The organism is Streptomyces sp. NPDC093600 (assembly GCF_044764755.1).
GTDB lineage: Bacteria > Actinomycetota > Actinomycetes > Streptomycetales > Streptomycetaceae > Streptomyces.
On the sequence record NZ_JBIWIU010000012.1, the window covers coordinates 126,973 to 235,938 of the forward strand.

At 72.0% G+C, this 108,966-nt stretch carries 86 protein-coding genes and 1 riboswitch (1 of these 87 only partly in view); of the genes, 24 read left to right on the top strand and 62 right to left on the bottom strand.

Annotation, left to right across the window (positions count from 1 at the left end; all coding sequences use genetic code 11):
• On the top strand, positions 1–288 hold the 3' end of the coding sequence (locus ACIRB4_RS26290; protein WP_403294630.1) for a hypothetical protein. It extends 438 nt beyond the left edge of the window; only the last 288 of its 726 coding nucleotides appear in the window; its start codon lies beyond the left edge, outside the window; its stop codon occupies positions 286–288.
• A gap of 22 nt (positions 289–310) precedes the next feature.
• Here the strand turns inward: ACIRB4_RS26290 and ACIRB4_RS26295 are convergent, their stop codons facing one another.
• Entirely contained in the window at positions 311–847 is a 537-nt protein-coding gene (locus ACIRB4_RS26295) for a GNAT family N-acetyltransferase (protein ID WP_403294632.1), read from the bottom strand.
• A gap of 112 nt (positions 848–959) precedes the next feature.
• Between ACIRB4_RS26295 and ACIRB4_RS26300 the strand changes: the two genes are divergently transcribed.
• On the top strand, positions 960–1,850 hold the full coding sequence (locus tag ACIRB4_RS26300) for an alpha/beta fold hydrolase (protein ID WP_403294633.1): 891 nt from the start codon (positions 960–962) through the stop codon (positions 1,848–1,850).
• Between the two features lie 131 nt (positions 1,851–1,981).
• Here ACIRB4_RS26300 and pruA read toward each other — a convergent pair whose 3' ends face one another.
• Positions 1,982–3,613 (bottom strand): L-glutamate gamma-semialdehyde dehydrogenase, encoded by a 1,632-nt coding sequence (pruA, locus tag ACIRB4_RS26305; RefSeq protein WP_403294634.1) that lies wholly within the window; start codon positions 3,611–3,613, stop codon positions 1,982–1,984.
• 30 nt (positions 3,614–3,643) lie between these two features.
• Positions 3,644–4,570: a proline dehydrogenase family protein gene (locus ACIRB4_RS26310; RefSeq protein WP_403294635.1), complete on the bottom strand. Its 927-nt coding sequence runs from the start codon at positions 4,568–4,570 to the stop codon at positions 3,644–3,646.
• Between the two features lie 195 nt (positions 4,571–4,765).
• Between ACIRB4_RS26310 and ACIRB4_RS26315 the strand changes: the two genes are divergently transcribed.
• Genes ACIRB4_RS26315 through ACIRB4_RS26325 form a run of 3 tightly spaced genes read left to right on the top strand, consistent with a single transcriptional unit; the run spans position 4,766 to position 8,628 of the window.
• Positions 4,766–6,256 carry a PucR family transcriptional regulator gene (locus tag ACIRB4_RS26315; protein WP_403294636.1) on the top strand — a complete coding sequence of 497 codons (1,491 nt, stop codon included), beginning with the start codon at positions 4,766–4,768 and terminating at the stop codon, positions 6,254–6,256.
• Positions 6,257–6,292: 36 nt separating this feature from the next.
• Positions 6,293–7,450: a DUF1266 domain-containing protein gene (locus ACIRB4_RS26320; RefSeq protein ID WP_403294638.1), complete on the top strand. Its 1,158-nt coding sequence runs from the start codon at positions 6,293–6,295 to the stop codon at positions 7,448–7,450.
• Positions 7,441–8,628 (top strand): DUF1266 domain-containing protein, encoded by a 1,188-nt coding sequence (locus ACIRB4_RS26325; RefSeq protein WP_403294639.1) that lies wholly within the window; start codon positions 7,441–7,443, stop codon positions 8,626–8,628. The genes ACIRB4_RS26320 and ACIRB4_RS26325 overlap by 10 nt, the downstream gene beginning before the upstream one ends.
• Positions 8,629–8,739: 111 nt before the next feature.
• On the opposite strand, the gene serA is transcribed toward ACIRB4_RS26325, so the two are convergent.
• From serA to ACIRB4_RS26355, 6 genes are all read right to left on the bottom strand, one after another.
• Complete coding sequence (gene serA, locus ACIRB4_RS26330; RefSeq protein WP_403294640.1) at positions 8,740–10,329, bottom strand: phosphoglycerate dehydrogenase; 1,590 nt, start codon at positions 10,327–10,329, stop codon at positions 8,740–8,742.
• A 236-nt stretch (positions 10,330–10,565) separates the two neighbouring features.
• Positions 10,566–11,567: a ketol-acid reductoisomerase gene (gene ilvC, locus ACIRB4_RS26335; RefSeq protein ID WP_403294641.1), complete on the bottom strand. Its 1,002-nt coding sequence runs from the start codon at positions 11,565–11,567 to the stop codon at positions 10,566–10,568.
• Positions 11,568–11,685: 118 nt separating this feature from the next.
• Complete coding sequence (gene ilvN, locus ACIRB4_RS26340; RefSeq protein ID WP_215065241.1) at positions 11,686–12,210, bottom strand: acetolactate synthase small subunit; 525 nt, start codon at positions 12,208–12,210, stop codon at positions 11,686–11,688.
• A gap of 43 nt (positions 12,211–12,253) precedes the next feature.
• Positions 12,254–14,104, bottom strand: a complete 1,851-nt coding sequence (locus ACIRB4_RS26345) for an acetolactate synthase large subunit (protein ID WP_403294643.1) — start codon at positions 14,102–14,104, stop codon at positions 12,254–12,256.
• A 222-nt stretch (positions 14,105–14,326) separates the two neighbouring features.
• Positions 14,327–17,224 (bottom strand): putative bifunctional diguanylate cyclase/phosphodiesterase, encoded by a 2,898-nt coding sequence (locus tag ACIRB4_RS26350; protein ID WP_403294723.1) that lies wholly within the window; start codon positions 17,222–17,224, stop codon positions 14,327–14,329.
• Between the two features lie 472 nt (positions 17,225–17,696).
• Positions 17,697–18,659 (bottom strand): 2-hydroxyacid dehydrogenase, encoded by a 963-nt coding sequence (locus ACIRB4_RS26355; RefSeq protein ID WP_403294644.1) that lies wholly within the window; start codon positions 18,657–18,659, stop codon positions 17,697–17,699.
• A gap of 100 nt (positions 18,660–18,759) precedes the next feature.
• Between ACIRB4_RS26355 and ACIRB4_RS26360 the strand changes: the two genes are divergently transcribed.
• From ACIRB4_RS26360 to ACIRB4_RS26370, 3 genes are all read left to right on the top strand, one after another.
• On the top strand, positions 18,760–19,761 hold the full coding sequence (locus ACIRB4_RS26360) for an aldo/keto reductase (RefSeq protein WP_403294645.1): 1,002 nt from the start codon (positions 18,760–18,762) through the stop codon (positions 19,759–19,761).
• 73 nt (positions 19,762–19,834) lie between these two features.
• Positions 19,835–20,962 (top strand): PQQ-dependent sugar dehydrogenase, encoded by a 1,128-nt coding sequence (locus ACIRB4_RS26365; protein ID WP_403294646.1) that lies wholly within the window; start codon positions 19,835–19,837, stop codon positions 20,960–20,962.
• Between the two features lie 71 nt (positions 20,963–21,033).
• A complete protein-coding gene (locus tag ACIRB4_RS26370; protein WP_403294647.1) occupies positions 21,034–22,278 on the top strand; it encodes a tetratricopeptide repeat protein in 1,245 nt (414 codons plus the stop codon).
• 13 nt (positions 22,279–22,291) lie between these two features.
• Here the strand turns inward: ACIRB4_RS26370 and ACIRB4_RS26375 are convergent, their stop codons facing one another.
• The 12 genes from ACIRB4_RS26375 to ACIRB4_RS26430 form a co-directional block, all read right to left on the bottom strand.
• A complete protein-coding gene (locus ACIRB4_RS26375) occupies positions 22,292–25,798 on the bottom strand; it encodes a CHAT domain-containing protein (RefSeq protein ID WP_403294649.1) in 3,507 nt (1,168 codons plus the stop codon).
• Positions 25,799–25,843: 45 nt separating this feature from the next.
• Positions 25,844–26,818: a hypothetical protein gene (locus ACIRB4_RS26380; protein ID WP_403294650.1), complete on the bottom strand. Its 975-nt coding sequence runs from the start codon at positions 26,816–26,818 to the stop codon at positions 25,844–25,846.
• 7 nt (positions 26,819–26,825) lie between these two features.
• On the bottom strand, positions 26,826–27,215 hold the full coding sequence (locus ACIRB4_RS26385) for a hypothetical protein (protein ID WP_403294651.1): 390 nt from the start codon (positions 27,213–27,215) through the stop codon (positions 26,826–26,828).
• A 69-nt stretch (positions 27,216–27,284) separates the two neighbouring features.
• On the bottom strand, positions 27,285–30,320 hold the full coding sequence (locus tag ACIRB4_RS26390; RefSeq protein ID WP_403294724.1) for an AAA family ATPase: 3,036 nt from the start codon (positions 30,318–30,320) through the stop codon (positions 27,285–27,287).
• Positions 30,321–30,354: 34 nt separating this feature from the next.
• Positions 30,355–30,540, bottom strand: a complete 186-nt coding sequence (locus ACIRB4_RS26395; protein WP_403294652.1) for a hypothetical protein — start codon at positions 30,538–30,540, stop codon at positions 30,355–30,357.
• A gap of 175 nt (positions 30,541–30,715) precedes the next feature.
• A complete protein-coding gene (locus ACIRB4_RS26400; RefSeq protein WP_403294653.1) occupies positions 30,716–31,270 on the bottom strand; it encodes a hypothetical protein in 555 nt (184 codons plus the stop codon).
• Positions 31,271–31,319: 49 nt separating this feature from the next.
• Positions 31,320–31,886 (bottom strand): GNAT family N-acetyltransferase, encoded by a 567-nt coding sequence (locus ACIRB4_RS26405; protein ID WP_403294654.1) that lies wholly within the window; start codon positions 31,884–31,886, stop codon positions 31,320–31,322.
• A complete protein-coding gene (locus ACIRB4_RS26410; RefSeq protein WP_403294655.1) occupies positions 31,864–34,122 on the bottom strand; it encodes an MMPL family transporter in 2,259 nt (752 codons plus the stop codon). Before ACIRB4_RS26410 ends, ACIRB4_RS26405 begins: the two co-directional genes overlap by 23 nt.
• Positions 34,123–34,313: 191 nt before the next feature.
• Positions 34,314–36,419, bottom strand: coding sequence for a phosphocholine-specific phospholipase C (locus tag ACIRB4_RS26415; RefSeq protein ID WP_403294657.1), 2,106 nt, complete (start codon positions 36,417–36,419; stop codon positions 34,314–34,316).
• 167 nt (positions 36,420–36,586) lie between these two features.
• Positions 36,587–38,092, bottom strand: a complete 1,506-nt coding sequence (locus ACIRB4_RS26420) for a serine/threonine-protein kinase (protein WP_403294658.1) — start codon at positions 38,090–38,092, stop codon at positions 36,587–36,589.
• Positions 38,093–38,169: 77 nt separating this feature from the next.
• Entirely contained in the window at positions 38,170–38,550 is a 381-nt protein-coding gene (locus tag ACIRB4_RS26425; RefSeq protein ID WP_403294659.1) for a DUF1304 domain-containing protein, read from the bottom strand.
• 51 nt (positions 38,551–38,601) lie between these two features.
• Positions 38,602–39,015, bottom strand: a complete 414-nt coding sequence (locus tag ACIRB4_RS26430) for an ATP-binding protein (protein WP_403294660.1) — start codon at positions 39,013–39,015, stop codon at positions 38,602–38,604.
• 112 nt (positions 39,016–39,127) lie between these two features.
• Here ACIRB4_RS26430 and ACIRB4_RS26435 point away from each other — a divergent pair, with 112 nt between their 5' ends.
• Genes ACIRB4_RS26435 through ACIRB4_RS26450 form a run of 4 tightly spaced genes read left to right on the top strand, consistent with a single transcriptional unit; the run spans position 39,128 to position 43,318 of the window.
• Positions 39,128–39,955 (top strand): Scr1 family TA system antitoxin-like transcriptional regulator, encoded by an 828-nt coding sequence (locus tag ACIRB4_RS26435; RefSeq protein ID WP_403294661.1) that lies wholly within the window; start codon positions 39,128–39,130, stop codon positions 39,953–39,955.
• Positions 39,952–40,194 carry a DUF397 domain-containing protein gene (locus ACIRB4_RS26440; protein ID WP_403294662.1) on the top strand — a complete coding sequence of 81 codons (243 nt, stop codon included), beginning with the start codon at positions 39,952–39,954 and terminating at the stop codon, positions 40,192–40,194. The genes ACIRB4_RS26435 and ACIRB4_RS26440 overlap by 4 nt, the downstream gene beginning before the upstream one ends.
• A complete protein-coding gene (locus tag ACIRB4_RS26445) occupies positions 40,188–40,580 on the top strand; it encodes a hypothetical protein (RefSeq protein WP_403294663.1) in 393 nt (130 codons plus the stop codon). Before ACIRB4_RS26440 ends, ACIRB4_RS26445 begins: the two co-directional genes overlap by 7 nt.
• A complete protein-coding gene (locus ACIRB4_RS26450; RefSeq protein WP_403294664.1) occupies positions 40,577–43,318 on the top strand; it encodes a tetratricopeptide repeat protein in 2,742 nt (913 codons plus the stop codon). Before ACIRB4_RS26445 ends, ACIRB4_RS26450 begins: the two co-directional genes overlap by 4 nt.
• A gap of 42 nt (positions 43,319–43,360) precedes the next feature.
• Here ACIRB4_RS26450 and gatB read toward each other — a convergent pair whose 3' ends face one another.
• From gatB to ACIRB4_RS26510, 12 genes are all read right to left on the bottom strand, one after another.
• Entirely contained in the window at positions 43,361–44,872 is a 1,512-nt protein-coding gene (gene gatB, locus ACIRB4_RS26455; protein ID WP_403294665.1) for an Asp-tRNA(Asn)/Glu-tRNA(Gln) amidotransferase subunit GatB, read from the bottom strand.
• 16 nt (positions 44,873–44,888) lie between these two features.
• Positions 44,889–45,122 carry a hypothetical protein gene (locus ACIRB4_RS26460; protein ID WP_403294725.1) on the bottom strand — a complete coding sequence of 78 codons (234 nt, stop codon included), beginning with the start codon at positions 45,120–45,122 and terminating at the stop codon, positions 44,889–44,891.
• A 5-nt stretch (positions 45,123–45,127) separates the two neighbouring features.
• A complete protein-coding gene (gene gatA / locus ACIRB4_RS26465) occupies positions 45,128–46,627 on the bottom strand; it encodes an Asp-tRNA(Asn)/Glu-tRNA(Gln) amidotransferase subunit GatA (protein WP_403294666.1) in 1,500 nt (499 codons plus the stop codon).
• Between the two features lie 5 nt (positions 46,628–46,632).
• Complete coding sequence (gatC, locus tag ACIRB4_RS26470) at positions 46,633–46,929, bottom strand: Asp-tRNA(Asn)/Glu-tRNA(Gln) amidotransferase subunit GatC (RefSeq protein ID WP_015036350.1); 297 nt, start codon at positions 46,927–46,929, stop codon at positions 46,633–46,635.
• Between the two features lie 164 nt (positions 46,930–47,093).
• Positions 47,094–49,220 carry a putative bifunctional diguanylate cyclase/phosphodiesterase gene (locus ACIRB4_RS26475; RefSeq protein WP_403294667.1) on the bottom strand — a complete coding sequence of 709 codons (2,127 nt, stop codon included), beginning with the start codon at positions 49,218–49,220 and terminating at the stop codon, positions 47,094–47,096.
• Positions 49,221–49,449: 229 nt separating this feature from the next.
• Entirely contained in the window at positions 49,450–51,630 is a 2,181-nt protein-coding gene (gene ligA, locus ACIRB4_RS26480) for an NAD-dependent DNA ligase LigA (protein WP_403294668.1), read from the bottom strand.
• A 33-nt stretch (positions 51,631–51,663) separates the two neighbouring features.
• Positions 51,664–52,677 (bottom strand): methionine synthase, encoded by a 1,014-nt coding sequence (locus tag ACIRB4_RS26485; RefSeq protein ID WP_403294669.1) that lies wholly within the window; start codon positions 52,675–52,677, stop codon positions 51,664–51,666.
• A gap of 31 nt (positions 52,678–52,708) precedes the next feature.
• Positions 52,709–53,407 (bottom strand): SDR family oxidoreductase, encoded by a 699-nt coding sequence (locus tag ACIRB4_RS26490; RefSeq protein WP_403294671.1) that lies wholly within the window; start codon positions 53,405–53,407, stop codon positions 52,709–52,711.
• A 28-nt stretch (positions 53,408–53,435) separates the two neighbouring features.
• Positions 53,436–53,900 carry a hypothetical protein gene (locus ACIRB4_RS26495; RefSeq protein WP_403294672.1) on the bottom strand — a complete coding sequence of 155 codons (465 nt, stop codon included), beginning with the start codon at positions 53,898–53,900 and terminating at the stop codon, positions 53,436–53,438.
• 101 nt (positions 53,901–54,001) lie between these two features.
• Entirely contained in the window at positions 54,002–55,789 is a 1,788-nt protein-coding gene (locus ACIRB4_RS26500) for an alpha/beta hydrolase (protein ID WP_403294673.1), read from the bottom strand.
• Positions 55,786–56,205, bottom strand: coding sequence for a hypothetical protein (locus ACIRB4_RS26505; protein WP_403294674.1), 420 nt, complete (start codon positions 56,203–56,205; stop codon positions 55,786–55,788). The genes ACIRB4_RS26500 and ACIRB4_RS26505 overlap by 4 nt, the downstream gene beginning before the upstream one ends.
• 191 nt (positions 56,206–56,396) lie before the next feature.
• Entirely contained in the window at positions 56,397–56,936 is a 540-nt protein-coding gene (locus ACIRB4_RS26510) for a TIGR00730 family Rossman fold protein (protein WP_403294675.1), read from the bottom strand.
• A gap of 97 nt (positions 56,937–57,033) precedes the next feature.
• On the opposite strand from ACIRB4_RS26510, the gene ACIRB4_RS26515 reads away from it, so the two are divergent.
• Positions 57,034–57,843 carry an alpha/beta fold hydrolase gene (locus ACIRB4_RS26515; RefSeq protein ID WP_403294676.1) on the top strand — a complete coding sequence of 270 codons (810 nt, stop codon included), beginning with the start codon at positions 57,034–57,036 and terminating at the stop codon, positions 57,841–57,843.
• Positions 57,844–57,978: 135 nt separating this feature from the next.
• Here the strand turns inward: ACIRB4_RS26515 and mnmA are convergent, their stop codons facing one another.
• Positions 57,979–59,121, bottom strand: coding sequence for a tRNA 2-thiouridine(34) synthase MnmA (gene mnmA, locus ACIRB4_RS26520; protein WP_403294677.1), 1,143 nt, complete (start codon positions 59,119–59,121; stop codon positions 57,979–57,981).
• A gap of 60 nt (positions 59,122–59,181) precedes the next feature.
• On the opposite strand from mnmA, the gene ACIRB4_RS26525 reads away from it, so the two are divergent.
• On the top strand, positions 59,182–59,847 hold the full coding sequence (locus tag ACIRB4_RS26525; RefSeq protein WP_403294726.1) for an N-acetylmuramoyl-L-alanine amidase: 666 nt from the start codon (positions 59,182–59,184) through the stop codon (positions 59,845–59,847).
• A 67-nt stretch (positions 59,848–59,914) separates the two neighbouring features.
• On the opposite strand, the gene ACIRB4_RS26530 is transcribed toward ACIRB4_RS26525, so the two are convergent.
• The 11 genes from ACIRB4_RS26530 to ACIRB4_RS26580 all read right to left on the bottom strand — a co-directional run bounded on the left by ACIRB4_RS26530 (position 59,915) and on the right by ACIRB4_RS26580 (position 72,271).
• Positions 59,915–61,078, bottom strand: a complete 1,164-nt coding sequence (locus ACIRB4_RS26530; RefSeq protein WP_403294678.1) for a cysteine desulfurase family protein — start codon at positions 61,076–61,078, stop codon at positions 59,915–59,917.
• Positions 61,079–61,257: 179 nt separating this feature from the next.
• Positions 61,258–62,166: a thioesterase family protein gene (locus ACIRB4_RS26535; protein ID WP_403294679.1), complete on the bottom strand. Its 909-nt coding sequence runs from the start codon at positions 62,164–62,166 to the stop codon at positions 61,258–61,260.
• A 23-nt stretch (positions 62,167–62,189) separates the two neighbouring features.
• On the bottom strand, positions 62,190–62,867 hold the full coding sequence (locus ACIRB4_RS26540; protein ID WP_403294680.1) for a trimeric intracellular cation channel family protein: 678 nt from the start codon (positions 62,865–62,867) through the stop codon (positions 62,190–62,192).
• Between the two features lie 445 nt (positions 62,868–63,312).
• A complete protein-coding gene (locus tag ACIRB4_RS26545) occupies positions 63,313–64,449 on the bottom strand; it encodes an ABC transporter ATP-binding protein (protein WP_403294681.1) in 1,137 nt (378 codons plus the stop codon).
• A complete protein-coding gene (locus tag ACIRB4_RS26550) occupies positions 64,446–65,567 on the bottom strand; it encodes an ABC transporter ATP-binding protein (RefSeq protein ID WP_403294682.1) in 1,122 nt (373 codons plus the stop codon). The genes ACIRB4_RS26545 and ACIRB4_RS26550 overlap by 4 nt, the downstream gene beginning before the upstream one ends.
• Entirely contained in the window at positions 65,564–66,562 is a 999-nt protein-coding gene (locus ACIRB4_RS26555) for an ABC transporter permease (protein ID WP_403294683.1), read from the bottom strand. Before ACIRB4_RS26555 ends, ACIRB4_RS26550 begins: the two co-directional genes overlap by 4 nt.
• A gap of 134 nt (positions 66,563–66,696) precedes the next feature.
• Entirely contained in the window at positions 66,697–68,460 is a 1,764-nt protein-coding gene (locus ACIRB4_RS26560; protein ID WP_403294684.1) for an ABC transporter substrate-binding protein, read from the bottom strand.
• Between the two features lie 106 nt (positions 68,461–68,566).
• Positions 68,567–69,568, bottom strand: coding sequence for an ABC transporter permease (locus ACIRB4_RS26565; RefSeq protein WP_403294685.1), 1,002 nt, complete (start codon positions 69,566–69,568; stop codon positions 68,567–68,569).
• A gap of 312 nt (positions 69,569–69,880) precedes the next feature.
• Positions 69,881–70,669 carry an enhanced serine sensitivity protein SseB C-terminal domain-containing protein gene (locus tag ACIRB4_RS26570; RefSeq protein ID WP_403294686.1) on the bottom strand — a complete coding sequence of 263 codons (789 nt, stop codon included), beginning with the start codon at positions 70,667–70,669 and terminating at the stop codon, positions 69,881–69,883.
• A gap of 66 nt (positions 70,670–70,735) precedes the next feature.
• The gene (locus ACIRB4_RS26575) at positions 70,736–71,476 is read right to left on the bottom strand and encodes an enhanced serine sensitivity protein SseB (RefSeq protein WP_403294687.1); all 741 of its coding nucleotides are present in this window, start codon (positions 71,474–71,476) and stop codon (positions 70,736–70,738) included.
• A 129-nt stretch (positions 71,477–71,605) separates the two neighbouring features.
• A complete protein-coding gene (locus ACIRB4_RS26580; protein WP_403294688.1) occupies positions 71,606–72,271 on the bottom strand; it encodes an AAA family ATPase in 666 nt (221 codons plus the stop codon).
• A 139-nt stretch (positions 72,272–72,410) separates the two neighbouring features.
• Positions 72,411–72,522, top strand: a riboswitch (glycine riboswitch).
• A 150-nt stretch (positions 72,523–72,672) separates the two neighbouring features.
• On the opposite strand from ACIRB4_RS26580, the gene gcvT reads away from it, so the two are divergent.
• The 4 genes from gcvT to ACIRB4_RS26600 all read left to right on the top strand — a co-directional run bounded on the left by gcvT (position 72,673) and on the right by ACIRB4_RS26600 (position 77,097).
• The gene (gene gcvT / locus ACIRB4_RS26585; protein ID WP_403294689.1) at positions 72,673–73,797 is read left to right on the top strand and encodes a glycine cleavage system aminomethyltransferase GcvT; all 1,125 of its coding nucleotides are present in this window, start codon (positions 72,673–72,675) and stop codon (positions 73,795–73,797) included.
• 100 nt (positions 73,798–73,897) lie between these two features.
• A complete protein-coding gene (gene gcvH, locus ACIRB4_RS26590) occupies positions 73,898–74,278 on the top strand; it encodes a glycine cleavage system protein GcvH (RefSeq protein ID WP_356891120.1) in 381 nt (126 codons plus the stop codon).
• Positions 74,279–74,298: 20 nt separating this feature from the next.
• Entirely contained in the window at positions 74,299–75,567 is a 1,269-nt protein-coding gene (glyA, locus tag ACIRB4_RS26595) for a serine hydroxymethyltransferase (protein ID WP_403294690.1), read from the top strand.
• A 159-nt stretch (positions 75,568–75,726) separates the two neighbouring features.
• Positions 75,727–77,097, top strand: coding sequence for an L-serine ammonia-lyase (locus tag ACIRB4_RS26600; RefSeq protein WP_403294691.1), 1,371 nt, complete (start codon positions 75,727–75,729; stop codon positions 77,095–77,097).
• Between the two features lie 43 nt (positions 77,098–77,140).
• On the opposite strand, the gene ACIRB4_RS26605 is transcribed toward ACIRB4_RS26600, so the two are convergent.
• The 5 genes from ACIRB4_RS26605 to ACIRB4_RS26625 all read right to left on the bottom strand — a co-directional run bounded on the left by ACIRB4_RS26605 (position 77,141) and on the right by ACIRB4_RS26625 (position 82,339).
• Complete coding sequence (locus ACIRB4_RS26605) at positions 77,141–79,717, bottom strand: DUF4332 domain-containing protein (protein WP_403294692.1); 2,577 nt, start codon at positions 79,715–79,717, stop codon at positions 77,141–77,143.
• 158 nt (positions 79,718–79,875) lie between these two features.
• Positions 79,876–80,034, bottom strand: coding sequence for a hypothetical protein (locus ACIRB4_RS26610; RefSeq protein WP_403294693.1), 159 nt, complete (start codon positions 80,032–80,034; stop codon positions 79,876–79,878).
• Positions 80,035–80,060: 26 nt separating this feature from the next.
• On the bottom strand, positions 80,061–80,975 hold the full coding sequence (locus ACIRB4_RS26615) for a hyaluronoglucosaminidase (RefSeq protein WP_403294694.1): 915 nt from the start codon (positions 80,973–80,975) through the stop codon (positions 80,061–80,063).
• Between the two features lie 148 nt (positions 80,976–81,123).
• On the bottom strand, positions 81,124–82,035 hold the full coding sequence (locus tag ACIRB4_RS26620) for a CopD family protein (protein WP_403294695.1): 912 nt from the start codon (positions 82,033–82,035) through the stop codon (positions 81,124–81,126).
• Positions 82,036–82,111: 76 nt separating this feature from the next.
• Entirely contained in the window at positions 82,112–82,339 is a 228-nt protein-coding gene (locus ACIRB4_RS26625) for an EF-hand domain-containing protein (RefSeq protein WP_403294696.1), read from the bottom strand.
• A 74-nt stretch (positions 82,340–82,413) separates the two neighbouring features.
• On the opposite strand from ACIRB4_RS26625, the gene ACIRB4_RS26630 reads away from it, so the two are divergent.
• Entirely contained in the window at positions 82,414–83,052 is a 639-nt protein-coding gene (locus ACIRB4_RS26630) for a GNAT family N-acetyltransferase (protein WP_403294697.1), read from the top strand.
• 193 nt (positions 83,053–83,245) lie between these two features.
• Here ACIRB4_RS26630 and ACIRB4_RS26635 read toward each other — a convergent pair whose 3' ends face one another.
• From ACIRB4_RS26635 to ACIRB4_RS26660, 6 genes are all read right to left on the bottom strand, one after another.
• Positions 83,246–84,433, bottom strand: coding sequence for a YncE family protein (locus tag ACIRB4_RS26635; protein WP_403294698.1), 1,188 nt, complete (start codon positions 84,431–84,433; stop codon positions 83,246–83,248).
• Positions 84,433–85,185: a polysaccharide deacetylase family protein gene (locus tag ACIRB4_RS26640; protein WP_403294700.1), complete on the bottom strand. Its 753-nt coding sequence runs from the start codon at positions 85,183–85,185 to the stop codon at positions 84,433–84,435. Before ACIRB4_RS26640 ends, ACIRB4_RS26635 begins: the two co-directional genes overlap by 1 nt.
• 402 nt (positions 85,186–85,587) lie before the next feature.
• Positions 85,588–86,094, bottom strand: coding sequence for an ATP-binding protein (locus ACIRB4_RS26645; RefSeq protein ID WP_403294701.1), 507 nt, complete (start codon positions 86,092–86,094; stop codon positions 85,588–85,590).
• Positions 86,095–86,228: 134 nt separating this feature from the next.
• The gene (locus ACIRB4_RS26650; RefSeq protein ID WP_403294702.1) at positions 86,229–86,996 is read right to left on the bottom strand and encodes an enoyl-CoA hydratase/isomerase family protein; all 768 of its coding nucleotides are present in this window, start codon (positions 86,994–86,996) and stop codon (positions 86,229–86,231) included.
• An 82-nt stretch (positions 86,997–87,078) separates the two neighbouring features.
• On the bottom strand, positions 87,079–88,344 hold the full coding sequence (locus ACIRB4_RS26655; RefSeq protein ID WP_403294703.1) for an Ig-like domain-containing protein: 1,266 nt from the start codon (positions 88,342–88,344) through the stop codon (positions 87,079–87,081).
• Positions 88,345–88,520: 176 nt separating this feature from the next.
• Positions 88,521–89,714: an Ig-like domain-containing protein gene (locus ACIRB4_RS26660; RefSeq protein ID WP_403294704.1), complete on the bottom strand. Its 1,194-nt coding sequence runs from the start codon at positions 89,712–89,714 to the stop codon at positions 88,521–88,523.
• 325 nt (positions 89,715–90,039) lie between these two features.
• Here ACIRB4_RS26660 and glgX point away from each other — a divergent pair, with 325 nt between their 5' ends.
• The 4 genes from glgX (at position 90,040) to ACIRB4_RS26680 (ending at position 98,297) form a co-directional block, all read left to right on the top strand.
• Positions 90,040–92,220, top strand: coding sequence for a glycogen debranching protein GlgX (glgX, locus tag ACIRB4_RS26665; protein WP_403294727.1), 2,181 nt, complete (start codon positions 90,040–90,042; stop codon positions 92,218–92,220).
• Between the two features lie 81 nt (positions 92,221–92,301).
• On the top strand, positions 92,302–94,137 hold the full coding sequence (locus ACIRB4_RS26670) for an ABC transporter ATP-binding protein (RefSeq protein ID WP_403294705.1): 1,836 nt from the start codon (positions 92,302–92,304) through the stop codon (positions 94,135–94,137).
• Positions 94,134–96,023 carry an ABC transporter ATP-binding protein gene (locus ACIRB4_RS26675; protein ID WP_403294706.1) on the top strand — a complete coding sequence of 630 codons (1,890 nt, stop codon included), beginning with the start codon at positions 94,134–94,136 and terminating at the stop codon, positions 96,021–96,023. The genes ACIRB4_RS26670 and ACIRB4_RS26675 overlap by 4 nt, the downstream gene beginning before the upstream one ends.
• A gap of 234 nt (positions 96,024–96,257) precedes the next feature.
• A complete protein-coding gene (locus tag ACIRB4_RS26680; protein ID WP_403294707.1) occupies positions 96,258–98,297 on the top strand; it encodes a M4 family metallopeptidase in 2,040 nt (679 codons plus the stop codon).
• Positions 98,298–98,376: 79 nt separating this feature from the next.
• Here ACIRB4_RS26680 and glgP read toward each other — a convergent pair whose 3' ends face one another.
• The 6 genes from glgP to ACIRB4_RS26710 all read right to left on the bottom strand — a co-directional run bounded on the left by glgP (position 98,377) and on the right by ACIRB4_RS26710 (position 107,816).
• A complete protein-coding gene (glgP, locus tag ACIRB4_RS26685; RefSeq protein ID WP_403294708.1) occupies positions 98,377–100,956 on the bottom strand; it encodes an alpha-glucan family phosphorylase in 2,580 nt (859 codons plus the stop codon).
• A 140-nt stretch (positions 100,957–101,096) separates the two neighbouring features.
• The gene (locus ACIRB4_RS26690; RefSeq protein ID WP_403294709.1) at positions 101,097–102,440 is read right to left on the bottom strand and encodes an FAD-dependent monooxygenase; all 1,344 of its coding nucleotides are present in this window, start codon (positions 102,438–102,440) and stop codon (positions 101,097–101,099) included.
• A gap of 11 nt (positions 102,441–102,451) precedes the next feature.
• Positions 102,452–103,588, bottom strand: a complete 1,137-nt coding sequence (locus ACIRB4_RS26695; RefSeq protein ID WP_403294710.1) for a monodechloroaminopyrrolnitrin synthase PrnB family protein — start codon at positions 103,586–103,588, stop codon at positions 102,452–102,454.
• Between the two features lie 150 nt (positions 103,589–103,738).
• Positions 103,739–105,208 (bottom strand): MFS transporter, encoded by a 1,470-nt coding sequence (locus tag ACIRB4_RS26700; RefSeq protein ID WP_403294711.1) that lies wholly within the window; start codon positions 105,206–105,208, stop codon positions 103,739–103,741.
• Complete coding sequence (locus tag ACIRB4_RS26705) at positions 105,205–106,674, bottom strand: 4-hydroxyphenylacetate 3-hydroxylase family protein (protein WP_403294712.1); 1,470 nt, start codon at positions 106,672–106,674, stop codon at positions 105,205–105,207. The genes ACIRB4_RS26700 and ACIRB4_RS26705 overlap by 4 nt, the downstream gene beginning before the upstream one ends.
• A 152-nt stretch (positions 106,675–106,826) precedes the next feature.
• A complete protein-coding gene (locus ACIRB4_RS26710) occupies positions 106,827–107,816 on the bottom strand; it encodes an AraC family transcriptional regulator (protein ID WP_403294713.1) in 990 nt (329 codons plus the stop codon).
• Between the two features lie 117 nt (positions 107,817–107,933).
• Between ACIRB4_RS26710 and ACIRB4_RS26715 the strand changes: the two genes are divergently transcribed.
• A complete protein-coding gene (locus ACIRB4_RS26715; protein ID WP_403294715.1) occupies positions 107,934–108,875 on the top strand; it encodes an SDR family oxidoreductase in 942 nt (313 codons plus the stop codon).
• Positions 108,876–108,966 lie beyond the last annotated feature (91 nt).

A 108,966-nucleotide genomic window follows, 5' to 3' on the forward strand; every position in this document is an offset into this window, starting at 1 on the left:
TGGATGATGTACGGCTACTTCAAGCGTCCGAAGGCGGCGAGCGAGGGACCGGCGGGCGAGCTGGCCACCCGCCCGGCCCGCCCTCGCCAGTGGCTGTTCCTGAGCCGCCGGGGCAAGGTGGCGCTCGCCGTCTGGGCGGTCGCCGTGGTGGCGTGCCTGGCGACGGCCGGCCTGGGGCTCGGGATGCCGGGGTACGCCCTCGCGCTCTTCGGTGTGGGCTGGGCGGTCACGGCGACGTACATGGCGAAGCTGGAGACGGCCGAGGGGCGCGTCGGCGAAGGCGGTTGAGCCGACGCGGACGACCCTGGCCTCACATCACATCCCCGTCGCGCCAGTCGAAGACGAGCGGGGCGGCGGGGTCGGGCAGACGACCGGCCCCGACCGGACGCACATAGACGGAGCCCTCCTCGTCCGGCAGCCGCACGATCCCGTCCGGACTCAGGACCTCGATCCGCCCCGGCCACAGGGCCCAGCCACGGGCGCGGTAGAGCGCGGCCCCCTCGTCGGAGGCGGACAGCGCCCCGAAGGCGTACGCCCCGTCGATCACCCGCTCCAGCTCGGCCATGACGACACCGGCGAGCCCCTGCCGGCGCCGATCGGCGCGGACGCCGACGCCCTCGACGTAACCGACGCGCAGGGAACGCCCGCCGTGCAGCACCCGGCGCATCACCACACTGCCGTGGGCGGCGACACCCCTCTCGTCCTCCACGCACGCGTGGACACCGCCGAGGGTGTGATCCCAGTCCTCGTCGGAGAAGTCGCCACCGAAGGCGGCGTCGAGCATCTCCCGGACGGCGAGGAGCCGCTCGGCCCCGAGAGCGTGGGTGGGCGCGATCGTGAGAGTCATGCTGCAAGTCTCCCCCTCCACGCCACCTAACCACTCAATTTTTCTTGACCAGTTAACTCGACGGTGCTTGACTCTCGCTTGTAACCATTAACTATTACTTGAGGGGTTAGGCATGGTCGTCGTGCAGCAGGTACACCACCGCACCACCACGGTCAGGGCCCACGAGATCCACTACCGCGAGGCCGGGCCGGCCGACGCCCCCGTCCTCCTGCTCCTGCACGGCTTTCCCACCAGCTCGCACATGTTCCGCGACCTGATCCCACTGCTCGCCGACCGCTACCGGCTCATCGCCCCCGACCACCTCGGCTTCGGCCGCAGCGCCGCGCCTCCGGCCGACGAGTTCCCCTACGGCTTCGCCGAACTGGCGGCGCTCACCGCCGAGTTCACCGAGGCCCTGGGTCTCGACCGGTTCGCGCTGTACGTCCAGGACTACGGCGCCCCCATCGGTCTGCGCCTGGCTCTCGCCCACCCCGAGCGCATCACCGCGATCGTCACCCAGAACGGCAACGCCTACGAAGAGGGCCTGGGCGCGGACGCCTGGGCTCCGGTCCTCGCCCTGATCGCCGACCGCACCCCGGAGACCGAGGCGCCGGTCCGCGCGATCCGCTCACTGGACGGCATCAGGTGGCAGTACGAGACGGGCGTCCCGCCCGAGTCCCGCGACCTCCTCAGCCCCGACGCCTGGCACCACGACGCCGCCCTGATGGCACGCGAGGGCCAGGACGCGATCCAGCTGGACCTGATCAGCGACTACGGCTCCAACTTCGCCCTCTACCCCGCCTTCCAGGAGTACTTCCGCACCTCCCGGATCCCGCTTCTCGCGGTCTGGGGCGCGGGCGACGAGATCTTCGTCCCGGCGGGCGCCGAAGCCTTCCGCCGCGACCTCCCGCACGCGGAGATCCACTTGCTCCCGACGGGCCACTTCGCCCTGGAGACACACGCGCCCCGGATCGCCGCCCTGATCGCCGATTTCCTCGAACGCGCCGTCGTTCGCGCTCGGTAGCGGGGACATCGGCCGTAGGCCCGTCCACAGCACCGCCTGGTGACCCCACCCGCCACATGGAACCGCCCCCGTCCTCGGTTGGGGGACCGAGGACGGGGGCGGTGTCAGGGGGCCTCGGGAGGCCGGGGGTGTTAGCCCATGTGGGGGTAGGAGTAGTCGGTCGGCGGGACCAGGGTCTCCTTGATCGCGCGGGTCAGCGTCCAGCGCATCAGGTTCTGCGGGGCGCCCGCCTTGTCGTTCGTGCCGGAGGCGCGGCCGCCGCCGAAGGGCTGCTGGCCGACGACGGCGCCGGTCGACTTGTCGTTGATGTAGAAGTTGCCCGCGGCGTAGCGGAGCTTGTCCATCGCGTGGGCCGCGGCGGCGCGGTCACCGGCGATGATCGAGCCGGTCAGCGCGTACGCCGACACCGACTCCATCTGCTCCAGCATCTGGTCGTACTTCTCGTCCTCGTAGACGTGCACGGCGAGGATCGGGCCGAAGTACTCGGTCGTGAAGACCTCGTTCTCCGGGTCGGAGCACTCGATGACGGTCGGGCGGACGAACCAGCCCTCCGAGTCGTCGTACGTGCCGCCGGCGACGATCGTGCAGGTCGGGTCGGCCTTCGCGCGGTCGATCGCGGCCTTGTTCTTGGCGAAGGCGCGCTCGTCGATCACGGCGCCGATGAAGTTCGACAGGTCGGTGACGTCACCCATCCTGATGCCGTCGACCTCGGCCGCGAACTCCTCCTTGAAGCCCGAGTTCCACAGGGAGGCCGGGATGTACGCACGCGAGGACGCGGAGCACTTCTGGCCCTGGAACTCGAAGGAGCCGCGGGTCAGCGCCGTCTTCAGGATGGCGCGGTCGGCGCTCGGGTGGGCGACGACGAAGTCCTTGCCACCGGTCTCGCCGACGATCCGCGGGTAGGAGCGGTACTTCTCGATGTTGTTGCCGACCGTCTTCCACAGGTGCTGGAAGGTCTTGGTCGAGCCGGTGAAGTGGATACCGGCCAGCTCCGGGTGGTTCAGGGCCACCTCGGAGACGGCGATGCCGTCGCCCGTCACCAGGTTGATGACGCCCTTGGGCAGACCGGCCTCCTCCAGGAGCTCCATGAGGAGCACCGCGGAGTGGGTCTGGGTCGGGGACGGCTTCCAGACCACCACGTTGCCCATGAGGGCGGGGGCGGTGGGCAGGTTGCCCGCGATGGCGGTGAAGTTGAAGGGCGTGATCGCGTAGACGAAGCCCTCCAGCGGGCGGTGGTCCAGACGGTTCCACACACCCGGGGAGTTCGCCGGCGGCTGCTCCGCGAGGATCTGCCGGGCGTAGGAGACGTTGAAGCGCCAGAAGTCGACGAGCTCGCACGGGGTGTCGATCTCGGCCTGCTGGGCGGTCTTCGACTGGCCGAGCATGGTGGAGGCGGCCAGCGTCTCGCGCCAGGGGCCGGCCAGCAGTTCGGCGGCGCGCAGGATGATCGCGGCGCGGTCGTCGAAGGACATCGCGCGCCACGCCGGAGCGGCGGCCAGGGCGGCGTCGATGGCGTCCTGGGCGTCCTGCTGGGTCGCCCCGGCGAAGGTGCCGATGACGGCCTTGTGGTTGTGCGGCTGTACGACGTCGACGCGCTCACCGCCGCCCATGCGCTTCACGCCGCCGATGGTCATCGGCAGCTCGCGCGGGTTCTCGGCCAGCTCCTTGAGCTTGGCCTCCAGGCGGGCGCGCTCGGCGGAACCGGGGGCGTAGCTGTGCACCGGCTCGTTGACCGGAGTGGGGACCTGGGTGACAGCGTCCATGAGTCTCGTAACTCCTTCTGAGGGGTGGGCTCAGCCCTTGGTGAGGATGGAACGGGCGAAGAAGAGCAGGTTGGCCGGCTTCTCCGCGAGGCGGCGCATGAAGTAGCCGTACCAGTCGGTGCCGTACGCGGTGTAGACGCGCACACGGTGGCCCTCGGCGGCGAGACGGTTCTGCTCCTCGCTGCGGATGCCGTACAGCATCTGGAACTCGTACTCGTCCAGTTTGCGCCCGGCGCGGCGCGCGAGCTCCTGGCCGATCGAGATCAGGCGCGGGTCGTGCGAGCCGATCATGGGGTAGCTCTCGCCGTCCATGAGGATCTTCATGATCCGGACGTACGCCTTGTCGATCTCGGGCCTGTCCTGGATGGCGACGGAGGCGGGCTCCTTGTAGGCGCCCTTCACGATCCGGACGCGGGAGCCGTCGGCGGCGAGGCGGCGGGCGTCCTCCTCGGTGCGGTGGAGGTACGCCTGGATCACGCAGCCGGTCTGCGGGAAGTCCTTCCGCAGCTCCTCGTGGATGGCGAACATCGAGTCGAGGGTGGTGTGGTCCTCGGCGTCCAGGGTGACCGTGGTGCCGATCTCGGCGGCGGCCTCGACGACCGGGCGGACGTTGGCGAGAGCCAGCTCGTGGCCGTTCTCCAGGGACTGTCCGAACATCGACAGCTTCACCGACATCTCGGCGCGCTCCCCGAGGCCCAACTCCTTGAGGCGGCCGATGAGCTCCAGGTAGGCGTCCCGGGCGGCGTGGGACTGCTCGACGGTGGTGATGTCCTCTCCCACGACGTCGAGGGTGACCTCCAGGCCACGGCCGGTGAGGTCCTCGACGATCGGGATGACGTGCTCGACGGTCTCACCGGCGATGAACCGGTCGACGACCTGCTTGGTCCCCGGGGCGGCCGAGACGAAACGGCGCATCTTGTCGCTGCGGGACGCGGCGAGGATCACGGGACCCAGCACGGGGCACCTCCTGAGGACGGAGTGTTGAAAAGGTGCCGTATCCGAACATACGGAAGCTTTCGGAAACAGCACGGAGAACCACCGTGAAACCTAAGGATCGCCCCGATGGTCTGCCATCGACAGCTGTCACGCATCCATGGACGGCATCTCAGACATCTGTATGAAGGATCAGTGCGGCGGTGCGAGAATGGCCGCGTGAAGGGCGATTACCAGGAGCTGGTGGACGAGATCTCGGCGCTGCTCGGCGCCCCGGCGACGCTGGAGAACCGGGATTTCGGTCTGATCGCCTTCGGGGCCCACGACAGCGACAGCTTCTTCGACGAATCGGCGCTGGACCCGGTCCGCACCCGCTCGATCCTGACCAGGAAGTCGACGCCGGCGGTGCGGGCCTGGTTCGAGGGCTTCGGCATCACCCGGGCGACCGGGCCGGTGCGGATCCCGGCGGCCCCGGACGCGGGGGTCCTCCGGGACCGGATCTGTCTGCCCGTACGGCATCGGGGCGTCGTCCTCGGATACGTCTGGCTCCTCGACGCCGAGCCGGGGCCCTCGCCCGCCCGGCTGGCGGCGGCGATGGAGGTCGCGGCCCGGATCGGCGACCTCCTCGCGGACGAGGAACGGGCGGGCACGGACCTCTCCCGCGAGCTCCGAGCCGCCTTGAGCGCGGAGCGCGGCTGGCAGTACGACATGGCCCTGGCGGCGCTGCGCACGGCTCTGGGCCCCGACGCGGACGGCCTGCACGCCCTGGTGTGCGTCGCCCCGTGGCCGGACGAGGAGGGCCCGTCCTTCCGTACGATCCCCGGCGCGGCGGCGCTGTGCACCCTCCCCTGGCGACTTCCGGCGGGCCCGGGCTCCGGCTCCGGCGGCGCGGCCGGCCGGGCCGGGCACGGCGAGCCGCCGGGCCCCGCCGCACCGGACCACGGCACGGGGCCGGGTGCGCGCGGCGCGGCGGCAGGCACCCAGGCCCGCACCGCGAGGGACGCCGCCCGCCCGCGGCACGGCGGCGCGTCCGCAGGCGCCCCGGCCAAAGCCGGGTCCGCAGGTACGCAAGCCCGGACCGCGTCCGCAGGCGCCCAAGCCCGGTCCGCCTCCGCAGGTGCCAGGGCCCGGACCACGCCGGACGCCGCCGGCCCCCTCGCCATCGCAGGCCCGGCCGGGCCGTACGACGCCCGGCGCCCCGGTGCCGCTCGCTCGCTCGCGGTCGTGGTGCGCCTGCGGTCCGCCGACAACCTGGCGCCCGCGACGACGGCGGCCACCCGGCTGCGCGACGCCGCCGGGCCGGGCGCCGTCGCGGGGATCGCCGGGCCCCGGCGCGGGCTCCAGGAGCTCGACGCGGCCTGGCGCGAGGCCACCGCCGCCGCCCGGGCCGCCGCCGCCCAGCCCCGGCTCGGGCCGCTGGCGCCCTGGTCCGCCATCGGCCCGTACCGGCTGCTCACCGCCCTGCCGACCGGCGAACCCGACCCGGCGGTCCGCGCCCTCCTCGCCCCGGCCCACGCCGAACTGGCCCGCACCGCCGAGACGTTCCTCGACCACGCCGGTCAGGCGGGCCGCACCGCGGCCGCTCTCGGCATCCACCGCCAGACCCTCTACTACCGCCTCTCCCGCGTCGAACAGCTCACCGGACTCGACCTCGACGCGGGCGAGGACCGCCTGCTCCTCCACATGGCGCTCAAGGCGGCGCGACTCTGACGGCCCGCCGCGGTTTATAAGATCAGGTTCATGCCGATGGGGAGCAGGGCAACGGACACCTGGGCGCCGCCGACGCCCACCGAGCGGTCGCTGCGCGAGGCGGTGGAGCGGGGGGACGAGGCGGGGGCGCTCGACGTACTCGCCCGCGGGCGTCTCTACGTACTGACCGCCCGGCTGGACGCCGACGCCCCCGGCTACACCGCTCCCCTGCCGTCGCGGCGCGACAAGGCCGCCCGCCGTACCGTCGTCCCGGTCCTCACCGAGGGGATGCTGCCGCCGTGGCACCCGGAGTGGGTGTTCCGGCAGACGACGCTCGACGAGCTCGCCCGGGCATGGCCGGACGGCAGGTGGTGGCTCGCGGTCAACCCGGACACCCCGTACGCCACCGTCCTGCGGGCCCGGCCCGCGCAACGGCAGGCGTGGCGGGAGGCCTCGGCGCGCGCCGCCGGATCGACGCGGATGCGGCTGATCACGCACGCCGGCGGCCACCTGCACGGGCCGGTCGCGTCCGGTCTCGCGCTCGGCGCCCATCTCGCGATCGTCAACGGCCTCGCGTGGAACGTGCTCGGCGCCGTCTACGAGGACTACCCGACGGACGTCGCGCGGCTGCGCAGCCCGTGGGGCGTCACCCAACGGGCCGGCTACCACCGGACGTTCGAGAGCCTGCTGGCCACCCGGCTCGTGGGGCGCGTCGCCGAACTCGTCCTGCGGACCCGGCGAGGGCTCGTGGCGCGGGGCGGCCGGACGCCCTCCCCGGAGGAGTGGGCCGCCGGGGTCACCACGGCCCTCGGCGGACGGTACGCGGACGACGACGACCTGCGCGAGGCCGCCGAGTTCCGGCGGCGGATCGCCCTCTACGAGGACCGCTTCCGCGCCGACGGGCTGCTGCCACCGGACGGCCGGGTCGACACCCTGGCCGCCTTCGACCACGGCCGGGCGGTGAACGTCGTACGCCTGGCGCTGGGCGCGCGGTACTGCGACCCGGCGGAGGCCGAGCAGGCCGTCCTGCGGATTCTCGGCCCCGCCCGGCAGGCGTACGGCTCCTGGGCGGACTTCTCACTCGGCTACCTCCTCGCCCGGCTGATCCACTTCGACGAGGGCGATCCCGAGGTCATGTACCAGGAGTGCCTCGCCCTGCACCGCAACCTCACCCAGGACCCCGCGAGCCCGTACCGGAACATCCCATGGTCATGACTCCCCCGCCCGTTCCCCCGCACCTCCCCCACGGCGTCCCCTGGGCGCCGCCGACGGAGACCGAGCACCTGCTGTACGAGGCGGGCCTGCGCGGCGACGTGGAGGCGCAGCTCCGGGTGCTCGCCGGGACCCTCCTCTTCATCGGCGTGCCGAAGGCCGAGGTCGACGCGGAGCCCGAGACGGTCTACTGGCGCGCCCTTCCCCACGAGAGCGGCCGCACCGTCCGGCCGGTGCTCACCCGGGGGATGCTGCCGCCGTGGCACCCGGAGTGGGTGTTCCACAGCGTCACGCTCCGGTGGGCCGCCGAGTTCGAGGGGTGGCGCGACCCGTGGCAGCTGCTCGCGGTGAACGCCGGCACCCCCGCGCAGCTGCTGCTGCCCACCACACCGCCGCACCGCGCCTTCTGGCTCCGCTGCTACGCGGAGAACGACCGGCCGGCCGGCGACCGGCTCGTCGCCCTGCGGCACGGCGCCCTGTACGGACCTCTCGCCTACGGTCTGGCCTGCGGCGCGCACCTGGCGATCGGGAACGGTGTGCCGTGGAACGAGGTCGGCACGGTGTACTCCGGCTACACCGACGAGCTCGACACGCTGAGCGAGTCGTGGGGCATCACCGATCGCGCGGGCTGGCAGGGGGAGTTGAACACGCTGCTGGACGCGCGCAACAGCCCGCCGGAGCCCGACTTCGCCCTGCGGGTGCGCGAGGAGCTGCGGTCCCGCCACGGCGAACCGCCCTCGCCCGACCTGTGGCGCGAGACGGCCGCGGGCCACGCCCAGGACCTGGGCGCGGGTCAGGCGGCGGTCACGCACATCGAGGAGCTGGTGCGCCGCATCCTGCGCTACGAGGCCCGGTTCCGCGCCGACGGGCTGCTGCCGCCGGACGGCAGGGTGCGGACGACGGTCGCCTACGACTACGGCCGGGCGGTCAACCTGGCGCGCTGGGGCCTGTCGGCCCGGTACTGCGCGCCGCCGGAGGCCGAGCAGGCGATCGTCTACGCCGGGGCGCTGAGCAAGTCGGCGTACACCTCGTGGCCGGAGTTCTCGGCCGGGTACGCGCTGGGGCGGGTGCTGCGCTTCGACGGGGAGCAGTACGGCCGGTTCTACGAGCAGAGCGTCCTCGCGCACCGCACCCTGTCGGAGCACGAGGGCAGCCCCTGGCGCCACATCCCGTGGCGGTGACGGGCCGACCGTATCCGCACCTGGACGCGCGTGCCCGGCACCTGGACGACCGTTGAGGACGGAAGTCCGGATGCCGGGTACGGGTACGGGAGCGTGCGAACGCCCCTCGGATCAGATCAGGTTGACCGAGCGGGCCGAGTTCGCGCCGATCGCCTCGGAGATCTCCGCGAGCACGTTCGCCGGCACGGTGTCGTCGACGGTGAGCACGACGAGGGCCTCGCCGCCCTCCTCCGTACGGGAGACCTGCATGCCCGCGATGTTCAGTCCGGCCTCACCGAGGATCCGGCCGACGGTGCCGACGACACCCGGACGGTCTTCGTAGCGCAGCACGACCATGTGGTCGGCGAGCGCCAGGTCCACGTCGTACTCGCCGACGGCGACGATCTTCTGGAGGTGCTTGGGGCCGGCCAGCGTGCCGGAGACCGCGACCTCCTCGCCGCTGGAGAGGGTGCCGCGCACGGTGACCATGTTGCGGTGGTCGGGCGACTCGGAGCTGGTCGTCAGACGGACCTCGACACCGCGCTCCTGCGCGAACAGCGGGGCGTTGACGTACGACACGGTCTCGTCGACCACGTCCTCGAACACGCCCTTGAGCGCGGAGAGTTCGAGCACCTTCACATCGTGCTGGGTGATCTCGCCGTACACCTCGACGTCGAGCCGCGCGGCGACCTCGCCCGCGAGGGCGGTGAAGATCCGGCCGAGCTTCTCGGCGAGCGGCAGGCCGGGCTTGACGTCCTCGGCGATGACACCGCCCTGGACGTTGACCGCGTCCGGCACGAGCTCACCGGCGAGCGCGAGGCGCACCGAGCGGGCGACGGCGATACCGGCCTTCTCCTGGGCCTCGTCCGTGGACGCGCCGAGGTGCGGGGTGCAGACGACCTGGTCGAGCTCGAAGAGCGGGGAGTCCGTGCAGGGCTCCTTCGCGTACACGTCGAGACCGGCGCCGGCGACCCGGCCCTCCTTCAGCGCCGAGTACAGCGCCGCCTCGTCGACGATCCCGCCGCGGGCGGCGTTGACGATCCGGACGCTCGGCTTGACCTTGTGCAGCGCCTCGTCGCCGATGAGGCCGAGGGTCTCGGGGGTCTTCGGCAGGTGGACGGTGATGAAGTCGGCGACCTCCAGGAGCTCGTCCAGGGCCAGCAGCTTCACCCCCATCTGGGCGGCGCGGGCCGGCTGCACATAGGGGTCGTACGCGACGATCTTCATGCCGAACGCGGACATGCGCTGGGCGACCAGGACGCCGATGCGGCCGAGGCCGACGACGCCGAGGGTCTTCTCGCTCAGTTCGACGCCCGTGTACTTCGACCGCTTCCACTCGCCGTTCTTCAGGGCGGTGTTGGCCTGCGGGATGTTGCGGGCGGTGGCGACGAGCAGACCGCACGCGAGCTCGGCGGCGGTGACGATGTTCGAGGTCGGCGCGTTGACGACCATCACGCCGGCCTTGGTGGCGGCGGAGACGTCGACGTTGTCCAGACCGACGCCGGCGCGGGCGACGACACGGAGCTTGTTCGCGGCGGCGATGGCCTCGGCGTCGACCTTGGTCGCGGAGCGGACCAGGATGGCGTCCACATCGGCGATGGCGGGGATCAGCTCGGCGCGGTCGGCGCCGTTGCAGTGCCGGATCTCGAAGTCCGGGCCCAGCGCGTCGACGGTGGCGGGCGACAGCTCTTCAGCGATGAGTACGACAGGTTTCGAGCTCACGTGGGTCCTCACAATGGCAGTGCAGACGGCCGTCCCGACGGCCGCAGGCGGTGGAGGGGGCTTGCCGCGTGAAAGCGCACGACGCTGTGGGCCAGACGCGATGTTGTGACGAAGTCTAGTGGTGCGTCGGCGCACTTCCTGCGCCTCGTTGGAAGGATCACCCGTCCGTGGTTGGACGGCGTGTCCAACGATGTGGCACGGGGCCGGACAGTGTGTCCGGCCCCGTGCCGAGAGGCTTACGCCTCCTCGTCGTTCACCCAGCTCATGAGCTTGCGCAGCTCCTTGCCGGTGGTCTCCAGGAGGTGCTGCTCGTCCTGGGTCTTGTACTCGTTGTACTTCTTCAGGCCGCCGTGGTACTCGTCCATCCAGTTCTTGGCGAACGTGCCGTCCTGGATCTCGGCGAGAACCTTCTTCATCTCGGCCTTGGTGGCGTCGGTGATGATGCGCGGGCCGGTGACGTAGTCGCCCCACTCGGCGGTCTCGGAGACCGACCAGCGCATCTTCTCCAGGCCGCCCTCGTACATGAGGTCGACGATGAGCTTCAGCTCGTGGAGGCACTCGAAGTAGGCGATCTCCGGCTGGTAGCCGGCCTCGACCAGGGTCTCGAAGCCCGCCTTCACCAGCGCCGAGGCGCCACCGCACAGGACGGCCTGCTCACCGAAGAGGTCGGTCTCGGTCTCCTCGGTGAAGGTCGTCTTGATGACGCCGGCGCGGGTGCCGCCGATGGCCTTGGCGTAGGAGAGCGCCAGGGCGAAGGCGTTGCCGGTCGCGTCCTGCTCGACGGCGGCGATCGCGGGGACGCCGCGGCCCTCCTCGTACTGGCGGCGGACCAGGTGGCCGGGGCCCTTCGGGGCGACCAGGGCGACGTCGACGTTGGCCGGGGGCTTGATGAAGCCGAAGCGGACGTTGAAGCCGTGGGCGAAGAACAGCGCGTCGCCGTCCTCCAGGTTGTCCTTGATGGACTCCTCGTAGACCTGGGCCTGGATCGGGTCCGGGATGAGGATCATGATGACGGAGGCCTCGGCGGCCGCCTCGGCGGGCGTCACCACGCGCAGGCCCTGCTCCTCGGCCTTGGCCTTGGACTTGGAGCCCTCGTGCAGACCGACGCGGACGTCGACACCCGAGTCACGGAGCGACAGCGCGTGGGCGTGGCCCTGGCTGCCGTAACCGATCACCGCGACCTTGCGGCCCTGGATGATGGACAGGTCGGCGTCGTCGTCGTAGAACAGCTCGGCCACTGGGAATCTCCTTGATGTGCTGGTGTTGCGTCCCACCGTACGGCGGGGAGCGGGAGGAAAGTTTTCGGGTCTCGCCAGGCGGACCGCCGGACGGACCGGCGGTCACGCGTGCTTGACGTCAGGCGCTGCGGTCGAGGGCGCGCAGCGAGCGGTCCGTGATGGACCGGGCGCCACGCCCTATGGCGATCGTGCCGGACTGCACGAGCTCCTTGATGCCGAACTGCTCCAGCATCTTGAGCATCGCGTCGAGCTTGTCACTCGAACCGGTGGCCTCGATGGTGACCGCCTCGGGCGAGACGTCCACGGTCTTGGCGCGGAACAGCTGGACGATCTCGACGATCTGGGAGCGGGTCTCGTTGTCGGCGCGGACCTTCACCAGGACGAGCTCGCGCTGGATCGCGGCGCTGGGCTCGAGCTCGACGATCTTCAGGACGTTGACCAGCTTGTTGAGCTGCTTGGTCACCTGCTCCAGGGGCAGGTCCTCGACATTGACCACGATGGTGATGCGGGAGATGTCGGGGTGTTCGGTGACACCGACGGCGAGCGAGTCGATGTTGAAGCCGCGGCGGGAGAACAGGGCGGCGATCCGGGCGAGGATGCCGGGGGTGTTCTCCACCAGGACGGAGAGCGTGTGCCTAGTCATGTGCGTCGTTCCCTTTTTCCTCAGGTCCTTACGGCTCTCGGTCTCAGTCGTCTTCGTTGTCGCCGAAGTCGGGGCGGACGCCCCGGGCGGCCATGACCTCGTCGTTGGAGGTGCCGGCGGCGACCATCGGCCAGACCTGGGCGTCCTCGTGGACGATGAAGTCGATCACGACCGGGCGGTCGTTGATGGCGTTGGCCTCGGCGATGACCTTGTCCAGGTCCGCCGGGTCCTCGCAGCGCAGCGCGACACAGCCCATGGCCTCGGACAGCTTGACGAAGTCCGGGATGCGGGTGCCCTTGGACGGCTCCAGGCCGGTGGCCTCGGGGCCGGAGTGCAGCACCGTGTTGGAGTACCGCTGGTTGTAGAAGAGGGTCTGCCACTGGCGGACCATCCCGAGGGCGCCGTTGTTGATGATGGCGACCTTGATCGGGATGTTGTTGAGCGCGCAGGTGACCAGTTCCTGGTTGGTCATCTGGAAGCAGCCGTCGCCGTCGATCGCCCAGACCGGGCGGTCCGGCATGCCGGCCTTGGCGCCCATGGCGGCCGGGACGGCGTAGCCCATGGTGCCCGCGCCGCCGGAGTTCAGCCAGGTGGCCGGCTTCTCGTAGTCGATGAAGTGGGCGGCCCACATCTGGTGCTGGCCGACGCCCGCGGCGTAGATGGTGTCGGCGGGGGCGAGCTGGCCGATGCGCTGGATGACCTGCTGCGGCGAGAGGCTGCCGTCCTCCGGCAGGTCGTAGCCGAGGGGGTAGGTCTCGCGCCAGCGGTTGAGGTCGCTCCACCAGGCGGTGTAGTCGCCCTTGTTGCCCTCGCTGTACTCGGCCTGGACGGCCTGGACCAGGTCGGCGATGACCTCGCGGGCGTCACCGACGATCGGGACGTCGGCGGCGCGGTTCTTGCCGATCTCGGCCGGGTCGATGTCGGCGTGGACGATCTTGGCGAAGGGGGCGAAGCTGTCCAGCTTGCCGGTGACGCGGTCGTCGAAGCGGGCTCCGAGGGCGACGATCAGGTCGGCCTTCTGCAGCGCGGTGACGGCGGTGACCGCACCGTGCATGCCCGGCATTCCCACGTGCAGCGGGTGGCTGTCGGGGAACGCGCCCAGCGCCATCAGGGTGGTGGTGACGGGGGCGCCGGTGAGCTCGGCGAGGACCTTCAGCTCGGCGGTGGCGCCGGCCTTCAGGACGCCTCCGCCGACGTACAGGACGGGGCGCTTGGCGGCGGTGATGAGCTTGGCGGCCTCGCGGATCTGCTTGGCGTGCGGCTTGGTCACCGGGCGGTAGCCGGGCAGGTCGGTCTGCGGCGGCCAGCTGAAGACGGTCTTCGCCTGGAGGGCGTCCTTGGCGATGTCGACCAGGACCGGCCCGGGGCGGCCGGTGGAGGCGATGTGGAACGCCTCGGCGATCGTCCTCGGGATGTCCTCGGCCTTGGTGACCAGGAAGTTGTGCTTGGTGATCGGCATCGTGATGCCGCAGATGTCCGCCTCCTGGAAGGCGTCCGTGCCGATGGCCTTGGAGGCGACCTGGCCGGTGATCGCGACCAGCGGGACGGAGTCCATGTGGGCGTCGGCGATCGGGGTGACCAGGTTGGTGGCGCCGGGTCCTGAGGTCGCCATGCAGACGCCGACCTTGCCGGTGGCCTGGGCGTATCCGGTGGCGGCGTGGCCCGCCCCCTGCTCGTGGCGGACGAGGATGTGGCGGACCTTCTTGGAGTCCATCATCGGGTCGTAGGCGGGGAGGATGGCGCCGCCCGGAATACCGAAGACGGTGTCGGCCCCCACTTCCTCGAGAGAACGGATGAGGGACTGCGCACCCGTGACGTGCTCGACGATGGTGGCGGTCTGTCCGCCGCTACGGGCCCGCGGCTGCGGATGGTGCCCGGTGGCCTGCTCGGTCATCAGCATTCTCTTCTCGAAGCAGAGGGTTTTTGCGAGGGTTTGGCGTGGGTTCGGCGGGAGCCGGTGCAACAAAAAACCCCTCGTGCCGGGAGGCAAGCGAGGGGAGCGCGTCGGTAGCGTTCAAGCCGGGCCGTGGAGGGCCCCGCTTCAGCCGACGCGCTTTCCAAGTACGAGAATTCGGGTGCGCATGGCACTGACCCTCCCCCCGACGCACTACCAGTGTCAAGTGGGTGGGACGGGCGTCTCAGTATTTGAGCGGAACGGGGGATGGTTTCCGACAGGGACCGGAACCGCTTCGACGTCCCGCCCGGGAAGCGGATAGTCGTCCCGTACGAGCGCGCGGCGCAGCCGGTACTCGTCGAGCGGTCCCGCGAAGGCCATCCCCTGGCCGTGCGTGCAGCCCATGGCGCGCAGGGCGAGCACCTGCTCGGGCATGTCCACGCCGTCGGCGACGGACTGCAGGCCGAGGTCGCGGGCGATCCGGAGGAGCCCGCCGGTGATCTTGCGGAGGCGGGCGGACTCGACCACGCCCTCGACCAGACCTCTGTCCAGTTTCAGTACGTCGACGGGGAGGCGGCGCAGCGCGTTGATGGCCGCGTATCCGCTGCCGAAACCGTCCAGGGCGATCCGTACGCCGAGACGGCGCAGGGCGACGAGCCGCTGCTCCAGCTCGTCGAAGGAGACCCGCGGGTCGCTCTCGGCGAGTTCGATCATCAGGGAGCCGGACGCCAGGCCGTGGCGGGTCAGCAGGGCCTCGATCGAGCCGAGCGGGAGCGAGCGGTCGAGCAGACCGCGGGCGGAGAGCCGGACGCAGACGGGTGTGCGATGGCCGAGTCTGGCCCGTTCGGCGGCCTGCTCGACGGCCTCTTCGAGGAGCCAGCGGCCGAGCTCGGTGGTGCGCTCGCCGGCGTCGGCGGCGCGCAGGAACTCGGCGGGGGTGAAGAGGATGCCCTGGGCGGAGCGCCAGCGGGCCTGGGCGGAGACGGCCATGATGCGGCCGGTGGCGAGGTCGACGACCGGCTGGTGGAGGAGGGCGAACTCGCCGTCGTGGAGGGCGGTGCGCAGCCGGGTGGCCAGTTCCGTCCTGCGGTCGACCTCGGCCTGCATCTGCGGGGCGTAGAGCTCGACGCGGTCCTTGCCGCCGGCCTTGGCGCGGTACATGGCGAGGTCGGCGTTGCGCAGCAGGTCGCCGGCGCTGAGGCCGGGCTCGGCGAAGGCGACGCCGATGGAGGCGGCGACGCGGACGTCGTCGCCGCCCTCCAGGCGGTACGGCTGGGAGAGGGTGAGGCGCAGCCGGTCGGCGATCTCGTGGACCTGGAACTCGCGCGCCGACGGGTCCCGTGCGCCGTCGCCGAGGATGAGGGCGGCGAACTCGTCGCCGCCGAGGCGGGCTGCGGTGTCCCCGGCCCGCACGGAGTCCTGGAGCCGGCGGGCGGCCTGGATCAGCAGTTCGTCGCCGGCCTGGTGGCCCAGCCGGTCGTTGACGGCCTTGAATCCGTCGAGGTCGATGAAGAGGACGGCCGTGCCGGGGTCGGAGGCGCGGCGGCCGCTGAGGGCCTGGCGGACCCGCCGGGTGAACAGGGCCCGGTTGGGCAGGTCGGTGAGGGGGTCGTGTTCGGCGTTGTGCTGCAGCTGGGCCTGGAGACGGACCCGTTCGGTGACGTCCCGGCTGTTGAAGATGAGGCCGCCCTGGTGGCGGTTGACGGTGGACTCGACGTGCAGCCAGTCTCCCCGGCCGGAGCGGAAGCGGCATTCGATCCGGGTGGTGGGCTCCTCGGCGGGAGAGGCGGCCAGGAACCGGCGCACCTCGTGAACCACGCCGCCCAGGTCCTCGGGGTGGATGAGGGAGGCCAGCTCGGAGCCGATCAGCTCGTCGGCGTCGCGGCCGTAGACCCCCGAGGCGGCGGGGCTCACATAGCGGAGTATGCCGCTGGGGGCGGCGATCATGATGACGTCGCTGGAGCCCTGCACCAGGGACCGGAAGTGGTTCTCCTTCTGGGCCAGTTCATGGGTGAGGGCGATGTTGTCGAGAAGCATGATGCCCTGGCGTACGACCAGGGCGAGCACGACCGTGCAGCCCGTGAAGACGACCACGCGGTCCACTCGGCGGCCCTCGACGACGTTGTAGAGGATGCCGAGGGTGCAGACGGCCGCGGCGAGGTACGGGGTGAGGGCGGCGAGCGAGCCGGCCACGGGGCGGCTGGGGAGGCGCGGGCCGCGCGCCTCTGAGGCGGTGTCCGGGGTCCGGCGCGCGCCCCAGGGCGCGTACGCGAGGAGCAGCGAGCCGGCGAACCAGCCGGCGTCGAGCAGCTGGCCCGAGGTGTAGTTCTCGCGCAGCAGCGGCGAGGTGAACAGGGCGTCGCACAGGACGGTCAGGGCGAGGGCTGCGATGGCGGTGTTGGTGGCCGAGCGGTTGACGTTGGAGCGGCGGAAGTGCAGGGCGAGCACCATGCTGACGAGCACGATGTCGAGGAGCGGGTAGGCCAGTGACAGCGCGGCCCGGGCGACGCTCTCGCCCTCGAAGTGCGCGGTGTGCGCGAGGGCGAGGCTCCACGACAGGGTCAGCAGGGAGCCGCCGATGAGCCAGGCGTCGAGTGCCAGGCAGACCCAGCCGGCCCGGGTGACGGGCTTCTTGGCGAGGACGAGCAGGCCGACGATGGCGGGCGGGGCGAAGAGGAGGAAGAAGAGGTCGGCGACGGAGGGGCTGGGCACCTCGCGCTGGAGGACGACTTCGTACCACCCCCAGACGGCGTTCCCGGCGGCGGCCATGGCGGAGGAGAAGCCGAAGAGCAGCCAGGCGGGGCGGAAACAGCTCTCCCGGACGCGGGCGTACAGGAGGCAGGAGACGGCGGCCGCGAGCGCGGCCGCGCTGAGGCCGAAGTCGCCCATGATCAGCGCCATGTGCCGCGATCCCCAGCCGAGCGCGGCGCCGGTGGCGTAGCCCGCGCAGATCAGCCCGAGGGCGATCTGCGCGAGGGCCGGGCCGCGTCCGGGCGGCGGGGGTCCGGGGCGCACGGGGCCGGGCCGGTGGGGTGCGGGAGCGAGCGGGGGGCCGGAGACGGGGGCGGGGGCGGCTCTGCCGGCGTGGTGGCGCTCGATGAGCGCGCCGGGCGTCCTCATCGGTGCTCCCCGGCCCTCGGCCGTGCCGTCGCGCGCGCCCGCGGTGAGGTCGGCGGCACCCTTTCCGCCGCGCGGCAGAGGGAGGGGAAGGGTGGGCCCGTCGGTGTCCGCCTCGGTGGTGCGCCGGTGCGCCTGGGCGGGCAGGGCGGTCGCGCCGCGCGCCTCGCCCGGGCGGGTGCCCGCCGTGTCCGTCCCCGTGTCGTCGTCGCACGCGAGGGTCGTCGACGGCGGTCCCGCCGCGTCGGATCGTCGGTCCATCGGCCGTACTTCACCCGTCGCCCCCCTCGGAATCTGATGACCCGTCACGTCGCTCCCCAGCGTCAGCTCGTACTCGACGCAGCCCCCCGCATCGGGACGATACACCAGGATGGTCACTCAGGGACAGGGGTGCAGTACTCTCCGTGACGATCACGGTAAGGTGACGAGACCGTGGCGGAGGCGCCCGGGCCGGAGCGCTCGGCGGCCTGTCGGCTCAGGTGGTCAGGACCACGTTCGCCAGCCGCTCGCCCGCAGTGAACCGGGCCAGCTGGGAGGCGATCAGCCGCTTGGCGCGCGGCAGGAACGCCGAGGTGGAACCGCCGACATGAGGACTCACCAGGACACCGGGAGCGTGCCACAGCGGGTGCCCGGCCGGGAGCGGTTCGGGATCGGTGACATCGAGTGCCGCGGTGATCCGGCCACTCTCGACCTCCTTGAGCAGCGCGGCCGTGTCCACGACCGGCCCCCGCGCCACGTTCACAAGGAGCGCGCCGTCCTTCATCCGGCCGAGAAAGCCCGCGTCGGCGAGGTGCCGGGTCTCGGGCGTGAGCGGCGTGGAGAGCACGACCACGTCCGCCGCCGACAGCAGGGCGGGCAACTCGGAGAGCGGATGCACCGGTCCGCGCTCCGTGGTGCGTGCGGAGCGCGCGACGCGCACCACCCGCGCGCACTCGAACGGCGCGAGCCGGTCCTCGATGGCGGCGCCGATCGACCCGTACCCCACGATCAGCACGGACTTGTCCGCGAGCGCCGGATAGAAGCCGGCGCGCCACTCCTCGGCGTCCTGCCCGCGCACGAAGCCGGGGATACCGCGCAGCGAGGCGAGGATCAGCGCGAGGGTGAGCTCGGCCGTACTGGCCTCGTGCACCCCCTTGGCGTTGCACAGCTCCACCCCGGGGTGCAGGGAGGGAAGGCCGGGGGTCACATGGTCGGTGCCGGCGGAGAGCGTCTGCACGGCCCGCAGCGACGTCATACCGGCGAGCGGCCGGACGGCGATCTCCGAACCCTTCATGTAGGGGACCACGTAGAAGACGCAGCGCGCGGGATCGGCGGGGAAGTCCGGTCCGCCGTCCCAGAAGCGGTAGTTCAGCCCCGACGCGCCCGGTTCGGGAAGTCCTTCGATCTCCTCCGCCGGAATCGGGAGCCACACGTCGGAGGTCGTGTCATCGAGTGTCATGACCGCGAGGCTAATCGAGTGCCGTGACCGGGAGGCCATGCGCGGAATCCCGGGCGCCATTGGTTACTTTGGGGGACGGCACAGGGAGGGGTACCGGCAGGTGGAGCGCAGGAGTATCGGGGCGGCGGCGCTCGACGTGGGGGCGGTGGGCCTGGGCTGCATGCCGATGAACTGGGCCTACAGCGGCTCCCAGCAGCGGGGCGACCGTTCGCTGCGGACGGTGCACGCCGCGCTGGACGCCGGTGTGAGCCTGCTCGACACCGCCGACATGTACGGGCCCTTCACCAACGAGCTGCTGGTGGGGCGGGTGTTGAAGGAGCGCCGGGCCGAGGCGTTCGTCTCCACGAAGTGCGGCCTGCTCGTCGGCGACCAGCATGTGGTGGCCAACGGCCGTCCCGGGTACGTACGGCGGGCCTGCGACGCGTCGCTCAGGCGGCTGCAGACGGATGTGATCGACCTGTACCAGCTGCACCGCGCGGACCCGGAGGTTCCGGTCGAGGAGACCTGGGGCGCGATGGCCGAGCTGGTGTCGGCGGGCAAGGTGCGCGCGCTCGGGCTGTGCGCGGTGGGCGCGCGGGCGGCCCGGCGCGGCGGAGTGTCCCACGGGTACGAGGGAACGATCCGCCAGCTGGAGCGGGTCCAGCAGGTCTTCCCGGTGGCCGCGGTGGAGGCCGAACTGTCGGTGTGGTCGCCGGAGGCGCTGGAGCGGCTGCTGCCGTGGTGCGAGGCACGGGGTGTGGGGTTCCTCGCCGCGATGCCGCTGGGGAACGGTTTCCTCACCGGGACGCTCACGCCCGGCGGCGGCTTCGAGCCGGACGACCCGCGGGCCCGGCACCCCCGGTTCACGGCCGAGATGATGGCGGCCAACCAGCCCCTGGTCGCGGGGCTGCGGCGGGTGGCGGCCCGGCACGGCGAGGACGTCACCCCGGCGCAGGTGGCGCTGGCGTGGGTGCTGCGGCAGGGGCGGCACGTGGTCCCGATCCCGGGGACGAAGCGGGAGTGCTGGGCGGTGGAGAACGCGCGGGCGGCCGGGCTCGTCCTGACGGCGGCGGACCTGGCGGAGATCGCCGCGCTGCCGCCGCCACGGGGGTCGTGGGACTGAGAGCGGGAACGCGATCGGGGCGGGCGGTGTATCAAGGGGGGCAGGGGATGCCGCTCCGAGAGGGGACCGAACCGTGAGCCGACCTGTTGTGAAGGCACTGTGGGGCGCCGCCGTGCTCCTCCTGGTGGCGGGATGCGCCCCGGGCGAGGACGGGGACGGGGCGCGGACCACGCCCTCACCGCCCTCCGCCTCGTCACCGGCCGACACGCCGCCGGCCGCCTCCCCGCCGCGGGCGCGGGTGACCGTCACCGGCACGCTCACCGAGGACCTGAGGTCGCCGTGGGGAGTGGCGGTGCTCGCGGACGGGGATCTGCTGGTCTCCTCACGCGACGAGCGGACGATCAGCCGGGTCGACGCCGGAACCGGAAGGAAGACGCCGGTCGGAGAGGTGCCGGGGGTGGTGCCCGGAGGTGAGGGCGGACTCCTCGGCCTGGCCGTGCGGGGCGGCTTCGTGTACGCGTACTTCACGGCGGACTCGGACAACCGCATCGTCCGGATGCGGTACGGCGGCGGTGAGGCGGACCGGCTGGGCGCGCCCGAGGTGATCCTCTCCGGCATCCCGAAGGGGAACGTCCACAACGGCGGGCGGATCGCCTTCGGTCCGGACGGGATGCTGTACGCCGGCACGGGCGAGCGGGGCGAGCCGGACCTCGCGCAGAGCGTGGAGTCGCTGGGCGGGAAGATCCTGCGGATGACGCCCGAGGGCGACCCCGCGCCCGGCAATCCCTTCCCCGGCTCGGTGGTCTATTCGTACGGGCACCGCAATGTGCAGGGCCTGGCCTGGGACACCGGCCGGCGGTTGTGGGCGGCCGAGTTCGGCCAGACCACCTGGGACGAGCTGAACCTCGTCGAGCCGGGGAAGAACTACGGCTGGCCGGAGGTCGAGGGCCGTGGGAACGCCTCCGGCTTCGTGAACCCGGTGGCCCAGTGGCGGACCTCGGAGGCCTCGCCGAGCGGGATCGCCTACGCCCGGGGCGCGATCTGGATGGCCGGGCTGCGGGGCGAGCGGCTGTGGCGCGTCCCGCTGGCGGGGGCCGAACGCGCCGGGGAGCCCGAGGAGTTCCTGACCGAGAAGTACGGCCGGCTGCGCACGGTGGTGGCGGTGGGCGACGGCCGGCTCCTGCTGACCACCAGCGAGACCGACACACGGGGGACGCCCGGTCCCGGTGACGACAGGATCCTCCGGCTCGACGTCCGGTGAGAGGAGGGGGCGCGAGGGGGTGGACCGCCGGTGGACGGGGAACGACTCCCTCGGTCGACGAAGGAGTGGGGATGACCGATACGGACAGGACGGGTCGGGGCAGGTGGCCGTTCCGCCGGCGCGGACGGGGCGCGCGCTCGGAGACGGAGAGCCCGGCCGCACGGACCGGGCCGTCCTCGGCCCCCGTGCCCGGGCCGTCACCGGCACCGGACGGGGCGGCCGACGAGGGTGAGCTGGAGGGACTGGGCTCGTACCGGATCACCCGTCACGAGGGCGAGGACGGCATCCCCGTGGTGAATATGGAGCTCTCCCTGACGCCGTCGGGGATGACGCGCCTGAAGCTGAGGCACCTCACGACCGAACACGGCCCGCACCATCCGGAGGTCGTACGGCTCTCGTTCGAGCTGGCCGAGCAGCTCCGCCAGGAAGGGGAGTTCGACGAGGCGGAGGAGGTCTTCCGCTGGGTCATGGCGGAGCGCAGGGCGGACCTGGGGCCCGCCCACCCGGACACCCTCGCGGCGGAGACCGCTCTCGCCTCCCTGTTACGGGCTCGTGGACGGCCGGAGGACGCGGAGCGGCTGCGCCGTTCCGTCTTCGACCGGCGCGAGGCGACCTTGGGACCGGACCACCCGGACACGCTCACCGCCCTGGGGGATCTGGCCCTCGTCGTGCTCGCCCTGGGGCGGCACGAGGAGGCGGAGCGCCTGGCACGCACCGCGCTCGAACGCCGGACGCGGGTGCTGGGGCCCGAGCACGAGGACACGCTCGGCAGCCGGAACACCCTGGCCGGGGTGTTGCGGGCCCGGGGCGCGCTGGAGGAGGCCGGGGCGCTCTACCTCTCGGTGCTGCGCGACTCCGAGCGGTTGCTGGGCCGGACGTCGGAGCTGACCCTCACGGCCCGGATCAACCACGCCGCCGTTCAGTACCACCTGGGGCATGTCCCCGAGGCCGCGCGGTCGATGCGCGACGCGGTGCGGCAGTCGGTGAAGATCAAGGGCGCCACTCATCCGGACACGCTCTCCGCACACGCCACCCTGGGCGCCATGCTCCAGGCGCTCGGCAAGGTCAAGGAGGCCGCGTCGGAGCTGCGGGCGGCCGTCGTGGGCATGGAGCGGTTGCACGGCCCCGACCATCCGGACGTCCTGGAGTACCGCACCAGCCTGGCCGCCACCTTCTTCAACGCGGGCCGGCACGCCCAGGCCGAGGAGGAGTGCCGCCTGGTCGTCGCCGGCTACGAACGGCTCTACGGCACCGCCGACCCTCGCACGGCGGAGGCCCGGGAGAACCTGCGGATGGTCCGCGACGCCCGGGGTTAGCGCTGGCGGGCGCTCACGGACCGATGTGGATGTGCGCTCCCCACAGCGACGGGAGCAGCGGATGCTCCGTGTGCGCCTGCCGGACGGCCGCGTGCAGCGCGTGCGCGGCGCCGTGCGGGAGCCGGCCGTAGAAGGACTCGGCGATGCGCGGGGCGATCTCGTCCGTCACGGGCCACAGCGTGCCCACGACATGGCGGTATCCGGCGAGTTGGAAGGCGCTGGTGATGTGGATCGCCTCGTCCGCGAGCTCGGGGCGGGTTCCGGAGGTGGAGCAGCTGGAGAGGTAGGCCAGGCAGGCTCCCGACGGCCGCAGGGCGGAGATGTCGGCGACGGTCAGCGCCCTTTCGAGGTGGTCGTGGGTGAGGATGCGCGAGGCGGACGGGTCGTGCGGGTCGGTGACGGCATGGCAGACGAGATGGACGTACGGGCTGGAGCGCAGGGCCTCCCGGACCCGGTCGCGGGTGGCCTCGGCGCCGGTCAGCAGGGGTGCGCGGGTGGTTCCGGGCAGCAGGGTCCGCACCGCTTCCGCCTCGCGCGGGGCGTTCGGCAGGGGCGCGGCCCCCGGCGTGTCGCTGATGGCCACGACCAGGGGCGGCCGCGCGCCCGACGGGGCCGGGTCGGGCCGTCGGCGCGCGTGGTGCAGGGCGCCGATGGTCGGGGTGTAGGAGGAGACGGCGAGGTCGAGTGCGCAGCGCGGCCGGTCCGGGTCGGCCCGGGGGCCGTGGTAGCCGGCGGCGTGCAGCGGCAGGAAGGCCAGCGTGCCCTGCGGGCACCACCAGATCCGCCGGGGCGACTCCCCGGGGGCGGGCGGTTCGGTGTGGCCGAGGCGCTGGAGCACGGGTCCGGTGACGGTGTCCCAGAGCCATTCCAGTACGCCGGAAAGGGTCTCCTGCGCGGACCAGATCTCCTCCAGGGAGGCTCCGGGCCGGGCGGCGGCGCGGGTGGCGTCGAGGAAGACGGCGACCTGCTGGGCCACGGTGCCGGAGCGCACCTTCAGCGGCAGGACGTCGATCGTGCCGTCGGCCACGATGACGGCGTCGCAGCGGATGCTGATGTTGAGGAGGACGACGGGGCCGTCGCCGGCCTGGCGGAGGATCTCCTCGGCCTGGGGCGGGCGCAGGAAGCCGTCGAACCCCGGCAGTGCCCTGATACGGCCCAGCAGGCGCTGCCATGCGGCGGCGTGGGCGCGACGCCGTTCGGCGGCCTGTTCGGTGGTGGCCGCCGGGCCGGAGGGGCCGGCCGGCGCACCGGTCTCCTCCTCGCGCAGCCGCAGGAACTCGTCGGCCAGGGCGGGTGCCTGCCGGCGCAGCCGGTCGAGGTCGAGGTCCCGGGTGCGCAGCAGTCGGCCGAGGAGCACTCCCCTGCCGTGTTCGAGGACTTCCAGGGCTTCCTCGGGCCGCCCGGCCTGGAGGGCGTAGGCGGCGGCCTCCGCCGCGATGCCCGGCAGGCGGGCGAGCGCGTACTGCTGGTCGCTGCGGGTGAGGCCGCTCGTCGCCAGCTCGGGCAGCAGCGACGTGGCCGTGCGCAGGGCGCGCCACGCCGTGTCCCAGTCCTCCAGTACACCGGACACCTGGCCCCAGGTCACGTGGGCGGCGAGCCGTTCGCGCACCGGGGCGGAGGTGACCGTCGTGATGTCGCGGGCGACGGTGAGGGCCTCGGTGAGCAGGTCGCGGTCCCCGGTCCGCAGATGGAGGCTGTACAGGCCCTCGGCGAGGGCCGTGCCGGGCTTGGTCCGGTCGGGGTCGTCGCGGGGGCGGTCCCGCACGACGGTACGGAGGAGGTCGACGGACTCCTCGAGGTCGGCGAGGTCGTGGCTCATCTCGTAGCGGCTGCGCAGGGACTGGGCGAGGTTGTATCCGGCTACCGCCCGCTGGGTGGGGAGCAGGCTCATGGCGTGGCGTTGCAGGCCGATCGCCTCGTCCAGGTCGGCCGGTGTGCCGCCGGCGTGGTCGAAGCGGGCGAGGAGGGCGCGGGCGAGGTTGCTCATCGCGGCCGCCCGCAGCTTGGGGTCGGCGGCGTCGAGGGCCTGCCGGAAGGCCCCGAGCGCCGGGGCCAGCGCCTCCGGCCGGGCGGTGTGGAAGAACCGGGCGAGGTGGGTGTCACCGAGCAGCACGAGGACGACCGGACGGTTCGCGTCCTCCTCGGGCAGCACCAGCAGGGCCTGGCGGCACAGTTCGGAGCACCGGTCGAGATCCGTGATGTCGCCGTGGACGCCGAAGCGCTGGTTCAGGCACCCGGCGAGGCTCGCCTGGTGCAGGGCCCGGTACGCCGCGTCCAGGCCGGCCCCGGCGGCCAGTGCGTCGCGGTGCACGGCGATCGCCTCTTCGAGGTCGGCGAGGTCTCCGCGCGCCGAGTGCCGGGTCCGCAGGGCGGCGGAGAGTTTGGTGCGCAGGCCGCAGGCGTTGTGGTGCCCGATACCGGGCGTGTCCACGGCCGCTCGGAGCAGCTCGACGGCCTGGTCCAGGGAGTCGGCCTCCCCGGTCAGGTCGTACCGGGTGCCGTACGCCGATCCCAGGATCCCGATCAGCACGGCGCGTTCGGCGCTGTCGGCGGGTCGGCCGGCGACGGCCCGCCGGAGTACGGCGATCGCCTGGTCGGCGAAGTGGGGCCGGCCGGTCGTGACGGCCCGGTCGAGGAGCGCGTCGGCGGCGTGCAGTGCGGCCTCGCCGTGGTCGGTGGTGCCGGGTTCGGTGTTCGAGACGGCGCGCAGGCGCAGGGCGATCGCCGTGTCGAGGTCCTCCAGCCGGCCGGTGGTGGCGTAGCGGTGCCGCAGGGCCTTGGCGAGGATGTCGAGAAGGGCCTGCCGCTGCTGCGGGCGGTCGGCGGGCAGCAGGGCGAGGGCCCGTGAGTGGGCGTCGATGGACTCGTCGAGGATGCCGGGGTCCCGGGTCAGCGTGTGGAGGGCGCCGAGGGCGGAGCCGAAGTTGACCAGCCGGATCGCGAGGTCCTCCTGCTCGGCCTCGGGGGTGAGCCGTACGGCGTGGCGGTACAGCGCCACGCACTCCTCCAGGTCGCCCCGGTCACCGGTCAGGAGGTTGCGGTCGAAGAGCGTCTCGGCGAGACCGGCCAGCTGGGCGGCGGGCTCCTCCCGGGCCGCCGGTCCGCCGGACAGTCCCCGCCGCTGCCATTCGACGGACTCGTCGAGGTGAGCGGGGTCGCCGGTCGCGCCGTACAGCCGGCGCAGGGCGCGCCCGAGCCTGTAGGCGTAGGCGGGCCGGTAGGGGTGGTCGGCCGGAGCCTCGGCGAGGGCCTGGCGGTAGAAGGCGAGGGCGTCCTGGAGCGGGCCGGGGGCACCGGTCTCCTCGTACGTCAGTTCCTCGGTGTAGGCGAGGTTCCGGAAATGGACGTGCCGGTCGGGGGTGTGCGGGCCGAGGGAGGCCACGGTCGTGTGGAACGCGAGCCGGGCCCGTTCGAGGGCTGCGGGGTCACGGGAGCGGATGTAGTCGTCGAGTTCCCGCAGTCCGCGCTCGTGCAGAGCCTGGACGCGGTCGTTGCGGCGGCGCTCCCCCATCGCTGACATGGGGCCACCGTAGGGCGCTTCGGCGCGGCCCGGGGCCTCAACGGGTCAGACGGCGGGGGGTACTTCGGGGTGTTCGTACGTGTCCGGCGGCGGCAGCCCCTGTCGCCAGGACGCGCACAGGGCCGAGGCCCGGGTGCGCTCCTCGTCGAGGCCGGCCGGCAGCGGAAGGTGCAGAGCCCGCAGCAGATCGAAGCGGTGCAGGTCGAACGCGGTGTGGACGGCGTCTCCATAGGCGACGGCCGCCTGGACGGCACCGTGGTAGGCGAGGCAGGCGACGGCCAGCGGGATCAGGGCGAGGGCGAGCCACCACCCGCTGGACCACAGCAGTACGGCGGCGGTGAGCGCGGTGGCTCCCCCGGTGACGGCGAGCCGCACGGCGCCGTCGAGGGAGTCGCGGGAGTCGTCGACGAGGGCGCGCGACCGGTCGCCGAGGACCAGGTAGAGCCGGGGCCAGGCCACCGCCGCGTCCCAGCCGTGGTCGCGGCCCGCGGTGTCGAAGGTGGCGGTCAGGACGTTGCCCAGGGCGGTGGGCCGGACGAGGTGGTCGGGCAGCGGGTACCGGCGGCGCAGGCGCGCGGCGGCCGCACCGGCCCGCTGCACGGCCGCCGCCGTCACCTCCGGCGGCGCCCCGTTGTCCGTGGCCAGGGGCAGGACCGTACGGCGTTCGAGCCGGGCCTTGCGGCGGCGCTGCCGGGCGCGGCAGAGCCCCGCGCCGAGGGCGTCGGGCCAGCCGCCCTGGAGCAGCCGCACCATGGCCAGTTGCAGGGGCTGGAAGACGACGGCGACGACGGTGATACCGGCGGCGATCAGCACGATCTCGCCGACGCCGAGTCCGGCGGCGGTGCGCCAGGCGCGGCGCATCGACAGGGCGCCGCCGGGGGCGCCCGCCCAGACCAGCCACAGAATGCTCAACGCCCCCGCGTAGGTGGGGAGATAGGAGACGAGGAAGAACCGTCCGGAGCCGCCCGAGGCGAGGCCCGCGGGTGCCGTGGCGACGGTGGAGAGGCCGGCCTGGCTCATCGGCGGCTCACCGCAGTTCCATCGGCCCGTGGCCGTCCGTCTCGCACGTCGGCCGGTACCGCTCGTCGTAGAAGGCGGTCCAGGCCGTCCGCTCGCAGGACGGGCAGCGGAAGGTCAGCAGCGTGTACTGGGTGGATTCGACCGGCTGGCGGCCACGGTCCTCCTCGCCCGCGCCCCGCACGACCCCGAGGGCGCGCACGGTGCTCAGGTGGGCCCGGGTGGTGACCCCGACGACGGTGCCGCCCACGACGAGGACCACACGGTCCGCCGTCGGCCGGGTCGCGAGCAGCAGGTCGAGCGCGCCGGCGGTGTCGTCCAGGGTGGCGCCGTCCGGCACCTCAAGGCGTGCCGCGCCGTCCGGCGCCGCGCCCGGCCCCACCAGCATCGCGTACTTCATTCCAGCTCCCCCAACGGCTTCCGCTCGGCTCCTCGGTCGGCTGCCAGTCTGCCCGTTCGGTGCGGCCGTTCAGACGGTTTCCTGGAGAAGGTGGAGGCGGTGGGCCATGGCGGCGGCCTCGCCGCGGCCGGAGACGCCGAGCTTGGCGAGGATGTTGGAGACGTGGACGCTCGCCGTCTTCGGGGAGATGAAGAGCTCCTCGGCGATCTGGCGGTTGGTGCGGCCGGCGGCGACGAGGCGCAGCACGTCCTGTTCCCGGGGGGTCAGCCCGAAGGCGTCGTCGCCGTGCCGCGGCGGGGGCGCGCTCTCGGGCGCGGTCAACGGGAGGCGGGCGCGGGCGGCGAGGAGCTCCACGTCCTCGCGCAGCGGATGCGCTCCCAGGTGTACGGCCGTGGCGTGCGCCTCGCGCAGGAGGGCCGCGGCCTCCTCGCGCCGGCCGCCTTCGACGAGGAGGGCGTCGGCGAGGCGGTGCCGGGCGAGGGCCAGCTGGTGGGGGCGTTCCCTCCGCTCGTACGCGGCGACGCACTCGGCCCAGCGCTCGACGGACGTGCGGCCCTCGGCGCGGTCGAGCTCCGCCGAGACGTGCAGGGAGTAGGCCTGCCAGACGGGGGCCGGGGTCGTCATCCGCCGCGCGCACCGGCGGATCAGGGCCAGCGCCTCGTCGCGTCCGGGCGCGGCGGCGGGCAGGCCGAGCCCGTCGGCCTCCGCGGTGGCGGCGGCGAGGAGCAGCGGCCAGCCGTCGCGGTGGGTGCCGGGCGGGAAGCCGCTCTCGGCGGCCCGGGCGAGGACGGTCCGTACGTCCTGGATCCGTCCGGCCGCGGCGGCGATGCTCAGCTCGACCAGTTCCACCGGAACCGTGTACTGGGGCATCGGGTCGGCCGTGCCGTAGTGGCCGCGGGCGGCGGCGAGCAGGGTGGTGGCCGTGTCAAGTTCACCCCGGGCGACGGCGAGTTGGGCCAGGCGTACGGCTGCGCTCCCGCGCGGTTTGGAGCTCGTGCCGGCCCGCTCCAGCCACTCGCAGTTGCGCTGGGCCTCCTCCCACAGCCCGAGGGGGAGCTGCGACTCGGCCTGGTTGGCGCGGATCCAGCCCTGGCTGTCGAGCAGTCCGTGCTCGCGGGCGAAGCGGATGCCGTCGCCGGCGACCTCGACGGCCTCGCGGGAGCGGCCGAGGTTCTCCAGGGCGTGCGAGAGGTTGATGTGGGCGCGCGCGGACTCGTGGTAGAGCCCGAGGGCGCGGGTGCGGTCGCGCACCTCGTACAGGGCGGCGATCCCCGCGTCGCGGTCCCCGGCGGAGACCTGGAGGGTGCCGAGGGTGAGCCGGGCGTGGAGCTCGATCGCCTCGTTCCTGACCAGCCGGGCGTACTCGTAGGCCCGTTCGGCGTCGGCGAGGCTTTCGGGGCCGGGCTTGTGGAGCATGCCCCAGCCGGCGGCCACGGCGAGGACGACGGCGTGGACGGGCGACGGGGGCAGGCCGCGGACGAGCTCCTGCGCGGTGGCGATCTCGGCCCAGCCGTCGGAGCGGCCGAGGCCCGACATGACGCGGGAGCGTTCGGTCCAGAACCAGGCGGCGCGCAGCGGGTCGCGCTCCTCGCCGTCGTCCCCTTCGAGCAGCCGCAGCGCCATCTTGCCTATCTTCAGTGCGCGTTCGCGCTCGCCGCAGACCCGGGCGGCGACGGCGGCCTCGGCCAGCAGGTCGAGGTAGCGCAGCGGGGTGGTCTCGGGGTCGCAGCCGCAGGCGGGGTAGGCCTCGGCGTGGTCCAGCGGCCGCAGGGAGCCGCGCACCTCGGCGGGGACCTCGTCCCACAGCTCCATGGCGCGTTCCAGGAGGCGGAGTTGCTCCGCGTACGCCGAGCGCTTGCGGGTCTCGACGGAGGCGCGGAGCACGGCGGGGAGCGCCTTGGCGGGGTCGTGCGCGTGGTACCAGTAGGTGGCGAGGCGAGTGGCGCGTTCGTCGGCCCGTACGAGCGAGGGGTCGGCCTCCAGGGCTTCGGCGTAGCGCCGGTTGAGGCGGGAGCGTTCGCCGGGCAGCAGGTCGTCGCTGACGGCCTCGCGGACCAGGGAGTGGCGGAAGCGGTAGCCGTCCCCGTCGGGGACGGCGAGCAGGATGTTGGCTCCGACGGCGGCGCGCAGGGCCTCGATGAGGTCGTCCTCGGGGAGCCGGGCGACGGCGGCGAGCAGCGCGTACTCGACGGTGGAGCCGCCCTCGGCGACGGTTCTGGCGACCCGCTGGGCGTCCTCGGGCAGCGCCTCGACCCGTACGAGCAGCAGGTCGCGCAGGGAGTCGGTGAGGGAGCCGGGGGTGCGGCCGCATCCGTGGGAGGCGACGAGCTCCTCGACGAAGAAGGCGTTGCCGTCGGAGCGCTCGAAGATCTCGTCGACGAGGGCCGGGGCGGGTTCGGCGGCGAGGATGCCGGTGAGCTGGCGGCGCACCTCGGCGCGGGTGAACCGGGGCAGTTCGATACGCCGGACGGTCCGCAGCCGGTCCAGTTCGGCGAGGAGGGGGCGCAGCGGGTGGCGGCGGTGGAGGTCGTCGGCGCGGTAGCTGGCGACGACCACGATCCGGCCGCGGAGCAGGGTGCGGAAGAGGTACGCGAGCAGGTGCCGGGTGGAGGCGTCGGCCCAGTGCAGGTCCTCCAGGACGAGCACGATCGTGTGGTCGGCGGCGAGCCGCTCCAGGAGCCGTGCGGTCAGTTCGAAGAGGCGGGCGGTGGCGTCCTCGTTGGACGGCTCGTGGCCGCCGACGTCGCCGAGTTCGGGCAGCAGCCGGGCCAGTTCGCCCTCCTGTCCCGCCGCGGCGGCGGCGAGCTCCTCGGGGAGCCGGCGGCTCAGGGAACGCAGGGCGGTGGAGAAGGGCGCGAACGGCAGCCCGTCCGCGCCCACCTCCACGCAGCCTCCGAGGGCGACGATGGCGCCCCGGCCGCGGGCGGCGTCGACGAACTCCTCGATGAGCCGCGTCTTTCCCACCCCGGCCTCGCCGCCGATGAGGAGCGCCTGCGGCTCGCCGTCCGCGTGGGCCCGGGCGAGCGCGTCGGTGAGGGCGGTGAGTTCGCCGGCCCGGCCGACGAACACGGGGCTGACTGAGCTGGTCTCCACGGCGCCGAGCATCGCACAGCCGTCCGGGACCGTCCTCATACGGGGGTCACGCGGCCCGGGCGAAGCGGCTCCGCTCGGCTCCCACCCGCCCTTCCTCGTCATGGTCGCCGGACCGGCGGGCGGCGGCCTTCGCGGCCCGCCGCACCTTGGCGGCCTGCCGGGACAGCCGCTGGGCGGTGGCCTCACGGACGAGGTCGGCGTGGTGGGCGCGGTGCAGTTCGTACGCGAACATCTCGTTCTCCCTGGGGTGTCGGTGTCGGTGTCGCTTCTCGCGATGCCTTCACTGTCGTCGCCCAGGGGGTGCGGCCACATCGGGAGAGTGCCGCATGTTCGGGGTGAGGGGGGCCTTAGGGGGCACCCGGGGGTGCCTTAGGGAGGGGCCCGGCCCCAAAGCCGCCGGACACGACCTAAGGGGTGGCGGCCGGGAGGCCGAGGAGGAGGTCGAAGTACATGGCGCCCGAGAGCAGCAGTCCGATGCCGCCGAGGACGGTCCCGGCGACGGCGACCGCGCGGATCCAGGCCGGGCGGTCGGGGCGGGTGAGGAGGAGGACGAGGACGCCGGTGATCAGGGCGAGGAAGGCGAAGACACCGTTGACGAGTGCGGTGGCGTGCCAGGCGTCGCCGTAGATCTCGGAGATCTGCTGGGCGGTGCTGCCGCCCTGGGAGGCCTTGATCTGGCCGATGAGGGCTTCGCGCTCGGCGGCGATCTTGCCCGTCCAGGTGCCGGTCAGGGCGGCGACCCCGAGGGCGGCCGAGACGACGGCGGCGGCGCCGGCGCCGAGGCCCGGGGCACCGGAGGCGCCCGGTGACGCCTCGTCCTCCTGGTCGTCCTCGTCGTCGGTCAGGTCGTCGTCCAGCTCGTCGGCGGCGAGCTCGTCGGCGGCGGTCGGGTCGTCGTCCAGCGGGGCGACCGTGTCCGCGGCGGACTTCTCGGGCGCTGTCTCATCGGTCTTGGCAGTCATGACGGGCACGCTAGGCGGCCCCCATGAGAGGCGTCTTAACGCCCCCGGCTCAGGGCTTCGCCGTCTCCTTCGCGGCCCGCCAGTGCGGGGCGAGGACCGACCAGATCTCCTCGTCGTGGCGCCGCCCCCGGTAGAGGTGGCTCTCCCGCAGCACGCCCTCCTTCGTCATCCCCAGGCGCCGCGCGACGTTGATGCTCGGCTCGTTCCCGGACGAGACCACCCACTCCACGCGGTGGATGCCCCGCTCCTCGACCGCCCAGTCGATCAGGACGCGTACCGCCCGGGTCACCAGCCCCTTGCCGACGGCCGACGGCTCCAGCCAGCAGCCGGCCTCGGCGACGCCCTGGGCGGTGTCCATGGTGCGCAGGATGACGGCGCCGACGAGTCCGCCGTCGTGCCAGATGCCGAGGATCCGCCCCGTGTCGGCCGCGGTCTTCTCCGCGTACGCCCGGAGGAACGCCCGGCTGGACTCCAGGTCGGTCACGACGTCGGGCAGCCCGTTGTGCTGTCCGATGAACTCGCGGCCGCGGTCGATGTGGGCGAGGAACTCCTCGGCGCGCCACGGCTCCAGCGGCCGCAGCTCGGCGCCGTCCTCACCCAGCGATATCGCGAGCATCCTCGTTCTCCTCCGGCCTCGGGAGCGTCACACGTTGCGTCGGGATCTTCGCATGGGTGGCGTCCCGGGCGTCGGCGATCGCACGGCACTCGGGGGGTTCGATGCTGATCCTCGGCAGCCGCCGGTCGAGCCACCGGGGAAGCCACCAGTTCGCGCCGCCGAGCATGTGCATGAGGGCGGGGACGAGGAGCGTGCGCAGGACGAAGGCGTCGAGGGCGACGGCCGCGGCGAGCCCGATGCCGAACATCGCGATGACCCGGTCGCCGGAGAGGACGAACGCCAGGAAGACGGCGATCATGATGACGGCGGCGGAGTTGATCACCCGGCTGGTCTCGGCGAGGCCGACCCGGACCGCCCGCCGGTTGTCCCCGGTCTCCAGCCACTCCTCGTACATCCGGCTGACCAGGAAGACCTGGTAGTCCATGGAGAGCCCGAAGAGCACCGAGACCATGATGACCGGCAGGAAGGGTTCGACGGGTCCCGCGCTGCCGAGGCCGAGCAGCTCGCTCCCCCACCCCCACTGGAAGATCGCGACGACGATCCCGAAGGAGGAGGCGACGGCGGCCACGTTCATCGCCGCCGCCTTGAGCGGGATGCCGATCGAGCGGAAGGCGAGCAGGAGCAGCAGACAGCCGAGCGCGACGACGACGCCGACGAAGAGGGGCAGCTTGCCGACGATGATCTCGGCGAAGTCGTCGTACGACGCGGTCACACCGCCCACGTGCACGTCGAGGGAGGTCCGTTGCTCCGCCGTCGGCAGGACGTCCGCGCGCAGCCGGTCGACGAGGTCGCTGGTGGCCTTGGACTGCGGCGACGACTCCGGTACGACGGTCAGGACGGCCGCGTCCCCGGCGCTGTTGTAGATGATCGGCGAGACGGACTCGACCCCGCGGGTGTTCGCGAGCGTGGCGGGCAGTTCGTCGAGCGCGACCCGGTCGTCGGCGCCGTCGAGCTGGGCGACGAGGGTGAGGGGCCCGTTCACGCCGGGCCCGAAGCCGTCGGCGAGGAGGTCGTACGCCTTGCGGGTGGTCGACGTGGCCGGGTTGCTGCCCTGGTCGGAGGTGCCGAGGTGGAGGGAGAACGTGGGCAGCGCGAGGACGAGCATGACGACGGCGGCGACGGCGCCCAGCAGCTTGGGGTGCCGCTCGACGAAGGTGGACCAGCGGGCGGCGAACCCGGTGGGCAGCTCGGGCTGCGGGCCGTGCTCGGCGAGCCGGGCGCGTTCACGCCGGCTGAGCGCGCGCATCCCGATGAACGAGAGGAGCGCGGGCAGCAGGGTGACGGAGGCGGCGACGGTCAGGACGACGGTGAGCGAGGCGGCGATGGCGACGCCGTTGAGGAAGCCGAGCCGCAGGATGAGCATGCCGAGCAGGGCGATGCAGACGGTGGCGCCGGCGAAGACGACGGCGCGGCCGGTGGTGGCGACGGCGATCCGGGCGGCTTCGGAAACGGGCAGTCCCCGTTTGAGTCCCTTGCGGTGGCGCGTGACGATGAACAGCGCGTAGTCGATGCCGACGCCGAGGCCGATGAGCATGCCGAGCATGGGGGCGAAGTCGGCGACGGTCATGACGTGGCCGAGGAGCACGATCCCGGAGTACGCGATGCCGACGCTGACGAGGGCGGTGGCGATGGGCAGCGCGGAGGCGGCGAGTGAGCCGAAGGCGAGGAAGAGGACGGCGGCCGCGACGACGACACCGACGGCCTCGGCGATGTGTCCGCCGGGGGCCTCGGTGAGGGCGATGGCCGTGCCGCCGAGTTCGACCTGGACGTGGTCGTCGGCGGCGGCCTTGGCGGTGTCGACGAGGGCCTGCGCCTGGGCGGCGGGGATGTCGTCGGCCTGGGCGTGGAAGGTGACGGTGGCGTAGGCGGTGTGCCCGTCCTCGCTGATCGCCGCGTGGGCGCCGGGGGACTGGTCGTAGGGCGAGGTCACGGCGGCGACGCCGGGGAGTTCGGCGACGTCGTGGAGCATGCCGGTCATGCGCCGCTCGACGGCGTCGGCGCGGACGCTGCCCCGGTCGGTGTGCCAGACGATGGTGTCGCTGTCGCCGCCCGCGCCGGAGAACCGGCTGTCGAGGAGGGCGGTGGCACGGCCGGACTCGGTGCCGGGGGCCTCGTAGTCGTTGGAGTACGCGCTGCCGGCGAGCGTCGCTCCGGCGACGGCGCCGCCGAGGGCGACGAGCCAGAGCAGGACGACGACGAGGCGGTGCGCGACGCACCACCGTGCGATGGCTGCCAAAGGACGTGCTCCCTGGTGGTTCGTGGATCTTTACCGGGGAACAGCCCGCAAAGAACGCATGACCTCTATACAGCCACTCTCCCAGCCTTAAGAGATCCTTTGCCCCTTTCGTGGTGTTAGTCACAAGGGTGCGCGGAAGGTCAGCCCGTTGGTCGAGACGCTCCCGCGCACCGCACCCGTGACGTGCCGGTTCAGCCGGAGATGCTGGCGCGGCCGTTCTCGATGTGCCCCATCAGCCGCCGCCGGAAGCCGCCCGGGGCGGTCACCTCGATGTCGTACCAGCCGTGCGCGTCGGAGGCGGAGTGGACGACCGTGCGGCTCTTGCCGGGCTTGACGGTGACCGTGCGCGTCCAGTCGGCGCGCCCGGCGAGGTCCTCCGGGTCCACGTATCCGAGCGGCCGGACGGTGAAGGAGATCGGGGCGGCGGAGGTGTTGCGGACGGTGAGGTGCAGGTCGCGGTCGTGATGGTCGATGTACGAGGCGAGCTCGGCGCCTCCCCCGGCGGGGCCCTCGAACTCACGCCGGAAGCCGTTCGGGCCGGTGATCGTGAAGCGGTAACGATCACCCGCGAGCGGGACGGCCCACCGCGCCGTGCCCTTGACGTCCCGGTGCTGGGGGACGGCGAACTCGCCCGCGTACGGGTAGAGGGCGAAGTGCGCGCTCGCCCTGGCCTTGTTGCTGAGCGCGACGGTGATCCCCGATGTGCCGTCCCCGACCGTGGCGGAGGCGTCCGGCTGGTAGGGCAGCGGGCGGGCGGGGCGGTGGCCGGGCTCCTGGACCGGCATGCGCTGGACCAGCGGGGGCTGCGGCCGCCAGCGGCCGCTGAACGGCGGGATCGGCCCGGGCTGCTCGACGTCGGGCCGCCGGTGGGCGCGCCGGAAGTCGAAGGCGGAGGTGAGGTCGCCGGTGACGGTCCGCCGCCACGAGGTGATGTTGGGCTCCTCGATGCCGGTGAGCCGCTCCAGGAAGCGGATCACGGAAGTGTGGTCGAAGGTCTCGGAGCAGACGTAGCCGCCGACCGACCAGGGCGAGACGACGAGCAGCGGGACGCGGATGCCGAGGCCGGTGGGCAGGCCCTTCCAGCGCTCGTCCGTGTTGTCGGCCGGCGGGACGGGCGGCGGCACGTGGTCGAAGAAGCCGTCGTTCTCGTCGTAGTTGATCAGCACGACGGTGTGGCGCCAGACGTCCGGATGCGAGCCGAGGGCGTCGAGCACCTTGTAGACGAGGGTGGCGGAGGCGATCGGCGAGGAGGAGCCGGGGTGCTCGGAGTCGATCGCGGACGGGACGAGGTACGACACCTCCGGCAGTGTCCCGGCGGCGACGTCGGCGCGGAAGACGTCGGCGAGCGTCCCGGACTCCACGCGGCGCAGCCCGCGCTCGAAGAGCGAGCGCTCGGCGTCGGTCAGCGTGGCCACGCCCTCCTCCAGGGCGGCGAGCAGCCTGGCCCGCTCGGCGGTGTCGTCGGTGTCGCGGACGGCGGCGTAGAAGGACTCCATGAAGGTGTGGCCGCCGGTGGGCTCCAGTGCCTTGCGGGCGATCTTCTTGAAGGAGGTGAAGAACTCGATGTTGTTGTCGGTGAAGTTCTCCCACTCCGTGTACGTCTTCCAGGACCGCCCGGCCGCTTCGAGCCGCTCGGCGTACGTCGGCCAGCTGTAGCCGGGGTGCGTCCCCTCGGCGTAGGCGGCGTTGGTGACGGCCCGGCTGCCGTCGGCCTCGTAGCCGGTCCAGCCGGACCACAGGTGGTTCCGGTTGGGGCTGGTGGAGGTGTGGATGGAGGAGTGGTAGGCGTCGCAGATGGTGAAGGTGTCCGCGAGTTCGTAGTGCAGCGGCAGGTCCTGCCGGTCGTAGTACGCCATCGTCGCCGCGGTCTTGGCGGAGACCCAGCCGTCCATCCAGCCGCCGCGCCAGGCCTTGCCACCGCCGCTCCAGGAGTGATCGAGATCGCCGATGTACTGGAGGTCCTTCCTCTGCGTCTCGGCGGCCTCCCGAATGGGGAAGGGCAGGACGGTCCGGCCGAGCGCGGCCGGCTGCTCGAACACCGAGGCGCCGGAGGGGAGTTCGACGGCGTTGCGGTCACCGAAACCTCGGACCCCGCGCAGGGTGCCGAAGTAGTGGTCGAAGGAGCGGTTCTCCTGCATCAGGATCACCACGTGCTTGACGGCCGACATGCCTCCGGCCGGCGGCTCGGCGGCCATCGCGGCCTGCAGCGACGGCGGGAGCAGCGACCCCGCCGCCGCGGCGCCGAGGGCGCCTCCGCCCAGCGCGAGGAGCCTTCTGCGGGATATCTCGGGTGACAAGACCGGCCTCCAGTCGACGGCCAATGGTTCGCCTTCGAGCCATTGGGTGGTTCGCCGGGGACGGTAGTGAGGGCGGATGACGGAGAGAAGACCCGGTGACGTCCCGGTGGTGAACGTCCAAGAGGACCGCGCGTAAATCCAAGCGATTTCCGGCCAGCGCAAGGCCGTCAGGGTTGAGGGGTGATCGGCGTGCGCATGTCGTCGCGAATCTTGCTGGTCTCCTTCGCCGCCAGCTCGAGTGCGCCGGTCGGGGTGAACGCGATCGCGACGGTGGTGTTGTCGTCGCCCCAGGCGCACACGGTCTGCTGGTCCACCGTCGTGCAGCGGAACTCGACGTCCGAGCCGGGGACGCTGATCGTCGTGGGCGGCTCGCTGACGTTTTCGCTGCCCGTCACGGTCATGGCCCTGATGAGGCCGTCTCGGTGCTCCTCCGGGTTCTTGTACCGACCGAATGAGCCGTACACCGTCACCTTCTTGAATCCGGGGGCCTTCCCGGTGCCGGCGTAGGTGGCGGAGAGATGGGTCGAGTCCCTCTGGCCGGTGTTGTCCGGTTCCGGGTCCGGAGAGAGGGGGTGTTCCTCGTCGCGTTCGTATGCGCCGGCCGCCATCGTGTCGGGTGTGGTGAGCTCGTACCTGGCCTTGGGGAAGCTGCCGTCCGAGTTCGCGGCCGCGGACGCGTAGACGCCGTAGCCCGCGCCGCCGAGCACGACCAGGGACCCGGCAACAGTGGCAGCGAGCCGTACCCTGCGCTTCCCCGCCGGTACGGCAGCCGGTGCGGCAGTCGCTGCGGCCGCCCGCCTGGCGGTCTGCGTCGGCGCGGCGGACACCGCCGGGGGAGCCGGCATGGTCGGCGTGTACCCGGCCGCATCGGGTGTCGGCTCCTGGACGGCGGTGTCGGGCGCGAACAGGTCCAACAGCCCCTTCGGCGTGGGCCTTTGTGCCGGGTCCTTGGCCAGACAGGCGGCGACCACCGGTCGCAGGCCCTCCGGCACGGCCGACAGGTCCGGCGGCTCGTGCACGGCCCGGTACATCAGCATCACCGGGGTTCCCTCGCCGAACGCGTCACCACCGGCCGCCGCGACCAGCACCGCGCCCAGCGCGAACACATCGGCTGCGGCGCCCACTTCGAGCCCCTGAGCCTGCTCGGGGGCCAGGAAACCAGGCGTACCGAAGGCCGCTCCGGTGGAGGTCAGCCGGGTCGACTCCAGGGCCCGGGCGATACCGAAGTCCAGGACCCGGGGGCCGTCGTCGGCCATGATGATGTTGCCCGGCTTGAGGTCACGGTGAATGAGGCCGCAGGAGTGGATGGCCTGCAGCGCCTCCGCCAACGCCGCGCCGAGCAGCCGCAGTCGGGCCTCGTCCATCGGGCCCTGAGCGGCCAGCAGCCCCGACAGCGTCGGCCCCGCGATGTAGGCGGTCGCCAGCCAGGGCGCCGCCGCGTCCGGGTCGGCGTCGACGACCTGCGCGGTGTGGAACCCGCCGACCCTGCGGGCGGCGTCGACCTCCGCGCGGAACCGGGCCCGGAAATGCGGATCCGCGGCCAGCTCCGGGCTGGCCACCTTGACGGCCACGGTGCGTCCACCCCGGGAACGTGCCAGATACACCGTCCCCATGCCGCCCGCGCCCAGCTCACGCTCCACGGTGTAATCGCCGATACGCTCCGGCAGCTCCACGCCGTCCCCCCACCCCATGCGCCCCACGCCCCCGTTGGAATACCACCGGTCAGTATGGCCGCCCCCTCCGCCCCGCGTCACGCCGTGACGAGCTCGGCGAGCAGGATGACCGCGCCGGGGACCGCCTGGCCGAGGGCACCGCGCCAGAGCTTCGGGGTGGAGACGAAGAGCGTGATCCCGCCCGCGACCATGAAGGCGGCGAGGTAGAGGACCAGCGTCCGGCCGACGGTCTCGTGGCCCAGGCGCAGGGCGGCAAAACCCGCGATCATGCCGAGCGCCAGGAAGAGGTTGTAGAAGCCGACGTTGAACCGCCACAGGCGGACCTCGGGCGCGTCGGCGGTGCTGCCGGTGAGGAAGACCCGGACCTGGGGCCGCGCGTAGAGGAAGCTCTCCAGCGGCCAGACGAGGAGGTGGATCGCCGCGGCGATCAACGCGAAGACCTGGCTGACGACGTTCATGTCTCATGCTCGGCCCGGCGCCGGGGGCGCGGGAAGGGCGACTCCCCGGGTTCACCCGTACGCCGCAGGGCGCGTGAACTCGCACCAGACGATCTTGCCGGGGTCCCGCTCGCCCACGCCCCAGCGGTCGGCGAGGGCGTCGACCAGGAGGAGGCCGCGGCCCGATTCGCCGGTGGGTTCGCGGAGGGCGGGGGTGCCGTCACCGCTGTCGTGGAGTTCGACGCGGAGGACGTGGGCCGGGCCCGGGCGCTCCAGGTAGAGGTGGAGGCGGTAGCCGCGGCCGGGCGGGACGCCGTGGAGAAGGGCGTTGGTGGCGAGCTCGCTCACGCACAGGAGTACGTCGTCCGCACGGGTGTCCATGTCCCATTCGGCGAGGACTTTACGCGTGAAGTCCCGGGCCAGCGGCACGGATCGGCGCTCGCGGCGGTAAAAGGCCTGGTGGAACAGCGGGAGTTGGTCGGTCATGGGGCCACCGTGGCGTCCCGCGCCCCACGCGCCCCAGAGGGGGAAGCCGTACAAATTCTTTGTACGGGAGGGAAATGCGTCGGGTACGCGAGCGGCGGGGAAGGCAGTGCCCATGCAGCCAGGGAAGAAACCTCGCAAGAAAGTCCCCTCGTGGGAAGTCGTCGGCGCCCTCGTCGGCCTCTACCGGAAGAACGCCGGCATGACGCAGCCGCACCTCGCGTCACTCGTGTGCATCGGGCTCGAGACGCTGGGGTCGATCGAGCAGGGGCGCAGACCCTTGCGGATCAAGCTCGCCGCGGAGCTGGACGAAATCCTCGACACGAAGGGGGCGTTGACGGCGGCGGTGGAGAAGGTGCCGCAGCGGGAGCGGTATCCGGCGTTCGCGCAGGAGTTCATCGAGCTGGAGGCGCAGGCGCTCAGCCTGCTCTGGTACGAGAACCAGGTCGTGCCCGGACTGCTCCAGACGCCCGAGTACGCCGGGGCGGTCTTCGACTGCCTCTATCCGCCCATCACCGAGCAGGAGGCGGAGGAGCGGCTCCTCGGCCGGATCGACCGGCAGCGCGTCTTCGAGCAGAAGCCGTGGCCGCCGATGATGACCTTCCTCATCGACGAGTCCGTCCTGGAGCGGCCGATCGGTGGCGGGGAGGTCCTACAGGGGCAGATCCGGCATCTGCGGCAGGTGGCCGAACTTCCCTTCCTCGCCATCCAGATCCTGCCGAAGGACCTCACGAAGCATGCGGGGCTGGACGGGCCCATGGTGCTGATCGAGACTCCTGAGCACCAGCATCTCGGCTACGTCGAAGGGCAGCGGGTCAGCTTCCTCATCGACGATCCCGACGAGGTCGGCATCCTCCAGCTGAAGTATGGAATGCTGCGATCACAGGCCCTGACGCCGGAGGATTCCAAGGGCCTGCTGGATCGTATGGCAGGAGAGACATGAGCTCAGCAGATCTTTCGTGGTTCAAGTCCAGCTACAGCGGCAGCGAAGGCGGTGCCTGCCTCGAAGTCGCCTACGACTGGCGCAAGTCCAGCTACAGCGGCGACGAAGGCGGGGCCTGCGTCGAGGTCGCCGCCCACCCCGCCGCCGTCCACGTCCGCGACTCCAAGCTCGCCGACAGCCCCGCCTTCACCGTCTCCCCCGCAGCCTGGGCGGAGTTCGTCGCGGAGACGACGTGTTAGAGGAGTCCCTCACCGCCCTCGCCGCCGCCGGCGGCGGGGCCGTGGTCGCCGCCATGGCGACGGACGCGTGGCAGGTCACCCGGGACGGGGTGGTCCGACTGTTCCGGGGACACGCGGACGTCGAAGGGCGGCTTGAGGAGGACGCAGCCCTCGTCGCCGGGGCCGAGGACGCCGACGAGGCGCGGCAGGCGCTCGTGCCCGCCTGGGCGCTACGGCTGCGCGCCCTCCTCGCCGAGCATCCCGAGTACGCCGACGAGCTGCGCGCGCTGATACGGCACTCCCCGGGCGGGCAGCACTCCGTGCAGCACAACACCGCCCACGACAACGGACGCGTCTTCGGGGTCCAGCACGGCAACATCGTGTTCCATCAGGAACCCGGGGCTTGAGCACCGAGCAGCACGTCACGGCCCACGCCGGGTACGCGTACGGGGTCATCGGCGCCGACATCCATGTCTTCGGCGACGGTTCGCCCGTCTATCTGCTCCAGAACTGGCGCCGCCCGCCCGAAGCCGACCCAGAGTGGCTACGGGAGTTACCGAGCCGGATGCTCAACTCCCGCTTCGAAGTGGTCCCGTTCACCGGCCGGGAGGCCGAGCTCGCCGACCTGCGCGCATGGCGTGACCAGGGGCCCCGGATCGCCGTCCGCTGGATGCACGCGCCCGGCGGGCAGGGCAAGACGCGGCTCGCGGCCCGGTTCGCCGACGAGACGCAGGACGGCGGCTGGCGGGTCGCCGCCGCGACGAACGGCCCCGGATCCGTCCAGCCCCCGCCCGGGAGCCAGGACCTGACGCTCGAAGGGCGCGACGGCGTCCTCCTGGTCGTGGACTACGCCGACCGCTGGCCCCTCACCCACCTCACCTGGCTCTTCAGCAACGCCCTGCTCCACCGACCCGGCGTACGGGCCCGGGTGCTCCTGCTCGCCCGTACCGCCGACGCCTGGCCCGCCGTCCGCGCCTCGCTCGCCAACCTCCAGGCCGGTACGAGCAGCATGACGCTCGACGACCTCCCCGACGGCGCCGGGATGTACCGGGCCGCCCGGGACGCCTTCGCCGTACGGTACGGAGTGCGGGCCGAGCCCGGTCCCCCACCCTCGTACGGGCTGACTCTGGCCCTCCACATGGCCGCCCTCGTCTCCGTCGACGCCCATGCGCTCGGGCGCCGCCCGCCCACCGACATGGCCGGTCTGACCGTCTACCTCCTCGACCGCGAGCACCTGCACTGGGGCACCCTGCACGCCCGGGGCGGGCGGTACGCCACCCCTCCCCCGGTCATGAACCGGACCGTCTTCGCCGCCGCGCTCACCGGGAACCTCGACCGGTCCAGGGGGTCGGCCGTCGTGGCCGGGCTTGAGACCGGGCTGCCTCCCGGCCGGGTCCTCGACGACCACGCCCACTGCTACCCGGCCACCGAACCCGAGCGCGGCACCGTCCTGGAACCCCTCTACCCCGACCGGCTCGCCGAGGACTTCCTCGCCCTCACGCTCCCGGGGCACGACGCCGACTACCCGGCCATGGAGTGGGCCGTGCCCACCGCCGCCCGTCTGGCCGGTCCGCATGCCGAGCGCGTGGTCACCTTCCTGGCCGCCGCCGCCCAGCGCTGGCCGCACGTCGGGCCCCAGCACCTCTATCCGCTTCTCGCGCACGCTCCCGGCCTCGCGGTGGCCGCCGGAGGCGCCGCCCTGAGCGCGCTCGCCGCCCTGGAGGACGTGCCGCCGAGGCTGCTCAGCGAAATCGGGGAACGCTTTCCCCAAGGGCCCCATGTGGACCTCGACGCGGGCATGGCCGCCCTCGACCGTCGGCTCACCCACGAGCTGCTCGCCCTCGACGACTCGGCCGCTGTCCGCGCGGCGGCGTACCACCACCTCAGCAGGCGGCTGCGGAACGCGGGCCTTCTCGACGAGGCACTGGACACGGCCGAACGGTCCGTCGCCGCGGAGCGGGAACTCTCCGACAACGCTCCGACCCTCGCCGTCGCTCTCGCCCAGCTCGGCGGCTGTCTGGCCTCCTCCGGTCGGCCCGCACAGGCCATGGCGGTGATCGAGGAGTCCATCGCCCTGGTCCAGCGGCTCGTCGAGACGGAGGCCGAGCCCGCGCGGTGGGAGGCGCAGCTCGCCGGGCTCCTCCAGGATCAGGCCAATGTGCTTGCCGTGACCGGCCGGCCTCGGGAGGCCCTGGCGGCGGGCGAGCGGTGCGTGGCCGCCTGGCGCGGGATCGTCGCCGCCGAGCCCGCACACGAGGAGCACCTGGCGGGGGCCCTGCACAGCCTCGGCAACCACCTGTCGGATCTCGGACGTTGGGCCGAGGCCGCCGAGGCCACCGTGGAAGCCCTGCACATCTGGCTGCGGCTGGCCGAGCGTGACCCCGCCGCCCACGAGCCGGATCTGGCCGGCTCGCTCCTCAACTACTCCAATCATCTGGCCGCTCAGGGGCGCCTGGACTCGGCCCTGGCGCTGTCGCGGCAGGCGGTGACCGTCCTGCGCGCTCTCGCGCGGGCCAACGCCGCCGCGCACGAACCGAGCCTCGCGCTCGCGCTCAACAGCCTGGGCGCCAACCTGGCGGTGACCGGTCACCCGGCGGAGGCCGTGGACGCGATGGCCGAGGCCGTCGCGGTCCGGCGCCGCCTCGCCGCGGGCAACCCGGCGGCCTACTCCCGGTTCCTCGCGGTCTCGCTGTCGAACCTGGCCGACCTCCTCCGGGTGGCGGGCCGTCCTGCCGAGGCCCTGGCGGCCGCCGAGGAGGCCGTCGCCCTCCACGAGTACGAGGCGCGCCCCGCCGATCTCGCCCGGTCGCTCTCGAACCTCGGCATGTGCCTGGAGGCCGCCGGGCGGCGCCCCGAGGGGATCGCCGCGACCCGGCGGTGCGTGGAACTGTTCCGCGCGGTGTTCGACGGCAACCCCGCCGTGGCCGTCTTCGACCTGGCGCAGGCCCTCGGCAACCTCGGCCGTCTCCTCGCCCTCGACGGGCGCCGGGAGGAGGCCCTGGTCCCGGTCGCCGAGGCGCTCGCCCTCGCGGAACGGTCGGCCTCCGCCGATCCGCCCGCGTACCGGACGCTCCTCGGGCAGCTGCGCGAGACCAGGGACGTCTGCCTCGCCCGGGTACGCGAAGGGCGGCGCCCCGAGCCGTAAGACCCGGGGCGCCGCCCTCGTACCCGTACACGATCCGGAGGATCAGCCTTCGCTGACGCCCAGCTTCTCCAGGATCAGGTCCTTCACGCGCGCCGCGTCCGCCTGGCCGCGGGTTGCCTTCATGACCGCGCCGACCAGGGCGCCGACCGCCGCGACCTTGCCGCCGCGGATCTTGTCGGCGATGGCCGCGTTGCCCGCGATGGCCTCGTCGACGGCCGTGCCGAGCGCGCCCTCGTCGGAGACGACCTTCAGGCCGCGCTTCTCGACGACCTCGTCCGGACCGCCTTCGCCCGCGAGGACGCCCTCGATGACCTGGCGGGCCAGCTTGTCGTTCAGGTCGCCGGAGGCGACGAGCTCCGAGACCCGGGCCACCTGGGCCGGGGTGATGGCGAGCTCGTCGAGGGAGACGCCGGCCTCGTTGGCGGAACGGGCCAGCTCGCCCATCCACCACTTGCGGGCCGAGGCGGCGTCCGCGCCCGCCTCGATCGTGGCGACGATCGGCTCCACCGCGCCCGCGTTGAGGATCGACTGCATGTCGTGCTCGGACACGCCCCACTCCTCGCGGAGCCGGTTGCGGCGCACGCGCGGCAGCTCGGGCAGCCCGGCACGCAGCTCCTCGACCCACTCGCGGGAGGGGGCGACGGGGACGAGGTCGGGCTCCGGGAAGTACCGGTAGTCCTCGGCGTTGTCCTTGATCCGGCCGGAGGTGGTGGAGCCGTCGTCCTCGTGGAAGTGACGGGTCTCCTGCACGATCGTGCCGCCGGCGGTCAGTACGGCCGCGTGGCGCATGATCTCGTAACGAGCCGCCCGCTCCACGCTCCGGAGCGAGTTGACGTTCTTCGTCTCGGAGCGGGTGCCGAAGACCTTGGTGCCGTGCGGGCGCAGCGACAGGTTCACGTCGCAGCGCATCTGGCCCTTGTCCATCCGCGCCTCGGAGACGCCCAGCGCGCGGATCAGCTCCCGCAGCTCGGCGACGTACGCCTTGGCGACCTCGGGGGCCCGCTCGCCGGCGCCCTCGATCGGCTTGGTGACGATCTCGATCAGCGGGATGCCGGCCCGGTTGTAGTCGAGCAGCGAGTGCGAGGCGCCGTGGATACGGCCCGTCGCGCCGCCGATGTGCGTCGACTTGCCGGTGTCCTCCTCCATGTGGGCGCGCTCGATCTCCACGCGGAAGATCTCGCCGTCCTCCAGCTGGACGTCCAGATAGCCGTTGTAGGCGATCGGCTCGTCGTACTGCGAGGTCTGGAAGTTCTTCGGCATGTCCGGATAGAAGTAGTTTTTCCGGGCGAAGCGGCACCACTCGGCGATCTCGCAGTTCAGCGCGAGACCGATCTTGATGGCGGACTCGACGCCGGTCGCGTTGACGACCGGGAGCGAGCCGGGCAGGCCGAGGCAGGTCGGGCACGTCTGCGAGTTGGCGTCCGCGCCCAGCTCGGTCGAGCAGCCGCAGAACATCTTCGTCTTCGTACCCAGCTCGACATGGACCTCCAGGCCCATGACGGGGTCGTACGCCGCGAGGGCCGCGTCGTACGACAGCAGTTCAGTGACGGTCACGGTGAGACTTTCCCTCTCAGCCCAGCAGGACGTCGTCGTCGCCGAGCTTCTTCAGCTCGCGGTAGAGCAGAGCGAGGCCGGTGACGATGGCGGCGGCGGAGACAGCGGCGTCGACGAGACGGAGCGTGTCATTGTCCCTGCGGGCCATACGGGCCTGCTTGACGACGCTGATCGCTCCGAAGGCGGTGGAGCCGATCGACAGGTACGTAGCGGCCTTGGAATTCTTGAATCCCTTGGCCTTGATGGGCATGGGGCTCACAGCGACGGTGCCTCCTCGAGGAGCGGGTGTCCCCACTTTTCCACGAAGGCGGCCTCGACGGCGGCGCCGACCTTGTACAGCCGGTCGTCCTTCATGGCGGGGGCGATGATCTGGAGTCCGACCGGCAGTCCGTCCTCGGGCGCGAGGCCGCAGGGCAGCGACATGGCGGCGTTGCCGGCCAGGTTGGTCGGGATGGTGCACAGATCCGCGAGGTACATCGCCATCGGGTCGTCGGCGCGCTCGCCGATCGGGAAGGCGGTGGTGGGGGTCGTCGGGGAGACGATCACGTCCACCTGCTCGAAGGCCTTCTCGAACTCGCGGGTGATGAGGGTGCGGACCTTCTGGGCCGAGCCGTAGTACGCGTCGTAGTAGCCGGAGCTCAGCGCGTACGTGCCCAGGATGATGCGGCGCTTGACCTCGTCGCCGAAGCCGGCCTCACGGGTGAGGGCGGTGACCTCCTCGGCGGACTTCGTGCCGTCGTCGCCGACCCGCAGGCCGTAGCGCATGGCGTCGAAGCGGGCAAGGTTGGAGGAGCACTCGGACGGCGCGATCAGGTAGTACGCCGAAAGGGCGAGGTCGAAGGTCGGGCAGTCCAGCTCGACGATCTCGGCACCCAGCTTCTGCAGCAGTTCGACGGACTCGTCGAAGCGCTGGACGACACCGGCCTGGTAGCCCTCGCCGCGGAACTGCTTGACGACGCCGACGCGCATGCCGGCGACGGAGCCGTTGCGGGCGGCCTCGACGACCGGCGGGACCGGGGCGTCGATGGAGGTCGAGTCGAGCGGGTCGTGCCCGGCGATGGCCTCGTGGAGGAGCGCCGCGTCCAGGACCGTGCGGGCGCAGGGGCCGCCCTGGTCGAGGGAGGAGGAGAAGGCCACCATGCCGTAGCGGGAGACCGCGCCGTAGGTCGGCTTGACGCCGACGGTGCCGGTGACGGCGGCGGGCTGGCGGATCGAGCCGCCGGTGTCCGTACCGATGGCGAGCGGGGCCTCGTACGAGGCGAGGGCGGCGGAGGAGCCGCCACCGGAGCCGCCGGGGATACGGGTCAGGTCCCAGGGGTTGCCCGTGGGGCCGTAGGCGCTGTTCTCGGTGGAGGACCCCATGGCGAACTCGTCCATGTTGGTCTTGCCGAGGATGACGACGTCGGCGGCCTTGAGCTTCTTGACCAGGGTCGCGTCGTACGGCGGGATCCAGCCTTCGAGGATCTTCGAGCCGACGGTCGTGGGAACGCCGAGGGTGGTGAAGATGTCCTTGAGCGCGAGGGGGACGCCGGCCAGCGGCCCGAGCTTCTCGCCCTTCTCCCGCTTGGCGTCCACGGCACGGGCCTGGGCGAGGGCGCCCTCGCCGTCGACGTGGAGGAAGGCGTGGACCTTCTCGTCGACGGCCTCGATGCGGGCCAGGTGGGCCTCGGTCACCTCGACGGCGGTGAGCTCGCCGGAGGCGATCTTCTGCGCGATCTCGGCGGCCGTGAGCTTGATGATGGTGCTGTCCGTCATGGTGATTAGTCCTCCCCCAGGATCTGCGGCACCTTGAAACGCTGCTGCTCCTGGGCCGGGGCGCCGGAGAGCGCCTGCTCGGGGGTGAGCGACGGACGGACCTCGTCCGCGCGCATGACGTTCGTCAGCGGCAGCGGGTGGGAGGTCGGCGGTACGTCTTGGTCGGCGACCTCGGAGACGCGGGCGACCGCGCCGATGATGTCGTCGAGCTGACCGGCGAAGTGATCGAGCTCTTCGCCCTTCAGCTCCAGACGCGCCAGCCGTGCGAGGTGGGCGACCTCCTCGCGCGTGATGCCAGGCATGCGATCCTCACGGGGTGCGTTTGATGGTGTTGAGCCCAATCCTATGGGGCCCGCACCGCTGCCCGTGAAACGGTTTGCCCGGGGACGGCCGGGGCGGGGGCCGCCGAGGGCGCGCCGACGGGGTGCTGGGGGGCAACGGGCGCCGGGTCGAGCGCCCCGTCTCCCTACTGCACCACCTGGTCCTTGTCCCGCTCGGCGATCCGCTCGGCGTCCCGCTCGGCCGCCAGGTCCGCGGGGCGGCGCCAGCCGTGCTCGCCCCGGGCGCTCAGCCAGGCCGTGGCCTCGCTCGGCGGCATCGCGGCGGCGACCAGCCAGCCCTGGACCGCGTCGCAGCCCAGGTCCCGCAGCCGCTCCCAGGTCTCGTCGTCCTCGACGCCCTCCGCGACGACGAGCAGGCCGAGCGAGTGCGCCAGGTCGACCGTACAGCGGACGATCTCCGCGTCCTCGGTGTCGACGGCGAGCCGGGCCACGAAGGAGCGGTCGATCTTCAGCTCGCTCACCGGCAGGCGGCGCAGGTGCACGAGGGAGGAGTAGCCGGTGCCGAAGTCGTCCAGGGACATCTTCACGCCGTGGCCCGTCAGACCGGCCAGGGTGTCCGCCGCCCGCTGGGGGTCCTCCAGGAGCACGTGTTCCGTGATCTCCAGCTGGAGCGCTCCCGCCGGGACGCCGTGGCGGGCGAGCCGCGCCGCGACCGCGCCCGCGAAGCCGGGGGTGTGGACGTCCCGGGGGGAGACGTTGACCGCGACGGGAACGTTCAAGCCCTGCGCGCGCCACCGGGCGACCTGCGCGAGCGCGGTCTCCAGGACGTACTCGGTGAGGTGCGGCATCAGCCCCGAGGACTCCGCGATCGCGATGAACTCGTCCGGAGGGACCCGGCCGCGCTCCGGGTGCACCCAGCGCACCAGGGCCTCCAGGCCGGCGACCTGCCCGTCGAAGCGGACCTTGGGCTGGTAGTGCAGCTCGACCTCGCCGGCGTCCAGGGCGCGGCGCAGGTCGCCCAGGAGCCCGAGCCGGTCGGGGGTGTTGGAGTCGCGCTTGGACTCGTACACCTCCACGCCCGTACGGTCCCGCTTCGCCTGGTACATCGCCACGTCGGCCCGGCGCAGCAGGCCCTCCGCGTCGAGAGCGTGGTCGGGGAAGACGGCGACCCCGGCGCTGGCCTCCAGGACGAGGGTCAGTCCGTCGAGGTCGAGCGGTGAGGAGAGTTCGGCGACGAGGTGGCGGGCGACCCGCTGGGCGCTGGTCGTGGAGTCGGCGGTCGGCAGGAGCACGGCGAACTCGTCGCCGCCGAGCCGCGCGGCCTCCGCTCCGCGCGGCAGGGCGAGTCTGAGCCGCTCCGCGATCTGGAGCAGCAGCCGGTCTCCGGCGAGATGTCCGAGCGTGTCGTTGACCGAACGGAAACGGTCGAGGTCGATCAGTACGAGGGCGGTGCGCACCCCCTCCCCCTCGGCCGCCTCCAGCGCCGTCCAGGCCCGCTCCAGCAGCCACTGGCGGTTCGGCAGCCCGGTCAGCGGGTCCTTCAGCTGTTCCTCGGCGCGGGCGCGGGCGATCCAGAGGGTGGAGTCGAGGGCGATGAGGGGGACGGCGAAGAGCGGCAGCAGCACCGGCTGGGAGACGGCGACGACGCAGATCAGCGGGGCGATGCCGAGGAGGGCGACCGCGACCAGGCCCTGCCGGAGCAGGGCGGTGCGGGCCACGGTGGGCAGTCCGCTGCCCTGCGGCGCCAGGGCATACCACAGCAGCAGCCGGGTCACCACCAGATACGCGGTGGCGGCGAGCGCGACTTCCGGTACGTCGGCAATCCCCCAGTCGAGGGGCCGCCACGGCGCCTCGACGGTCGGTACGTCACCGAACGCGGCGAGGACCAGGGCGGCGGCGCCGATGCCGAGGACGTCCACGGCGCCGTGCAGGAGTCCTTGGCGCCAGCGGTGGCGGCGGGCCATGCCGACGAGGACGACGACGGCCATGGAGACGACCCCGGCGGGGACCCAGCCGTACAGGAGGAGGACGGCGAGGGTGAGGGCGGCGCCGGAACCGGTGCCGCCCCACCAGCGGTCGCGGCCTAGCGCGACGAGGTGGCCGACGATGAGTCCGGTGAGGACGGCGAGGGACCAGCCAGGGGCGCCGGCGGGGAAGAGTCCGTGGCCGGTGGTCAGCGCGCGGTAGAAGCCGGTGGCGAGCAGGACCGCGGCGATGCCCACGATGGCTCCGGGCAGCCCGGAGGCGATGCCCGTGAAGGCCGCACGGCCGGGCGGCCGTGAGACCCGGGCGGCACTCTCGGTCGGTTTCATTCCGTCCCTCTCACAGCCGGCGGTGCCGTCGCAACGCGATGGGCCGTTGTCATGCCGCGCCACGACCGGCGGAGCCCTGCGCGGTCGTGGCTGACAGACGCACGTCACAACAGTAGGCCGCGCAGGGCGCCGACGGGCAGCGCTCTCCATGTCTTGCCCGAATGCGACCCGGCCACCCGTAACGATCTGGTATGCGCCGAACGGGTGACGTTCAAGAGCCGGAACGCGCCTATCCGGTGACCGGAACCGCTGCCTCTCGCGCGGCCTCCGGCCCCTGTCCCAGCAGCACGGCGAAGCCGTCCTCGTCCAGAACCGGAACCTTCAACTGCATCGCCTTGTCGTACTTGGAGCCGGGGTTTTCACCGACGATCACGAAGTCGGTCTTCTTCGAAACGGAACCGGTCACCTTCGCTCCGAGGCTCTGGAGCGACTCTTTTGCGCCATCCCTGGTGAAGTTCTCCAGAGTGCCCGTCACGACGACCGTGAGGCCCTCCAGCGGACGCGGCCCCTGGTCCTCCCCGGCGCCCTCCTCCTCCAGACGGACCCCGGCCTCGCGCCACTTGCGCACGATCTCGCGGTGCCACTCCTCGGCGAACCACTGCTTCACCGCGGTCGCGATGATCCCGCCGACCCCGTCGACGGCCGCCAGCTCCTCCTCCGTGGCCTGCTCGATCCGGTCCAGGGAGCGGAACTCACGGGCCAGCGCCTGCGCGGCCACCGGGCCGACGTGACGGATCGACAGGCCGTTGATGAACCGGGCCAGCGGTCGCGTCTTGGCGGCCTCGATGTTCGCCAGCATCGCCAGGGCGTTCTTCTTCGGCTCGCCTTTCTGGTTGGCGAAGACCCTGACGACCTTCTCCTCGCCCGTCTTCGGGTCCCGCTTGGGCAACCCGCTGTCCGGGTCGAGGACGTACGCCTTGATCGGGAGCAGCTGTTCGATGGTCAGATCGAACAGATCGCCCTCGTCCGCCAGCGGCGGCTCGGCGGGCTCCAGCGGCCGGGTCAGCGCGGCCGCGGCCACCGCCCCGAAGTTCTCGATGTCCAGGCACTCACGCCCGGCCAGATAGAAGAGACGTTCACGCAGCTGCGCCGGACACGTCCGCGCGTTGGGGCAGCGCAGATCGATGTCGCCCTCCTTCATGGCCCGCAGCGGCGTCCCGCACTCGGGGCATTCGGCCGGCATCACGAACTCCCGCTCGGTACCGTCCCGCAGATCGGCCACCGGGCCGAGGATCTCCGGGATGACGTCACCGGCCTTGCGCAGCACGACCGTGTCGCCGATCAGCACGCCCTTGGCCTTCACCACCTCCTGGTTGTGCAGGGTGGCGAACTCGACCTCGGATCCGGCGACCGTGACCGGCTCCACCTGCGCGTACGGAGTGACCCGGCCCGTGCGGCCGACGCCGACCTTGATGTCGACCAGCTTGGTGTTGACCTCCTCCGGCGCGTACTTCCAGGCGATCGCCCAGCGCGGAGCGCGCGCGGTGGAGCCCAGCCTGCCCTGGAGCGGGATCTCGTCCAGCTTGACGACGACACCGTCGATCTCGTGCTCCACGGAGTGCCGGTGCTCACCGAAGTACGCGATGAACTCCCGCACCTCGTCGAGGGAGTCGACCACCTTGTTGTGGCGGGCGGTCGGCAGGCCCCACTCGCGCAGCAGGTCGTACGCCTGCGAGAGACGGCTGATGTCGAAGCCCTCGCGGGCGCCGATGCCGTGCACCACCATGTGCAGCGGCCGGCCGGCGGTGACCTTGGGGTCCTTCTGGCGCAGCGAACCGGCGGCGGCGTTGCGCGGGTTGGCGAACGGCTTGTCGCCGGCCTCCACCAGGCGGGCGTTGAGCCCCTCGAAGGCCTCCATCGGGAAGTAGACCTCGCCGCGGATCTCGACGAGGTCCGGGATGCGCTCGCCGCGCAGCCGGTCCGGAATGTCGGCGATCGTACGGACATTGGGGGTGATGTCCTCGCCGGTGCGGCCGTCGCCGCGGGTGGCGGCGCGGGTCAGCCGACCGTGCTCGTACGTGAGGTTCACGGCGAGGCCGTCGACCTTGAGCTCGCACAGGAAGTGGTGGTCGGGCGTGCCGACGTCCCGGGCGATCCGCTCGGCCCACGCGGCGAGTTCGAGGTCGTCGAAGGCGTTGTCGAGGGAGAGCATGCGCTCACGGTGCTCGACGGCCGTGAACTCCGTCTCGTACTGTCCCGCGACCTTCTGCGTCGGCGAGTCGGGCGTGCGCAGCTCCGGATACTCCTCCTCCAGCGCCTCCAGGGCGCGCAGGAGCCGGTCGAACTCGCCGTCACTGATGACCGGCTGGTCCTTCACGTAGTACCGGAAGCGGTGCTCCTCGATCCGCTCGGCCAGGTCGGCGTGCTTCTCCCGCACCTCGGCGGGCGGAGCCCCCTGTTCGACTGCCACCGTTACTCGTCCTCCCGTTGCCTCGACACCCTGTCACTCAGGGTTGTCCGCGAGCGATCTCGCCGCCCGGGCGCAGTGGGCAAGGGCAGCCCGGGCATACGCGGGCGAAGCGCCCGCGAGCCCGCACGTCGGGGTGACGACCACGGACTCGGCGAGAGTCCCCGGATTCAGCCCCAGCCTGCGCCACAGCGTCCTGACACCCATGACGCTACCGCCCGGGTCGGACAATGCCGTGTCGGTGGAGGGCACCACGCCCGCGAACAGCCGGGTGCCGGACTCCACGGCCTCACCGATCTGCTCGTCGTCACGTTCGGTGAGGAGTCCGAAGTCGAACGAGACACCGGCGACTCCGGTTCGGCGCAGCAGCGAGAAGGGGACGTCGGGGGCGCAGGAGTGGACGATCACCGGGCCGTCGTGGACGGCGATCACCTCGCGCAGGGCGCTCTCCACGACCTGCCGGTCGACGGCGCGGTGGGTGCGGTAGCCGCTGGCGGTACGGACGTGTCCGCGCAGGACGGCCGTCAGCGACGGCTCGTCGAGCTGGAGGACGAGCCGGGCACCGGGCACGCGCCGGCGCAGCTCGGCGAGGTGGGCGCGGAGCCCCTCGGCGAGGGAGCCGGTCAGATCGCGGCAGGCCCCGAGGTCGCCGAGGGCGGCCTCGCCGCCGCGCAGTTCCAGGGCGGCGGCGAGCGTCCACGGCCCCACCGCCTGGACCTTGAGCGGGCCCTCGTAGCCCTGGGTGTGCTCCTCCAGGGCGTCGAGGTCCTCACCGAGCCAGGACCGGGCGCGCCGAGTGTCCCGCCCCGGCCGGTCGCTGACGCGCCAGCCGCTGGGCTCCACGTGCGCGTACATCTCGACGAGCAGGCCGAGGGTCCGCCCGATCATGTCGGCGCCGGGTCCGCGGGCCGGCAGCTCCGCGAGGAAGGGGAAGTCCTCGAAGGACCCGGCGACGGTCTTGGCGGCCTCCCGCGCGTCGCCGCCGGGCATGGACCCGACGCCGGTCGCGGGACCCCAGGTGAAGGGCGTCTTCTCGGTGTTCTCGCTCACACCGGGAAGCGTACGCCGACCTGGTGCGGAGCTACCGACCCGGCCTGACGGTGAGATCGTTGATCTCCGCGTCGCGGGGCAGGTCGATCGCCGTCAGGATCGCCGTGGCGACCGATTCGGGGTCGATCCACCGCGAGGCGTCGTACTCCTTGCCCTCCTGGGCGTGCACCTTCGCCTGCATCGGACTCGCGGTCCGCCCGGGGTAGACCGAGGTCACCCGCACCCCGTGGGCGTGCTCCTCCTGGCGCAGCGAGTCGGCGAGCGCCTTCAGGCCGTGCTTGGAGGCGGCGTAGGCGGCCCACTCGGCGTGGGCGCTGAGCCCGGCGCCGGAGTTGACGAACACCACGTGTCCCTGGGAGAGCCGCAGTTGCGGCAGGAAGTGCCGGGTCAGCTCGGCGGGGGAGACCAGGTTGACGTTCAGCTGGTGGTGCCAGGTCTTGGGAGTGAGCTCGCCGACCGGGCCGAGGTCGACGACGCCCGCGATGTGCAGCAGCGTGTCGACCCGCTCGGGCAGGCTCTGGTGCGAGAACGCCCAGGACAGCCGGTCGGGATCGGCGAGATCCCCGACGAGCGCCCGCGCCCCGGGAAACTCCCCCACCAGCTCCTTGGCCCGCCCCGCGTCGCGCGCGTGCAGCACGAGCTCGTCCCCGCGCGCGTGCAGCCGCCGCGCGACGGCCGCGCCGATGCCGGAGCCCGCTCCGGTGATCACATGAGTAGCCATGGGAGCCATCGTCGCACTCCGCGGGGCGGGCGGGGGGTCACTCGGCGGGGGCGGGGGTGGTGGCGGACCAGAAGTCGGAGCGGACGTTGGGGGTGGGGATCTGGCCGAGGGGGTAGGCGGGGCCGTTGGGCTTGGCGGTCGGCTCGGCGACGTCGGAGTGCTCGACGCACGGGGTGATGACGCTGAAGATCGCCTGTCCCTTGTAGCCGATCTTCAAGGTCAGCTGAAACCCATCGGGCGACTTGGCGAAGAGCGCGGGCATCTCCTGGCTCGGATTCACCCCAGAGATTGCGTACCCGCTGTTCTTCCAGAACCGCTCAACCACACCTAGGAAGTTACCGCGCCGCTGCTCGGAGATGATGGTCATCACCTTGCGGCGCCGCGTCAGGTCGCAGCTTCCCGCCGTATTGGTGTGATGGGTCCACTGGATCTCCGGTACGACCGCGTTGATTGTCGCGTCGAGCATGGAGTCCGCGCGCTCCGCCGCATCCTGCATGTTCATGTCCGCTGTCGCTCCTCCGTCGTCCAGAATCCCGCACCCCGCGAGGAGACCGCCTGCCAGGGTGGCGGAGAGAGCAACCCAGGCCGCCCGTCCCAGTCGATTCATCGATGCTCCTCTGTAGTGATGTCGTCGGGCCTCCCGGCGACGATATTGGCGATGTTCTCCGCGGACACCGCGTCCACAGTCGGCGTGAAGTACTGGGAGTGCGCGTCGAAGCCCCCGAGCTCCAGCACCATGCGGGGCCCGTCGTCGACCGTGAAGCGCCGGGCGCCGAAGGCCTCGCTGGCCGGGTCCTTGCCGAAGTACACATCGTCGTCCCCCCAGTCGAGGAGGTCACGGGCGATCCGCACGCCCATCGGGCCTCCCATCCGCATGCCGACAGCGGCCTCGTCCTTCGTCGGCAGATGCGTGACCGGGTCGTTGTCCGCCGCGCCGACGAAGACGTGGTCCTTGTCGACCCCGAGATCCTGCGCCTTGTCGACACCGACGCCGGGGCTGCCGAGCAGGATGATGTCGTCCGCCCCCGGAATCCCGCCCGACCGCGTGGCCGCCGTGCCCACGGTGAGTGAGCCGTAGGAGTGCCCGATGGCTGTCAGATGGGGGTCCTTGTTCTCGTTGGTCGCCGACAAGCCGGCCATGAACTGGTTGTACGCCGGGGCTCCTCGTTCAGCGTCCCCCTTGCTCATGACGTCCACGTGCTGCGGGGCGTCGTACCCCAGCCAGATGATGGCCGCGCTCGATGGGTCCACATCCCGCGCGCCGATGGCCGTGTCCTGGGCGCGCTTCATCGTGCCCTCGACGAACTCTCCGTTGAGCTTGGTGCCCAGACCGGGGACGTACGCCGACACGTTCCTCGACGTGTCCGGGTTGCCGTACGCCACGATCGCGCGGCCGTTGCCCTCGTCGCCGATGCCGAGCAGAAACATCGGCGGATCGCTCGGCTTGTTCAGCTTGTCCTGGATGGAGCGGAGTGCGTCGAGCTTGGTCTCCGAACCGCCGTCGTCCTTGCGCGCGAGGTCGTCGATGAGCACCGGCAGGTAGTTCCGGTTCGCCTCGTCCCGCGCGACGGCGGGAATGCCGTCCAGGCCACCGATCATGTCCGGCGCCACGTCGAGATACTCCTGACGCTGCTCGTCGGTCAGGGAGTCCCACCACGCCTTGCGTTCGGCGGGGGTCCCGTCGGACGGCACATCGTCGCCGAGGTACGTGCCTGCGGTGGAGCGCACATCGGCGGTGTCCCGGAACACGTCCTTCAACGTCGCCTCGGTGACATCGAGGCCCGTCGCCGCCCGCAGGCCGTCCAAGGTCTTCGCGTACCGGGCGTCGATCTCCGCAGCGGCCCGCACGGCCCTCGCCAGCCGGTCGGCGATGGCCTGCGCCTTCTCCGCATTGGGGTTGAGGGGCTTAAACGGGCCCGACGCGTCCCCGCCGAAGCCCGGGGACTCCAACGGGAGACGTGCGCTGCCCCTGGCGGCGCCTCCAGGCGCGCTCTTCTCGCCGATCAGCGTCTGGGCGGTCGCCGCCGGGTAGCTGACGGAGCCGTCGTCATGGACGGTGAACTTCAGTGCCTCGGCCTCCTCCAGCGCCTGTTTCAACTGCCGCTGGGGCTCGGCCAGATCCGCGGCGAGGCCGTTGAGCGCCGTACGAATCAGACCGCACTCGCTGTGCAGGTACTGGAAGTTACGGCTCAGCCGCTGGAGCCTGCCGAGCGCGGCCTCGGCCGACTCGCTCTCCTGGGTCTCGCGGAGCTTGGCGGACATGGCCCGGTCCACACGGACCCGATCGGAGTCGGAACGGTTCGAGACCTCGTGCCACTTGTCGCCCGCGTCCTCGAACTCGGACGTCTTGAGGTCGCGGAGCTGCTGCCAGGTGAGGGCGGTTGCGGTCACCTCGCGGCCGCCTTGTCGGCGGACCGGTCGACGCCTTTGAAGGACTTCTCGATCGCGGTCTCGGTCTCGCCCATCTCCTTGGCGACCTTGAGCAGCGCTCCTTCGAGCTGGTCGCATTCGTCCCGTACCGCCCTGAGGCGGTCCTCCCAGGACGTCAGCACGCCCGTCAGGGACGCCACGGAAGCGAGTCCGGCAGCGCCGGCGGAGACTCCCTCGTGGCCAGGGCGCAGGGCGGCCCGGCTCCTCTCCGTACTCGTCCGCAGCTCACCGGACGTGCCCGACGCGCTGGTCCAGGGGCCCCCGCTGTGGTTGAGATTCCCCGGTCCGGACAGCGTCGCCGAGGCGAGGGTCATCCGGGTCGGGGCCCCGCTCTCGCTCGGCCCGAACAGTTCCCGCCAGCGTTCCGAATAAGGCATGAGCCCCTCCCCCGATCCAACCGCCCGCTCACCGCGCGCCTACGCCCTGTGACGTTAGCCCGACTCGGGTGCACATATGCGCTTGTGAAGCGGATCAGCACGAGCAAAGGGGGCTGGTCCATAACCGATCGCTCGGACCAGCGCAAGAGTAGGGTGGCTCAGCCGTCGACCCGGGCGGCTCGTTCGCGAACTCAGTGGATGCCCGCCGACTCCTCCAGGTACGCGAGGGCCGCCACGCCGTCCTCCGCGAAGAAGACGAGGTCGGTCAGGGGCAGTGGCAGGAAGCCCTCGGACTCCATGCGGCGGAACTGGGTCTTCAGGCCGTCGTAGAAGCCCGCCGTGTTCAGCAGGACCACCGGCTTGGTGTGCAGGGCGTGCTTCTTCAGCTCCAGGATCTCGGTCGCCTCGTCGAGCGTGCCCGTGCCGCCGACCATGATGACGATCGCGTCGGACTTGGCGAGCAGCAGCGCCTTGCGTTCGGCGAGGTCCTTCGCGAAGACCATCTCGTCGGTGCCGGGGCGGGCCTTGGCGGCGAGGAAGTCGACGGAGACGCCGACGAGGCGGCCGCCCGCCTCCTGGACGCCGTCGGCGACGACCTTCATCAGGCCGACGTCGGAGCCGCCCCAGACGAGGGTGTGGCCCGCCTTGCCGAGCAGGGTGGCGAACTCGCGGGCGGGGGCGGTGTAGCGCTCGTCCAGGTCGGCGGCGGAGAGGAAGACGCAGATGTTCATGGGCACCACCGTAGGGCCTGGCCTCGGGGTTCAGGATTTTCCGGGAAAACGCGTCGGGCACCGATGAGTTCCGGGAACGGCCCCGGTCGTAACCGTCATGGACGAGGCGAGCAGCACACTGAACAGGGCACGGGGGCGGGTCATCTCGGGGGACGGGACGCGGATCGCGTACGAGCGGTACGGCGAGGGCCCGCCGCTGATCGTGGTGAGCGGCGCCCTGTGCGCCGCCGAGGGGGAGCGGCCGTTGGCCGAACTCCTCGCGCCGCACTTCTCGGTCGTGACGTACGACCGGCGGGGCCGCGGCGGGAGCGGTGACACCGGCCCGTACTCCGTGGAGCGCGAGATCGACGATCTGGCCACCCTGACCGAGGAGGCCGGGGGTGACGCGTACGTCCACGGCATGGCGTCGGGCGGGGCGCTCGCGCTGGCCGCGGCGGCCGCCGGGCTGCCGGTCGAGCGGCTGTCCGTGTACGAGCCGCCCTACGCCGCCGACTCCGGGGCCCGCGAGACGCACGCGGCCCACGGGCGTCGGCTGACCGGCCTCCTGGACCGGGGGCGGCGGACGGCGGCGCTCGAACTGTTCCTGGCCGACGCGATGGCGCCCGAGGCGCTGGCCCATATGCGACGTTCGGCGATGTGGCCGGGGCTCGAGGCCCTGGCGCACACCCTCGCGTACGACCACGCCGTGCTGGGCGACGGTGTGGTGCCGTACGAGCGGCTCGCCAGGGTGCACACGCGCGTGCTCGTGGTCGGCGGCGGCGCGAGCCCCACCCGGACGCGGCGCGCGGCCCTCGCCGTCGCGACCGCGCTCCCCCGGGGCCGGCACCGGACCCTGACGGGTCAGACCCAGGTGGTGGCGCCCCAGGTACTCGCGCCGGTCCTGGAGGAGTTCTTCACGGAGGAGTGAGGGTGGTGGCGGAGCCGCTCCGGCGTCGACGCCACCGGGTCACGACTCGCCCGGCCGCCGCCGCGCCCGCACCACCGACGCGCCCGACCGCCCCGACGCCCGCACCACCGCAGGCGCCGGGACGACCGGCGGCCCTCAGACCGCCGCCGTCTCCGACGTGCGCCGTTCCGTCGTCGCGATCGTCGCCGAGCCCACCACGCGCGTGCCGTCGTACAGCACGATCGCCTGCCCCGGGGCCACGCCCCGGACCGGCTCGTCGAAGGAGACCTTCAGCTCGCCGTCCTCCAGCGAGGCCGTCACCGGCGTCTCACCGCCGTGGGCCCGCAGCTGGGCGGTGTAGCGGCCGGTGCCCTCCGGGGCCGTGCCGCACCAGCGGGGCTTGATCGCGGTCAGGGCGGTCACGTCGAGCGCCTCCGCCGGGCCGACCGTGACCGTGTTGTTCACTGGCGAGATGTCCAGGACGTAGCGCGGCTTGCCGTCCGGCGCCGGGTGCCCGATCCGCAGGCCCTTGCGCTGGCCGATGGTGAAGCCGTACGCGCCCTCGTGCGTGCCGAGCTTCCGCCCCGTCTCGTCGACGATGTCACCCTCGGAGGTGCCCAGCCGGGAGGCCAGGAAACCCTGGGTGTCGCCGTCGGCGATGAAGCAGATGTCGTGGCTGTCGGGCTTCTTCGCCACCGCGAGACCGCGCCGCTCCGCCTCCGCCCGGATCTCCTCCTTGGTGGTGAGGGTGTCGCCCAGCGGGAACATGGCGTGGGCGAGCTGCTTCTCGTCGAGCACCCCGAGGACGTACGACTGGTCCTTGGCCATGTCGGAGGCCCGGTGCAGCTCGCGCGAGCCGTCCTCCTTGAGGACGACCGTGGCGTAGTGGCCGGTGCAGACCGCGTCGAAGCCGAGCGCGAGCGCCTTGTCGAGCAGCGCGGCAAACTTGATCTTCTCGTTGCAGCGCAGACAAGGGTTGGGGGTGCGGCCCGCTTCGTACTCCGCGACGAAGTCGTCGACGACGTCCTCACGGAACCGCTCGGCCAGATCCCAGACGTAGAACGGGATGCCGATGACGTCGGCGGCCCGGCGTGCGTCGCGCGAGTCCTCGATGGTGCAGCAGCCGCGCGCGCCGGTACGGAAGGACTGCGGGTTCGCGGAGAGCGCGAGGTGCACCCCCGTGACGTCGTGGCCGGCTTCGGCGGCGCGGGCGGCCGCGACGGCGGAGTCCACGCCGCCGGACATGGCGGCCAGTACCCGCAGGGGGCGGGGATGGGGGTGCTGGGGAGTCTGAGTCATAGCCCTACCAGGGTACGGGGCCCGGGAACCATGGTCGCCTGTGTGAGCGTTCACGCTCACATGGGGAGTGAGAAGAAGCGGGGGGTGGGCCGGCGAGCCGTCCTGCTCGGCGGTGGCGCGGCGGTCCTGGGTACGGCGGTGCTGGCCCAGGAGGAGCTGAGACGTGCCTGGTGGCGGCTGCCCGGGACGGAGAAGGAGCGGATCGAGGGCGAGCTGGACCACAAGAGCGCCGACTGGTCCGCCGCGTCCCGGGCGAACTGGCGGCGGGCCGACCGGCCGGACGACTTCACCATCGACCGGGTGGTGATCCATGTCGTCCAGGGGAGCTACGCCACGGCCCTGAAGGTCTTCAAGAACCCGGGGCACGGGGCGGCCACGCACTACGTCGTCCGCAAGGACGGCCATGTCGCGCAGATGATCCGCGAGCTCGACGTGGCCTTCCACGCCGGGAACCGGGACATGAACGAGCGGAGCGTCGGCATCGAGCACGAGGGCTTCGTCGACCGGCCGCAGGACTTCACGAAGGCCATGTACGAAGGGTCGGCGCGGCTGACCGCCGGGATATGCGCGCGGTACGCGATACCGCTGGACCGCGAGCACATCGTCGGGCACGTGGAGGTCGAGGGCACCGACCACACGGACCCCGGCCCGCACTGGGACTGGCCGCGCTACATGAAGCTCGTACGGGAGGCGTCCGCGAAGCTGCCGCGTACCGAGGTCACGTGAGGCGAGGCCGCGTGAGGCGAGGTCACGTGAGACGAGGCCGCGTGAGACGAGGCCGCGTGAGGCGAGGTCACGTGAGGCCGGCGGTCCGGGCCCGTTCGACGGCCGGGCCGATCGCCTCGGCGACCGCCGCCACGTCCTCCCGGGTGGAGGTGTGGCCGAGGGTGAAGCGCAGGGTGCCCCGGGCGAGGTCCGGGTCGGTGCCGGTGGCGAGCAGGACATGGCTCGGCTGGGCGACGCCGGCGGTGCAGGCCGAGCCGGTGGAGCACTCGATGCCCTGGGCGTCCAGGAGCAGCAGCAGGGAGTCGCCCTCGCAGCCGGGGAAGGTGAAGTGCGCGTTGGCGGGGAGCCGCTCGACCGGGTCCCCGCCGAGGATGGCGTCGGGGACGGCGGTGAGGACGGCGGCGACCAGATCGTCGCGCAGGGCGCCGATCTCGCGGGCGAACTCCTCGCGCCGTTCGGCGGCGAGCCGGCCGGCGACGGCGAAGGCCGCGACGGCGGGTACGTCGAGGGTGCCGGAGCGGACATGGCGCTCCTGCCCGCCCCCGTGCAGGACGGGTACGGGGCTGTACTCGCGGCCCAGGAGCAGCGCGCCGATGCCGTAGGGGCCGCCGATCTTGTGGCCGGAGACGGTCATGGCGGCGAGGCCGGAGGCGGCGAAGTCGACCGGGATCTGGCCGAACGCCTGGACGGCGTCGGCGTGCAGGGGGACGTCGAACTCCTTGGCCACGTCCGCGAGTTCGCGGACCGGCATGACCGTGCCGATCTCGTTGTTCGCCCACATGACGGTGGCGAGCGCCACGGTCTCGGGCTCGCGGGCGATCGCCTCGCGCAGGGCGGCGGGGTGGACGCGGCCGTACAGGTCGACGGGGAGGTACTCGACGGTGGCGCCCTCGTGGGTGGCGAGCCAGTCGACGGCGTCGAGGACGGCGTGATGCTCGACGGGGCTGGCCAGAACGCGGGTGCGGAGGGGGTCGGCGGCCCGCCGGGCCCAGTACAGGCCCTTGACGGCGAGGTTGTCGGCCTCGGTGCCGCCGGAGGTGAAGACGACCTCGCTGGGCCGGGCGCCCAGGGCGGCGGCGAGCGTCTCGCGCGCCTCCTCGACGGTCCGCCGGGCACGCCGCCCGGCCGCGTGCAGGGAGGAGGCGTTGCCGGTGGCGGCGAGCTGGGCGGTCATCGCCTCGATCGCCTCGGGCAGCATGGGCGTGGTCGCGGCGTGGTCGAGGTAAGCCATGGTTTCTTGATTCTACGAGGCCGTTCGCCCGCCTCGGGCGCGTGGCCGGATAGCGCCCTCGCCTCATCGACCGTGAACCACCCGGCGTGCGTTCGGCGGCCCGGCCCGGTGGGCGGCAGCGGGCCGGACGAAACCGGCTCCCGCTGCCGACCGGTCGGCCGCGGGAGTCGACCGAGGGGTCAGCCGCGCGGGGCGCGGGCCAGTTGGCGGGACTGGGCGACGAGGCGGTCCGCGCTGTCCCAGACCTCGGCGTCCTCCTCCAGGAACCCGCCGGCGAGGTTGCGGGTGGTGATGGAGACGCGCAGCGGACCGGGGGCCGGGCGGCAGCGGATGTGGGTGGTGAGCTCGACGGTCGGGGTCCAGCCCTTGAGGCCGAGCTCGAAGGAGGTCGGCGGCAGGGCGTCGACGGTGAGGAGCAGCGAGAGCGGGTCCGGCTCGCGGCCGTCGGCGAGGCCGAACCAGCCGCGCATCTCGCCCTTGCCGGAGGGCGCGCCGACGGCCCAGCCGACGGTGGCCGGGTCGAGCCTGATGTCGAGCCGCTCGGTGATCGCGGAGGAGCCGGGGATCTGGGGCGTGGGGCCGTCCGAGGTGCCGAAGCAGTTCTCGATGGGCGCGATGGCCGGGGGGTGCGCGGTGGTGCGTACGTCGTCGGGGAGCGCGTCGAGGTCTCCGTACGAGGCGAGGACGCGGATGCGCTCCACCTCGGTGCCGTCCTCGACGTACTGGAAGAGGGACGCCTGGCCGGTGGAGAGGGTGCGGCCGGTGCGGACCGTCTCGGTGCGGATCACCGCCGGGCCGGGCACGGACGGCGTGAGGTAGTGCGCCGAGATCGTGAACGGGTCCGGGTGCGGGAGGTGGTCGCCGAGTGCGCGGCCGAGCAGGGCGAGGAGATAGCCGCCGTTGACGGCGTGGATGATCGTCCAGCCGGCGGAGAGATCGGCGTCGTAGACGCCCGGGGCGCGGAGGGTGACGGCGGTGTCGCGGTCGAACTCGCTCGTCGCCGGGGACTTCGCCGGGCTGGGCGACGCGGCCGTCGCCGGGCTCTTCGCCGTGGCCGTCGACGCGGCCGTCTCGGTGCTCGTGCTCATGCGCCCGACGGTACAGCAGGTAACTACTGAGCGGTAGCTTTTTCGGGCTCCTCGCGAGCGGAGGAGCGCCGGTTCCAGGCACGGGGGGCGCGCCAGTGGTAGCGCATGGCGAGCAGGCGCAGCGCGAAGGCCGTGAGGACGGCCGCGCCGCTGGTGAAGGCGTTGAGCGTGTCGAAACGGATGCAGAGGACGACCATCGTGGCGCCGACCATGGCGGGCACGGCGTAGAGGTCGCGGTCCCAGCGGAGCAGGGACGGCACCTCGTTGGCGAGGACGTCGCGCAGGACACCGCCCCCGACGGCGGTAGCGAGGCCCAGGGCGGCGGAGGAGGTGAGGCCGAGGCCGTACTCGTACGCCTTGGTGGTGCCGGTGACGCAGAAGAGGCCGAGGCCGGCGGCGTCGAAGACGTTCACGGCGGTCTGGGTGCGCTCGACCTGGGGGTGGAGGAAGAAGACCAGCACGGTGGCGACGAGCGGCATGAGGAAGTAGCCGAGATCGGTGAAGGCGGCGGGGGGTACGGCGCCGATGATCAGGTCGCGCAGGAGGCCGCCGCCGAGCGCGGTGACCTCGGCGAGGACGGCTATGCCGAAGACGTCGAAGTTCTTGCGGACGGCGAGCAGAGCGCCGGAGATGGCGAAGACGAAGATGCCGACCAGGTCGAGCGCGTGCTGGACGGTAGGGGTGAACAGATCGTGGACCACGGCGCCCATTGTGACGGGTGGGGCGCGCGGGGCCTGCCAGGCGAGCGGGGGCACGGGTCACGACGGCCGCGGCGGGCGGACAGCGGCACGGGCCCGACGACCGCGGCGGGAGCACCGGGCCCGGGCCCGACGACCGCCGCGGGAGCACCGGGCCCGGGCCCGATCCGACCCGGCTCGCCAGGCGTCCGGCGGCACGAGCCACGGCGGCCACGACGGGCGGGCGCCGGCGCCTCGCCGTGCCGCAGAACCTTGCCGGACGCGTACGCCTCACCGTCGCGCACAACCTTGCCGGGCGCTTACGCCTCTCCGTGGCGCGGAACCTTGCCGGGCCCGTACGCCCCTCCGTCGCCGCCGGCCCCACACGGGAGGGGCGGGGCAGGTCTCCCCTGCCCCGCCCCTCCCGCGAAAACCTGACGGGACGAGCCCGTCCGGCGGCGTCCCGCCGTCACTCCTTGGACGTGCTGGCCTCGCCCGTCTCCTCCGGGGAGCCCGCGCCGGACGCGTCGGCCGAAAGCCCCGCCTTCGGCAGCGACACCTCCACCGACTCCCGTGCCCCCGGCACGGTGACGCCCTCCGCGTTCTCCGGGTGGTGGCAGGCCACGCGCTGGCCCGGGCGGAGTTCCACCAGGGGCGGCTCGTCGGTCTTGCAGACCGCCGTCGCCTTCCAGCAGCGGGTGTGGAACCGGCAGCCCGGCGGCGGGGCGATCGGCGACGGGACGTCACCGGTCAGCAGGATCCGCTCGCTCTTCGCGCCCCGGCGGCGCGGGTCCGGCACCGGGACCGCGGACATCAGGGCCTTGGTGTACGGGTGCATCGGCGACTCGTACAGGGACTTCCGGTCCGCGAGCTCCACGATCTTGCCGAGGTACATCACCGCGATCCGGTCCGAGACGTGCCGGATGACCGACAGGTCGTGGGCGATGATCACATAGGTGAGGCCCAGCTCCTCCTGGAGGTCGTCCAGGAGGTTGACCACCTGCGCCTGGATGGAGACGTCCAGGGCGGAGACGGGCTCGTCGGCCACGACCAGCTTCGGCTTCAGGGCCAGCGCCCGGGCGATGCCGATGCGCTGACGCTGGCCGCCGGAGAACTCGTGCGGGTAGCGGTTGTAGTGCTCCGGGTTGAGGCCGACCAGGCCGAGCAGCCGCTGGACCTCGTTGCGCACCCCGCCCTCGGGCTCGACGCCCTGGAGCCTGAACGGCGCCGAGACGATCGAGCCGACCGTGTGCCTCGGGTTCAGCGAGCCGTACGGGTCCTGGAAGATCATCTGGATGTCACGGCGCAGCGGCCGCATCTTGGCCACGCCCAGGTGGGAGACGTCCACGCCCTCGAACTCGATCGTCCCGCCGGTCGGTTCGAGGAGACGGGTGATGAGCCGGCCCATCGTCGACTTGCCGCAGCCCGACTCGCCCACGACGCCGAGGGTCTCGCCGGGCAGCACCTCGAAGTCGATGCCGTCGACCGCCTTGACCGCCCCGACCTGGCGCTGCAGCATCCCCTTCTTGATCGGGAAGTGCTTCACCAGGCCGCTGACCTTGAGCAGGGGCTCGGGGGTCGTCCCCGTCGTGTTGTTCTCGCTCACAGCTTCGGCGCAATCTCTTCGGTCCAGATCCGGGTCCGCTCTTCCTGCGACATGTGGCAGGCGGAGTGGTGACGGCCGGAGCCCTCGTCACTCGTCGCGAGCCGCAGCTCCGGGCGCTCGGTGCGCGTGATGCCGCCCTTGGGCACGTCCGCGTACGGGCAGCGCGGGTTGAAGGCGCAGCCGCTCGGGATGTTGATGAGGCTGGGCGGGTTGCCCTTGACCGGGATGAGCCGGTCGGTCTGCTCCCGGTCGATCCTCGGCATCGAGCCGAGCAGGCCCCAGGTGTAGGGGTGCTGCGGCTCGTAGAAGACCGCCTCGGCCGGTCCGCGCTCCACGCACCGGCCGCCGTACATCACGAGGATGTCGTCGGCGACCTCGGCGACGACACCGAGATCGTGCGTGATCATGATGACCGCGGAGCCGAACTCCTTCTGCAGGTCGCGGATCAGGTCGAGGATCTGCGCCTGGACGGTGACGTCGAGGGCGGTGGTCGGCTCGTCGGCGATGAGCAGTTCGGGGTTGTTGACCAGCGCCATCGCGATCATGGCGCGCTGGCGCATACCGCCGGAGAACTCGTGCGGGTAGCTGTCGACCCGCTTGGCCGGCTCGGGGATGCCCACGCGGTCGAGGAGTTCGACGGCCCGCCTGCGGGCGGTCTTCTTGTCCACGTCGTTGTGGACGCGGTACGCCTCCACGATCTGGGCGCCGACCGTGTAGTACGGGTGCATCGCGGAGAGCGGGTCCTGGAAGATCATCGCCATGTCGCGGCCGCGCAGCTTGCGGACGGACTCGGCGTCCGCGGACAGCAGTTCCTGGCCGTTGAGCCAGATCTCGCCGGAGATCCGCGCCTTCTGGCGGCCGTACTGGCCGACGGTGTGCAGGCCCATGATGCCGAGCGAGGTCACCGACTTGCCGGAGCCGGACTCGCCCACGATTCCGAGGGTCTTGCCCTTCTCCAGCTGGAAGGTGAGGCCGTCGACGGACTTGACCACGCCGTCGTCGGTCGGGAAGTGGATCTTCAGATCGCGTACGTCGAGGAAGGCGTCGGACGGCGCGGACCTCCCGGACGCGACCGGCTCGCCCACAGCGGCTCCGGTCTTCAGAAGCTTGTCCGTCATGCGAGCCTCACTCGGGGGTCGATCACCGCGTACAGAAGGTCCACCACGAGGTTGGCGAGGACGACACAGGCGGCGGTGATGAGGGTGACCGCCATGATCAGCGGCAGGTCGCGCTCGCTGACTCCCTTGATGGCCATCCAGCCGAGGCCCTGCAGGTTGAACGCGGTCTCGGTCAGGATCGCGCCGCCGACGAGGGCGCCGAGGTCCATGCCGAAGATGGTCAGGATGGGGGTCATGGTGGAGCGCATGGCGTGCTTGCCGAGCACGACCGGCTCCGGCAGACCCTTGGCCCGTGCGGTACGGATGTAGTCCTCGCCGAGGACTTCGAGCATCGTGGCGCGGGTGAGCCGTGCGTACATCGCCGCGTAGAGGAAGGCGAGCGTGACCCAGGGCAGCAGCAGGCCGCCGAACCACCCGCCGAAGGACTCCCCGATCGGCACGTACGAGGCGTTGAGCCAGCCCAGTTGGGTGCGGAAGATCAGCATCGCCAGCATGGCGGTGAAGAAGATGGGGAGCGAGACGCCGGCGAGCGCGGTGATCATCGCGACGCGGTCGACGACGGTGCCCCGCTTGAGGGCGGAGACGACACCGGTCGAGACGCCCATGAGGAGCCAGAGGATCGCGGCGCCGATGACCATGGAGAGGGTGACGGGGAAGGCGTCCACCAGCATCGTCGAGACGTCCTGCTCGGTGCGGAACGAGTAGCCGAAGCAGGGTGCCGCGCAGTGGATCGTGCTGCCGCCGCCGGTGTAGTCGCGGCCGACGAAGATTCCGGAGACGAAGTGCCAGAACTGGACCAGGATCGGCTCGTCCAGACCCAGCTTCTGCCGGATGCCTTCGATCGAGGCAGGGTCCGCCTGCTTGCCGACGAACATCGCGGCAGGGTCGCTGCCGGTCATCTTGGGGATCAGGAAGAAGATGCTGAGCGTCACCAGGGTGACGACCATCAGCATCACTACGACGGCGAACAGCCGTCGGACGATATATGCAAGCATGCGGTCGGCCGACCGGTGGCCGGGGATCCCGATCGGGGTCCCCGGCCACCGTGAGCGGCCATCACCTGCCCTTCGGACCTAGCGGCGGGTGGTGCGCCGGTGGAGCGAGTTGGTGGACACTCGACGGACTCGACCTACTTGACGACGCCGAGCGACGCGTAGTCGTAGCGGCCGTTGTAGGCGTCGGCCGTGTAGACGTTGGTCAGTCGCGACGAGCGCCAGATGATGTTCTTCTCGTGGGTGAAGGGCAGGTAGACCGCCGCCTCGGAGACCTTCGTGTTGATCTGCTTGTAGAGCTCGCCGGCCTTGACCGGGTCGGTCTCCTTCAGCGCCTCGTCGAAGAGCTTGTTGACGGCCGGGTCGTTCAGCTCGGAGAAGTTGTTGTTACCGCTCTGCAGGATGAACCGGCCGTCGACCAGCGGCTGCAGGAAGCCCTGGCCGCTGGGGAAGTCGGCGCCCCAGCCCATGATGATGATGCCGTAGCCCTTGTCCTTGACCACCTTCGGCGAACCGATGATGCCGGAGGTCTGGGCGCCGTCGAACTGGTCGATCTGGGCGTCGATGCCGACGGCCTTCAGCGACTGCTGGAGGGACTCGGCGGTCGCGATCTCGATCTTCTTGTTGTTACGGACGGCGATGGTGGTCTTGAAGCCGTTCGGCTTGCCGCACTTCTTCAGCGCCTCCTTCGCCTTGGCGATGTCCGGCTTGCCGGAGAGCTTGCCGTACGGGTCGGCCTTCGGGTCGGCGCCCTTGATCGCCGGCGGCAGCATGTTGGTGGCGATGTCGCCACCGGCCTGCGGGCCGCCGCGGGCGGTCTGGAGGGACTTGGAGTCGGCCGCGTAGATCATGGCCTTGCGGCACTCGATGTTGGGAACGACCGTCTGGGGGAAGACCGCGTAGCGGATGAAGCCGGTCTGCGGGTTGTCCGCGTTCGCCTTGTGCTGCTGGAGCACCTTGCCGCGGGCGGACGCGCCGACGCCGGTGGCGTTGAGGTCGAGGTCGTACTCGCCCTCGATCAGGCGGTTGTCCATGTCGTCGGCGTTGGTGGTGAACTTGACGCTGATCTTGTCCGGAAGCGCCTTGCGGACGGTGTCCGACTTCGGGTCCCACTTGTCGTTGCGGACCAGCATGATCGACTTGTTGGGCGTGTACGACTGCCACTTGTACGGGCCGGAGGAGAACGGCTTCAGGCCGTACTGCGCCTTGGTGTCCTTGTCCTGGCGGACCGGGGAGGCGGCGGGCATGGCCAGCATCTGCAGGAAGTCACCGTTGGCGACCGGCAGCTTGAAGATGATGGTCTTGTCGTCCGGGGTCTCGATCGCCTTCAGGCCGAGCTTGTCCGGGGAGGTGTCCTTGTACGGACCCTTGTACTCGCCCTTGGGGTCGAGGACCTGCTGGAGGTAGATCGGGCCGCCGGAGATGACGTCCTGGGCCCAGATGCGCTCGATGCCGTACTTGATGTCCTTGGAGGTGATCGGCTTGCCGTCCTCCCAGTTCACCCCGTCCTTCAGCGTGAAGGTGTAGGTGAGACCGTCGGGCGAAACCTTGCCGGTGTCGGTGGCGAGGTCGGAGACAAGCTCGGTGGAGGCCGCGCCGGGGGCCGCCTTGAAGGTGACGAGCTGGCGGGTGTAGTAGCGGGCGAAGTCCCACACGAAGCCGTAGTAACCGCGCTGCGGGTCCCAGGAGTCGGCCTCCTGCGAGCCGATGAACTTCAGCTCACCGCCCTTCTTGTCGGAAGGGTTGGCGATCTTGTTCACCGCGGCGTTGAAGCCGGCCGCGCCGGACTTGCTGTCGCCTCCGCCGTTTCCGCCGCCACACGCCGTGGTGACGACCATGGTGGCCGCGGCGAGCAGTGCGCCCGCGGCGATTCTGCGCCGTGAAGAGCTGTTCAGGTTCATGGTCTCGCAACCTCCGGAATAGTGGCGGCCGTCGGGGCGGGTCCGCCGGTGTTGATTGCCTCCTGTCACCAGCGGCAGGGGCGGGTCTGTGCGGGCTGGCAGCCGCTCAGCGAGCGGCCTTCGGGTCGAGCGCGTCACGCACGCCGTCACCGAAGAGGTTGAACGCCAGAACGGTGATGAAGATCGCCAGGCCGGGGATCACCATGAACAGGGGGTCCGATTCATAGGTGGTGATGGCCGTCGACAGCATCTGGCCCCAGGAAGCGGTGGGAGGCTTCACACCCGCTCCCAGGAAGCTGAGCGCCGCCTCGGTGAGGATGTTGGTGGGGATCATGAGGGTCGCGTAGACCATGATCGGCGCGACCAGGTTGGGCAGCAGCTCCCGGCGCAGGATGTAGAGGCGGCCGGCGCCCAGGCTGCGGGCGGCCTCGACGTACTCGCGCTCGCGCAGCGAGAGGGTCTGGCCGCGGACGATCCGGCCCACGTAGGGCCAGCCGAAGAAGCCGATGACGACCACCAGGGCGCCGATGCGTACGCCGGACCCGGAGACTCCGAGGATCTCGTTGGGCAGTACGGAGACCAGGGCGATGGTGAAGAGCAGCTGCGGGAAGGCGAGCATGACGTCCATGACCCGGCTGAGCGCCGCGTCGACCCAGCCGCCGAAGAAGCCGGCGACGATGCCGAGGATGGTGCCGAGGACGACCGCGAAGAGCGCCGCGAGGACGGCGACGAGGAGCGAGATCCGGGCGCCGTAGACGACCCGGCTGAAGACGTCGCGGCCGTTGACCGGCTCGACTCCGAGGAGGAAGTCGGAGCTGATGCCGCCCCAGGGGCCGATCGGGGTGCCGAAGAGCGGGTCGATCTGGTCCTCGTGGAACTCGTCCGGCGGGTGGCCGAGGAGGCCCACGATCACCGGCGCGAAGATCGCGACCAGGACCAGGAAGATCACGACGGCGCCGCCCGCGAGGGCCAGTCGGTCGCGCTTGAGGCGCGTCCAGGCGATCTGCCAGGGCGAACGGCCCTGGATCACGTCGGCGGGGCCTTCGGGCACGGCGTCGACGGCCGCGGTCGACTCGGCCGCACTCGTCTCGTGCAGTGGTGCCGTCATCGTGGTGAGGACCCCTCTCGGCCGCCGGTAGCCGGCCCTTGCCCGCCGCGGGTAGCGGCTTGGTGGAACAACTGCGGGGCACCGGCCATGACGGCCGAACGCCCGGTGTTCCGGGGAGTCTTCAATGTGTTCGCGATCACCCGCCAGACCCAGCGGGGAATGTTTGCTCAAACGTGATGCGGTGCGTTGCCTTCCGTTATCCGGACGTCGTGATCGCGTGAGCGGACCATCTCACCCTCTAATCCAGCAGAACGGACATGTCCCTCAACAGCGCCCGCGGGGGCCGGAATTGGGGAGACGGAAGGGTGCGAATCAGTACGTACGGGGCGCGGCCGGCGGGTATCCGAGGCCCGGGGTCTGCGGGGCGGGGGCGGCGTGGGCGTCCCGGTCGTAGAAGGGGCGGGCGTTGGCGCGCAGCCACATCGCCACCGGGTCGTACTCGTCGGACATCGCGACCGTCGAGACGGGCAGCCCGTCGGGGACGGCGGAGATCGACCGGCCCATCATCGCCCGCACGGCGTCGACCGAGGCCGGGGAGGTGTCGTAGAGGTCGAGTCCGATGGCGAGGTACGCGGAGCCGAGCGCGGGCTGCACCCAGGCGCGGCGCAGCGCCCTCACGGAGGGGGTGCGGTGGGCGTTCTGGGTCAGCAGGGCGTAGAACTGGGGGATTTCCAGGGCGGGTTCGGTCAGCCGCAGCGGCCCGGCGGGCATCCGGTCGAGGCCCGTGGCGATCCGGCGCAGGTCGGCCCAGGGGATGCCGACGCCGCCGCCGGAGTCGTGCGGGTTGAGCCAGATGCCCCAGCGGTCGGGGTAGAGGGCGCGGGCGATGTCGCGGCCGGTGACCACCTCGTGGGCGCGGTTCCAGCCGGAGGCGGCCAGTTCCTGGGCGGAGGTGACGCAGGGGGCGTAGCCCAGGCCGTCGATCTCGATGTTGCCGTACTGGGCGTCGGGCGAGCCGGCCTGGCCGTGCCAGAGCAGCATCCAGACGTCGCCGTCCGCGAGGGCGTGCAGCAGTCGCTCGTACGCTTCGTAGCGTCCGGGTGCCACCTGGCGCAGCATGTGCTCGACCTGTCCGGCCGCAGCGGTGCCTGACGCGCTCACCCTGTGTCCCGCCCCTCTTCCGTCCACCGGTCCAGCTTAATGACGCTCACTGCCGTGCTGCCCCGCTCAGCCGTCGGTCCGCTGGTAGAAGGGGCGCACCCGGTCCAGCATCCAGTCGGCCACGGGGTCCTGCGCAACGTCCAGGAGGATGAGATTGACCGGCCAGGCCACCTCGACCCGGCCGAGCGCGCGGCCGAGGGCGTCGAGCGGGGCGTTGCGGTCGACGCCGTCCCAGCCGGCGAGCTGGACGCCGACGAAGAGGGCGGGTTCGGTGCCCTCGACGCTGGCGAGGGCGCGGCGGGCGGTGAGGACGACGCCCGTGGCCTCGAACTCGGCGGCCGCGGCGGAGAGGAAGTCGACGGGGTCGTCCTGCCAGTCGGGCTCGAAGAGCCGCACCCGGCCGCCGCTCGCGGGGCCGTCCAGCGGGGTGCGTCCGGCCCGGCAGAGTTCGGCGACGGCGGGCGGGGGCAGCGGGGCGCCGACGGTGCCGCCGGGGTTCACGGCGATGCCGAGCTGCGGCGGCAGACCGCGGGCGAACTCGCGGGCGGGCGCGACGGTGAAGGACATGTGGCTGCCGACGCAGGCCAGGAACTGCTGCTCGGAGCTGAAGACGGGGACGTACGGGATGCCGTCGATCTCCATCGTGGGCAGGTCGAGGTCGGTGCTCTCGGGGCTGCCGCCGTTGGGCAGCGGCACCCAGACGGGGCTGCGGCCGAGGACCTCGACGAGCCGGCCGCCCGCGGCGGGATTGCCGAGCGAGGCGGCCAGTACCTCTTCGAGCTCATTGCCCGGCCACGTAACGTCCACGGTCTGGTTTCCCCTTCTCACGCGTCTGGTCACGCGCCCTCGGGGCAGAACCCTAACGCCGCCCCGGCGCCGTCGTGGCCACAAGCGTACGGAGCGGGCCGGTCCGGGACGCCGCCGCTCCCCCGCCGGTCAGTGCGTGTCCCGGAAGGCGATCTTCCGGAGTGCGCCCGCGGCGTCCCGGTCGAGCAGGGTCGCCGAGGCGCAGCCGCGGGGCAGCCGGCCCGCCTCGACGGAGCGCAGCAGCCGGCCGACCGCCCGGCGGTGGCGGGCGAAGGCGTACCCGGACACCCCGCGGCCCCGCTCCCGCTGGCCCTCGCGGGCGGCGGCGGGGGTGACGTCGAGCAGGACCAGATGCAGGGAGCGGCCGCGGCGGCGGGCCTCGCGGGCGAGCCAGTTGCGCACCCAGGACTGGGTGCCGCAGTCGTGGACTATCACGCTCCGGCCGGCGCGCAGGGCGCGGCGCAGCCCGGCGTAGTGCGAGACGCGTACCAGCGGGCGGTAGACGGCGTACGGCAGGAAGCGGGGCATCCGCGCCTCCCAGCGCTCGCGGGCGTCCTGCGAGTCGATGCCGCGTCCGTCGGCGGCCTGGCGCAGCAGCGTCGACTTGCCGCTGCCGGGCAGCCCGGAGACGACCACCAGGTCGCCGGCGGCGAAGGCGAGCACGCTCGGGCCGCGCCCGTCCCGGTCGCGCAGGTCGCGGAGCAGGCGCGCGGCGGCGCGGCGGCGGGTCCTGGCCCGGGCGCGCTGGGCCGGTATGCCGGTGGCCGCGTAGGCGCCGGTTCGCTGGAACGTCATCGCTTCTCCCCCTGTCGGGTCCTGAAGACCCTTCCCCAAGAAGTGTAAAGAGACGGTAATGAGGCACAAGCGATTTGCCGATCAGGACCCGCGTGCAATGATGTGCGCGCCAAGCGCACACAACCACATACCGGCCGCTCGAATCCGCGCGGGAGAGTCCCGGACAGGCTGTAGCAGTGCTGTAGCAGTCCGGGCGCCGAAGGAGCAAGACCCTCCCTTGAATCTCTCAGGCCCCGTACCGCGCGGATGAGGCAGATCTGAAAAGCGGGCGCGTCGTCGCGCCCCACCCAAGGTGCAAGCCGAGGATGCTCTCGGTGAACCTCTCAGGTTCCATGACAGATGGGGAGGATCGTCCTCGTCCGTCATGATTTTTTTCGCCCTGGGATCCGGGAGCCACACCCATGAGCACTGCACCCCGCCTGACTGCCCTCGATGCCCTGCATCGCTCCCTGGGCGCGACCATGACCGACTTCGCGGGCTGGGACATGCCGCTGCGTTACGGCAGCGAGCGGGACGAGCACAACGCCGTCCGCACGAAGGCGGGTCTCTTCGACCTCTCCCACATGGGGGAGATCACCGTCGCCGGGCCGCAGGCCGTCGAGCTGCTCGACTTCGCGCTGGTCGGCAACATCTCCACGGTGGGCGTGGGCCGGGCCCGCTACACGATGATCTGCCAGGAGGACGGCGGCATCCTGGACGACCTGATCGTGTACCGGCTCCAGGAGCGCGAGTACATGATCGTCGCCAACGCCTCCAACGCGCAGATCGTCCTGGACGCGCTCACCGAGCGGGCGGCCGGCTTCGACGCCGACGTGCGTGACGACCGTGACGCCTACGCGCTGATCGCCGTCCAGGGCCCCGAGTCCCCCGGCATCCTGAAGTCGCTGACCGACGCCGACCTGGACGGGCTGAAGTACTACGCCGGTCTGCCCGGCACGGTCGCCGGGGTCCCCGCGCTGATCGCCCGTACCGGCTACACCGGCGAGGACGGCTTCGAGCTGTTCCTGAAGCCCGAGCACGCCGAGGGCGTCTGGAAGGCGCTGACGGAGGCCGGCGCCCCGGTCGGTCTGATCCCCTGCGGTCTGTCCTGCCGTGACACGCTCCGCCTGGAGGCGGGCATGCCGCTCTACGGGCACGAGCTGACCACCTCCCTGACGCCGTTCGACGCCGGTCTCGGCCGGGTGGTCAAGTTCGAGAAGACGACCAACGACGGCCGCTTCGTCGGCCGCGAGGCGCTGGAGAAGGCCGCCGAGCGCGCCGAGACCGCCCCGCCGCGCAAGCTCGTCGGCCTGGTCGCCGAGGGCCGCCGGGTCCCGCGCGCCGGGATGCCGGTCGTCGCGAACGGCGAGGTCGTCGGCGAGGTCACCTCCGGCGCCCCCTCCCCGACCCTCGGAAAGCCGATCGCCATGGCGTACGTGGACGCGGCGCACGCCGAGCCGGGCACGCCGGGTGTAGGTGTGGACATCCGCGGCACCCACGAGCCGTACGAGGTCGTGGCGCTGCCGTTCTACAAGCGCCGGAAGTGACGTTTCCCGGCGGGACCCGTCCCACCGCCCGTCTCACCTCTCGTCTCATCCCGCAAGACCCACGTTCATCAGCACTCCCCCGATCCAGGAGAATCAGGTCATGAGCAACCCCCAGCAGCTGCGCTACACCAAGGAGCACGAGTGGCTGTCGGACGCCGAGGACGGCGTCGCGACGGTCGGCATCACGGAGTTCGCGGCCAACGCGCTCGGTGACGTCGTCTACGCCCAGCTCCCCGAGGTCGGCGACACGGTCACCGCGGGCGAGACCTGCGGCGAGCTGGAGTCGACGAAGTCCGTCAGCGACCTGTACTCCCCCGTCACCGGCGAGGTCGTGGCGGCCAACCAGGACGTCGTGGACGACCCCTCCCTGGTGAACACCGCTCCGTTCGAGGGTGGCTGGCTGTTCAAGGTACGCGTCACGGGCGAGCCGGACGACCTGCTCTCCGCCGACGAGTACGCCGAGTTCTCCGCCGGGAACTGAGACCCCTTAGGGATCGATTCATGTCTGTGCTGAACACCCCTCTTCACGAGCTGGACCCGGACGTCGCCGCCGCTGTCGACGCCGAGCTCCACCGTCAGCAGTCCACCCTCGAGATGATCGCCTCGGAGAACTTCGCTCCGGTCGCGGTCATGGAGGCCCAGGGCTCCGTTCTCACCAACAAGTACGCCGAGGGCTACCCCGGCCGCCGCTACTACGGCGGCTGCGAGCACGTGGACGTCGCCGAGCAGATCGCGATCGACCGGGTCAAGGACCTCTTCGGCGCCGAGTACGCCAACGTCCAGCCCCACTCCGGCGCCTCCGCCAACCAGGCCGCGCTGTTCGCCCTGGCCCAGCCCGGCGACACCATCCTCGGTCTGGACCTGGCCCACGGCGGCCACCTCACCCACGGCATGCGCCTGAACTTCTCCGGCAAGCAGTTCAACGTGGTCGCCTACCACGTCGACGCCGCCGGTCTGGTCGACATGGCCGAGGTCGAGCGCCTCGCCAAGGAGCACCGCCCCAAGGTGATCATCGCGGGCTGGTCCGCCTACCCGCGCCAGCTGGACTTCGCCGCCTTCCGCCGTATCGCGGACGAGACCGGCGCCTACCTGTGGGTCGACATGGCCCACTTCGCCGGCCTGGTCGCGGCCGGGCTGCACCCCAACCCGGTCGAGTACGCGGACGTGGTGACCTCCACCACGCACAAGACGCTCGGCGGCCCGCGCGGCGGCATCATCCTGGCCAAGAAGGACTTCGCGAAGAAGCTGAACTCCTCGGTCTTCCCCGGCTTCCAGGGCGGCCCGCTGGAGCATGTGATCGCGGCCAAGGCGGTCTCCTTCAAGGTCGCGGCCTCGGAGGAGTTCAAGGAGCGCCAGCAGCGCACGGTCGAGGGTGCCCGCATCCTCGCCGAGCGCCTGGTCAAGGCCGATGTCACCGAGCACGGCGTGGCCATCCTCTCCGGCGGCACCGACGTCCACCTGGTCCTGGTCGACCTGCGCGACAGCGAGCTCGACGGGCAGCAGGCGGAGGACCGTCTCCACGAGGTCGGCATCACGGTCAACCGCAACGCCATCCCGAACGACCCGCGCCCGCCGATGGTCACCTCCGGCCTGCGGATCGGCACCCCGGCGCTCGCGACCCGCGGGTTCGGCACCGACGACTTCACCGAGGTCGCCGACATCATCGCCGAGGCCCTCAAGCCCGGCTTCGACGCCGACAAGGCCGAGGCGCTGAAGGCCCGGGTGACCGCGCTCGCGGAGAAGCACCCGCTGTACCCCGGCCTGAAGTAATTTCGTACGCTTTAGTTCCAGGTCTCGTTCGTACGAAAGCTCCGGGGCACCGCGCACAATGGAATGTGAGCGCGGTGCCCCAGCCCGTTTCCCCGCTCCGCTGCGTTCTGCACCACCCCGGCAGACAACGGCGTCTACCACCCCCACAAGGAGTTCCCCGTGGCCATCTCGGTCTTCGACCTGTTCTCGATCGGCATCGGCCCGTCCAGCTCCCACACGGTGGGTCCGATGCGTGCGGCGCGGATGTTCGCCCGCCGGCTGAAGAACGAGGGCCTGCTCGCCCACACCGCCTCGATACGGGCGGAGCTGTACGGCTCCCTCGGCGCCACCGGCCACGGCCACGGCACCCCGAAGGCCGTCCTGCTCGGCCTGGAGGGCAACTCTCCGCGCACGGTCGACGTCGAGAAGGCGGACGAGGAGTTCGAGCGGATCAAGTCGAGCGGCCGGATCAACCTGGTCGGGGCCCACGAGATCCCCTTCGACTTCGACGAGGACCTGATCCTGCACCGCCGCAAGGCGCTGCCGTACCACGCCAACGGCATGACGATCTTCGCGTACGACGCCGAGGGCGCCCTGGTCCTGGAGAAGACGTACTACTCGGTCGGCGGCGGCTTCGTCGTCGACGAGGACGCGGTCCAGGGCGAGAACCCGATCGTCCCGGACGACACGGTCCTGAAGTACCCCTTCCGTACCGGTGACGAGCTGCTGCGCCTGGCGAAGGACACGGGCCTGTCGATCTCCGCGATGATGATGGAGAACGAGAAGGCCTGGCGCACCGAGGAGGAGATCCGCGAGGGCCTCCTGGAGATCTGGCGGGTGATGCAGGCGTGCGTCGCGCGCGGCATGTCCCGCGAGGGCATCCTGCCCGGCGGTCTCAAGGTCCGCCGCCGCGCCGCGAACACGGCCCGCAAGCTGCGCTCCGAGGGCGACCCGGCGGCGCTCGCGATGGAGTGGATCACTCTCTACGCGATGGCCGTGAACGAGGAGAACGCCGCGGGCGGCCGGGTGGTCACCGCCCCGACGAACGGCGCGGCCGGCATCATCCCGGCGGTCCTGCACTACTACATGAACTTCGTGCCAGGCGCCGATGAGGACGGCGTGGTCCGCTTCCTCCTCGCGGCCGGCGCGGTCGGCATGCTCTTCAAGGAGAACGCCTCGATCTCGGGCGCCGAGGTCGGCTGCCAGGGCGAGGTCGGCTCGGCCTGCTCGATGGCGGCCGGCGCCCTCGCCGAGGTGCTCGGCGGCACCCCGGAGCAGGTGGAGAATGCCGCCGAGATCGGCATGGAGCACAACCTGGGCCTGACCTGCGACCCGGTCGGCGGCCTGGTCCAGATCCCGTGCATCGAGCGCAACGGCATGGCGGCGGTCAAGGCGGTCACGGCGGCGAAGATGGCGATGCGCGGCGACGGCAGCCACCTGGTCTCCCTCGACAAGGTCATCAAGACCATGAAGGAGACCGGCGCCGACATGTCGGTGAAGTACAAGGAGACCGCGCGGGGCGGTCTCGCGGTGAACATCATCGAGTGCTGAGGTGATAAGGCCATGACCGGCGCGTTGGCCGCCTTCCAGCCGGTCAGCGGCGGGCGGCGACTAGCCAGAACCATGGCATCCTCACACCGCGCGGACTCATCTGGTCCTGAGCAGCCTGGTCACGGATCTGTCTGATCAGTCGCTTCCAGTGTCCACGGGCCGCTTCGCGAAGAGCCGCCGGGGAGCCAGCGCCCACAGCGATGAGCAGGTGCAGCATGCGAGGGTCGCTCAGGTCCGGATGGATCCGAGCGAGCATCGCCACCTCGCGGAGCCGGTCGACCACCACGGGAGAGACCTTCAGGTAATCCGCCAGCCGGGCCTGCTGCGTGCTGCTCCCCGTCTTACGGAGGAGGTCTGAGGCGGAGATGATTCCGGCCTCCGTCAGCGGCTCCTTGTACGCGGCGAGCACCGTAAGGTCCAGGAAGTGCGCCGGCGGGGTCGTACCCACCAGGCGCCTGAACCGGTCGTCGGCCCGCAGGTCGCCGAAACAGGGATCGGTGGCCGCGGAGCTCTTGTCCTCGTCGGTGGCGACAGCGAACTCCAGGTCTTCGACCGCCTCCCGCAGCCGTAGCGCACGGTTCTGACCCAGGTCCGCCAGAAAACAATCCAGGCAGGCGTGGTCGTACGTCAGCCGCGGTGAGGGAGGAGCATGCTCGTGGGGGTGCAGCCATGCCGCGTCCGCTTGGGGGGCGCATCCGCACAGCGCCTCGACGCTGTGCATCAGGTTCTCGGCGAAGGGAAGCATCTGTTCGGACTGCCGAGTCAACTGTTCTCTCTTCCAAGGGAACGTACACAGACGGTTGAGCTCCGCCGCGGACCGCGCTGCTTCCCGCAGCGCGGTCACGTCGCTCTTGCCGCCGGCCACATAGCCGTTGAGCCATTGAGTGGCGCTGCTGTACATGACCCGGATCCGCAGCGGAGCCCAACCCTCGGCCGCGTCTCCCTTCTCCGCTAGGCCTGAAGTGACGTACTGCTGATCGATCGACTTCGCGAACGCGGCGTGGTCCGTCTCTTCCGGGGGAATGCGCTCATAGGCCGCCCACATGTACTCGAAGCGCGCCAGCAGGTACTCAGGGTCTTGATCCATGGCTCTGCTCAGCAGCTTCACGCGTTCCGCACGCTGATCCTCGACCTCGTCGATGAGTGACTTGCTCCGGGCGATGACCTGCAGCGCGACGCTCTTCCAGTGCCGGGCCCCACACAGATCGTCCTGGAGCTCCAAATGCGCCTCGCTGAGCCGCAGCAGGATGAAGGCGGCGGCCCCGGTGAGCATCTGGGCACAGGCACGATCCCGAGCGGCCGGGCTTTGGGCCTCCTCCGACCCGGTGGGGATCGCCGCGAGGCCGAGATCGGGTCTGCTGAAGACCACACTCTGGACGTGGCGGCCGTTGCGGGACAGGCTGATGGCGACGCGGTCGTCGTCCACGAGCGTGACCCGTGCCCTCCAAGTGAGGTCCGGTCTGAGCGTGAAGAAGAGACGAGACAGCGCACCCGCGATCTTCCCGGCGGGCAACGCGCTCAGTTCCTCGCTGGTGATCTTGCTGAGCGGCGTGGTGGTCAGCGCCGAGGTGGCACGGTCGAGCGCCTTCGGCGACTCGGTGCCGAGTCCCTTCATCCGGGCGAGCAGGTAATCGGTGGCGGCCGCGCTCACCGCGCCGTCGGCCTTCTGCACCTCGACCTGAAGTCGCAGGTTCTGCCCCAACGCGGCCCCCGTCAGCAGGACGCCGACGAACGCGAGGACGATGTAGGCCACCATGAGGCGTGTCTCATGGCCCAGGGGGACCGTGAGCAGGGCGCAAGCCGTAACGGCTGCGGCGACGAGGCAGATCAGCAGGCCCAACCAGTGCTTCCAGTCGTGCGGGGGCTTGCGGATCGTCGTCCCCAGGACCAGCACGACAGCGCCCAGCGCGATCGCCACACTCACGGCGCCCGCGCATCCGATCAATGGCCCTCCGGGGGTGAACGGCTCGAACATCGCGAAGAGCGGAAGCATCACCCCCGCGCCAAAGATCAGGGAGGAGCCGACGCCACCCACGATCCATTTCAGAGGAGTCGGCCACGCGACCGCGTTGACCCTCACGAAGACGCGCGAGGCCATGCCGGCGAGCGCGTACAGGACGGCCAGTGCGACGGCGCTGAACAGCACCAGCCGGCCGAGCAGCTTCACCCAGTCTTCGTAGAAGCGATCCCAGTTGCTCGATGCGGTGGGGTGCGGACGTTCCTTGAGCCTGGCCACCTGCGCGATACCCGCCGCGGCCTCGGCGTTGCCCCGGTCCTTCCTCAATCCGACCTTGAACGCGGTCCTTGCCCTGTCGAGGTCTCCGGTACGGATCAGTCTCTGCCCCTCGGTGACCCACACCGCTGCCAGCTGGCGTTGCACTGCGACGCTCTTCAGGCCGTCGACGGCACAGTTCTCCTCCCCGTCACTTGCCTCCACCGAGGTGTAGAGCTCCTTCGCCCGCTCAAGTGACCCGGCGTACAGATGCCCCTTCGCCGTGGCGCAGATAGCCTCTGCCTGAGCATCGAACTTCGCCGCTGGGGACACCGCCCCTGCCGGTGGGACAACCGCCAGGGCAATGAGCGAAGCAGCTGCGGTAGCCCGCGCGACACGTTTCCACACGCTCAGCACCTCGCAGAGATCCGGACGACGCAGCCCCCGACTCAGCCGAGCCTAGGACGTCGTTCGGCGCCCCACACCCGTACGCCGTTCCCGACAGGGCCACACGGAGTATGGGGAGAGCGTGCGTGCCAGGTGCGCGTTCGTCGCTTTCGGTGGGGTCAGGGGCCCTCCGTGGCGGGTGGCTCGGTGGCGAGGGCGAGCCGCTGCCTGAGAGCCGCGTTCTCGGCCTCGAGGTGCGCGATGCGTTTGCGGGCGAAGTACAGCTCCATCACCGCGTCCTGGAATTCGGACACGAGCTGCTCGGGAGTGAGTTCCATGGGTGCCTCGAAGAGTCGCGTGCGGATCAGGCCGGGGCGATGACGGTGACGGTGCCGGCCGAGCCGCGCCACTTGAGCGCGCCGCCCTCGGCGAACAGGACGCCGCCGTTCGACGGCTTGGTGGTGGGCGGGGTGGTGGCGTTGCGGATGCCGACGACCCCGTCGCCGCCGCCGAACGATTCGGCACCGGCGACTCCGAACTGGGCGTTGTGCGCGGCGAGCGTCCCGCTGTTGAGGACCCGCACCTTGGCTGTGCCCGCCCGGTCGCGGAGCTCCACCAGACGGCTGTCGGGGTCCGTGTTGGCCTGCATCAGCAGACCGATCAGGGAGTCGCGCTGGGCGATCTCCACGCGGCCGCGGGGCGTGGCGCCGATCGGGACACCGATGCCCACCGCTCCTGAGCCCTTCACCACGAAGTCGTCCACGGCGTTGTTCCGCAGGGTGATGAGGTTGCCCTTGGTGGCCCCGGTGGTGTGGGTGACGAGAATGCCCTGGGCGGCGGTCCCGCCCGCCTTGTCCTCTTCGGCCCCGGTCGTCTCCAGGTAGATGGAGACCGCGGCTGCGCCCCCGTCCGAGGCGTCCCGGTAGCCGCGGTGCAGGATCTTGAGCGTGCCCCGGGCCTTCTCCGTGCCGGACAGGTACATCGCCGAATCGTCCGGGTTCTTGGAGTCGATGTTCAGAGCGACGCCGTTCCCGGCCACACCGTCCTGCAGCACGGTCAGCGCGTGCAGCTTCCAGGTCGTCGCCGTGGACGTCGTCCGGAAGGTCGACGTGGTGCCTGCCTCGGTCATGAAGTTGCGGGCCTTCACCTCGCCCGCGAAGACCACGTCCTCCTCCGCCTGGCTCCCCGTCTCGGCCGCCGACGCGGTTCCGGATCCCGCCGCCACCGTCACGGCCCCCGCCGTGAACGCCCCCAGGAACAGCCTTCGCGTGCTTGTCACGACGCCCCTCATCCCCACCCATGTGTTCGACAGAATGCACGGGCACGGTACGCGGTCGAGGGCGGCCCGCACCAGGGCCGTCGGGCAGGTCGGGCCGGCGGGGCTCCGTACCGCCGTTCGGGTGACCGGGGCGTGGTCGCCCGCCGGGTCACGCGGGGCTGAGCCAGTGCGGGTCCGGCACGACCGTGAGCACCGCGGAGATCAGCACGATCGCCGCCAGCACCCCCAGTTCGATCCTGGCGGGCGCCTGGGCGTCCTGGCCCCGGAGCATGCGCCGCCGGGCGGTCAGAGCGAGCACGCTCGCCACGCCGACCAGGGCGACCTTGGCCAGCAGGACCCTGCCGTACGCCGTGGCCAGGACGACGTCCAGGGGCAGGCGGCGCAGGGTCGAGAGGGTGCCGGTGACGACGAGGGCGGCGTAGAGGAAGGCCGCCGTCCGGGCGTAGCGGACGAGCACCTCGCGGCCGCCCCGCCGTATTCGCATGGTCCGCAGGACGTACAGCAGGGCGCCGAACCAGAGCGAGGCCGCCGTCAGGTGGACGACGGTGAGCGAGACACCGACCGCGGGGCTGTACGTCTCCGGGTGCGCGCGCAGCGCCTCGGCGCCGATCACGGCGGCGAGCGGGAGGAGCGCGAGCGCGGGGCGGCGGCCGGCGGCGCACAGGGCCGCGAGGGCGAAGGCGTTGGCCGTGACGAGGAGCAGCCGGCCCTCGCGCATGCCGTACACGGTGGTGAGGCCGAGGCCGCTGACGGCGGCGAGGAGCAGGAGGAGTGCGGCGGAGGCGGCGGCGCCGAGCAGCGCGGCGGGCACGGACCAGCGGCGCGGCAGCGGGCCGCGGCCGGCCAGCCGGACGCCGGCGAGTTCGCCGAGGTGGACCGCGAGGGCGGCCAGGACGAACATCCGCAGCAGCGTGGTGGTGCCGGCGGCGGGGATCGGGAGCTCTCCGGTGCCCGCCTGGGCGAATCCGGCGCCCAGCAGGGCGACGGTGAGGACGGCGAGCGCTCCGAGGACGGCCGCCGTCAGACGTATCGGGGTGCCTATGGGTCCGGGAGGCGTCACCGGACGATCGTCACCGAGGGCCGGACGGGCGGCAACTCACGTACGTACGCGCGAGCCGCCCGTCCCCGCCCGGTGGTCAGGCCTGCGTGGTGCCCTTGTCGAGGTGCGCCCAGAACTCGTCCCACGAGAGCTTGCCGTCGGCGTTGCCGTCGCGCTGGTTGATCAGCGCCTCGGCGACCGTCTCGGTGACGTGGAAGTCGCCCAGCTGCGCCATGACGCTCTTGTACTCGGCGGCGGTGATGAGGCCGTCCCCGTCCACGTCGAACCGCTCGAACGCCCTGCGTGCCGACTCGATGTCCGCCACTGTTTCCGCCCCTTCTCGATGCTGCGATGACGGGGCTCAGATTATCGGGCCGCCGGGTGGCGGATCATGGGGGTATGAGCAGCGATGTGGCGCGGATCCTGGCGGCGGCGGCGCGTGGGCGGTTCCCGGCGCCGGACGGAACGACGGTGGTGGTGCCGCAGCCGAACGGGCGGGACGCCGGGGTGCTGGCCTTCACGGCGCATTCGGTGGTCTTCACGGACGAGGACCCGGGATGGGTGCGGGCGGAGCTGGCGGCCGCGTCGGGCGACCCGCTGGCGGCCTCGATGAACCCGGGGTTCCTCGCGGCCCTGATGCGGCGGACGGGCCGGCACATGAACACGATCGATCTGCTGACGGTCGCTCCGGCGCTGCCGGGCGAGCCGGAGTTGGCGCTGCGGGAGATCGAGGATCCGGAGCATCCGCGGGTGGCACGGGCGATGAAGTTCCGTGACGACGTACGGGTGTGGGCGGCCGACGGCGGTGTGGTGATCCTCGGGCGGGGCGTGGCCGGGCGCTGGGAGGCGGCGATCGAGGTCGACGAGCGGGTGAGGCACCGCGGTCTGGGCCGGGCGCTGGCCATCGCCGCCCGCCATCTGACTCCGGACGAGGTGGTCTGGGCCCAGCAGTCACCGGGCAACGCCCGCAGCGTCCGCGTCTTCCAGGCGGCGGGCTACCGCCCGGTCGCCTCCGAGGCCCTGCTCATCGCCGGCTGACCGAGCGACCCCGTAGACCGCCCGGCGAGTGAGCCGGTGCCCCCTGGGCCTCTACGACCGCCCGGCGAGTGAGCCGAAGGGCGCGCCGGGGGAACAGGGTCGAGCGCGCACAGGTCGCGAGGAACGAGCGACCGAGCACGCACGGCCCTGTGAGCCCGGCACCCAGCGCCCGGAGGCGAACCGAGCCCTGGAATCAACGGAAGATTCCCGTGTGGCCGAGGGAGTAGCGGCCGGGCTGGGGGTAGACCGCCAGGCCGTGGGGGCCGCTGCCGACGGGGATGCGGGCGAGTTGGCGGCCGGTGGTGGTGTCGATGGCGTAGACCTCGGAGTCGTAGCGGCCGGAGAGCCACAGGACCTTGCCGTCGGCGGAGACGCCGCCCATGTCGGGGGAGCCGCCGTCGGGCAGCCACCATTTCTTGGTGAGTTTGTTCTGCGCGAAGTCGAAGACGGAGATGGATCCTTCGCCGCGGTTGGGTACGTACATCTCCTTGGAGTCGCGGGAGATGTAGAGGCCGTGGCAGCCCTTGCCGGTCGGCAGGAGGCTGGGGGTGGTGAATTTGTCGCCGTCGAGGACCCACATGCCGTGGGCCATCATGTCGGCGATGTAGAAGGTCTTGCCGTCGGGGGAGATCTTCACGTCCTGCGGCATCGCGCCTTCGAGGGGCAGTCTCTGCTGGCCGACGACCTCCATCTTCTCCGTGTCGACCTTGAGCAGTTCGCCGGAGAACTCGCAGGAGACGATGAAGTACCGTCCGTCGGCGGAGAAGTCGGCGTGGTTGACGCCGTAGCAGGTGACGGGGACGGTCTTCCTCCGTTCCATGGTGTGGGGGTCGCGGAAGACGAGTTCGCGGTCGAGGGAGGCCATGACGACGGCGTACTTGCCGTTGGGTGTGAAGTAGAGGTTGTACGGGTCGTGGACCTCGACCGGGTCGCCGGCGGCGCCGGTGGCGGGGTTGATCGGGGTGAGGGTGTGGCCGCGGTTGTTGTTCACCCAGAGGGTCTTCATGTCCCAGGAGGGCACGACGTGTTGGGGCTGGATGCCGACGGGGATGGTCTCGATGACCTGGTAGGTCGCCGGGTCGATGACCGAGACGGTGTTGGAGTTGGTGTTGGGGACGTAGACCCGGTGCGGGAAGTTCTTGACCACCGGGGAGAGGTTGTTCGGCCGGTCGGCGGCGTACACGTCCTTGGGGTCGAGGACCGGCGGCATGCCGGGCAGGCCGGGCGGGGCTGCGTTTTTCGTCGCGGCGGGGAGCGCGGCGGCTTCCTTGCGGGCTCCGCCCTGGGGGCCGGTGCCGGTGTCGGCGGTTCCGCAGCCGGCGAGCGCGGCGAGCAGCGCGGCGGCGAGGAGGCTCTTCGAACGCTTGGTGAGAGGCAGCATCAGGTCAGCAGCTCCGTGGTGGTCACCGCGCGCAGGCCGCGGCGGTCGAGGTCGGCGAGGAGGAGGGGCAGGGCGGCGACGGTGTCCGCGTAGCCGAAGTGGAGGCTCACGACTGATCCGTTGTGGATCCGCCGGGTGACGTTGGCGACGACGGCCGGGGCGCCGGGCGAGGTGAAGTCGAGGGAGTCGATGTCGTACGAGAGGACGTGCGGGTATCCGGCCCGCCGGGCCGCGCGCTGGACGGCGGGGGTGGCGTGCTGGGTGCGGGAGGGCCGGAACCAGGTGCCGATGGAGCCGGTGAGCCGGCGCAGCCGGGTGGCGCAGGCGCTGATCTCGGCGTACGCCTCGGTCTCGGTCATGGTCGTGGTGTCGAGGTGGCGCTGGGTGTGGTTGCCGAGGTCGTGGCCGCCGTCGAGGATGCGGCGGGCGAGTCGGGGGTGCTGGTCGAGCCAGCCGCCGACGGCGAGGACGGTGACCCGGGCGCCGGTCTCCTCGGCCTGGGTGAGGAGGGTGCGGGCGAGGGCGGGGTCGCCCTGGCCGTGGAAGGTGAGCGCGACGCGGGGGCGGTCGCGGGGGCCGTGCGCGATCTCGGCGGGGTGGCCGGGGAAGTGGCGCGGGGCGGGTGCGGCGGGCGCGGGGGCGGGCGGGGTGCGCCGGGGGCGGGGCTGTGTGCCGCAGGCGGTGGTGAGGGCTCCGGCGACGGCGGCGGCCGTGCCGGCTCGTAGTGCGGTGCGGCGGTCGGGCAGGGTCACCCGATCATTTAAAGGCCGGTATGCCCGAAAGATGGCGATTGAGCCATATCAGGACGTTTACCGAGCCGCGAGAGCCGTCTGGCATGCGGGGCGACCCGATGAAACAATCAGTGATGCCCATATCTATTCATGGTTTACAAGGCGGGTGCTCTAGGTCACCAACGATTCATTCGCAATGTGTCCCGTTATGGGGAAGTTTGCCCTTGTAGGAACTTTTGGTGACAAGGCCCCTTGTCTGCCATAGTCGGGGACACGACCCCCATTGACCCGGGCCAGGTCGTTCCAGCGGCCGTGGATACACCCCCCCCCGTCCACGGCGCTCCCCACAGAAGCCCCTCGGCGCCGCATCACGGCGGACGGGGGCTTCTGTGCGTACGGGCCGCTTTCAGCGGTGGGCCGCGCTCAGCGGTCGCAGACCCTCATCTCGAACCAGGTGGTCTTGCCGCGGGGCTGCAGGTCGACGCCCCAGCGGTCGGAGAGCTTGTCGACCAGGAAGAGCCCGCGGCCGCTGACGTCCATCTCGTGGACGGGCATCAGGCAGGGCAGTCCGCGCGAGGGGTCGCGCACCTCGATCCGGATGGAGCCGCGACGGCGCAGCATGCGCAGCGCGAAGACGCGCGCTCCGGTGTGGCGGACGGCGTTGCCGACGAGCTCGGAGACGAGGAGCACGGCGTGCTCGGCGAGCTGAGGGCTCAGCGCCCACTGGCGCAGGACGACGCACTGGGTGAGCCGGCGGGCGATGGCGGCGGATTCGGGCCGGGACGGCAGCCGCACATCGCCTTCGGCCGGATTGCCGTACAACTCCAGCGCCTCAAGGGCCTCTTCGTCCTCGGCGGCCGGTACCCACCGTGCGGCGGTCGCCCCGCCGTGCTGCTGCCGCGGCTGTTCCATACCTTCCAGGCCCGCCATGCCCCCATCATGGCCGCAGGGACGGGTTCGCGTGGCCGTTCCCCGGGAATCTGTCCCCCGGAATCGAGAATTCCGGGGGGATTCGACCGGCATGGGCGGGAAGGGGGGCGCCGGTCCGGGCCCCCGCCGCCGGGTCAGACGAACTTGGCCTTGCCCGGGCCCTCTTCGACGAAGCTGCGCATCCCGCGCTCCCGGTCCTCGGTCGCGAAGAGGCCCGCGAACCAGGTGCGCTCGATCGCCAGACCGGTGTCGATGTCGGCCTCCAGGCCCTGGTCGACCGACTCCTTGGCGGCGCGCAGCGCGAGCGCCGGGCCCTGGGCGAGCTTGGCGGCCCAGGTGTGCGCCTGCTCGTACACCTCGGCGGCCGGGACGACCCGGTCGACCAGACCGAGCGTCAGGGCCTCGTCGGCCCTGACCATCCGGCCGGTGAAGATGAGGTCCTTGGCCTTCGACGGGCCGATGAGACGGGAGAGGCGCTGGGTGCCGCCCGCGCCGGGGATCAGACCGAGCAGGATCTCGGGCTGGCCGAGCTTGGCGTTGTCGGCGGCGATCCGGTAGTCGGCGCACAGGGCAAGTTCGCAGCCGCCGCCGAGGGCGTAGCCGGTGATCGCGGCCACGACCGGCTTGGGGATGCGCGCGACGGCGGTGAAGGAGTCCTGGAGCGCGCGCGACCGCTTGACCATGGCCGCGTGGTCCATGACCTGCATCTCCTTGATGTCCGCGCCGGCCGCGAACACCTTCTCGCCGCCGTAGAGGATCACGGCCCGCACGTCGTCGCGGTCGGTCGCCTCCTCGGCGAGCTCGCGCAGCCGGTCCTGGGTGGCGATGTCGAGGGCGTTCATCGGAGGGCGGTCGAGACGGATGGTGCCGACGCCTTCGGCGACTTCGAGGTTCACAGTCATGTGAGGCAGGTTAGTGGCCGTTAACGAGAAGCGGCCCGGTGCCGTTTGTCACAGCACCGGGCCCGCTCTCAGTCGCGTACGACTACTTGATCCACTCCGACCAGTCCATGTTCCAGCCGTTGAGGCCGTTGTCCGGCTTGATCTGCTTGTCCTTGGAGTTCTTCACGATCACGACGTCGCCGATGAGCGAGCGGTCGTAGAACCAGGCCGCCGGGGTGGAGCTGTCGCCGGCGCCGCGCGCGTCGCGCAGACCGACACAGCCGTGGCTGACGTTGGCCGAGCCGAACGTCCCGGAGGAGGCCCAGTAGTTGCCGTGGATGAAGGTGCCCGAGGTGGACAGGCGCATGGCGTGCGGCACGTCCTTGATGTCGTACTCGCCGCCGAAGCCGACCGTGGCTCCGTTCATGCGGGTCACCTTGTACTTCTCGCTGATGACCATCTGACCGTTGTACGTGGTGGTCGACGGGGCGCCCGCGGTGATCGGGATCGTCTTGATGATCTTGCCGTCGCGCTCGACCTTCATCGTCTTGGCGCTGGCGTCCACGGTGGAGACCTGGCGGCGGCCGATGGTGAAGCTGACCTTCTTCTTCTGCTTGCCGTAGACGCCCGGACGGCCCTCGACGCCGTCCAGGTTCAGCTCCACGGTCACCTTGGTGCCCGCGGCCCAGTACTTCTCCGGGCGGAAGTCGAGGCGGTCGTTGCCGAACCAGTGGCCCTCGATCGGCACCGACGGCTCGGCCGTCACCTTGATGGCGTTCTCCACGGCCTCCGGGTCGGTGATGCCCCGGGTGAAGTTGATGGAGACCGGCATGCCGACGCCGACGGTGGAACCGTCCTCGGGCGTGTAGTGGCCGATGAAGGTGTTCTTCGGGACGAGGGTGGTGAAGGTGGTGTCCTTCGCCGACTCACGGCCCTCGGCGTCCTTCGCGATCGCGTGGACCTTGTACTGGGTGGCGGCGGCCAGGTGGCCGACGGGCTGCCAGCTCGTACCGTCCGGGGCGATCTTCCCCTCGACCTCGGTGCCCTTGGAGTCGGCGACCGTGACCGTGGTCAGCTTGCCCTGTTCCGCCGTCACCTTCAGCGCGCCGGAGGTGGCGACCGACTCGGCGCCGTCCTTCGGCGCGATCGTCACGACCGCCTGCGATGCCGCGGTCTCCTGCTTGCCGCCGCCGCTCCCCGCCGGATCCTGCCCGCCCTTGCCCCCGCCCGCCGGGTCCCCGCCCCCGCACGCCGTCAGGACGAGAAGCAGGGCGCCCACGGCCACGGCCTGCAGTCGGGCGGCCCCGCCACGTCGACCTCCCCGCCGCGTGGTCCCGACCGATGCCCCCGATATCGGCTGCCCGTTCACAATGGTTCGTCTCCCCTCGCACGGCCTGGCCACGCCACGCCCGCACCCCCGCGCGCGTCCTCCGCGCACACGGCGCTAGATAATCACACCGCAGGACACGAAAGTTCCACGTGAATGTCACTGTTCAGTCCCAGTTGTGCGCGGGCAGTGCAGGTCAGCGAGGGGATGACGGAGTCTCACCGCACGGCGGAACCGGCCTTCCACTGGTTCCACTCCATGTTCCAGCCCCCGAGGCCGTTGTCGGGAGCGACCTTTCGGTCACGGGAGTTGACCACTTCCACCACGTCGCCGATGAGCGTCCGGTCGAAGAACCAGCCGGCCGGGGAGTCGGCGCTGCCGCCCTTCACGTCGCGCAGACCGACACAGCCGTGGCTGACGTTGGCCGAGCCGAAGGTGTCCGCCGAGGCCCAGTAGTTGCCGTGCAGGAAGGTGCCGGACTCGGTGAGCCGCATGGCGTGCGGCACGTCCTTGATGTCGTACTCGCCACCGAAGCCGACCGTCCGGCCGTCCATCCGGGTCACGTCGTACAGCTCGGTGACCACCATCTTGCCGTTGTACGTCGTCGTCTTGGGCGCCCCGGCCGTGATCGGCAGGGTCGCGAGAAGCTCGCCGTCCCGGCGCACCTCCATGGTGTGCGCGGCCGCGTCGACGAGGGAGACCTGCGAGCGCCCGACGGTGAACCCGACCTTCTTGCTCTGGATGCCGTACACCCCGGGGGCGCCCTCGACATCGCGCAGCGCCAGCTCGACGGTCACCTTCGTGCCCGGCTTCCAGTACTCGGCGGGGCGGAAGTCGAGCCGCTCCTTGCCGAACCAGTGGCCGGCCACCTCCACCGGCGGGTCGGAGGTGACCGTGATGGCGCGCTCGACCGCCGCCCGGTTCTCGATGGGCCGGTTGAAGGCGAAGGAGACGATCATCCCGGTGCCGACCGTGGAGCGGTTCTCCGGCTTGAAGTAGCCGATGAAGCGGTGTTCGGGGACGGCCGTGGTGAAGGTGGTGTGCCGGGCGGAGCGCCGGCCGTGCGCGTCGAGCGCCACCGCGTCCACGCTGTACTTCGCGGCCGGCGCGAGCCGGACGCCCGCCCCGGGCCGCCAGCGCAGCCCGTCCGGGCTGATCGCTCCGGGCACCTCGGCCCGCTGGGCGTCCTCGACCCGGACGACCGTCACCCGTTCGAGCCGGCCGCTGTCCACCCTCACCTCGATCGGGCCGTCGGCCGGCACGGCCCGGCTGCCGTCCTCCGGGCTGATCCGGATGACATCGCCCGGCGCCCGGGCCTTGCCCGGCAGCGATACGCCGAGACCGCCGCCGTCGCCGGTCCCCGTGCAGCCCGCGAGCCCGACCACCAGTCCCGCCGCCGCCAGGGCGAGCACCGCACCGGCCCTCGGCCCCTTCTTCCGGGCCTTTCCGGGTTCCCGATCCGGACGACAGGCCCACACCCGCTTCAGTACGTGTTTCACGCCCGGCCCAACGACGGCCACCCTCCAGGGGAAACGTGCGTGCGGGTCATGTTGGGAGTGCGGCACTACGGGCAGAACAGGTGGGAGGACCATGTGCGGGAAGCCGCGGCCGGGACGCCGCGCTCCGGACAGCACGGGGCCCGACGAGCCGCGGGAGGCCGGACAGGTGTCGAGCGCAGCCGAGCAGGAGGCGGTACAGGAGGACGGGTCGCGGGAGGGTGAACGGTCCTCTCCGGTCGTGGAGCGGCCCTCCCCTGTCGTGGAACGGCGCGGACCGGCCGTGTGGCCGGGCGCGCCCACCCCGTTGGGGGCGCGCTGCCGCGTCGGCCCCGACGGGGTGGCGGGGACGAACTTCGCGCTGTGGGCCGGTGGAGCGGAGGCCGTCGAGCTCTGTCTCTTCGACGCCGACGGCGCCGAGAGACGGCTGCCGCTGAGCGAACTGACCCATGAGATCTGGCACGGCTTCGTGCCGGGGGTGGGGCCGGGGCAGCGGTACGGCTACCGGGTGCACGGCCGCTGGGACCCCTGGACCGGGGCCCGCTGGAATCCGGCCAAGCTGCTCCTCGATCCGTACGCGCGGGCGGTGGACGGCGACTTCGCGCTGCCCGCGGAGGTGTACGGGCACGTCCGGGACTGGCCGCAGCAGCATGTGGCGGACACGGTGCGGGACGACCGGGACTCGGCGCCGTTCGTGCCGAAGGGGGTGGTGGTCCACGACGACGACGACTGGTCCGACGACCGCCGGCCGAAGACCCCGTGGCCGGACTCGGTCATCTACGAGCTGCATGTGAAGGGCTTCACCCGGCTCCACCCCGGCATCCCGGAGAAGCTGCGCGGCACGTACGCGGGGCTGGCGCATCCGGCGGCCGTCGAGCATCTGGTAGGGCTGGGGGTGACGGCGGTCGAGCTGCTGCCGGTGCACCAGTTCGCGCACGAGGACCATCTGCTGCGGCGCGGGCTGCGCAACTACTGGGGCTACAACTCCATCGGCTATTTCGCCCCGCACGCGGGCTACTCCTCGTCCGGGACGGCGGGGCAGCAGGTCGGCGAGTTCAAGCGGATGGTGCGGGCGCTGCACGCCGCCGGGATCGAGGTCATCCTCGACGTGGTCTACAACCACACGGCGGAGGCGGGCGAGCTGGGGCCGACGCTCTCGCTGAAGGGCATCGACAACCGCGGCTACTACCGGCTCCAGCACGACGCCCGCCGGTACGCCGACTACACCGGCTGCGGCAACACCCTGCACGTCGTCCAGCCGCAGGTGCTGCGGCTGATCACCGACAGCCTGCGCTACTGGGTGACGGAGATGGGCGTCGACGGCTTCCGCTTCGACCTGGCGGCGGCGCTCGCCCGCTCGATGCACGACGTCGACATGCTCTCCCCCTTCCTCGCGGTCATCGCGCAGGACCCGGTGCTGCGGCGGGTCAAGCTGATCGCCGAGCCGTGGGACGTGGGCAACGGCGGCTACCAGGTCGGCGCGTTCCCGCCGCTGTGGACGGAGTGGAACGACCGCTACCGCGACGCCGTGCGCGACTTCTGGCGCGGCGCGCTGCCGGACGTACGGGATCTCGGCTACCGCCTGTCGGGCTCCAGCGACCTGTACGCCTGGGGTGGCCGGCGGCCGTACGCCTCGGTCAACTTCATCACCGCGCACGACGGCTTCACCCTGCGCGACCTGGTGACGTACGAACGGAAGCACAACGAGGCGAACGGCGAGGGCAACCGGGACGGCACCAACGACAACCGGTCCTGGAACTGCGGGGCCGAGGGCGAGACCGACGATCCGGAGGTCAACGCCCTGCGCCTGCGGCAACTGCGCAATCTGCTCACGACGCTGCTGCTGTCGACCGGGGTGCCGATGCTCGTCGCGGGCGACGAGATGGGGCGCACCCAGGGCGGCAACAACAACGCGTACTGCCAGGACGACGAGACGAGCTGGCTGGACTGGTCGCTGCCCGAGGACCCCGGTCGGCGCGGTCTGCTGGAACTGACCCGACGGCTCCTCGCGCTGCGCCACACCCACCCGGTGCTGCGCCGCCGGGCGTTCTTCTCCGGCCGTCCGCAGGGCGCGGACGGGCTGCGCGACCTGGCCTGGTTCACGGCGGACGGCGCGGAGATGACCGAAGGGGACTGGTACGCGCCCAGGGCGACGCTCGGCCTGTATCTGTCGGGCCGCGACATACCGGGCCGGGACGCGCGGGGCGGCCAGATCACCGACGACAGCTTCCTGGCGGTGCTGCACGCGGGGGCCGAGCCGGTGGAGTACCTGCTGCCGGGACCGCCGTGGGCGGAGTCGTACGAACTGGTCCTGGACACCGCCGAGGAGGACCAGACCCGGGCGCCGGGGACGGTGCACCGCGGCGGGGAGCGGGTGACGGTGGCGGCGCGGTCGGTGGTGCTGCTGCGGGTCGGGGGGTGAGGCGAGCCGACCGGTCCGGGGGGCGCGGGGGCCGGAAATCCACGTGAGGGTTGTCAGGGGTGAACCGTAGGCTCGGCCCTGATGCCTGAAGAACCGACACCTTCCCAGGATTCCGCCGGCGGTCCCGTCGACCGCTCGGCCGTGCGCGCGCTGCTGCGCCTGTGGCCCTATGTGCGTCCGGTGCGGGGACGGTGGGCGGCGGCCGCCGTGGTCGCGGTCGTCGCCTCGTGCCTGTCCCTCGTCATTCCGCTCGTCCTGAAGTGGATGGTGGACGGGCCCGTCGCCGCGGGCGAGCCGGGCGGGGTGTGGCTCGGCGCGCTGTATCTGCTGCTGCTCGGCATCGCGGAGGCGCTGCTCTTCGGCTTCCGCCGCTGGCTGGTGGCGCGGCCGCTGGCCGGGGTCGAGGCGCGGATGCGGGCGGATCTGTACCGGCACCTCCAGCGGCTGCCGATCGCCTTCCACGACCGGTGGGCCTCGGGGCAGCTGCTGTCGCGCGGCACGACCGATCTGATGCTGGTACGGATGTTCCTCGCCTTCCCGTTGACCTTCCTGCTGGTCAACGGGGTGACGGTCCTGGCCGGTTACCTCCTGCTGCTCGCGCAGGACTGGACGCTGGGCCTGGTGCTGCTGACTCCGGTCGTGCCGCTGGTGATCCTCTGCTCCGTCTTCGAGACGAAGTACGCCGTGGTCGCCCGGCGGGCGCAGGACCAGGTCGGTGATCTGACCACGGTGGTGGAGGAGAGCGTCCTCGGCATCCGTGTGGTCAAGGGCTTCGGCCGCCATCGCAGCCAGGCCCTCGCCTTCCGCGAGCTGGCCGGACGGCTGCGCTCGACCGAGCTGGTGAAGGCGCGGCTGCTGGCCGGGATCTGGGCGCTCATCACGATCCTTCCGGAGCTGGCCATCGGCGCGGCGCTCGTCCTCGGCACGGTCCAGGTCGCCGACGGCGAGCTGTCGGCCGGCACGCTGGTCGCCTTCCTGTCGACGGCGCTCGCGCTGCGCTGGCCGGTGGAGTCGATCGGCTTCCTCCTCGCGATGAGCCAGGAGGCGGCGACCGCGACCGAGCGGTACTTCGAGGTGATGGACGAACCGGAGGAGTCCGCGGGGCCGGGTCCGGAGCGGCGGCCCGCGGGGGTACGGGAGGAGGCGCCGGACGACGTACGGGACGGGGTGCGGTTCGAGGGCGTCTCGTTCCGCTACCCGGACGCGCCCGACGACGCCCCGCCCGTGCTCGACGGGATCGATCTGCACATCCGGCCCGGCGAGACGCTGGCCCTGGTCGGCGGGACGGGGTCCGGCAAGACGACGCTCACCGCCCTCGTACCGCGGCTGCACGAGGTGACCGCCGGGCGGATCCTGCTCGACGGCGAGGACATCACGCTGATGGAGCGCGAGCGGCTGCGCGCACTGGTGTCGGTGGCGTTCGAGGAACCGACGCTCTTCTCGGCGAGCGTCGGCGAGAACGTCCTGATGGGCGCGGTGGCGGGGGCCGGTGAGCCGGAGCTGCGGCGCGCGCTCGAGGTCGCCCAGGCCGACGGCTTCGTCGCGGTGCTCCCCGAGGGGTCCGGCACACAGGTCGGCGAGCAGGGGCTGAGCCTCTCCGGCGGTCAGCGCCAGCGCCTGGCCCTGGCGCGGGCGGTGGTCGGGCGGCCGCGCTTCCTGGTCCTCGACGACCCGCTGTCTGCGCTGGACGTCCATACGGAGGCGCTGGTGGAAGCGGCTCTGCGGGACGTGCTGCGCGGGACGACCGCGCTGGTCGTGGCGCACCGCCCGTCGACCGTCCAGCTCGCGGACCGGGTCGCGCTGCTGTCCGGGGGCCGGATCGCCGCCGTGGGCACCCACCACGAACTGCTGCGCGGCAACGCCGAGTACGCCTGGCTGATGTCCGGCGAGGAGGACGAGGAGGACGAGGCGCGATGACGGACGCGAAGCCGAGCACGGCGAAGGCGGGGCCGGGCGGGACGGAACCGGCCGGGACGGCGGGGCCGGGAAGGACGGGGCAGCCGGGTGGCGGCGACCCGTTCGACCGGGACGATCTGCCCGCGGCCCCCGGGGCGACCCGGGCCCTGCTGCGGTCGCTGCTCTCCGCCCACCGGGTGCGCGTCGGTGTCGCCGCGTGCGTGCTGCTCCTCCAGCAGGCCGCCGTGCAGGCCGGTCCGCTGCTCGTCGCGTACGCCATCGACAGCGGCGTCCCGGCCTTCCGGCGGGGGGACCACGGGCCGCTCGTCGCCGTCGCCCTCGGCTACCTCCTCTGCGCGGCCGGCGCCGGGCTCCTCCAGTACGCCTTCGTCCGCGGCGCCGCCCGGGTCAACCAGGACGTACTGCTCGACCTGCGCGGCCGGATCTTCCGCCACGCCCAGCTGCTGAGCCTGGACTTCCACGAGCGCTACACCTCCGGCCGGCTGATCTCCCGCTCCACCACCGACGTGGAGTCGCTGCGCGAGCTGCTCGCCGAGGGGCTTCAGGAGCTGATCGGCGTCGTCCTCGCCTTCGTCTCCATCTCGGTGGTGCTGCTCTGGCTGGACCTGGGCATCGGGGCGGTGGCCGTCGCCTCCTTCGTACCGCTGTATCTGCTGGTGCGGCTGTACCGGCGGCGCGCCGACCGGGTCTTCGCCGAGCGGTCCACGGCGATCGCGGGCGTGATCGTGAAGTTCGCGGAGACGATGAACGGGATCCGGCCGGTGCGGGCGTTCCGCAGGGAGCCGGCCAACGACAGCGAGTTCGCGGCGCTCAACCACCGGCACGAGCGCAGCAACGGCGACGCGCTCCTGGAGATGGCCCGTTACGTCGTCGGCTCCCGGCTCGTCGCCAACACGGCGGTGGCCGGAATGTGTCTGTGGGGCGCGTACCGGGTCGCCGACGGGACGCTGGCGCTGGGGGTGCTCGCGGCGGCGGTGCTGTACATGCGGCGGCTGTACGACCCGATCGACCGGCTGGGCATGTTCCTCAACTCCTACCAGTCGGCGGCCGCCTCGCTCGGCAAGATCGCGGGGCTGCTGGCGCAGGAGCCGGGCGTGCCGGAGGCCGTCTCGCCGCGCGCGCTGCCGGCCGCCCGGCCGGGGATCCCGGGGCGGGAGGTGGTCTTCGAGGGGGTCCGGTTCGCGTACCGGACCGGGGGCGAGGTGCTGCCCCGCTTCGACCTGACGATCCCGGCGGGGCAGACGGTCGCGGTCGTCGGCTCGACGGGCGCGGGCAAGTCGACGCTCGCCAAGCTCCTCGCCCGCTTCTACGACCCGACGGAGGGGCGGGTGCTGCTCGACGGGGTCGATCTGCGCGAGCTGGCGACGCCCGAACTGCGGCGCGGTGTGGTGATGGTGACGCAGGAGGCGTTCCTCTTCTCGGGGACGGTCGCGGAGAACATCGCGATCGGGCGGCCGGACGCGACCCGTGAGGAGATCGAGCACGCCGCGAAGGCGATCGGCGCGCACGACTTCATCGCCGGGCTTCCGGACGGGTACGACACGGACGTACGCAAGCGGGGCGGGCGGATCTCGGCGGGTCAGCGGCAACTGGTGGCGTTCGCCCGGGCGTTGCTCGCGGACCCGGCGGTGCTGATCCTGGACGAGGCGACCAGTTCGCTGGACGTGCCGGGCGAGCGGGCGGTGCAGCGGGCGATGGACACGGTGCTCGCGGGGCGCACGGCCGTGGTGATCGCGCACCGGCTGTCGACGGTGGGGATCGCGGACCGGGTCCTGGTGATGGAGGCGGGGCGGGTGGTCGAGGACGGCACGCCCGCGGCGCTCGTGGACGGCGAGGGCCGTTTCGCGACCCTCCACCGGGCGTGGCGCGACAGCCTGGTGGGCTGACGGGGCCGGGTCCCTCGGTCCCGTACCGGACGGCGAAACGTCCGCTGAACGAACACGGCCTTTCGGGCAGCGGACGATTTCCGGCCAACTTCTTGACGCGCTCCTGACACGGGTCGTTCATGACTGTCACTCTCTCCCCGGCTCTTCGCATCACTGTTCGCGCATCAAAGCTCTGTTTGCACTGCCCGTTCGACCCCCCACGTCGACCGGTACCCCCCTCGCAAAGGAGTCCGCGTGAGATCCACGCCAAGCCGTCGCGCCACCGCCACCGGCGCGCTGATCGCCGCCGCCGCCATGCTCGCCGTGGGCGTGCAGACCGGTGCCGCCACCGCCGACGAGGGCCGGGCCCTCGCCCCCAAAGCCCAGTCGGGCAGCCAGGCCGACCCGGGCAAGCTACCGGCCGACCTCTCCCCCGCCCAGCGCACCGCGCTCATCCGCGCGGCCGACGCGGACAAGGCGGCGACCGCCAAGACCCTCGGCCTCGGCCCGCAGGAGAAGCTGGTCGTCCGTGACGTCGTCCAGGACCGCGACGGCACGACCCACACGCGCTACGAGCGCACCTACGCCGGGCTCCCCGTCCTCGGTGGCGACCTGATCGTCGCCGAGAGCAAGGCCGGCCGGACGCAGGGCGTCACCAAGGCGTCCCGTGCGGAGCTGAAGCACATCGATGTGAACGCCATGAGCGTCGCCCCGGCCGCCGCCGAGAAGCAGGCGCTGGCGGAGGCGAGGGCGGAGGGCGCGGACAAGGCCACCACCGAGCACGCCCCGCGCAAGGTCGTCTGGATGGCGCAGGGCTCGCCCGTCCTGGCGTACGAGACGGTCGTCGGCGGCCTCCAGCACGACGGCACCCCGAACGAGCTGCACGTCGTCACCGACGCGACCACCGGCGAGAAGCTGTACGAGTGGCAGGCCGTCCACAACGGCACGGGCAACACCCAGTACGCCGGCCAGGTCACCCTCGGCACCAGCGGCAGCGGCCCGTACACGCTGACCGACGCCGCCCGAGGCAACCACCGGACGTACAACCTCAACCGCGGCACCTCCGGCACCGGAACGCTCTTCTCCGGATCCGACGACGTGTGGGGCGACGGCACCCCGCAGAACCTGGAGACCGCGGGCGCCGACGCCCACTACGGCGCCGCGCTCACCTGGGACTACTACAAGAACGTGCACGGCCGCAACGGCATCCGCGGCGACGGCGTCGCGCCGTACTCCCGGGTCCACTACGGCAACGCGTACGTCAACGCCTTCTGGCAGGACTCCTGCTTCTGCATGACGTACGGCGACGGCGCGAACAACGCCAAGCCGCTGACCTCCATCGACGTGGCCGCGCACGAGATGACGCACGGCCTCACCTCCAACACCGCGCGCCTGGTCTACAGCGGCGAGTCCGGCGGCCTGAACGAGGCCACCTCCGACATCTTCGCGGCGGCCGTCGAGTTCCACGCCAACAACGCCCAGGACAAGGGCGACTACCTCGTCGGCGAGAAGATCGACATCCGGGGCAACGGCACGCCGCTGCGCTACATGGACAAGCCGAGCAAGGACGGCTCGTCCAAGGACGCGTGGTACTCCGGCATCGGCTCGATCGACGTCCACTACTCCTCGGGCCCGGCCAACCACTGGTACTACCTGCTCTCCGAGGGCAGCGGCGCCAAGACCATCAACGGCGTGAGCTACGACTCGCCGACCTCCGACGGCCTGCCCGTCACCGGCATCGGCCGGGACAAGGCCTCGCTGATCTGGTTCAAGGCGCTCACCACCAAGTTCAGCTCGAACACCAACTACGCCGGTGCCCGCACCGGTACGGTCGCGGTGGCCACCGAGCTGTACGGCGCGGGCAGCGCCGAGGTCAAGGCGGTCGAGCACGCCTGGGCCGGCGTCAACGTGGGCTCCCGTCCCGGCGGCGGCGACCCCGGCACCGGCAAGACCTTCGAGAACACCGCCGACGTGTCCATCCCGGACAACGGCGCCGCGGTGACCTCCACGGTCGACGTCACCGGTGTCACCGGCAACGCGCCCTCCACCCTCAAGGTGGACGTGAACATCGTCCACACCTGGCGCGGTGACCTCGTCGTCGACCTCGTCGCCCCGGACGGCTCGGTCTACAACCTCAAGCCGTACTCGTCCTCCGACTCGGCCGACAACGTGATCGCCACCTACACCGTCAACGCCTCCAGCGAGGTCGCCAACGGCGCCTGGAAACTCCGCGTCCAGGACAGGGCCGCCCAGGACACCGGCTACATCAACAGCTTCAAGCTGACGTTCCCGTAGGCAGCACGGCACGGCACGGCACCGCACGTCGACCGCCCGGAGGGTTCGTTCCCTCCGGGCGGTCGCGCGTACCGGCGCGTCAGCGCAGCAGCAGCCCCGCTCCCTCCGCCACCGCGTCCGCCGGCCAGGTCACCAGACCCGGCTCCGCCGCCGAGGCGAGCCTCGGGTGGGACGGCAGGACGCGGACCGTGCAGCCGAAGGGGCCGGTGCGGTCGAGAACGAGGGAGCCCTCGTAGATCCGCCGGCCCTCCAGGTCGGGGGTGCCGGCCGCGGGCTTCAGAGCGCACACCCGGGGGTCGGCGAGGGTGTCGTCGGGGGTGACGCGGCCGGTGACCGCCTGGACCTCCACGTCGTCGGGACCCAGTTCGCCGAGCGACACCCCCACCCGTACCGCGAGCGTCGCGCCGAGCTCGGCGTCGCCGAGGTCCTCGCCGAGCTCGCCGACCTCCACGTGGTGGACGGCGACCTTCGGCCAGGCGGCCCGCACCCGGGCCTTCCACTGGGCCAGTTCCCGGGCCGCGCCGTCGTCGAGCGCGCGGTGCGCCGCCGCGGCGGGGGCGTACAGCCGCTCCACGTACTCGCGGACCATGCGGTCGGCGAGCACCTTCGGCCCGAGGTCGCCCAGCGTCCTGCGGACCATCGCGGTCCAGCGGGTCGGCACCCCGTCCGGGCCGCGGTCGTAGAAGCGCGGCGCGACCCGCCGCTCGACGAGTTCGTAGAGCGCGGCCGCCTCCAGGTCGTCGCGGCGCTCCTCGTCGGCCGCCGCCGCGCCGTCCGCGGTCGGGATGGCCCACCCGAAGTCGGGCTCGAACCACTCGTCCCACCAGCCGTCCAGGACGGAGAGGTTGAGGCAGCCGTTGAGAGCCGCCTTCATCCCACTGGTCCCGCACGCCTCCAGCGGCCGCAGCGGGTTGTTGAGCCAGACGTCGCAGCCGGGGTAGAGCTTGCGGGCCATGGCCATGCCGTAGTCGGGCAGGAACACGATCCGGTGCCGCACCCGGGGGTCGTCCGCGAACCGCACGAGCTCCTGCACGAGCCGCTTCCCGCCGTCGTCGGCGGGGTGCGCCTTGCCGGCCACGACGAGCTGGACCGGGCGTTCGGGGTGGAGCAGCAGGGCCCGCAGCCGGTCCGGGTCGCGCAGCATCAGCGTGAGCCGCTTGTACGAGGGGACCCGCCGGGCGAACCCGATGGTGAGGACGTCGGGGTCGAGGACGGAGTCGGTCCAGCCGAGTTCGGCGGCTCCGGCGCCGCGCTGCCGCCAGGACGCCCGCAGCCGTTCCCGTACCTCCGTGACCAGCTGTTCGCGCAGGGTGCGGCGGAGCTCCCACAGTTCGCGGTCGTCGGCGTCGGGGCGCAGCCGTCCGAGCTCGGGCGCGGTCCAGGTCGGCGCGTGGACGCCGTTGGTGATGGAGCCGATCGGTACTTCGTCGGGGTCGAAGCCGGGCCAGAGGCCGGCGAACATCTGGCGGCTGACGCCTCCGTGGAGGGTGGAGACGCCGTTGGCCCGCTGGGCCAGGCGGAGCCCCATGGCGGCCATGTTGAAGAGTCCGGGTTCGCCGCCGAGCGGAATCTCGTCGCCGAGGGCGAGGATCCGGCCCACGTCGAGCCCTGGCAGCGCGCCGTCGTCGCCGAGGTGGCGGGCGACGAGACCGCGGTCGAAGCGGTCGATGCCGGCCGGGACGGGCGTGTGGGTGGTGAAGACGGTCCCGGCGCGGACGGCCTCCAGGGCGGCTTCGAAGCCGACGCCCCGGCCCGCCAGTTCGCGGATGCGTTCGAGGCCGAGGAAGCCGGCGTGGCCCTCGTTGGTGTGGAAGACCTCGGGCGCCGGGGTGCCGGTGAGCCGGCAGTACGCGCGGACGGCGCGGACGCCGCCGATGCCGAGGAGCATCTCCTGGAGGAGCCGGTGCTCGCTGCCGCCGCCGTACAGGCGGTCGGTGACGTTCCGTTCGCCGGGGGCGTTCTCCTCGACGTCGGAGTCGAGCAGCAGCAGCGGGACCCGGCCGACCTGCGCGGTCCAGATGTGGGCGTGCAGGGTCCGGCCGCCGGGCAGGGCGAGGGTGACCGTGGCGGGGGTGCCGTCGGTGTCGCGGAGCAGGCAGAGCGGCAGCTCGCCCGGGTCGAGGACGGGGTAGTGCTCCAGCTGCCAGCCCTCGCGGGAGAGGGACTGGCGGAAGTAGCCGTGCCGGTAGAGCAGCCCGACGCCGATCAGCGGGACGCCGAGGTCGCTGGCGGCCTTGAGATGGTCGCCGGCGAGGATGCCCAGGCCGCCGGAGTACTGCGGCAGGGCGGCGGTGACGCCGAACTCGGGCGAGAAGTAGGCGATCGACTCGGGCAGCCCACCGTGCTGTTCCTGGTGCTCCTGGTACCAGCGGGGGGCGTGCAGATAGTGATCGAGATCCTCGGCGGCGGCCCGCAGCCTGGCCAGGAAGTCCTGGTCGGCGGCGAGCGCGGCGAGGCGGGCGGCGGAGACGGAGCCGAGCAGCCGGACGGGGTCGCCGTCGTCGGTGCGGCGGTCTGCCGCGGGCGCGGAGGCCACGGAGTTGAAGAGCTCACGGGTCGGCTCGTGCCAGGACCAGCGCAGGTTGCGCGCCAGGTCGGTGAGCGGTCGAAGGGTGTCGGGGAGGACGGGGCGCACGGTGAATCGACGGATTGCCTTCACGTGTTCCACCTTCGCAGGGGAGAGCGGAGCGGGGCGGACGCACCACGCTGTGCGTCGCGCTGTGCCACCCACCGAAGGTAAGGCACCGCCGTCCGTCCGGGCCACGGCGCGCGGGGGTGGTGCCGTGGCCCGGAGGGGCGTCAGCGCGGCGCGCTGACGGGGAGTGCGGGGACGGCCGGGGCCGGCGGACGGCGTGTCGCGTACGGGGTGTCCCGGTTGGCGGAGGCCGGGTCGAAGGCGCCGGTGGCGGCGTAGCGGGCGGCGATGGCGGCGAGTTCCGACGCGGGGATCACCCGGTGGATGTCGGTGAAGCCGTCCGGTGCCCGCTGGTGTGCCAGGTCGATGACGACCTCGGGCCCGAGCCGGCGGTTGGCCCGCTGCAGGGCCGTCATGGCGGGTCTGCGGTCCTCCTCGTACGCGGCGAGGCCGGCCTCCGGGTCGCGGTGGCGGGCCAGCGCGTGGGCGAGGGCGCGGGCGTCGACGATGGACTGGGTGGCTCCGTTGGAGCCGATCGGGTACATCGCGTGGGCCGCGTCGCCGACGAGGGTGGTGCGGCCGCGGGTCCAGCGGGTGAGGGGCTCGCGGTCGACCATGGGGTACTCGTGGGCCGCCTCGGCGGCCTCGACGACGCCGGGGACGCTGACGCCGTCGAACTCCCACCCCTCGAAGTGGTGCAGGAACGTCTCCACGGGGACGGCGCGGTTCCAGTCGCCCCGGTACTCCTCGCGCCCCCGCTCCTCGATCCCGTCCCCGGCGGGCCGGGCGAGGGCCCAGTTGACCAGGACCGTGCCGTCCGCCTCCGAGGGCCGGCTCATGGGGTAGACGACGGCCTTCTGCCGGTCGTCCCCGGCGATGAGCATGAAGCCGCCGATGGCGCGGGCCGGTATCCGGGAGACGCCCCGCCAGACCAGCATCCCGTTCCAGGGCGGACTGCCCTCGCCGGGGTTGAGCGAGGCCCGGACCGCCGAGCGGATGCCGTCGGCGCCGATCAGCACGTCCGGTTCGAGGGAGGCCCGGCCCCGGACGGCGCCGTCGCGGTGCTCCAGCTGGATGCGGGGGCGGCCGTCGGGCAGCGTCTCGGCGTGGGTGACGCGGACGCCGCCGATGAGGGCGGCCGGTCCGAGCCGTTCCCGTACGGCGTCGGCCAGGACCTGTTGGAGGTGGGCCCGGTGGATGGAGAGCTGGGGCCAGCGGTAGCCGGCGCCGAGCCCGCGCGGCTCCCGGGATATCAGGCCGCCGGAGCGGTGGTAGTAGCGCAGTTCGCGGGTGCGCAGGGCGCCGGCCTCCAGGCGGCCGAGGAGGCCGAGCGCGTCGAGTTCGCGGACGGCGTTGGGCATGAGGTTGAGTCCGGCGCCGACCGGACGGTTGGTTCTGGCCGCCTCGACGACGGTGACGCGGTCGAAGCCCGCGGCGTGCAGCGCGAGTGCGGCCGTGAGGCCGGCGACGCCGCCGCCGGCGACGACGACATGGGACGTGGGGGTCATCGGATGCTCCCTCACGCCGCCGACCTCCGAGACCCGGCTACCGGACGGCCGCCCGTCGTCCGGCGCACCATGGTCTCGTTGTCCCTGGTCAGGTCGAGTATCGAGCGCAGCAGGGCGATGGGTGCCCCGCCGCTGCCCTCCTCGTACAGCCGCAGGTCGTCGCGGTAGGCCTTGCGGGCGATGCCGATGTGGCGGGCCCGGAAGGTCTTGAGGATCTTGAGCACCCGGGCGAGGGCCCGGGCGGACGCCTCCAGTTGCGGAGGCAGCCGGTCGGCGCTCTCCCAGCTGATCGCGGCCGACAGCTTGCTGACGGCGGAGACGCCGCCGATGTGCCGGGCGTGGAAGTCCCGCCAGGACGGCAGGCTGTACTGGACCGACTCGGCGAGGAAGGCGTCGTAGTCGGGGTGGGAGCGGTCGCACTGCCAGAGCGTCAGATCGACGAGCCAGAGAGGGACCTGTGCGGCGGCCGGGCCGAGGTAGTCGCGCCCGGCGACCTCGATCTCCTCGAAGTAGGGGCGCAGGGTGAGCGCGAAGTACTCCGGGGTGACGTGGGCGACGGTGAAGTCGATGGAGTCGACCATCGACTGGACGTGGTGGGCGGTGCGGTCGAGGGCGACCGCGAAGCCGGGGTCGTACGGTTCGAGCCGGGCGATCCGCGCACAGGTGTCGAGCGCGGCGACCAGGCCGGGGAACGCCATCCGGACGGCCTCCTGGAGGTGCCCCTCCATCGGGTGGCCGGTGTACATCCGCTGGCGCGGGCCGAGCGGGTTCCAGGTCGTGTAGTGGTGGACGGTGTCCCGGGGCACCATGTCGGTGCGGCGGCCCAGGAGTTCGAGGACGGGCAGGACCTCGGGGACGGCGGCGACCGGTTGGACGCCGTGACGTTTCAGCGAGCCGAGCAGGATGCCGAGGTCGCGCATGGCCGCCAGGGCGGCCTCCACGCTCCACTCGGCGGCCCGGTCCGGGTCCGGGACGAGCGTGCGCAGGGCCACGACGAGCGCCGGGATGTCGGCGTCGGCGTTCATCGCGGGCAGTGCGGCGAGCAGGGCGTCGGCGCCGAGCGGATCGGCGGCGCGTATGTCGGCGATGCGGTAGCGGGGATCGCCGCGTTCGTCGAGACCGGGCGCGACAAGGTCGTACAGGGTCAAGGGAAAGGCCCCTCTTCGTTGGGCTCGGTTCGCCTCCGGGGCGCTGGGTGCGACTGTCGACGGTCGAACGTGACCGGCCCCTCGTTCCTCGGGACCCGTGCGCGTTCTCCCTCGCTACAGCCGCGCGCCCCTTCGGCTCACCGGCCGAGGTCAGATGTGGTCACCCACGTGGTCACCGTGGGTATGCTCGGCCGCCCGGTCCCGGCGCGGTGGCGTCGTGGCGGGGGCGGGCAGGCGCAGGCGCAGGCGTACCGAGAGCAGCGCCGCGACGGCGGCGAAGGCCGCGGCGACGAGGAGCGCGGCTCTGAAGCCGGTGGTCTGAGCCGCTGCTGTGGCAGCGTCGGTACGGGTGGTGGCGATGGCCACCAGAACGGCGAGCCCGAGCACCGAGCCGAACTGCTGGCTGGTGTTGACGAGTCCGGATGCCAGCCCGGTCTCCTCGGGTGCCGCCTCGGCCGTGGCGGCCACATTGGTGGTGACCATGACCAGCGGCAGGGCGAGGCCCAGCAGCAGGCTGGGCGCGAGGACTGTGGTGAAGAAGGTGCCGTCGGCGGTGAGCGCGAGCGCCAGCCACAGGGTGCCGGCGCTCAGCAGCGCGAAGCCGAGGGTCGTGGTCCGGGTCAGCCCCAGCCGGAAGATGATCCGGCCGGTCTGCGGGGCGACCGCGACGACGACGAGCGAGAGCGGGAGCAGCCCGAGGCCGCCGCCGAGCGGGGAGTGTCCGAGCACGCTCTGCAGATAGAGGCTGACCAGGAAGAACATGGGGAACAGCGCCATCTGGGCGAGGGCGCTGAGGGCGTTGGCCAGCCGCAGGGCGGGGCGGGCGAGGACGGCGGGCGGTACGAGGGGGACGGCGGCCCGGGTCTCGATGACCGCGAAGGCGGCGAGGAGGGCGAGGCCGGCGCCGCCCGCGCCGAGGGTCCGGGCGGAGAGCCACCCCGACTCGCCGCCGCCGACGAGCGCGTACGCGACGAGGCCGAGGCCGCCGGTGGCGGTGAGGGCCCCGGCGAGGTCGAAGCGCCCGCCGGTGGACCGCCGCGGGCGGGCCGGGGCCCGGGGAAGGGTGGAGCGGGCCGAGACGGCGAGCACGGCGGCGGCGGCGACGTTGAGCCAGAAGGTGGAGCGCCAGCCGAGGAGGTCGGTGAGGACCCCGCCGAGGACGGTCCCCAGGACTCCGCCGAGGCCGCCCATCGCGGCGAAGGCGCCGAGCGCCTTGTGCCGGGCGGGTCCGTCGGGGAAGAGGGCGAGCAGCAGCGCGAACGCGGCGGCCGCGGCGAGGGCGGCGCCGACGCCCTGCGTGGCACGGGCGGCGACGAGGACGCCCGCGTTCGGGGCGAGCGCGCCGGCGGCCGAGGCCGCGGCGAGGACGGCGAGTCCGGCGAGGAAGACCCGGCGGTGGCCGAGGAGATCGGCGGTGCGCCCGCCGAGCAGCAGCAGTCCGCCGAAGGTGATGAGGTAGGCGTTGGCCACCCAGGAGAGCCCGGCGGAGCCAGACCCGAGGTCCTCGCCGACCGAGGGCAGCGCGACGTTGACGATCGCGGTGTCCAGGATCAGCAGCAGCTGCGTGGAGGCGAGCAGGGCGAGCGCGCCGCGCACGCTGGGCACTCGGCCGGCACTCACCGGCCGGTCCCGGCGGTCGCGCCGGTGGCCGCCGGCCCCGTGGTCGTCCCGAGGTCGTAGCCGTCCAGGCAGGACTGGGCGAGGTTCGCGCAGTCGTCGGCGGCGCCCGCCCAGTTCTGCATCGTCAGATAGACGTGCGGGGCGCCCTGGTAGAAGCGCTCGTACTGCTCGTGGCGGCCGGCGAACTCGGAGCCGAGGGCGTCCCAGGCGAGTTTGAGCAGCTTGAGCCGGTCCTCCGCCGGGTGGCCGGGGGTGCGGAAGTACTGCCGGACCAGCGGCCCCAGTTCGGGGTGGAGCAGGTCCCGGCCGCTCGCCGGTGTCTGGATGATCGCGCCGCCCGCGAGGAGCTTGACGTCCTGGACGGCCCGGGGGTACAGCTCGCCGGCCATGATGCGCTGGGCGAAGGAGATCTCCTGGCCGGGCCGCACCCCGCCCCGGCCCTCGTCGACCGGCTCCCAGGACGCCTCCGCGGCCAGGACGAACGCCTTGGCCTGGGCGACCATGCCGAGCAGCCGCCCGACGGCCTGGACGACGGGCGGCAGCTTCTCCGTGCCGTTCGAGCGGGTGATGAGGATCGCGAGTCCGGTGAGGAACTCCAGTTTGGTCCAGAACCGGGTGGCCGACTGGTGGACGAAGTTGAGGTAGGCCGGGGTCTGCCACCACATCGCGGCGGTCGCGTCCACGTCCCGGTAGGTCAGCACCCGGTCCCACGGTACGAACACGTCGTCGCAGACGAGCAGCGCGTCGTTCTCGTCGTACCGCGAGGAGAGCGGGTGGTCGAAGACGGACCGGGCCCGTTCCTCGTAGGAGGTGCGGGAGATGAGTCTGAGGCCGGGGGTGTCGACCCGTACGGAGAAGGTCAGCGCGCGCTCGGTGTCCTCGGGGGCGAGCGGCTCTATGGTGCCGACGAGGATCTCGTCGGCGAACACCGCCCCGGTGCCGATGGTCTTGGCGCCGCGCACCACGATGCCGTCGGCGCGTTCCTCGACGACCCGGACCGTCAGGTCGTCCTCGCCGCGCCCGGAGGCGGGGTTGGTGATGGTGAAGGCGGAGTAGAGCCCTCCCTCGGCGAGCCGCCGGTGGTAGGCGAGGGCGTTGTCGGCGCCGTCGTGGCGGTCGGTGGTGAAGACCTGGGGGGCGGCGGCGAACCCGGCCGCGCCGGAGGCCATGTAGTCGGGGGTACGGCCCAGGAAGCCGTAGCTCGCCTCGGCCCACACCTTGTACGCGTGGCGGCGCGCGACCAGGTCCTCGTAGGAGCGGGGCACGGCGTAGGCGCGGTGCACTCCGCCCTTGACGAGGACCGGTGTGTGCGGGGAGTCGTGGGCGAGGTCGAAGAGACCGGCGAAGGAGGCCGCGGTGGCCCGGAACGCGGGGTGCGTGGTGACGTCCTTGACCCGCTCTCCGTCCAGCCAGATCTCGCGCCCGTCGCGCAGCGCCTCCAGATACTCCTGCCCGGACCTCGTCACCGCTTATCGCCTCTCCTCGTGTGTTACCGGCCGTCTGGCCGTGACCGAGCCTGTACGGTGCGTGGCGCCGGGGCAATGAACGTCCGTCCAGCGGTCCTTAAGAACCGGCCAGTCTGCTTCCGTTCATGTCCGGTTTTGCCCAGATCCCGAGGTCAGGCAGCGTTGTCGTAGCCGGAGCGGTACTCCCCCGGCGTCATGCCGAACCATTTGCGGAAGGCGAGATGGAAGCCGACCGCGCTCTGGTAGCCGACCCGGGAGGGGACGGCGGACTGCGGGATGGAGGTCTCGGTGAGCAGCCGGGCCGCCTCCTGCATCCGGCGCCCGGTGAGGTGGCGGGCGGGCGCCTCGCCGACGAGTTCGCGGAAGGCGGCGGTGAACGCCGAGCGGGACATGCCGACCTCCCGGGCGAGGGACTCGATGGTCCAGGGTTCGGCGAACCGGGTGGCGATCATGACCAGGGCCCGGCTGATGCCCGGGTGGCGGAGCACCGGCAGCGCGTCGGGGGTGTCGGTGAGCTCGCGCAGCAGCGGACGCAGGGCGAGCACCAGGGCCATCTCGAAGGCGCGCAGCGTGATGAGCCGGTCGCCGGGTCCGATCGGCCGGCCGGGGTCGGCGAGCAGCCGCAGGGTGTCGCGGAGCAGCGGCTCACGGCCGACCTGGGCGCCGTCGAGGACGAGCGCCCAGGGCAGCGACTTGTAGAGGCCCGTGGCGGCGCTGGCGTCGTAGTGGAGTCCGGCGCACAGCAGTCGGCTCTCGGTGCCGGTGCCCTCGATGACGATCTCGCCGGAGGTGCCGGGCTGGCGCTCGGGCAGCACGGCCTTGAGCGGCACGCCCTGCCGGTCGGGCCGGTCGGAGAGCCGGTGGGCGGTGCCGGTGGGGAAGACGATCAGGTCCCCGGCGTGCAGCTCCATGGGGGTCTGGCCCTCGCCGGTGATCCAGCAGCCTCCCTCGACGAGGTAGTGGAGCACGGCACAGCTCTGCTCCGCGTCGCCCTCGATGGCCCAGGGTGCGCGGACGTGCCAGCGGCTGTCGAAGACGCCGGTGAGGCGGAGCGGTTTCAGCAGTTCGCTCAGGAGGTCCTCGCGCTGGTCGTCGAGGTCCTCCCCACGCCGGTCGTCACAGTCGGTTCCCACGCTGTCCATGGACGATCCTTCAACTTCCGCCCCGGATTGTTAATTGATCGGCCGAAGCCGCCGCCGCCAGCCTGAGGAAAGCCGTCACGGCAGCGGTCACAGCCTATCGAAGGGCCTCAACGACACATGTCCAGACAGATTCCGATGAGGGTGGCGGTCGTGGGAGCGACCGGTTTTCAGGGGGGCGCGGTGGCCCGCCTGCTGACCGAGCGGCACCACCGGGTCCGTACGCTCACCCGCCGCCCGGAGGGCGACCGCCCGCCCCTGCCGGGCGCCTGCTTCGTCGCGGGCGACCTGGGGAACGCCGACGACGTCCGGCGGCTGTTCGAGGGCGCGACCCACGCCTCGGTGGTGATGCCGCTGGTGTACGACACGGAGCGGGTGGCCCTGTACGCGCGGAACATCGCGCGGGCGGCCCTGGACACCGGGATCGTGCGTCTGGTCTACAACGCCAACACCCGTATCCCGCAGGGGCCGACCGCGGTGGCCGCATTCGAGACCCGGCGGATCACCGAGGAGGTCCTCCGGGACAGCGGCGTCCCGCTGGTGGTGGTGCGGCCGCCGGTGTACCTGGACAACCTCTTCTCGCCCTGGAACGGCCCGGCGTTGGTCAACGACGGCGTGCTGGCCTATCCGCTGCCGGCGTCCACGCCGACGGCGTGGATCTCGCACCGGGATCTGGCGGAGGCGGTGTACGCGGCGCTGACCGGCGACGGTCTGGACGGCCGCACGTTCGACATCGGCGGGTCGCACTCGCTGACCGGCGAGGACCTGGCGGAGGCGTTCGGCCGGGGTCTTGGCCGGACGGTGCGTTACCTGCCGCTGGCGCCGGACGTGTTCGAGCGCGGGCTCGCCCAGCTGCTCGGCCCGGAGGCGGCGGCCGGGGTGGCGGGCATCTACCACTACATGGCGACCGGCACCGATCCGCTGCTGATGGCCGCCGACGACGGGGTCTCCGCGGAGGTGCTCGCGGTCAGCCCGGCACCGGTGGAGGAGTGGGTGACGCGCCAGCCGTGGCAGGTGTGGTCCGCCGACACGGAGGAACAGCAGGCGTCCCCGCAGGGCTAGGTGTTCTGTCCCGGGAGGTTGTGGACGGGTGATGCAGGTCTCGGCTGAGGGATCTTGAATGGGTGAGGGCCTTCCGGGTTCGGTGTGGATT

Excerpts from the sequence above, each read along its gene's own strand:
- gcvT (WP_403294689.1), top strand. The coding sequence starts at position 72,673 with ATGAGCACTGCACCCCGCCTGACTGCCCTCGATGCCCTGCATCGCTCC.
- ACIRB4_RS26385 (WP_403294651.1), bottom strand. The coding sequence starts at position 27,215 with ATGAAGTACGCGATGCTGGTGGGGCCGGGCGCGGCGCCGGACGGCGCG.
- ACIRB4_RS26300 (WP_403294633.1), top strand. The coding sequence starts at position 960 with ATGGTCGTCGTGCAGCAGGTACACCACCGCACCACCACGGTCAGGGCC.
- ACIRB4_RS26320 (WP_403294638.1), top strand. The coding sequence starts at position 6,293 with ATGGGGAGCAGGGCAACGGACACCTGGGCGCCGCCGACGCCCACCGAG.
- pruA (WP_403294634.1), bottom strand. The coding sequence starts at position 3,613 with ATGGACGCTGTCACCCAGGTCCCCACTCCGGTCAACGAGCCGGTGCAC.
- gcvH (WP_356891120.1), top strand. The coding sequence starts at position 73,898 with ATGAGCAACCCCCAGCAGCTGCGCTACACCAAGGAGCACGAGTGGCTG.
- gatC (WP_015036350.1), bottom strand. The coding sequence starts at position 46,929 with ATGCCTGGCATCACGCGCGAGGAGGTCGCCCACCTCGCACGGCTGGCG.
- ACIRB4_RS26670 (WP_403294705.1), top strand. The coding sequence starts at position 92,302 with ATGCCTGAAGAACCGACACCTTCCCAGGATTCCGCCGGCGGTCCCGTC.
- ACIRB4_RS26380 (WP_403294650.1), bottom strand. The coding sequence starts at position 26,818 with ATGAGCCAGGCCGGCCTCTCCACCGTCGCCACGGCACCCGCGGGCCTC.
- mnmA (WP_403294677.1), bottom strand. The coding sequence starts at position 59,121 with ATGACTCAGACTCCCCAGCACCCCCATCCCCGCCCCCTGCGGGTACTG.
- ACIRB4_RS26690 (WP_403294709.1), bottom strand. The coding sequence starts at position 102,440 with ATGACCCCCACGTCCCATGTCGTCGTCGCCGGCGGCGGCGTCGCCGGC.
- ACIRB4_RS26560 (WP_403294684.1), bottom strand. The coding sequence starts at position 68,460 with ATGAACCTGAACAGCTCTTCACGGCGCAGAATCGCCGCGGGCGCACTG.
- ACIRB4_RS26405 (WP_403294654.1), bottom strand. The coding sequence starts at position 31,886 with ATGCTCGCGATATCGCTGGGTGAGGACGGCGCCGAGCTGCGGCCGCTG.
- ACIRB4_RS26710 (WP_403294713.1), bottom strand. The coding sequence starts at position 107,816 with ATGGACAGCGTGGGAACCGACTGTGACGACCGGCGTGGGGAGGACCTC.
- ACIRB4_RS26490 (WP_403294671.1), bottom strand. The coding sequence starts at position 53,407 with ATGGCTCCCATGGCTACTCATGTGATCACCGGAGCGGGCTCCGGCATC.
- ACIRB4_RS26435 (WP_403294661.1), top strand. The coding sequence starts at position 39,128 with ATGCAGCCAGGGAAGAAACCTCGCAAGAAAGTCCCCTCGTGGGAAGTC.
- ACIRB4_RS26475 (WP_403294667.1), bottom strand. The coding sequence starts at position 49,220 with ATGAAACCGACCGAGAGTGCCGCCCGGGTCTCACGGCCGCCCGGCCGT.
- ACIRB4_RS26390 (WP_403294724.1), bottom strand. The coding sequence starts at position 30,320 with ATGCTCGGCGCCGTGGAGACCAGCTCAGTCAGCCCCGTGTTCGTCGGC.
- ACIRB4_RS26345 (WP_403294643.1), bottom strand. The coding sequence starts at position 14,104 with ATGACCGAGCAGGCCACCGGGCACCATCCGCAGCCGCGGGCCCGTAGC.
- ACIRB4_RS26425 (WP_403294659.1), bottom strand. The coding sequence starts at position 38,550 with ATGAACGTCGTCAGCCAGGTCTTCGCGTTGATCGCCGCGGCGATCCAC.
- ACIRB4_RS26715 (WP_403294715.1), top strand. The coding sequence starts at position 107,934 with ATGTCCAGACAGATTCCGATGAGGGTGGCGGTCGTGGGAGCGACCGGT.
- ACIRB4_RS26495 (WP_403294672.1), bottom strand. The coding sequence starts at position 53,900 with ATGAACATGCAGGATGCGGCGGAGCGCGCGGACTCCATGCTCGACGCG.
- ACIRB4_RS26550 (WP_403294682.1), bottom strand. The coding sequence starts at position 65,567 with ATGACGGACAAGCTTCTGAAGACCGGAGCCGCTGTGGGCGAGCCGGTC.
- ACIRB4_RS26460 (WP_403294725.1), bottom strand. The coding sequence starts at position 45,122 with ATGCCCATCAAGGCCAAGGGATTCAAGAATTCCAAGGCCGCTACGTAC.
- ACIRB4_RS26510 (WP_403294675.1), bottom strand. The coding sequence starts at position 56,936 with ATGAACATCTGCGTCTTCCTCTCCGCCGCCGACCTGGACGAGCGCTAC.
- ACIRB4_RS26535 (WP_403294679.1), bottom strand. The coding sequence starts at position 62,166 with ATGAGCACGAGCACCGAGACGGCCGCGTCGACGGCCACGGCGAAGAGC.
- ilvN (WP_215065241.1), bottom strand. The coding sequence starts at position 12,210 with ATGACTAGGCACACGCTCTCCGTCCTGGTGGAGAACACCCCCGGCATC.
- ACIRB4_RS26565 (WP_403294685.1), bottom strand. The coding sequence starts at position 69,568 with ATGACGGCACCACTGCACGAGACGAGTGCGGCCGAGTCGACCGCGGCC.
- ACIRB4_RS26555 (WP_403294683.1), bottom strand. The coding sequence starts at position 66,562 with ATGCTTGCATATATCGTCCGACGGCTGTTCGCCGTCGTAGTGATGCTG.
- ACIRB4_RS26580 (WP_403294688.1), bottom strand. The coding sequence starts at position 72,271 with ATGACGTTCCAGCGAACCGGCGCCTACGCGGCCACCGGCATACCGGCC.
- ACIRB4_RS26525 (WP_403294726.1), top strand. The coding sequence starts at position 59,182 with ATGGGGAGTGAGAAGAAGCGGGGGGTGGGCCGGCGAGCCGTCCTGCTC.
- ACIRB4_RS26505 (WP_403294674.1), bottom strand. The coding sequence starts at position 56,205 with ATGCCTTATTCGGAACGCTGGCGGGAACTGTTCGGGCCGAGCGAGAGC.
- ACIRB4_RS26440 (WP_403294662.1), top strand. The coding sequence starts at position 39,952 with ATGAGCTCAGCAGATCTTTCGTGGTTCAAGTCCAGCTACAGCGGCAGC.
- ACIRB4_RS26630 (WP_403294697.1), top strand. The coding sequence starts at position 82,414 with ATGAGCAGCGATGTGGCGCGGATCCTGGCGGCGGCGGCGCGTGGGCGG.
- ACIRB4_RS26530 (WP_403294678.1), bottom strand. The coding sequence starts at position 61,078 with ATGGCTTACCTCGACCACGCCGCGACCACGCCCATGCTGCCCGAGGCG.
- glyA (WP_403294690.1), top strand. The coding sequence starts at position 74,299 with ATGTCTGTGCTGAACACCCCTCTTCACGAGCTGGACCCGGACGTCGCC.
- ACIRB4_RS26645 (WP_403294701.1), bottom strand. The coding sequence starts at position 86,094 with ATGGCGGGCCTGGAAGGTATGGAACAGCCGCGGCAGCAGCACGGCGGG.
- ACIRB4_RS26395 (WP_403294652.1), bottom strand. The coding sequence starts at position 30,540 with ATGTTCGCGTACGAACTGCACCGCGCCCACCACGCCGACCTCGTCCGT.
- gatA (WP_403294666.1), bottom strand. The coding sequence starts at position 46,627 with ATGACGGACAGCACCATCATCAAGCTCACGGCCGCCGAGATCGCGCAG.
- ACIRB4_RS26675 (WP_403294706.1), top strand. The coding sequence starts at position 94,134 with ATGACGGACGCGAAGCCGAGCACGGCGAAGGCGGGGCCGGGCGGGACG.
- ACIRB4_RS26355 (WP_403294644.1), bottom strand. The coding sequence starts at position 18,659 with ATGACACTCGATGACACGACCTCCGACGTGTGGCTCCCGATTCCGGCG.
- ACIRB4_RS26370 (WP_403294647.1), top strand. The coding sequence starts at position 21,034 with ATGACCGATACGGACAGGACGGGTCGGGGCAGGTGGCCGTTCCGCCGG.
- ACIRB4_RS26635 (WP_403294698.1), bottom strand. The coding sequence starts at position 84,433 with ATGCTGCCTCTCACCAAGCGTTCGAAGAGCCTCCTCGCCGCCGCGCTG.
- ACIRB4_RS26295 (WP_403294632.1), bottom strand. The coding sequence starts at position 847 with ATGACTCTCACGATCGCGCCCACCCACGCTCTCGGGGCCGAGCGGCTC.
- ACIRB4_RS26610 (WP_403294693.1), bottom strand. The coding sequence starts at position 80,034 with ATGGAACTCACTCCCGAGCAGCTCGTGTCCGAATTCCAGGACGCGGTG.
- ACIRB4_RS26650 (WP_403294702.1), bottom strand. The coding sequence starts at position 86,996 with ATGACTGTGAACCTCGAAGTCGCCGAAGGCGTCGGCACCATCCGTCTC.
- ACIRB4_RS26375 (WP_403294649.1), bottom strand. The coding sequence starts at position 25,798 with ATGTCAGCGATGGGGGAGCGCCGCCGCAACGACCGCGTCCAGGCTCTG.
- ACIRB4_RS26515 (WP_403294676.1), top strand. The coding sequence starts at position 57,034 with ATGGACGAGGCGAGCAGCACACTGAACAGGGCACGGGGGCGGGTCATC.
- ACIRB4_RS26325 (WP_403294639.1), top strand. The coding sequence starts at position 7,441 with ATGGTCATGACTCCCCCGCCCGTTCCCCCGCACCTCCCCCACGGCGTC.
- ACIRB4_RS26400 (WP_403294653.1), bottom strand. The coding sequence starts at position 31,270 with ATGACTGCCAAGACCGATGAGACAGCGCCCGAGAAGTCCGCCGCGGAC.
- ACIRB4_RS26350 (WP_403294723.1), bottom strand. The coding sequence starts at position 17,224 with ATGAGGACGCCCGGCGCGCTCATCGAGCGCCACCACGCCGGCAGAGCC.
- ACIRB4_RS26430 (WP_403294660.1), bottom strand. The coding sequence starts at position 39,015 with ATGACCGACCAACTCCCGCTGTTCCACCAGGCCTTTTACCGCCGCGAG.